Annotated in this window: 116 protein-coding genes (2 of these 116 running past the window's edge); 52 read left to right on the top strand and 64 right to left on the bottom strand. The window is 43.1% G+C overall.

Annotation, left to right across the window (positions count from 1 at the left end):
- Positions 1–562, bottom strand: partial view of an NRAMP family divalent metal transporter gene (locus HWN40_RS05445; RefSeq protein WP_246275992.1) — the 5' end (the start) only. 797 nt of this gene lie to the left of the window's left edge; the window shows 562 of its 1,359 coding nt (coding positions 1–562); its start codon is at positions 560–562; its stop codon lies off the left edge, out of view.
- Between the two features lie 256 nt (positions 563–818).
- On the opposite strand from HWN40_RS05445, the gene HWN40_RS05440 reads away from it, so the two are divergent.
- The 5 genes from HWN40_RS05440 (at position 819) to HWN40_RS05420 (ending at position 3,226) form a co-directional block, all read left to right on the top strand.
- Positions 819–1,196 (top strand): CidA/LrgA family protein, encoded by a 378-nt coding sequence (locus tag HWN40_RS05440; protein WP_176964784.1) that lies wholly within the window; start codon positions 819–821, stop codon positions 1,194–1,196.
- Complete coding sequence (locus tag HWN40_RS05435) at positions 1,189–1,905, top strand: LrgB family protein (RefSeq protein WP_218165485.1); 717 nt, start codon at positions 1,189–1,191, stop codon at positions 1,903–1,905. Before HWN40_RS05440 ends, HWN40_RS05435 begins: the two co-directional genes overlap by 8 nt.
- 109 nt (positions 1,906–2,014) lie before the next feature.
- Complete coding sequence (locus tag HWN40_RS05430) at positions 2,015–2,542, top strand: YqhA family protein (RefSeq protein WP_176964783.1); 528 nt, start codon at positions 2,015–2,017, stop codon at positions 2,540–2,542.
- A 78-nt stretch (positions 2,543–2,620) separates the two neighbouring features.
- Positions 2,621–2,968: a potassium channel family protein gene (locus HWN40_RS05425; RefSeq protein ID WP_176964782.1), complete on the top strand. Its 348-nt coding sequence runs from the start codon at positions 2,621–2,623 to the stop codon at positions 2,966–2,968.
- Positions 2,969–2,998: 30 nt separating this feature from the next.
- Positions 2,999–3,226, top strand: coding sequence for a hypothetical protein (locus HWN40_RS05420; protein ID WP_176964781.1), 228 nt, complete (start codon positions 2,999–3,001; stop codon positions 3,224–3,226).
- A gap of 61 nt (positions 3,227–3,287) precedes the next feature.
- On the opposite strand, the gene HWN40_RS05415 is transcribed toward HWN40_RS05420, so the two are convergent.
- Positions 3,288–3,581, bottom strand: coding sequence for a hypothetical protein (locus tag HWN40_RS05415; RefSeq protein ID WP_176964780.1), 294 nt, complete (start codon positions 3,579–3,581; stop codon positions 3,288–3,290).
- Positions 3,582–4,217: 636 nt separating this feature from the next.
- On the opposite strand from HWN40_RS05415, the gene HWN40_RS05410 reads away from it, so the two are divergent.
- The 6 genes from HWN40_RS05410 to HWN40_RS05385 all read left to right on the top strand — a co-directional run bounded on the left by HWN40_RS05410 (position 4,218) and on the right by HWN40_RS05385 (position 10,407).
- Positions 4,218–4,934 carry a helix-turn-helix transcriptional regulator gene (locus HWN40_RS05410; RefSeq protein WP_246275991.1) on the top strand — a complete coding sequence of 239 codons (717 nt, stop codon included), beginning with the start codon at positions 4,218–4,220 and terminating at the stop codon, positions 4,932–4,934.
- Positions 4,935–5,359: 425 nt separating this feature from the next.
- Positions 5,360–6,472 carry a uroporphyrinogen decarboxylase family protein gene (locus HWN40_RS05405; protein ID WP_176964779.1) on the top strand — a complete coding sequence of 371 codons (1,113 nt, stop codon included), beginning with the start codon at positions 5,360–5,362 and terminating at the stop codon, positions 6,470–6,472.
- Between the two features lie 42 nt (positions 6,473–6,514).
- On the top strand, positions 6,515–6,970 hold the full coding sequence (locus tag HWN40_RS05400; protein ID WP_246275990.1) for a DUF7479 domain-containing protein: 456 nt from the start codon (positions 6,515–6,517) through the stop codon (positions 6,968–6,970).
- A 48-nt stretch (positions 6,971–7,018) separates the two neighbouring features.
- Entirely contained in the window at positions 7,019–8,470 is a 1,452-nt protein-coding gene (gene trsS / locus HWN40_RS05395) for a radical SAM (seleno)protein TrsS (RefSeq protein WP_176964778.1), read from the top strand.
- Between the two features lie 68 nt (positions 8,471–8,538).
- Positions 8,539–9,684 carry a phenylacetate--CoA ligase family protein gene (locus HWN40_RS05390; protein ID WP_176964777.1) on the top strand — a complete coding sequence of 382 codons (1,146 nt, stop codon included), beginning with the start codon at positions 8,539–8,541 and terminating at the stop codon, positions 9,682–9,684.
- A gap of 9 nt (positions 9,685–9,693) precedes the next feature.
- Entirely contained in the window at positions 9,694–10,407 is a 714-nt protein-coding gene (locus HWN40_RS05385; protein WP_176964776.1) for an MIP/aquaporin family protein, read from the top strand.
- A gap of 58 nt (positions 10,408–10,465) precedes the next feature.
- Here the strand turns inward: HWN40_RS05385 and HWN40_RS05380 are convergent, their stop codons facing one another.
- The 8 genes from HWN40_RS05380 to HWN40_RS05345 all read right to left on the bottom strand — a co-directional run bounded on the left by HWN40_RS05380 (position 10,466) and on the right by HWN40_RS05345 (position 19,485).
- Entirely contained in the window at positions 10,466–10,663 is a 198-nt protein-coding gene (locus HWN40_RS05380) for a helix-turn-helix domain-containing protein (protein ID WP_176964775.1), read from the bottom strand.
- 149 nt (positions 10,664–10,812) lie between these two features.
- Positions 10,813–11,598, bottom strand: coding sequence for a DUF5714 domain-containing protein (locus HWN40_RS05375; protein ID WP_246275989.1), 786 nt, complete (start codon positions 11,596–11,598; stop codon positions 10,813–10,815).
- Positions 11,599–11,620: 22 nt separating this feature from the next.
- Positions 11,621–12,502, bottom strand: coding sequence for an SDR family NAD(P)-dependent oxidoreductase (locus tag HWN40_RS05370; RefSeq protein ID WP_246275988.1), 882 nt, complete (start codon positions 12,500–12,502; stop codon positions 11,621–11,623).
- 2 nt (positions 12,503–12,504) lie between these two features.
- Entirely contained in the window at positions 12,505–13,914 is a 1,410-nt protein-coding gene (locus HWN40_RS05365; RefSeq protein WP_176964774.1) for an aldehyde dehydrogenase family protein, read from the bottom strand.
- A 29-nt stretch (positions 13,915–13,943) separates the two neighbouring features.
- Positions 13,944–14,720 (bottom strand): hypothetical protein, encoded by a 777-nt coding sequence (locus HWN40_RS05360; RefSeq protein WP_176964773.1) that lies wholly within the window; start codon positions 14,718–14,720, stop codon positions 13,944–13,946.
- A gap of 316 nt (positions 14,721–15,036) precedes the next feature.
- Positions 15,037–16,056: a methylcobamide:CoM methyltransferase MtbA gene (mtbA, locus tag HWN40_RS05355; RefSeq protein WP_176964772.1), complete on the bottom strand. Its 1,020-nt coding sequence runs from the start codon at positions 16,054–16,056 to the stop codon at positions 15,037–15,039.
- A 225-nt stretch (positions 16,057–16,281) separates the two neighbouring features.
- Positions 16,282–16,947, bottom strand: coding sequence for a corrinoid protein (locus tag HWN40_RS05350; RefSeq protein ID WP_176964771.1), 666 nt, complete (start codon positions 16,945–16,947; stop codon positions 16,282–16,284).
- A gap of 369 nt (positions 16,948–17,316) precedes the next feature.
- The gene (locus tag HWN40_RS05345; RefSeq protein ID WP_176964770.1) at positions 17,317–19,485 is read right to left on the bottom strand and encodes an oxidoreductase; all 2,169 of its coding nucleotides are present in this window, start codon (positions 19,483–19,485) and stop codon (positions 17,317–17,319) included.
- Positions 19,486–19,784: 299 nt separating this feature from the next.
- On the opposite strand from HWN40_RS05345, the gene HWN40_RS05340 reads away from it, so the two are divergent.
- From HWN40_RS05340 to HWN40_RS05315, 6 genes are all read left to right on the top strand, one after another.
- The gene (locus HWN40_RS05340) at positions 19,785–20,126 is read left to right on the top strand and encodes a hypothetical protein (RefSeq protein ID WP_176964769.1); all 342 of its coding nucleotides are present in this window, start codon (positions 19,785–19,787) and stop codon (positions 20,124–20,126) included.
- Positions 20,127–20,206: 80 nt separating this feature from the next.
- Positions 20,207–21,025 carry a helix-turn-helix transcriptional regulator gene (locus HWN40_RS05335; RefSeq protein ID WP_246275987.1) on the top strand — a complete coding sequence of 273 codons (819 nt, stop codon included), beginning with the start codon at positions 20,207–20,209 and terminating at the stop codon, positions 21,023–21,025.
- 716 nt (positions 21,026–21,741) lie between these two features.
- Positions 21,742–23,394, top strand: a complete 1,653-nt coding sequence (locus tag HWN40_RS05330; RefSeq protein WP_176964768.1) for a methylamine methyltransferase corrinoid protein reductive activase — start codon at positions 21,742–21,744, stop codon at positions 23,392–23,394.
- Positions 23,395–23,450: 56 nt separating this feature from the next.
- A complete protein-coding gene (locus tag HWN40_RS05325) occupies positions 23,451–25,964 on the top strand; it encodes a GAF domain-containing protein (protein WP_176964767.1) in 2,514 nt (837 codons plus the stop codon).
- A gap of 128 nt (positions 25,965–26,092) precedes the next feature.
- On the top strand, positions 26,093–26,818 hold the full coding sequence (locus HWN40_RS05320) for a formylglycine-generating enzyme family protein (RefSeq protein ID WP_176964766.1): 726 nt from the start codon (positions 26,093–26,095) through the stop codon (positions 26,816–26,818).
- A gap of 86 nt (positions 26,819–26,904) precedes the next feature.
- Positions 26,905–27,585 (top strand): class I SAM-dependent methyltransferase, encoded by a 681-nt coding sequence (locus HWN40_RS05315; RefSeq protein WP_176964765.1) that lies wholly within the window; start codon positions 26,905–26,907, stop codon positions 27,583–27,585.
- Positions 27,586–27,743: 158 nt separating this feature from the next.
- Here the strand turns inward: HWN40_RS05315 and HWN40_RS05310 are convergent, their stop codons facing one another.
- Positions 27,744–28,445 (bottom strand): MBL fold metallo-hydrolase, encoded by a 702-nt coding sequence (locus HWN40_RS05310; protein ID WP_246275986.1) that lies wholly within the window; start codon positions 28,443–28,445, stop codon positions 27,744–27,746.
- A 224-nt stretch (positions 28,446–28,669) separates the two neighbouring features.
- Between HWN40_RS05310 and HWN40_RS05305 the strand changes: the two genes are divergently transcribed.
- The 3 genes from HWN40_RS05305 to HWN40_RS05295 all read left to right on the top strand — a co-directional run bounded on the left by HWN40_RS05305 (position 28,670) and on the right by HWN40_RS05295 (position 31,578).
- Positions 28,670–29,188 (top strand): DUF4386 domain-containing protein, encoded by a 519-nt coding sequence (locus HWN40_RS05305; protein ID WP_176964764.1) that lies wholly within the window; start codon positions 28,670–28,672, stop codon positions 29,186–29,188.
- A gap of 234 nt (positions 29,189–29,422) precedes the next feature.
- Complete coding sequence (locus HWN40_RS05300) at positions 29,423–31,210, top strand: thiamine pyrophosphate-binding protein (protein WP_176964763.1); 1,788 nt, start codon at positions 29,423–29,425, stop codon at positions 31,208–31,210.
- A gap of 26 nt (positions 31,211–31,236) precedes the next feature.
- Positions 31,237–31,578, top strand: a complete 342-nt coding sequence (locus tag HWN40_RS05295; RefSeq protein ID WP_176964762.1) for a DUF4878 domain-containing protein — start codon at positions 31,237–31,239, stop codon at positions 31,576–31,578.
- 114 nt (positions 31,579–31,692) lie between these two features.
- Here the strand turns inward: HWN40_RS05295 and HWN40_RS05290 are convergent, their stop codons facing one another.
- From HWN40_RS05290 to HWN40_RS05280, 3 genes are read right to left on the bottom strand one after another with little or no spacing between them, the layout of a single operon-like run.
- Positions 31,693–32,826 carry a (Fe-S)-binding protein gene (locus HWN40_RS05290; RefSeq protein WP_246275985.1) on the bottom strand — a complete coding sequence of 378 codons (1,134 nt, stop codon included), beginning with the start codon at positions 32,824–32,826 and terminating at the stop codon, positions 31,693–31,695.
- Positions 32,813–33,805 carry a DUF523 and DUF1722 domain-containing protein gene (locus HWN40_RS05285; protein WP_246275984.1) on the bottom strand — a complete coding sequence of 331 codons (993 nt, stop codon included), beginning with the start codon at positions 33,803–33,805 and terminating at the stop codon, positions 32,813–32,815. The genes HWN40_RS05290 and HWN40_RS05285 overlap by 14 nt, the downstream gene beginning before the upstream one ends.
- A 55-nt stretch (positions 33,806–33,860) precedes the next feature.
- A complete protein-coding gene (locus tag HWN40_RS05280; RefSeq protein ID WP_176964761.1) occupies positions 33,861–35,306 on the bottom strand; it encodes an aminoacyl-histidine dipeptidase in 1,446 nt (481 codons plus the stop codon).
- A gap of 128 nt (positions 35,307–35,434) precedes the next feature.
- Between HWN40_RS05280 and HWN40_RS05275 the strand changes: the two genes are divergently transcribed.
- The 4 genes from HWN40_RS05275 (at position 35,435) to HWN40_RS05260 (ending at position 38,990) form a co-directional block, all read left to right on the top strand.
- A complete protein-coding gene (locus HWN40_RS05275) occupies positions 35,435–35,962 on the top strand; it encodes an O-acetyl-ADP-ribose deacetylase (protein WP_176964760.1) in 528 nt (175 codons plus the stop codon).
- A gap of 387 nt (positions 35,963–36,349) precedes the next feature.
- Positions 36,350–37,057 (top strand): type 1 glutamine amidotransferase, encoded by a 708-nt coding sequence (locus tag HWN40_RS05270; protein WP_176964759.1) that lies wholly within the window; start codon positions 36,350–36,352, stop codon positions 37,055–37,057.
- 14 nt (positions 37,058–37,071) lie between these two features.
- Positions 37,072–37,608, top strand: coding sequence for a GNAT family N-acetyltransferase (locus tag HWN40_RS05265; protein WP_176964758.1), 537 nt, complete (start codon positions 37,072–37,074; stop codon positions 37,606–37,608).
- A gap of 116 nt (positions 37,609–37,724) precedes the next feature.
- A complete protein-coding gene (locus HWN40_RS05260; protein WP_176964757.1) occupies positions 37,725–38,990 on the top strand; it encodes a PGF-pre-PGF domain-containing protein in 1,266 nt (421 codons plus the stop codon).
- 126 nt (positions 38,991–39,116) lie between these two features.
- On the opposite strand, the gene HWN40_RS05255 is transcribed toward HWN40_RS05260, so the two are convergent.
- Genes HWN40_RS05255 through HWN40_RS05240 form a run of 4 tightly spaced genes read right to left on the bottom strand, consistent with a single transcriptional unit; the run spans position 39,117 to position 41,527 of the window.
- Entirely contained in the window at positions 39,117–39,491 is a 375-nt protein-coding gene (locus HWN40_RS05255; protein ID WP_176964756.1) for a putative zinc-binding protein, read from the bottom strand.
- A gap of 12 nt (positions 39,492–39,503) precedes the next feature.
- A complete protein-coding gene (locus HWN40_RS05250; protein ID WP_176964755.1) occupies positions 39,504–39,734 on the bottom strand; it encodes a thioredoxin family protein in 231 nt (76 codons plus the stop codon).
- Between the two features lie 47 nt (positions 39,735–39,781).
- Complete coding sequence (locus HWN40_RS05245) at positions 39,782–40,471, bottom strand: metallophosphoesterase family protein (RefSeq protein ID WP_176964754.1); 690 nt, start codon at positions 40,469–40,471, stop codon at positions 39,782–39,784.
- Positions 40,472–40,474: 3 nt separating this feature from the next.
- Positions 40,475–41,527, bottom strand: a complete 1,053-nt coding sequence (locus HWN40_RS05240) for a permease (protein WP_176964753.1) — start codon at positions 41,525–41,527, stop codon at positions 40,475–40,477.
- A gap of 95 nt (positions 41,528–41,622) precedes the next feature.
- Here HWN40_RS05240 and HWN40_RS05235 point away from each other — a divergent pair, with 95 nt between their 5' ends.
- The 3 genes from HWN40_RS05235 (at position 41,623) to HWN40_RS05230 (ending at position 44,511) form a co-directional block, all read left to right on the top strand.
- Complete coding sequence (locus tag HWN40_RS05235; RefSeq protein WP_176964752.1) at positions 41,623–42,492, top strand: class I SAM-dependent methyltransferase; 870 nt, start codon at positions 41,623–41,625, stop codon at positions 42,490–42,492.
- A gap of 298 nt (positions 42,493–42,790) precedes the next feature.
- Positions 42,791–42,913, top strand: a complete 123-nt coding sequence (locus tag HWN40_RS13685; protein ID WP_343044098.1) for a symporter small accessory protein — start codon at positions 42,791–42,793, stop codon at positions 42,911–42,913.
- Positions 42,913–44,511: a sodium:solute symporter family protein gene (locus tag HWN40_RS05230; RefSeq protein WP_176964751.1), complete on the top strand. Its 1,599-nt coding sequence runs from the start codon at positions 42,913–42,915 to the stop codon at positions 44,509–44,511. Before HWN40_RS13685 ends, HWN40_RS05230 begins: the two co-directional genes overlap by 1 nt.
- A gap of 360 nt (positions 44,512–44,871) precedes the next feature.
- On the opposite strand, the gene HWN40_RS05225 is transcribed toward HWN40_RS05230, so the two are convergent.
- The 4 genes from HWN40_RS05225 to HWN40_RS05210 form a co-directional block, all read right to left on the bottom strand.
- Positions 44,872–45,189, bottom strand: a complete 318-nt coding sequence (locus tag HWN40_RS05225) for a hypothetical protein (protein ID WP_176964750.1) — start codon at positions 45,187–45,189, stop codon at positions 44,872–44,874.
- Complete coding sequence (locus HWN40_RS05220) at positions 45,176–45,349, bottom strand: hypothetical protein (protein WP_176964749.1); 174 nt, start codon at positions 45,347–45,349, stop codon at positions 45,176–45,178. Before HWN40_RS05220 ends, HWN40_RS05225 begins: the two co-directional genes overlap by 14 nt.
- Positions 45,349–45,708 (bottom strand): hypothetical protein, encoded by a 360-nt coding sequence (locus HWN40_RS05215; protein WP_176964748.1) that lies wholly within the window; start codon positions 45,706–45,708, stop codon positions 45,349–45,351. Before HWN40_RS05215 ends, HWN40_RS05220 begins: the two co-directional genes overlap by 1 nt.
- A gap of 72 nt (positions 45,709–45,780) precedes the next feature.
- Complete coding sequence (locus HWN40_RS05210; protein ID WP_176964747.1) at positions 45,781–46,653, bottom strand: hypothetical protein; 873 nt, start codon at positions 46,651–46,653, stop codon at positions 45,781–45,783.
- Positions 46,654–47,280: 627 nt separating this feature from the next.
- On the opposite strand from HWN40_RS05210, the gene HWN40_RS05205 reads away from it, so the two are divergent.
- Both HWN40_RS05205 and HWN40_RS05200 read left to right on the top strand, forming a co-directional pair.
- Positions 47,281–47,478, top strand: coding sequence for a DUF2683 family protein (locus HWN40_RS05205; RefSeq protein WP_176964746.1), 198 nt, complete (start codon positions 47,281–47,283; stop codon positions 47,476–47,478).
- A complete protein-coding gene (locus HWN40_RS05200) occupies positions 47,475–47,735 on the top strand; it encodes a type II toxin-antitoxin system RelE family toxin (protein WP_176964745.1) in 261 nt (86 codons plus the stop codon). Before HWN40_RS05205 ends, HWN40_RS05200 begins: the two co-directional genes overlap by 4 nt.
- A 68-nt stretch (positions 47,736–47,803) precedes the next feature.
- Here HWN40_RS05200 and HWN40_RS05195 read toward each other — a convergent pair whose 3' ends face one another.
- A complete protein-coding gene (locus tag HWN40_RS05195) occupies positions 47,804–48,373 on the bottom strand; it encodes a hypothetical protein (protein WP_176964744.1) in 570 nt (189 codons plus the stop codon).
- Between the two features lie 85 nt (positions 48,374–48,458).
- Positions 48,459–49,040: a hypothetical protein gene (locus tag HWN40_RS05190; RefSeq protein ID WP_176964743.1), complete on the bottom strand. Its 582-nt coding sequence runs from the start codon at positions 49,038–49,040 to the stop codon at positions 48,459–48,461.
- A gap of 278 nt (positions 49,041–49,318) precedes the next feature.
- Here HWN40_RS05190 and HWN40_RS13640 point away from each other — a divergent pair, with 278 nt between their 5' ends.
- A complete protein-coding gene (locus HWN40_RS13640) occupies positions 49,319–49,441 on the top strand; it encodes a symporter small accessory protein (protein WP_281361411.1) in 123 nt (40 codons plus the stop codon).
- Positions 49,441–51,027 (top strand): sodium:solute symporter family protein, encoded by a 1,587-nt coding sequence (locus HWN40_RS05185; protein WP_176964742.1) that lies wholly within the window; start codon positions 49,441–49,443, stop codon positions 51,025–51,027. Before HWN40_RS13640 ends, HWN40_RS05185 begins: the two co-directional genes overlap by 1 nt.
- 246 nt (positions 51,028–51,273) lie before the next feature.
- Here HWN40_RS05185 and HWN40_RS05180 read toward each other — a convergent pair whose 3' ends face one another.
- Positions 51,274–51,972 (bottom strand): metal-dependent hydrolase, encoded by a 699-nt coding sequence (locus tag HWN40_RS05180; protein ID WP_176964741.1) that lies wholly within the window; start codon positions 51,970–51,972, stop codon positions 51,274–51,276.
- Positions 51,973–52,053: 81 nt separating this feature from the next.
- Between HWN40_RS05180 and HWN40_RS05175 the strand changes: the two genes are divergently transcribed.
- Positions 52,054–53,220 carry a DUF2117 family protein gene (locus HWN40_RS05175; RefSeq protein ID WP_176964740.1) on the top strand — a complete coding sequence of 389 codons (1,167 nt, stop codon included), beginning with the start codon at positions 52,054–52,056 and terminating at the stop codon, positions 53,218–53,220.
- 102 nt (positions 53,221–53,322) lie between these two features.
- Positions 53,323–53,703 (top strand): MreA family transcriptional regulator, encoded by a 381-nt coding sequence (gene mreA / locus HWN40_RS05170; RefSeq protein ID WP_176964739.1) that lies wholly within the window; start codon positions 53,323–53,325, stop codon positions 53,701–53,703.
- Between the two features lie 25 nt (positions 53,704–53,728).
- Here the strand turns inward: mreA and HWN40_RS05165 are convergent, their stop codons facing one another.
- Both HWN40_RS05165 and HWN40_RS13635 read right to left on the bottom strand, forming a co-directional pair.
- Positions 53,729–53,941: a hypothetical protein gene (locus HWN40_RS05165; protein WP_176964738.1), complete on the bottom strand. Its 213-nt coding sequence runs from the start codon at positions 53,939–53,941 to the stop codon at positions 53,729–53,731.
- The gene (locus tag HWN40_RS13635) at positions 53,938–54,063 is read right to left on the bottom strand and encodes a hypothetical protein (protein ID WP_281361410.1); all 126 of its coding nucleotides are present in this window, start codon (positions 54,061–54,063) and stop codon (positions 53,938–53,940) included. The genes HWN40_RS05165 and HWN40_RS13635 overlap by 4 nt, the downstream gene beginning before the upstream one ends.
- Before the next feature lie 201 nt (positions 54,064–54,264).
- Here HWN40_RS13635 and HWN40_RS05160 point away from each other — a divergent pair, with 201 nt between their 5' ends.
- Positions 54,265–54,939, top strand: coding sequence for a hypothetical protein (locus HWN40_RS05160; RefSeq protein WP_176964737.1), 675 nt, complete (start codon positions 54,265–54,267; stop codon positions 54,937–54,939).
- Between the two features lie 64 nt (positions 54,940–55,003).
- On the opposite strand, the gene HWN40_RS05155 is transcribed toward HWN40_RS05160, so the two are convergent.
- The gene (locus HWN40_RS05155) at positions 55,004–55,732 is read right to left on the bottom strand and encodes a MinD/ParA family ATP-binding protein (RefSeq protein ID WP_176964736.1); all 729 of its coding nucleotides are present in this window, start codon (positions 55,730–55,732) and stop codon (positions 55,004–55,006) included.
- A gap of 4 nt (positions 55,733–55,736) precedes the next feature.
- A complete protein-coding gene (locus HWN40_RS05150) occupies positions 55,737–56,144 on the bottom strand; it encodes a hypothetical protein (RefSeq protein WP_176964735.1) in 408 nt (135 codons plus the stop codon).
- Between the two features lie 179 nt (positions 56,145–56,323).
- Here HWN40_RS05150 and HWN40_RS05145 point away from each other — a divergent pair, with 179 nt between their 5' ends.
- Positions 56,324–57,007: an RAD55 family ATPase gene (locus HWN40_RS05145; protein ID WP_176964734.1), complete on the top strand. Its 684-nt coding sequence runs from the start codon at positions 56,324–56,326 to the stop codon at positions 57,005–57,007.
- A gap of 26 nt (positions 57,008–57,033) precedes the next feature.
- Here HWN40_RS05145 and HWN40_RS05140 read toward each other — a convergent pair whose 3' ends face one another.
- The 14 genes from HWN40_RS05140 to HWN40_RS05075 all read right to left on the bottom strand — a co-directional run bounded on the left by HWN40_RS05140 (position 57,034) and on the right by HWN40_RS05075 (position 70,758).
- Entirely contained in the window at positions 57,034–57,603 is a 570-nt protein-coding gene (locus HWN40_RS05140; RefSeq protein WP_176964733.1) for a hypothetical protein, read from the bottom strand.
- 20 nt (positions 57,604–57,623) lie between these two features.
- Positions 57,624–58,391: a GNAT family N-acetyltransferase gene (locus HWN40_RS05135; protein ID WP_176964732.1), complete on the bottom strand. Its 768-nt coding sequence runs from the start codon at positions 58,389–58,391 to the stop codon at positions 57,624–57,626.
- 20 nt (positions 58,392–58,411) lie between these two features.
- Positions 58,412–60,229: a coiled-coil domain-containing protein gene (locus HWN40_RS05130; RefSeq protein ID WP_176964731.1), complete on the bottom strand. Its 1,818-nt coding sequence runs from the start codon at positions 60,227–60,229 to the stop codon at positions 58,412–58,414.
- Between the two features lie 9 nt (positions 60,230–60,238).
- Positions 60,239–61,006: a roadblock/LC7 domain-containing protein gene (locus HWN40_RS05125; RefSeq protein WP_246275983.1), complete on the bottom strand. Its 768-nt coding sequence runs from the start codon at positions 61,004–61,006 to the stop codon at positions 60,239–60,241.
- Between the two features lie 20 nt (positions 61,007–61,026).
- A complete protein-coding gene (locus tag HWN40_RS05120) occupies positions 61,027–62,109 on the bottom strand; it encodes an RAD55 family ATPase (RefSeq protein ID WP_176964730.1) in 1,083 nt (360 codons plus the stop codon).
- On the bottom strand, positions 62,078–62,311 hold the full coding sequence (locus HWN40_RS05115; RefSeq protein ID WP_246275982.1) for a hypothetical protein: 234 nt from the start codon (positions 62,309–62,311) through the stop codon (positions 62,078–62,080). The genes HWN40_RS05120 and HWN40_RS05115 overlap by 32 nt, the downstream gene beginning before the upstream one ends.
- A 105-nt stretch (positions 62,312–62,416) precedes the next feature.
- A complete protein-coding gene (locus HWN40_RS05110) occupies positions 62,417–63,106 on the bottom strand; it encodes a V4R domain-containing protein (RefSeq protein ID WP_176964728.1) in 690 nt (229 codons plus the stop codon).
- Between the two features lie 213 nt (positions 63,107–63,319).
- Positions 63,320–64,210, bottom strand: coding sequence for a GNAT family N-acetyltransferase (locus tag HWN40_RS05105; protein WP_176964727.1), 891 nt, complete (start codon positions 64,208–64,210; stop codon positions 63,320–63,322).
- Positions 64,211–64,214: 4 nt separating this feature from the next.
- Positions 64,215–65,297 carry a histone deacetylase family protein gene (locus tag HWN40_RS05100; protein ID WP_176964726.1) on the bottom strand — a complete coding sequence of 361 codons (1,083 nt, stop codon included), beginning with the start codon at positions 65,295–65,297 and terminating at the stop codon, positions 64,215–64,217.
- Positions 65,298–65,305: 8 nt separating this feature from the next.
- Complete coding sequence (locus HWN40_RS05095; RefSeq protein WP_176964725.1) at positions 65,306–67,318, bottom strand: histone deacetylase family protein; 2,013 nt, start codon at positions 67,316–67,318, stop codon at positions 65,306–65,308.
- 24 nt (positions 67,319–67,342) lie between these two features.
- Positions 67,343–68,290, bottom strand: a complete 948-nt coding sequence (locus HWN40_RS05090; protein ID WP_176964724.1) for a hypothetical protein — start codon at positions 68,288–68,290, stop codon at positions 67,343–67,345.
- A gap of 124 nt (positions 68,291–68,414) precedes the next feature.
- Entirely contained in the window at positions 68,415–69,089 is a 675-nt protein-coding gene (locus HWN40_RS05085; protein ID WP_176964723.1) for a hypothetical protein, read from the bottom strand.
- Between the two features lie 24 nt (positions 69,090–69,113).
- Positions 69,114–69,893 carry an archaellin/type IV pilin N-terminal domain-containing protein gene (locus HWN40_RS05080; protein ID WP_176964722.1) on the bottom strand — a complete coding sequence of 260 codons (780 nt, stop codon included), beginning with the start codon at positions 69,891–69,893 and terminating at the stop codon, positions 69,114–69,116.
- A 52-nt stretch (positions 69,894–69,945) separates the two neighbouring features.
- Complete coding sequence (locus HWN40_RS05075; RefSeq protein ID WP_176964721.1) at positions 69,946–70,758, bottom strand: archaellin/type IV pilin N-terminal domain-containing protein; 813 nt, start codon at positions 70,756–70,758, stop codon at positions 69,946–69,948.
- Positions 70,759–70,913: 155 nt separating this feature from the next.
- On the opposite strand from HWN40_RS05075, the gene HWN40_RS05070 reads away from it, so the two are divergent.
- A complete protein-coding gene (locus HWN40_RS05070; protein ID WP_176964720.1) occupies positions 70,914–71,717 on the top strand; it encodes a hypothetical protein in 804 nt (267 codons plus the stop codon).
- On the top strand, positions 71,710–72,072 hold the full coding sequence (locus HWN40_RS05065; RefSeq protein WP_176964719.1) for a hypothetical protein: 363 nt from the start codon (positions 71,710–71,712) through the stop codon (positions 72,070–72,072). The genes HWN40_RS05070 and HWN40_RS05065 overlap by 8 nt, the downstream gene beginning before the upstream one ends.
- A gap of 354 nt (positions 72,073–72,426) precedes the next feature.
- Here HWN40_RS05065 and HWN40_RS05060 read toward each other — a convergent pair whose 3' ends face one another.
- A complete protein-coding gene (locus HWN40_RS05060) occupies positions 72,427–73,206 on the bottom strand; it encodes an archaellin/type IV pilin N-terminal domain-containing protein (protein ID WP_176964718.1) in 780 nt (259 codons plus the stop codon).
- Positions 73,207–73,248: 42 nt separating this feature from the next.
- The gene (locus tag HWN40_RS05055; RefSeq protein ID WP_176964717.1) at positions 73,249–74,064 is read right to left on the bottom strand and encodes an archaellin/type IV pilin N-terminal domain-containing protein; all 816 of its coding nucleotides are present in this window, start codon (positions 74,062–74,064) and stop codon (positions 73,249–73,251) included.
- Between the two features lie 162 nt (positions 74,065–74,226).
- Here HWN40_RS05055 and HWN40_RS05050 point away from each other — a divergent pair, with 162 nt between their 5' ends.
- The 4 genes from HWN40_RS05050 (at position 74,227) to trpA (ending at position 77,953) form a co-directional block, all read left to right on the top strand.
- A complete protein-coding gene (locus HWN40_RS05050) occupies positions 74,227–75,033 on the top strand; it encodes a hypothetical protein (protein ID WP_176964716.1) in 807 nt (268 codons plus the stop codon).
- Positions 75,034–75,144: 111 nt separating this feature from the next.
- A complete protein-coding gene (locus HWN40_RS05045; RefSeq protein WP_176964715.1) occupies positions 75,145–75,945 on the top strand; it encodes an indole-3-glycerol-phosphate synthase in 801 nt (266 codons plus the stop codon).
- A 20-nt stretch (positions 75,946–75,965) separates the two neighbouring features.
- A complete protein-coding gene (trpB, locus tag HWN40_RS05040; protein ID WP_176966290.1) occupies positions 75,966–77,180 on the top strand; it encodes a tryptophan synthase subunit beta in 1,215 nt (404 codons plus the stop codon).
- The gene (trpA, locus tag HWN40_RS05035; protein ID WP_176964714.1) at positions 77,177–77,953 is read left to right on the top strand and encodes a tryptophan synthase subunit alpha; all 777 of its coding nucleotides are present in this window, start codon (positions 77,177–77,179) and stop codon (positions 77,951–77,953) included. The genes trpB and trpA overlap by 4 nt, the downstream gene beginning before the upstream one ends.
- Positions 77,954–77,982: 29 nt before the next feature.
- Here the strand turns inward: trpA and ftsY are convergent, their stop codons facing one another.
- The 13 genes from ftsY to HWN40_RS04970 form a co-directional block, all read right to left on the bottom strand.
- A complete protein-coding gene (ftsY, locus tag HWN40_RS05030; RefSeq protein ID WP_176964713.1) occupies positions 77,983–79,260 on the bottom strand; it encodes a signal recognition particle-docking protein FtsY in 1,278 nt (425 codons plus the stop codon).
- A 38-nt stretch (positions 79,261–79,298) separates the two neighbouring features.
- On the bottom strand, positions 79,299–79,745 hold the full coding sequence (gene pfdA, locus HWN40_RS05025; RefSeq protein ID WP_176964712.1) for a prefoldin subunit alpha: 447 nt from the start codon (positions 79,743–79,745) through the stop codon (positions 79,299–79,301).
- A gap of 3 nt (positions 79,746–79,748) precedes the next feature.
- A complete protein-coding gene (gene rpl18a, locus HWN40_RS05020) occupies positions 79,749–79,925 on the bottom strand; it encodes a 50S ribosomal protein L18Ae (RefSeq protein ID WP_176964711.1) in 177 nt (58 codons plus the stop codon).
- A 38-nt stretch (positions 79,926–79,963) separates the two neighbouring features.
- On the bottom strand, positions 79,964–80,614 hold the full coding sequence (locus tag HWN40_RS05015) for a translation initiation factor IF-6 (protein WP_176964710.1): 651 nt from the start codon (positions 80,612–80,614) through the stop codon (positions 79,964–79,966).
- Positions 80,615–80,659: 45 nt separating this feature from the next.
- Positions 80,660–80,926 carry a 50S ribosomal protein L31e gene (locus HWN40_RS05010; protein WP_176964709.1) on the bottom strand — a complete coding sequence of 89 codons (267 nt, stop codon included), beginning with the start codon at positions 80,924–80,926 and terminating at the stop codon, positions 80,660–80,662.
- Between the two features lie 13 nt (positions 80,927–80,939).
- On the bottom strand, positions 80,940–81,095 hold the full coding sequence (locus HWN40_RS05005) for a 50S ribosomal protein L39e (protein WP_176964708.1): 156 nt from the start codon (positions 81,093–81,095) through the stop codon (positions 80,940–80,942).
- Positions 81,096–81,216: 121 nt separating this feature from the next.
- Complete coding sequence (locus HWN40_RS05000) at positions 81,217–81,813, bottom strand: DUF7411 family protein (protein WP_176964707.1); 597 nt, start codon at positions 81,811–81,813, stop codon at positions 81,217–81,219.
- An 11-nt stretch (positions 81,814–81,824) separates the two neighbouring features.
- Positions 81,825–82,184, bottom strand: a complete 360-nt coding sequence (locus HWN40_RS04995) for a DNA-binding protein (RefSeq protein ID WP_176964706.1) — start codon at positions 82,182–82,184, stop codon at positions 81,825–81,827.
- Positions 82,185–82,252: 68 nt separating this feature from the next.
- The gene (locus HWN40_RS04990; RefSeq protein WP_176964705.1) at positions 82,253–82,702 is read right to left on the bottom strand and encodes a 30S ribosomal protein S19e; all 450 of its coding nucleotides are present in this window, start codon (positions 82,700–82,702) and stop codon (positions 82,253–82,255) included.
- A 121-nt stretch (positions 82,703–82,823) separates the two neighbouring features.
- Positions 82,824–84,107: an adenylosuccinate synthase gene (locus HWN40_RS04985; RefSeq protein WP_176964704.1), complete on the bottom strand. Its 1,284-nt coding sequence runs from the start codon at positions 84,105–84,107 to the stop codon at positions 82,824–82,826.
- A gap of 44 nt (positions 84,108–84,151) precedes the next feature.
- Entirely contained in the window at positions 84,152–84,508 is a 357-nt protein-coding gene (locus HWN40_RS04980) for a hypothetical protein (protein WP_176964703.1), read from the bottom strand.
- A 56-nt stretch (positions 84,509–84,564) separates the two neighbouring features.
- Positions 84,565–85,395, bottom strand: a complete 831-nt coding sequence (locus HWN40_RS04975) for a CPBP family intramembrane glutamic endopeptidase (RefSeq protein ID WP_176964702.1) — start codon at positions 85,393–85,395, stop codon at positions 84,565–84,567.
- Position 85,396: 1 nt separating this feature from the next.
- A complete protein-coding gene (locus HWN40_RS04970; RefSeq protein WP_176964701.1) occupies positions 85,397–86,278 on the bottom strand; it encodes a DUF1616 domain-containing protein in 882 nt (293 codons plus the stop codon).
- 322 nt (positions 86,279–86,600) lie between these two features.
- On the opposite strand from HWN40_RS04970, the gene HWN40_RS04965 reads away from it, so the two are divergent.
- The 5 genes from HWN40_RS04965 (at position 86,601) to asnB (HWN40_RS04945) (ending at position 93,989) form a co-directional block, all read left to right on the top strand.
- Entirely contained in the window at positions 86,601–86,804 is a 204-nt protein-coding gene (locus HWN40_RS04965) for a hypothetical protein (RefSeq protein ID WP_176964700.1), read from the top strand.
- 99 nt (positions 86,805–86,903) lie between these two features.
- Complete coding sequence (locus HWN40_RS04960; RefSeq protein ID WP_176964699.1) at positions 86,904–88,175, top strand: lipopolysaccharide biosynthesis protein; 1,272 nt, start codon at positions 86,904–86,906, stop codon at positions 88,173–88,175.
- Between the two features lie 106 nt (positions 88,176–88,281).
- Positions 88,282–90,105, top strand: a complete 1,824-nt coding sequence (locus HWN40_RS04955) for a hypothetical protein (protein ID WP_176964698.1) — start codon at positions 88,282–88,284, stop codon at positions 90,103–90,105.
- A gap of 134 nt (positions 90,106–90,239) precedes the next feature.
- Positions 90,240–92,084 carry an asparagine synthase (glutamine-hydrolyzing) gene (gene asnB, locus HWN40_RS04950; RefSeq protein WP_176964697.1) on the top strand — a complete coding sequence of 615 codons (1,845 nt, stop codon included), beginning with the start codon at positions 90,240–90,242 and terminating at the stop codon, positions 92,082–92,084.
- A gap of 60 nt (positions 92,085–92,144) precedes the next feature.
- Entirely contained in the window at positions 92,145–93,989 is a 1,845-nt protein-coding gene (gene asnB / locus HWN40_RS04945) for an asparagine synthase (glutamine-hydrolyzing) (protein WP_176964696.1), read from the top strand.
- A 37-nt stretch (positions 93,990–94,026) separates the two neighbouring features.
- Here the strand turns inward: asnB (HWN40_RS04945) and HWN40_RS04940 are convergent, their stop codons facing one another.
- The 4 genes from HWN40_RS04940 to HWN40_RS04925 form a co-directional block, all read right to left on the bottom strand.
- Positions 94,027–95,046: a GNAT family protein gene (locus HWN40_RS04940; RefSeq protein ID WP_176964695.1), complete on the bottom strand. Its 1,020-nt coding sequence runs from the start codon at positions 95,044–95,046 to the stop codon at positions 94,027–94,029.
- 34 nt (positions 95,047–95,080) lie between these two features.
- The gene (locus HWN40_RS04935; protein WP_176964694.1) at positions 95,081–95,944 is read right to left on the bottom strand and encodes a GNAT family N-acetyltransferase; all 864 of its coding nucleotides are present in this window, start codon (positions 95,942–95,944) and stop codon (positions 95,081–95,083) included.
- A gap of 115 nt (positions 95,945–96,059) precedes the next feature.
- Positions 96,060–97,112, bottom strand: a complete 1,053-nt coding sequence (locus HWN40_RS04930; protein ID WP_176964693.1) for a polysaccharide deacetylase family protein — start codon at positions 97,110–97,112, stop codon at positions 96,060–96,062.
- 14 nt (positions 97,113–97,126) lie between these two features.
- Positions 97,127–98,209, bottom strand: coding sequence for a DUF354 domain-containing protein (locus HWN40_RS04925; protein WP_176964692.1), 1,083 nt, complete (start codon positions 98,207–98,209; stop codon positions 97,127–97,129).
- A gap of 173 nt (positions 98,210–98,382) precedes the next feature.
- On the opposite strand from HWN40_RS04925, the gene HWN40_RS04920 reads away from it, so the two are divergent.
- The 4 genes from HWN40_RS04920 (at position 98,383) to HWN40_RS04905 (ending at position 110,126) form a co-directional block, all read left to right on the top strand.
- Positions 98,383–99,813 carry a right-handed parallel beta-helix repeat-containing protein gene (locus tag HWN40_RS04920; RefSeq protein WP_176964691.1) on the top strand — a complete coding sequence of 477 codons (1,431 nt, stop codon included), beginning with the start codon at positions 98,383–98,385 and terminating at the stop codon, positions 99,811–99,813.
- A gap of 486 nt (positions 99,814–100,299) precedes the next feature.
- The gene (locus tag HWN40_RS04915; RefSeq protein ID WP_246275981.1) at positions 100,300–104,865 is read left to right on the top strand and encodes a right-handed parallel beta-helix repeat-containing protein; all 4,566 of its coding nucleotides are present in this window, start codon (positions 100,300–100,302) and stop codon (positions 104,863–104,865) included.
- 647 nt (positions 104,866–105,512) lie between these two features.
- Positions 105,513–108,380 (top strand): right-handed parallel beta-helix repeat-containing protein, encoded by a 2,868-nt coding sequence (locus tag HWN40_RS04910; protein WP_176964689.1) that lies wholly within the window; start codon positions 105,513–105,515, stop codon positions 108,378–108,380.
- Positions 108,381–108,848: 468 nt separating this feature from the next.
- The gene (locus HWN40_RS04905; protein ID WP_176964688.1) at positions 108,849–110,126 is read left to right on the top strand and encodes a right-handed parallel beta-helix repeat-containing protein; all 1,278 of its coding nucleotides are present in this window, start codon (positions 108,849–108,851) and stop codon (positions 110,124–110,126) included.
- A gap of 161 nt (positions 110,127–110,287) precedes the next feature.
- Here HWN40_RS04905 and HWN40_RS04900 read toward each other — a convergent pair whose 3' ends face one another.
- Positions 110,288–111,862 (bottom strand): glycosyltransferase family 2 protein, encoded by a 1,575-nt coding sequence (locus tag HWN40_RS04900; RefSeq protein ID WP_176964687.1) that lies wholly within the window; start codon positions 111,860–111,862, stop codon positions 110,288–110,290.
- A 527-nt stretch (positions 111,863–112,389) separates the two neighbouring features.
- Between HWN40_RS04900 and HWN40_RS04895 the strand changes: the two genes are divergently transcribed.
- Positions 112,390–113,346 (top strand): NAD-dependent epimerase/dehydratase family protein, encoded by a 957-nt coding sequence (locus tag HWN40_RS04895; RefSeq protein WP_176964686.1) that lies wholly within the window; start codon positions 112,390–112,392, stop codon positions 113,344–113,346.
- Between the two features lie 102 nt (positions 113,347–113,448).
- Here HWN40_RS04895 and HWN40_RS04890 read toward each other — a convergent pair whose 3' ends face one another.
- Positions 113,449–114,756, bottom strand: coding sequence for a type IV pilin domain-containing protein (locus HWN40_RS04890; protein WP_176964685.1), 1,308 nt, complete (start codon positions 114,754–114,756; stop codon positions 113,449–113,451).
- A gap of 187 nt (positions 114,757–114,943) precedes the next feature.
- Between HWN40_RS04890 and HWN40_RS04885 the strand changes: the two genes are divergently transcribed.
- Positions 114,944–115,343, top strand: the beginning of a protein-coding gene (locus tag HWN40_RS04885; protein WP_176964684.1) for a prenyltransferase. The gene runs 533 nt beyond the window's last position; only the first 400 of its 933 coding nucleotides appear in the window; it begins with the start codon at positions 114,944–114,946; its stop codon lies off the right edge, out of view.

Genomic DNA, 115,343 nt, shown 5'->3' with positions numbered 1-115,343 from the left:
GCAGAATAACGGCGGCCTTTGCCATTTTATCCAGCATCTTGTAATGACCAACGAGAATGACCACAGCACATATAAGCAGAATTCCTACTGTGAAGGCCGGAATACTGATACCCGTAAAACCATAACCTGCAAACAGTGTACCACTTAACATAGCCACCCCTGCCGTATTAATTATCCCTGTCAGGATGTTGATACCAAGGAAAATGTACACGTATATAGCACCCTGTCGCCTGTATCCTGCTAGAAGACTCTCACCCGTGGCAGCAGTATAGCGCTGACCGTACAGGAAAAAAGGATACTTGAACAGATTGGCAAGCAGGATCAATCCAAGCAGACCCCAGCCATAATATGCTCCTGCCTGTGTGGACCATACAAGATGTGATCCTCCGATCGCGGAACATGCTACCAGGATACCCGGTCCGATTGCCTTGAAAAGATTTTTCCTGTTATCCGAACCATTGAAAATATCCGAGCCAATAGCCTTGAAACGGCGTACATTGCCTCCAGAATATTCAGTTGCCAGTGGTGTGGCTGTATCTGTGCTTGCCTGTACTTTACTCATTGGTGCTTCTCCGTATATGAATTTGATATAATTCCAGCATCAATTTCGATTAGTTTGTAAATATATATACTTTTACATTCAAAAGCAAGTGCTGTTAATCCAGCGTACGTAAAAAGACATAAACAACCAGTCCTGAGCATCCGGACAGGTCAAAGAACATATTCTGTCCTGACCGAAAGTTTAATGCTTTGAAGAAACAGTTGAAGCCACCAACAAAAGCGTATAGTCCGCAGAACCTGAGAAATAAAATATTTTTATGATACAAGATCGTTCCTTTATCAGCTATCTAATTCAATTCGGCATCATTCTTCTTGTAACACTGCTGGGAGACTTTTTTTACACACATATGAATCTCCCGATACCCGGTAATGTAGTGGGCATGCTTTTGCTTCTTTTTTTCCTTCTTACCGGAGTCCTGAAACTTTCCATGATAGAAGAAGTCAGCAACTTCATGCTGAAACATCTCTCCTTCTTTTTTATACCGGCAGCAGTGGGACTTATCACCTGCTTCTCGGTCCTTGAAGGAAAGTGGACAGCTCTGGTGGTCATATCGATTGTCTCGACATTCATTATTGCAGTTGTGACCGGAATAACAGTACAGATCCTGATGAAAAGGAGACAGACAGGTGATTGATCACACAACTTCTTTTGTGTCAGCTCTGATCGAGTCTCCTGTCTTTGGTATAGGGATATCGCTGCTGACATTTTACGCAGGCAGCATAATCTACAAAAGAACAGGCTCCCCCCTCATGAATCCGCTGGTACTCAGCATGTTGATGATAATTGCTCTACTTCTGGGTCTGCATATCAGTTTCGAGGACTACAACAGGGGCGGTCAGTTCATATCCTTCTTTCTTGGTCCTGCAACAGTGATCCTGGCAGTGCCCCTTTACAGGAAGATAAGTTTGCTCAGGGAAAACGTAGTACCCATAATTGCAGGTATCAGCATGGGGTCACTTGCAGGAATCGTGAGCATCATAGTCATGTGTAATATGTTTGGTCTGAACGAGCTGGTCAGCATTTCCATGATACCAAAATCCGTAACAACCCCCATTGGGATAGAAATCTCCAGTCAGCTTGGAGGTATGCCTTCAATAACAGTTGCAGCCATAGTCTTCACAGGAATAGCTGGTGTGCTGCTCGGACCCATGATCTGCAAATTGTTCAGGATAGATAATGAAGTGGCAGTGGGAGTAGCAATCGGGACTTCATCCCATGCGCTCGGAACCACAAAGGCCGTGGAGATCGGAGAGACCGAAGGTGCCATGAGCGGGCTTGCGATTGGTATTGCAGGACTGGTTACAGTGTTTATTGCTCCGTTACTTGTGAAATTACTGATGTAATAGACGTTTGCTGCCATTTGACTTCAGGAAAAGTAACTTTTTTCAGACACTCAGGTACCATATAATTTAGTATCAGGAAAGATGAATTTTTTAGGGGGATTAAAGGCTTATGAGTGCCTTATATGCAATAGTTGCTGCAACCCGGTATCTTGTGATTATTCCTGTTATAGGACTGATAATTGCCGCAGCATTGTTGTTCGTTGTAGGCGGACTTAAATTACTGGAAGGGGTGTATATGGCTATTGTAAACCCATCCTCTGTACCAACTGATGTTTCAGTGATCGGCATTGTTGAATTCGTACACCTGTTCCTGATCGGCACCGTTCTCTGGATCACAGCAATAGGACTCTACCAGCTTTTCATACATCAGATGCCCCTGCCGAAATGGCTCCAGATAAATGATATTGAAGAGCTGGAAACAGATCTGATAGGAATGGTCGTCGTCGTACTGGCAGTCAACTTCCTCGGAGTTGTTTTCAATCGCACGGAAAACATACTGGAATACGGAGCTGCAATAGCTCTTCCAATAGCTGCTCTGGCACTTTATATTAATGTGAGGGGAAAGAGAAGTGCAATCCATGAAAAAATAGTCACAAGCGAGTCTGCAGAAATTACAGGAGACACGGAGGAAAGTTAAGATAATTGAGGAATTCTACTACGTAAATATTCCTTGAAATCCGGGTTTACAACGTCGAATGACTAAAAGGAAGATAGTATGACAAGACAGCGAAAAACTCCGATTATTGGCTTTTTTTCTAAGCTTTTCCTTATTGATCTTATTTTGGATAAGGATGCCCGTCCTATCTTTATTTATGCATTATTTAATGTCTTGATAGGAGCTTTTCTTTATAACCGGCTTGAAGGATGGAGTTTTTTTGATTCGGTATATTTTGTTGTCATAACGCTTACAACCATAGGCTATGGTGATTTTACCCCGACAACACCAGTAACCAGGTTTCTGACAATATTTTTTGCAATGAACGGAATAGCAATTTTATTCACACTCTATGACCATATCCGACGGCTACGTGGACCGGGCAGGGAGAAAATACGGCTAAAGTAAAAAGTTAATGGGAAGATGATTGGATTAATCATGATTCAAATACAAAGAAGATACAAGGAAGAAGTTGAGGAGATCAACGAGGATGATATTGACCTGGTAAAGATCAATCTTAATATCACAAGGAAGGTCTGCTGTGGAGGAAGGGAGAAGAAAAGCTATGATCTGGGCTGGGTGGAGAGTCCGAAGGATATGAAACTGACAACAGTCAAAGAATATACAATCCATGAAAGGGTACTTGAAGTGTGGATCGAACCCTGAATTGATTTCTGAAATATGAAAAGAAAAAAATATCGTTTTTCAGATTTATCTGCTTTAGATTCTATTCCACTTCTATTTCCAGGCCACCGATAAATCCTGTGACAACATTGTATATTAATGCTGTAAGGATACCACCTACAAAACCCATAATTCCGTAGAATATAGGAACAGTTATAATTGCTCCAACCCCAAATAGCATGCCTGCGAACGCTCCTTCATTTCCCATAGCAGAACCCATCCCAAGTGACATTAGACTGAATATGGCTCCTGCTATAAGGCCCATTATTGCGTAGATTACTCCAAAGATCTTTCCAAGTGATAGTACTCCTATTTTTGTAAGATATCGTGTTGCCATAAACAAAACCTCTTTACGAATAATTTATATTATATTTAAATATTATAAAAAGTTATCTTAAATAATTTATAGTCGATTACTTTCTTGTTTGACATATCACTGATAAACTAATAAAATCTCAAATTATCAAATATTTGAGTTTTTTACCGAGAAAAAAAAAACGCTATGCTCCAATGGTTATATCACAAACCTGATAGTTGTTGAATTGTAGCGCATATATAAGTATTTCGAGGTTTGGCCTATATTCTGAAAAACGGATGTTCACATAATAATATAAAGTTGATACTTAAGCAAAAAAGTATCAAGTGTACTATTTTGCATGGTAAATCTTATAAGCTCTTGGAAAAAGCACATATTAAGATTGAGTCAAATATAATGCTATGAAAGGTTAGTGGAATAAATAAGTTAACGCCGTTAACACTGGTTTAAGAAATAATTGAATGTAAAAACAAGTGCGCACAAAATCATGAAAAATATAAATTTATACATTATTTCTACTCAGGATCAGTTTTAACTCCGGTGAGTAAAGAATTTTATACAATCAAAAACAACTATAAAAGGTAAATTATGATGAAGGCTGAATTAATAAGCACGGTTTTTCTTTCTGAGAAAAGGAAAAACACTTTACTTATGCTGATGGAAGGACCAGCCACTATCGATGAGATAAAAGAGTCGCTGACCGGAACCACCAGTGCGATAATGGCTCAGGTAAAAATCCTTCTTGAGCAGGGGCTCATCGAACAGGAAGAGGACGAATACCGGCTAACCAGTGTTGGCAGGATCATAATGAAGAAAATCAGGCCTTTGATCAAAACGCTGAATGTATTCGAAGAAAATAAAGATTACTGGGACACCAGAGACCTTAGTTCAATCCCCGAGTTTTTACTTGACAGAATAGGAGACCTTGGAGAATTAATGATTTACGAACCCGATCTTAATCATCTCTTCGAGCCTCCGAAAGAACTACTTACAAGTCTCAAAAATACAAGAAATGCATCCACTTTTTATTCATATTTCTGTCCTTCATGCCCGAATAATTATTCAGAACTGGCAAAAAAGGAAGTTCATTATGACCTTGTCCTGACAAGACCTGTCTATGAACGACTCAGGGATGAATATAAAGAACAACATGATGCGATGATGGAATCCAGAAATTCCAATATATACATATGTAATGATGAAACAATTAAACTCGGTGCACTTTCCATCACAGATGATCTGATGTTGATCGCCTTTTTCAATAAGGAAGGTGTGTTTGACCACAAAAAAGTTATAAGCTTTGAGAAGAGTGCCCGTGAATGGGGTAAGGATCTCTTTTTATATTACAAAGAAAATTCAGAGAAGGTTAAATAGGATTTAAACTTCAGTAATTCTGAATCTTTTTTTGTTTTAATATTCAATTTCTGTTTTAAGGCATTTATTACATTCGGCTTTCATTCATTTTTCCGTACAGCTAGCTGATACAATTCATGCTTTTGATATAATCAATGCTTTCTTCTATCCCTTTACCTGAGTTTTCCTGTGTGCTGTAAATCCTGAACACAACATTTTCTATAACCACCAGTTGAACCAGGAATATAGTATTGATAATAATTTAGTTGTTGATTAATTACCTTAAGTTATTATATATAACTCTAACCTGATATTTCTTTTTGGTCACAAATACAGATTCCTGAATCTGTTTTCTGGCCGATGAGATATTATTTGTGAAATCGACGGCAGGTCAGGAATTCATTTCCTGTTCCTGTCAACTAAACAAAAAAATGGGTGATTCAATCATGCCAGCAGAAGATTATATACCAATAGATCAAGATTGGCTCGGAGAAGCAGGAAGCTTATGGACTACACCTTGGGTCGATAAACCATCTGATAGGGTTATTGTCGATCCGATCATTCTGTCTCATGCAGCGACCGTGTTCAGGAAGAATGCAGGATATTTTTACCAGAATCCTGAAGAAGCGGTAAGAATGGTGTGTGCTGCCTGTGAGCTTTATGATGTAACGCCGGTAGGACACTATCTTTACGCGGACTACTGGGGAGCAGACTACGGAGCTGAACTTAAGGTCCAGACAAACTCTCCACCGGGTATTACAAAGCGTCCTATAAAGACCCCGGAAGATGTCGATAATTTCGAAGTCCTGGACACCGATGAGCTTGTAAAGGGACCAACCCTCACAACACACTACAAGGCACTGGACACTGTTCTGGAAGAATATCCGCAGATGTTCGCACCTATCACTCAGCTTGGTGGTACAATGGAAGTGGCAACCAACTGGGCTGCCATCGAGGATGTCTTCATGTGGATGATCACAGAACCTGAACTTGTCGACAAGCTCTGTACAAAAGCAGGGGATCACATGGTAAACGCCTGCAGAGCAACTGCAGAAAGATACGGTGCAAACGTCATGATCACCGGTTCTGTAATTGCCAGTGGTGACCTCATGGACGTTGAGCAGATCAAGAGATTCAGCCACAAGCCGGTCTCCCGTGCAGTTAAGAAGGTCCTGAATGCAGGTGCCGGTCCTGGTGTATACTACCACCTTTGTGGAAACCACACTGATGACTATCAGATGTGGAGAGATGCTCCGATGAGTCCGTTCACTATCGTTCAGATCGGATATGACGGACAGGATATCTTCCCGACCTCAAAGCTTGTGGAAGCCTTCGGAGACAGGTGTACCTGTTTCGGAACAGTTGACACAAAGCTTGTAGACCGTGGCACACCAGCACAGGTATATGAGCAGGCAAAGGAACAGGTTCTTGCCGGAAAGGACAGTCCGAGAGGATTCATTTTAGGAACAGCATGTGAATGTCCGACCAACGCCCCACCTGTAAACGTCCATGCACTTGTCAGGGCTGCAAAGGATCACGGAAAATATGAAAAGTTCTGAGGAAAACCGGCAATTAGAAAATAAGAATACAGAGGGTAAATCATGGTAAAAATAAGTGAAGAAATGGACAATTTACTCAAGGACAACGGTATCAAACAGGAAGAGATCCAGGAAGTGATCGACAATGCGGAATCCAGCGGAACAAAGCTGAAGGCCAGAGATGATGATCTTGCAATTGCAAAGGGTGTCTCTGACAACCTCACAATGTATGCTGTCTATTCACCTTCAGAACTTGTTGATGCATACGCCCACAAGATGAATATTCTCGGCGTCACCGGCGGAGAAATTGATGATGTGGCAAATGACGATGAGAGCGAATGGGAATGTGCAAAATGCGGAGAGATCGCACTGGAAAGGAATGTAGACATGACATATATGGGTGTGACAAGACCAGGACCTGGCCTTGTATGTCCAAAATGTGATGAATACTATGTTTCAGCAGGTGTTGCAAAGACCCTGAAGACCGCTGAATCGATCCTGGAAGAAAAGAGAGCCTGAATAATTTCTCAGAATCCCTGGGATAAAAAAACAAATGAGAGGGATATAATGGAACAAATAGGAACAGTCAGAAGTCTGTGTCCTGAATGCCTGAAAAGTATTGAAGGCATCAAGTATGTCGAAAACGGCGGAGTATATATAAAGAAGGAGTGTCCGGAACACGGGAACTTTACAAGCCTTGTTTCCAAGGATGTAAACCATTATCTCCAGATGAGGGACTGTTTCGATGTGGACAGAGCAAAAGCCAGAGAGCCTCTTACAGATACGGAAAAAGGCTGTCCATTTGATTGTGGCCTGTGTCCCTCTCATAAGCAGGATACATGTCTGGCAGTGGTTGAGGTCACTGACAGATGTAATATGAAATGTACTTATTGTTTTGCCAATTCATCAATGGATGCAAGTCTTGATCCTGATATGGAAACCATAAGAGGGATGTTCGAAACCGTGAAGAAATGTCAGAACAGTCCTACCTGTATCCAGATATCTGGAGGGGAGCCAACCTTACGAGATGATCTTCCCGAAATAATCAGAATGGGAAAGGAAATCGGTATCGAGCATATCGAGTTGAACACCAATGGAATCAGGATCGCAAAAGATGAGGATTATTTTAACAAAATAGCATCTGCAGGTGTGGATGCAATCTATCTTGGCTTTGACGGCGTATCCGATGATATCTATCAGCAGAGGACAGGAAGGAACTTGATAGATGTCAAGACCAAGGTGATCAACAGGTGTGCAAAGGCAGGTATCGGGGTAGTTCTCGTACCACTGGTTGCAAAGAATTACAACCTTCATGAAGTCGGCAGTATAATAGATTTCGCAGCCAGCAGGGTTCCGGCGGTCAGAGGCGTGCACTTCCAGCCCGTATTCTATTCCGGAAGATCCCCGAAAGAGATGGAAAACAGGGTAACTATACTGGAATTGCTTGAAGCCATAGAGGAGCAGACAGACGGAGGCCTTAAGGTCACAAATTTCACACCATCCCTTATGCCACATGCACATTGTGGTGCCACATGCCTTACACTTGTAGATGAACATGGATTCCTGCCATTGACAAACATTTCACTGGGTGCAGTCAAGTCCGCATCTGATGTTGCGAGCAAGACCAAGAAATCAATCATGGGCAGATGGAAGGGACTTGAAAAGGAGAAGGAAGAAGAACCAAAATCAGCCTGTGGTGATCTGCTTGTCAAGAGTTCATGCTGCGAAAAACCACTCAATGACATCACCGTAAAGGGTTCTTGTTGCGAAAAGCCGTTAACGGATGTACTTGGTGAATCAAAACCCAGTCTGGGAGGATGGGCTGATTTTATCGAGATGAGCAAGAACAATTATCTCACGATATCCACGATGGCATTCCAGGATGTATGGTCATACGAGCAGGACCGTGTTGAGAACTGCTGCATACACGTTGTAACACAGGACGGCAGGTTCATTCCGTTCTGCAACTACAATATGACCAGCTGTAATGGTGATTTCCTTTACAGGAATGCCGCTTAAAGCTGTTATTTATTTTTTTATTTTTGTTTCCCAAATACGTAAATTTAAAGAACATCAGGAGGCAGAGAATGAGTCTTAGTCTTCCCTCAAAGATCAATACATCTATCCGCATGAGCGTGGCAAAAAGAAAACTCGAATCCAGAAAAATAGATCTTCAGGACGGGAACCCTCTGGAACAGTGGGGTCTTGCCAAGATAAGGAACGATATCAAGAACAATAAAGAACTCAAAGAGGAATTTGGTCAGAGAGAAATCGATCGGGACCTTATCAAAGAATACAAGCTTTTCAAATTCAGGGAACTGCTTGCATACGTAATGGAGAACAGCCCCTATTACCAGAGCCTTTATGCGGATAAGGACATCGACCCTTCTGAGATAAAAAGTTATGAGGACCTTGAAAGGCTCCCGCTGACAGAACAGGAAGAGCTGGCTAACAAGCCATACCATTTCCTGTGTGTCTCAAGGAAGGACATAGCACGTGAGTTCACAAGCTCGGGTACCACAAACATGCTCAAAAGAATGGCATATACACAGGGAGAGCTACTCGAGATCGTGGACTCGGTGATCTCCGGACTAAAGATGGCAGGTATGGATTCAAAGGAGGACACCCTGCAGATAATGTATCCCACAATAACCGCCACCTGGGACCCGGGACTTGTCCTGAGCAAGGCATGTGACCTTGCCGGATTCAGTTCTGTTATCAATGACTCGGTGGGTGCACATGATCAGATAGAAACAATAAGGGAAGCCGGCACGACTATTATAATCGGTACTTCGTCCTTCCTTTATGAGCTCTCAAAACAGGTCAGTGAACTTATAGAACCTGGAGAACTCGGGATCAGGAAAATAATCTGTTCTTCAGAGCCCCTGACCGAGGAAATGCGGGAAGTGATCGAGAGTGCATGGGGATGCAGGACCCTCCGCCAGTGGGGAATGACAGAACTCGGGCTTGCCAATGCAATAGAATGTGATCACCAGGATGGTTTTCACCTGAACAACCCGGATTTCCTGGTTGAGGTCATAGACCCGAAGACCGGGGAAATACTGCCACCGGGTGAGAAGGGCGAACTTGTGGTCACCACACTCAGACGAAAATGCATGCCTCTTATCCGCTACAGAACAAGGGATATAACATCACTCATCGATGAGCCATGTGATTGTGGTGCGTGCGTGGACCAGAGAATCTGTGACATCGAACGATGGACCGATAACTGAGGCTGAAATATGTCCGGAGCATTCCCGAAATATGTGGCTGAGTTTATTGGAACATTCGCACTCGTATTCATAGCTGCGGGTTCGAATGCTGTTAATCACCTGTTACACGGCTCCCTTGGCATGATCGGTATGGCCATTGCCACCGGAGTTACTGTGATGGTGATGATCTATGCTCTCGGACATATTTCAGGTGCTCACATAAATCCCGCTGTCACAATAGCAATAGCAGCAACCAGGAGGATAGGTAAAACAGATTGTTTTGTCTACATTATATCACAGATATCGGGAGCTTGTGCTGCAAGTATAATGCTCATGCAGATCTTCCCTTCCGCATTGAGCAGTGTGAACTTCGGTGCAACAAGTCTAGGGACAAATATCGCACCTGAGATTGGAATACTCATAGAGGCAATCCTCACTTTCCTGCTGGTATTCGTCATCTACGGATCTGCAGTTGACAGCAGATCACCGCCGGGAATGGCAGGTTTTGCCATCGGTGCCTTTGTCCTTATCGCCATCCTTTTCGGGGGACCTCTTACAGGTGCATCAATGAATCCCGCAAGATCCTTTGGCCCGGCTTTTATCGCTGGCTACTGGACAGATCATCTGGTATACTGGATCGGTCCGATAACTGGCGGTATTTTTGCAGCATTGCTGTATGATAATGTGTTCATTAACGAGAATGTTCTCGAAGAGAAAAAGGATGCTGCCATTGAAGGGATTTGATCTTTTAACTGAAACAGCTGCTGGAAAAACAAAAAAGAAATAGAAAGAAAAAATTCAATTATTCTGATTTTTCGTAGTCAGCGTGTGCATAAAAACATCTTTTTGGAGTACAGACCGCATCTGAACTCTTGAGTTTCTTGAGTATCTTGCTGACCTCTTTGCTCTCAAGACCTGTTGCCTCTGCAATCTCGCCAGGTCTCATTGGTTTTGCTGCATCCTTAAGTGCATAGAGTACTTTCTGTTCATCATCTGCCATTTTTATGTCTCCTTTAATTTCATTGTTTATCAAATAAGTGTGATAGTTGGTAAATTGTTTGATGATGGTTTTGATAGATATTAAGGATAATGGCTGAAGAACAATGTCAACAGAAGGAGATAAAAAAGTAAAAAAATTATAATCAAAATTCAACCATCATTCCTGTACCTGCAATTACTATCACATTCCCTGTTGAATTGAGTATAGTCACACTCAGCTGAAAAGTCAGCCCTTTCATACCATTCAAGGTCAAACCTGTCAGAAAGATACTTCATCCCGTCTTCCAAAGCTAAGCGGGTTGCCTTCTTGCAACATCTGGCTCCGCCTGCAGCAGCAATTGAGCTCAGGGTCTTCGAGGTTGAAAGATTTGCTTCCGAGCGTTCGGAAGGTGTCAGGGGTGTGGCTTTTAGCAGGACACTTACGGCTATACCCACTCCTATTCCCGCACCGCAGGCACCGTAGAGTCCGCAGTAGCCTCCGGGGACGGTTCTTCCTCGCTTGATGGCTTCAAGTACAGCGGTTTCCTTTTTAAGTCCCCTGCGATTTTTGTAGGCTGCCACGAGTACGGCGGGTACTAGAGCATGGTGTTCAGGTCCGTGCATATGGATAGCCGGGTGTTCCATGATCCTTTCAGCTATAACAAGTGGATGGTTCTCGTCGCTGCTCAGGCAGATATTCTCAATTACAGCGATTGCTTCTTTTGAGTGACATCTGTTGCATACATAATGACCGTTTCTGCAAACGAAGTATGTTTCCTCCTCGACTCCGCAATAGTAGCATCTTCCGCTTATGGCTTCATCCAGATATTCCACCTCGACCCCACATACCAGACAATCGGTCCTGTTCTCTGTCCCAGGGACAGAAGCATCGGAGTTTGAGCTGGTTTTTATGTCGCAGATGTCGCAGCCTTTCCTATCATTACAAACAATATCCATTTTAGCACCTCTACATATCAACTTACATTCTTTCTTCTACAGAAGAGCCGGACACATTTTTTAGCCCGGTTTCCCTGACCTCTCTTAACTGTGATCGTGATATCCTCATAAGCAAACCTGCAGGCAGCCGTCTTATCAGTGAATGCAGCAGACCAAATCCCCTGCCCGGAATCACAAGATCCTTACCTGATTGCATCGCCCTGTATGTATCACGGGCAACCTCACCTGCCGTGACAGCCATCCATGAGTTGAAGGTCCTTGTTCTCTCCATACCGGCTGATGACTGGAATCCGGTCCCTTTAACTGCCGTGGGACAGACAGCCAGAACCTTCACATTAGTTCTCTTCTCCCGCAGTTCGAAATTCAAAGCCCTGCTAAACTGCAATACAAAACTCTTGCTGGCACCATAAGTGGCAAAAAAGGGATTTGGCTGGAAAGCCGATATGGAAGAGAAATTAATGACCTGTCCTTCATCACGTTCGATCATGTCTTTCAGGTAAAGGCGTGTCAGCCTGTACAGTGTCAGTATATGAAGTTGCAGCATATCGAGTTCTCTGTCCTGGTCGATATCATTGACAAAACCATATGTACCAAAACCCGCACAGTTCACAAGCACATCGACCTGAGGACCATGTTTTCGGGTGAATTCATAGACCTGGTCGGCAGCCTTAGAAATACAAAGATCCTGCTCCATCACTAAAATGCGTACATCCGGATTGATGATACTGAGTGAATTCCTTGCATTTTCAAGCTCCCTGATATCCCTGTCAACTAAAATGATATCGTAAGCGTCTCGTACAAAAAGTTCTGCCAGCTCCCGTCCTATACCGCCTGCTCCTCCGGTAATTAGAACACTTTTTCTGCATGAATCAATGTGGCAATTTGAAGGATTATTGTCGGGCATGTTTACACCCACCTGTACATCATTTGTACCAGTCTTTTGATGCGCTCGTTGTAGGGTGGATAGATCAGCCCTAAAGAACCCCATTTACGATGGATGATACTCCTTTTATTGGAAAACTCCATAAAACAGTGGAAGCCCAGTGATCTTCCCATGCCGCTGTTGTTGTTACCTCCGAATGGTAGTTCGGGGTTGCTGTAGCCAAGCATGTAATCATTGATCACAGTACCCCCTGAAGGGTTCCAGTCCATGAAATAACGCATATTATCTTTGTTACCGCTGGCTATGTAGAGCATCAGCGGATTCGGATTACGACTGATTATCTGATTTACTTCGGACCTGTTCCTATAGGTGATAACAGGAAGTAAAGGACCGAATATCTCTTCCTGCATAATGTCCATTTCTTCCGAGACATTGTCAAGGATAGTGGGTTCCATGAAACGATCGTTTTCATCAAAAGTACCACCTTTCAGAACACAGGCACCTTTATCAAGAGCATCCTCGTACAAAGATTTCAGACGCCTGAAATGATGATCACTTATGATCCTGCAGTAGTCAGGTGAATGTTCCATACCCTCTTCATGCCGGTCATAGAATTCTTTCACCGATGAAGCGAGTTCTTTGAGGAATAATTCCTTTACCGATTCATGAATGATAAGATAGTCCGGAGTAACACATGTCTGGCCACTGTTTATCGATTTGGCCCAGGCAAGGCGTCTTGCAATCTTCCGAACATTTGCAGTCTCATCCACGATTGCCGGAGATTTGCCTCCCAGCTCCAGAGTAACACTGCTAAGATGTTCTGCAGCCCTGGCCATCACGATCTTTCCTACCCTCGGACTGCCGGTGAAAAAGATATGGTTGAACGGCATATCCAGCAATCTTGAAGCGACCGAAGCATCACCTTCGATGACTGCAACCTCTTTCCAGTCAAATAGTCTGCCAACCATCTTCTTGATAAAAGTTGAAGTATGCGAGGAAATCTCACTGGGTTTAAGTATTACCGCATTACCCGCGGCAATTGCATGGACAAGGGGAACAAGGGAGAGATTTAGGGGAAAATTCCATGGAGACATAATAAGTACCACTCCCTTGGGTTCATAGCGAATGTGGGATTTTGTTCCTGCAAGGGGGAGAGGCGTGGGGACTTTATGATCCCTGATCCAGCCCTTCAGATTCTTTTTCAGATAGGCGATCTGGGACTGAACCACGCCGACCTCGGTTGATACGACCTCTACTTCCGGTTTGCGCAGATCTTTGTACAGGGCTTCGAACAACTCTTCCAGATTCCCCTCGTCCCGGAGATAACTATCGACACGAAGCAGGCGTTCTAACCTTTCCTTCGCATCCGTCAGTGCGAGTACTGGATAATTCTCCTTCTGGATCCTGAATACTGTTTCAATATCCGGTTGCATCGAAACTATCAACTTCTTTATTTTTTATTTTATACTGAGATGATCCCGAGTAACAGGAATATGTAGAAAGTCGTCAGGACAACTGCTGCGGCTGCTTCTCTTCCGAATCCTGGGATTTTCCCTTTTGTAAAGTCGTTTAGTGTAAGACATACCCACAGCAGGAATACATAGCCTGCCATAAGGGACAGCAGCGAGAAATCGGGATGATACCATGTACCGAGCATCTCGCCTGTAAACTCCGTAAGTACCGTGAAGAAGGCCACAAAATAGGCAAGCCTTACACCTTCAAATGTCCTGAAAAGCATGAATGCAAGTGTGAACTTTATCAGTATACCTGCAGGATTTACTGACATATCGAATATCAAATAATCAGCAATCAGCAATAAAGCAAGGCTTATGGCAATGAAGTAGCTTGTAAGATTGAACCACTCCTTCCGGGAATATTTTTCCTCAAATCTTTTCCATAGATTATATGACGACCAGAATATCGTTCCGTATCCGGGAATCAGCCATATGGGAGAGCCACCTATGAATCCTCCGAGATATGTGAAATATCCGTATCTGACACCAAGCAGTTCATGCACGTATCCGAACACAGATGCTACCACAAGGAAAATCCTGCCCTTCTGTTCACTGTTCTTCCAGAAAAGTATCCATAACAGGGAAAGTACTATTGTCGGTATGATCTCATCAACGGTGGTCCTGTAATATACAAGAACACCGAAGATCACAGAAAGCATGAAAATGAAAAAGTAATGTGGAGTAGTAAGAAGAATCCTGCTTTTCTCTTCAAGTGATTGTTTCATGTAATTGAATGAATTTGGATTCTGAGTATTCCTGTTACCTAAAAACACTCTTAGCTGAGATATCATGTTATCACTTTATTCTCATTTTTGCAGGTTGAATTTGCAGACCGGATCACTATTTCAGGGTTCTACGGAGCTTGCCTCAAAAAATAAAAAGTGCCAGTGAAATATTCACTGGCTAGGGAAGTGTGGAGGTAGATTTCCAGATAAAACCTGTATCTAGTTATCCAGGTTCCACCATACCAAAGTATTAATTTCTCCGACAGAAGGTGATCTGAACATGAAAGATAACTATCTGGAGAAATTATCTTTGAATTTAATATTTGTGGCTCTTTGCCATCTCCACCATTGCCTGAAGATTGGCATTTGGTGTCTTGCTGACTATACCGCATCCCGGTGCAAGAAGGTCAGCACCTGCATCAAGGGCCTTCTGTGAGGCTTCTTTGATGGATTCAGGGGTTCCCTTCCAGAGTGTTGCAACAGGATCCAGATTTCCGATGATAACTGCGTTGTTAACCTTGCCCTTTGCAGTTGCTACATCTACACTCTGGTCTACACTGATCGCATCGACACCGGATGATTCCATAAGTTCAAGGCTCATTGTCGTATCACCGCAGATGTGCAGTACGACAGGTACATCGACCTCGTGCATTGCGTCGACTATTTTCTTGTGTGCCGGAACAACATACTGTTTGTAGTACTCGTCACCAATGAGCATTGCACTTGCTGTGGGATCGATGATGACCATTGTGTCTGCACCGTTCTCGGCCATCTTTTTTGCGTACCGGACATTGAACTCCGTTGCAAGGTCCATAAGTGCAGTTGCGAATTCCTCGTCTGTCATGATCGCCATGAACCAGTCATCACCGTTCATGTGCTGCGCGAGGGAGAAAGGACCAAGCATACTTGCCATGATAGGAAGTTCGTCTCCGTACTTGTCTGCAAGGATCTTTATAGAATCGCATACCTTGGCTACTCTGCCCTCACTCAGGTCAAAGTCCTTAAGTTTCTCAACATCGGAAATATCCTTTACACAATGACTGCTGACTGATGGCTGTTGTTCTTTTGTGCCTTCCTTGATGCCACATCCGAAAAATTCAGCTTCCGCACTGATATCGAATGGTACGCGTACCGCTTCAAAGCCAACAACGGTGTGGCCTGCTTCGGCAAGCTTTGCCATGGTTTCTGCGTCATCGTTTGCTTCCGGCCAGAATGCACCACAGGCTTCCATCTGTTCAACAGTTCCTGTCTGCGTAACTGAGATTGCTGGCATTCTGTCAACTGACTCTCCTTTTAATGCACGTGCCAGTCTCTCTTTAGGTGTATATTCATCCATTGAAGTGAACTCCTGCAATAAATTAAATTTTTTTGATAAAGGTGATATAAGGTGACCGGGACCGGGGTGACAGTTCAGATTCCTCCCTGTTGATCTGAGGTGGTCCCGGTCACCAGTTCTGCAAAAGACCCGTTATAACTGCTGTTCTTACTGCTGGACGGGTTTCTATGATGGCACGAACAGCAGTGATCCATATAACGGGTCTTCAGCAGATCTTCATTTTAATTAATCCCATCTGCCGGCATCAAGCGTTTCAGCAGCTTCCTTTGCCCATCTTGCAGCTTCCATGGCATCGGTCTTTGTTGCATCTGCTCCGATCTCTTCTGCAAAGTCTGCAGTTATTGGTGCTCCACCGACAATGACCTTGACCTTGTCCCTGATTCCCTTGCTCTGGATACCGCTTACAACACTTGCCATGTTGTCCATTGTTGATGTCATAAGTGTACTAACTGATACGACATCCGCCTTGTTCTCAGCAACTGCGTTTACAAAAGTCTCGATAGGTACGTCTTTACCAAGGTCTATAGCTTCAAATCCTACAGCACTCATCATGGTCTTGACAAGGTTCTTGCCTATGTCGTGTACATCTCCTTCTGCACTACCGATTACCAGGACCTTCCTCTTACCGGAGCCTTCTGTCTTGATATGAGGGATAAGTACGTCCATTCCTCCATACATCGCATTGGAAGCCATCAGGAGATGTGGCATGAATGCCTTCTTCTGTTCGTATCTTTCACTCATGATCTCCATACCCTTTGCAAGACCGTCTATTACAGCGATATACGGGTCAACACCCTCGTCCAGCGCCTTTTGTGATAATTCCGCTGCATCGTCTTTCTTTCCGTTAACTACTGCTTCTGTCAGTCCTTTGATGATCTCATTTTCTTCCATAGAATGCCTCCTAGTTTTTGTTAGCAACGTTCAAGAACTTAATTTTCGTTTCCTGCATTCTTTCCCGTTGGTCCGACTGTGATTTTTTTAGTCAACTGAACAGATCTGGATATCTGCAATGATTGACAATTTACCATTACCTGATATGAATATAAATAATAACTTATGGTAATTAATCAATGGTACACATATTATCAATAAGATATTCCCTGTTCAGAATATGGATATTGAAAATCAGATATTCCGGATTTATGGCCTGCGGGAAAACTCCGGTAAAGAGAAAAAGAAAGGCTTTGATTATATCAAAAGCTTGAATTTCAGCAGGATAGAGAAAAGAATCGTTGCTGTATCCTGCCGAAAATGGGCGGATCAGATATTCCTTGCTATTTCATTCGCACTATTTATCGCTTCCCAGACCCTGCCAGGATTACTGGCATCACCCACACAGTAAATCTCTTTTGCAGCCTTTGACTCCAGCAACGTATAATATAGTGTATCATCCGCCTGCCCGCCCACGGCAAAAATAACAAGATCAGCATCAATCGTTATTTCTTCCACATTATCAGGATCGAGCTTCTTTTCAAAAGGATTATTCACATTCTCCGGGATCAGGTCCCTCCAGGGAGTAAAGGGGTCTTTTCTGTTCCTGTTGGCCAGCAAACGAGCTTTTCCTTCAGTAAAAGCCACTACTTTTGAGGCGTTGTAGACCATGACAGGTTTTTTCAATGAATCTGCTCTCTTTCCCGAGGGGGAGCCTCTTCCCATCATCATCCAGAGCATCTGGGCCCTGTTGGCAAGTACACTTTCAGGCATCAGTTCCTTATTCCTTCCCACCAGCGTCACATTGAGTCCCTTTTCATATGCCAGGGTATAGGCAATCTCGCAACCCAGTGTTCCACCCCCGACCACAAGGATATTTTCGCAGTCCTCCGGTACTTGCATATCCTTTTGCAGGAACTCCCTTGCTTCAGCGTGCCTGATCCTGTCCAGGCCTTTTATGGCAGGCATATCGGTTTTGAGTCCGTTGGAGCAGATGATCACATCAAAACTGTCTTTGATATCATCCATCCCTATGGTCTTATTAAACTCGATTTTCAGACCTTCACTTTGAAGAATAGTAAGCCTGTGGCGGAAATTATCCAGATATCTTTCAACATCATGCTTTATTGCCATTTTAGCAGCAAGACATAGTTGTCCGCCAATCCGGTCCGTTTTCTCAAAAAGGGTTACATGGTGGCCTCTTTTGTGTGCCGTGATTGCTGCTTCACAGCCTGCGGGACCCGCACCAACTATGGCGACTTTCTTTATTTTATCTGAGCGGACCAGTCTTTTAGTATCCTCAAAGCCTGTGTAAGGGTTCACCGAGCAGCATGGATGACCCCCTTTCTTGAAGGATTCTATACAGCCTTCATGATCACCAATACAATGGATTATTTCCAGGCTTCTGTTTTCCTTGACCTTCGCCGGCCAGTAAGGATCGGCTAACAGGGGCCTTCCAAGCATTACAAAATCAGCCCAGCCGTTTCCAAGCACTTCTTCGGCAACCTCTGGTTTTCCAAGTTTACCGACAGCTATTACCTTTGCAGGTATATCATTCTCCCTGAAATGGTCCTTCAATCTACCGGCAATTTCCCTGACATAGACAGCATCATCGAAATAAGACGGAGGGTGTGGCCAGAACCAGTTATCGTAACAGCCTTTGTCAACATCAAATGCATCCACGCCAGCCTCGTACAGAGCAGTGCAGAACCGTAAGCCTTCTTCAATGGTCCTCTCTTTTCCACGAAACTGTTTTTTAAATATGGTTTCCCCGTAACTTTCCTGCAGTGCCTGGGTCAGGTCAAGCCTGTATATAACGGGAAAATCTTCTCCACAGCGTTTTTTAATTTCCCTGACAACATCGATCCCGAACTGGAACTTATTTTTGTATCTGCCAAATCTTCTCCTATTCCAGGGTGCAGAAGTAAGCTGATCCATAAGGTATCCTTCATGACCGTGCAAGTGGATGCCATCAAAACCGGATAACTTTGCATTGGCTGCACTCTGTCCGAGCATCTTTACGATCTTCTTTATCTTGCGGTCTGAAAGGGGCAAATGAGGAACCTGAGGAATGTAGAAATTACTGTTCCATGAAGATGATCTCAGAATCTTTCCTTTCAAAGCAGGCTCAGGAGATCCCACCCTCCCGAGACCAGCTGATAACTGGATGAATATCTTTGAGCCATAGGGTTTGACCCCGGCTGTCAGATCTCTCCAGCCACTGAGACGGGTTCTTGAGGAGCCGTCTATGCGGGGAAAATAAGTTGTACCATTTTCCTCTGATATTGTAGGATCGATACCATAAGAAACAGGCACCAGACCGGTTATCAGAAGACCTGTGCCACCCTTTGCTCTCTCAATGAAATAATCGATCATCTTATTCATGGGACGACCGGAAGGATCAGCCATATTAATGTTGCCAACAGGAGCCATGATGATCCTGTTTTTCAGTTTGCAGTCGCCAATGTGGTCCTGTTCGAACAATTTTTCAAATGCCATTGTCCCTCGACTATAATTATACTGTACATATTGCATTGATCATACCCGCGGAAAAGAAGAAGATTGCAGGTAGAAGATCATTTTTGAGTACAGATTTTCCTGTCTTTTCTGAAAAGGAATATGAACACATTAGACAGTTATATCTAAGCCTGGCTCTGGATAGATAGCATTGATAATATCAAAGCCATTGTTTTTCTTCCAGCCGAAGATTTCCTTTTATTTGTTGATTTCTCACAATAATTCGTTATATATATACCCAAACCTAAACCTAATATCAGTAGTCAGAAAGGTGAACAGATATGTCATATGAAAAAAGATATGTTGATGATCTAACACGCAATGAGAGGTATTCTTCTGAGCTTCAACGTAGAGGGGTGAACAAGAGCTTTTATGATGCAAATAAAGTGCTGCTTTGCCCGGAATGTGGCAGATCTTTTAATCTGTTCTATTCAAGAGCAAAACTTTGTGCAGGATGTCCGAGTTTGGTCAGGGGATGTGAACTTGCCAGATGCACACACTGTCATACCGAATTCCCTTTAAGGAACCATATGTCCAAAAGGGCTACCAGGACAACATCCAATTACATTGAATCCATTGTTAAAAGGTACCATGATACTTTCGGGGAAAGACCCGGACAATAATATTACAGTTCTCATGGATTTTGCAATGATAGAAATTCAATGCAGACTGTGAGACACAATTGGTTCATCAGTAAAAACAAATGAATAGTATCAAGGAGAAGGTAAGTGATCCTACCATGAAAACCGAATTGATTAGCACTGTATTCCTGTCGGAAAAAAGGAAAAATACCCTTATTATGTTACTGAACGGGCCGGCAACAATTGATGAAATAAAGCAGTCTATCAACGGTACTACAAGTGCGATAATGGCCCAGGTAAAAATACTTCTTGAGCAGGGTCTGATCGAACAGGAGGATGACGAGTACAGGCTGACCTATATAGGCCAGATAGTTTTGAAAAAAATAAAACCTCTGATCGAAACATTAAATGTAGTCGAGGGAAACAAAGAGTTCTGGGACAGCAGGGACCTTGCCGCGGTACCTGAAAATCTGCTGGACAGAATAGGTGATCTGGGAGAAGTAATTATACACGAACCTGATCTTAACCATCTCTTCGAGCCACCGAAAGAACTACTTACAAGTCTCAAGCAAACAAAGAATGTGTGTACGTTTTATTCATATTTCTGTCCTACCTGCCCGAATAACTATTCGGAACTGGCTAAAAAGGAAGTTAATTACAATCTTATACTGACAAAACCTGTCTACGAGCGCTTAAGGGATGAATATACTGAACAATACAACGCAATCCTGGAATCACAAAATTCACATTTGTACATTTGTGATGAAAACATAATTACACCTGGCGCAATATCTGTCACAGACAATCTTCTATTGCTCTCTTTTTTCAACAAAAAGGGATTCTTTGATCATAAAAAAGTAATCAGCTTTGAAGAAAGTGCACGCGAATGGGGTCGTGAATTCTTCATGCATTATAAAGAGTTTTCTGAAGAGGTACAATAAATATTTTTATACCTGTTCTTCCATATACTATATAGATTATAGATAAGCGATAAATTGTTCATTGACTGATTCATACTCTTGATACAATCAAAGACGTTAATTACTCTGCAGCCCTTGTCTGTCTGCAAGCTTAAGATTCTATTTTCCCTTTTCTCAAAATCCATAATTTGATTTTGATACATCAAGTTGCTAATATTAAACCCATTGATAAATTACCTCAGGTTATTATATATGGTTTGACCAAATAGTGACCACTGCCTCTGGCCTTAGGGACAGGGGAAAAGTAGATGCTGAATATGATTGCACAGATATGGGTCTAAAACCTACCTCCAACATTCAATTCAACTCTCAGAAATAACATTTTTCATCATTTCTGTGCCATATTTCATATTGGTCTACTTTGCTTTGCAGGGTCTCTCCACAAACTCGACCCTGCGAAGTACATTCTGAGTTTTTGCCAGGAATTGAGTAATATTTAATTTTTTCTTGCCCGGGCTAAAAAAATAGCTTCGATTTAATCAATTGCATTATTATTATTGCCAGGCATTGTTTTATCAATTGTATTACTTTGGATACCTGTATCGATTATATCGCCGCCTCTTATTTTTTGTTCTAATTCGTTATTTATACTTATCCCACAGATTTCATATATTGAATAATTCGAGGCTTGCCAGCCGTCAATAATTAAATTACACGTAACTTATGGAGGATATTACTTGTACGGAATTGCATTGGATCTGGGAACAAGTGGATTTCGTCTGCAACTTTTAAAACTTGAAACGGGAAACGCTATCAAGACAGTAATGACAATGAAGCACCCTCTTCCCGGAGGAAATGTGATCGATCATCTGGGTTTTGCAATTCAGGTGGGAGAGGACAGTGTGCATGAGATAATCACCCATACTATCCGCAAGATGTTTGATGAACTACATATTCCTCTCAGCATGATCAGCAAAATAGCCGTATGCGGAAACCCTATACAGCTTTCCCTTTTCCAGAATATAGAGATAAGAGACCTGGCATATGCAGGCAAGAACATGCAGAAAAGGCTTGGAATTGAAAATGTCAAAAGGGGACTGGAGATCTACAAGGGTTATGAGATCTTTGGCATTGATTCAGGTCTGGACGAGTGTGAGATCATTGTACTTCCGTCGATCGAACATGAAATCGGCGCAGATGCCCTTGCAATGATGGTCAAGACGGACTTCATTGAGCAGGAAGAGGTCTCCATTGTTACAGATTACGGTACCAACGCCGAAATGGCACTGAAAGTTGGTGACAGAATAGTTACCTGCAGTGCGGCAGCGGGGCCTGCCATTGAAGGACAGGGTATCAAATGTGGTATGCTTGCAAGTCCGGGTGCTATCTCCGATGTCAATGAGGAAAATGGTTACTGGAGGATAAGCGTTCTTGATGAGAATATGGGAGCCGGAAAAGGTGATCTGATAGATCCGGTAACAGGTGACATCATAGAAAAGGGAGATGTAAAAGCCCGCGGTATCACCGGAACCGGTGTGATATCTGCAGTTTCACTGGCTGTCAGTACGGGACTTATCAGCCAAATGCCTGAGTTACCGAACGGAAGACTGATTCTCGGAGAAGATATCTGCCTGACCAACAGGGATATCGCAGAGGCAGGAAAAGCCATTGGTGCCATCAGAGCTGCACACCTTACATTGTTAATTGAATCAGGTGTAGAATACGAAGATCTGACATGTATGTATATGTCAGGAGCATCTGGTACTTACGTTGATGCGGAAAAGGGGAGGAAGATCGGCCTTACCCCGATATTCTCTAAGAAGATAGTTCAGTTTGGAAACACTTCCCTCGGACTGGCCAGGGATATCATTCTCGGAAAGTATGAGCTCAGAGAGATAGAGGACCTCGCAGAGAGAATAAAGGCAGACCATATAATGCTGGCTTCCAACGAGACATTCAAGAATATCTATGCATGCGAACTTGCTTACTGGACCGAGGGAATGCAGGATGAAATGTATAATTTCTTCCTTGAATCATATGGAATGCCGGGTCTTCCGGACATCACAGAACCGCCATTTATAGAACGCAAAGTTAGCAGGGATATCGAGGACACTGGATATGAAGGAATCAGCATCATAAAAGACCTTGACATGATCATAGAAGAAAAATCAAAAGGATGCATGCAGTGCAGGATATGCGAGCGTGAATGTCCCGAGAACGCACTTCGGGTAGTTCCGAAAAACGGTGATATATACGTTGATTACACCGCACATCTATGTCTTGGTATGAGCTGCAAGAGATGCGTTGGAGCATGTCCTGTGAAAGCCATAAATTACAAACAGATCAGGCCGATTTCTGTCGAAGGAATATCTGCAGTACAATCCCCGTAATTTACTGTAGCTATCTTTTAAACAGACCCTGAAATAAATCACAAACTGGCAAAAACATGACTGAACAAGCACACCCACAGATCAGCATGGAATCAATAATCAATAATAGTCCTATTATTGTCATTTCAAGGAAGGTCGAAAAAGATTTTCCTGTTAAGTACGTGTCCAACAATATATGGCAATTCGGATATACGCCCGAGGATTTCTATTCAGGGGAAGTTACATACCCTGATCTGATACATCCTGAAGACCGGAAGGTTGTTCTGAAATCCTTCAAGTACCTGAACAAACAACTCAGCGAATTTGTCCAGGAATACAGGATTATGACCCGTTTCGGAGAGATACGCTATATTGAGGACAGGGTACGTATAAAGACATACGATGACAAAAGCGTATATCTTGAAGGCACCATTCTGGATATAACCGAACGCAAACATCATGAGATGATAACAGACCAGCGCAATTCCAATGACGGAAAACCGCTTACCGAGATCTCCCTCGGGGATGTTCTGGGACTTCTCGTAACTAATGCTGAAAGGGTCCGCCCGGGTCTGACATGTGCTGTTATGCTACTTGATAGAAAGAAGCAACATATCTGTCGGGTTATAGCACCAAACCTTCCTTCATCCTACAAAGAGGCAATGGAAGGTCTTGAAATTGGCTATGGGGTCTGCTCCGGTGGTACTGCCCTGTATATGGGAGAAAGGATAATAGTAGATAACATAGAGGAGCATCCCTACTGGGCACTGTACAGGGATGTTGCAAAGAAGGCAGGTATCAAAGCCAGCTGGGCCGAGCTTATAACGGCTTCAACAGGCGAGATACTCGGTGTCTTTATAATGTACTTCGATTTTCCGAACAAACCTAAAAAGGCATGCTATGAGTATCTCAAAGCAAACGCGGACCTGGCAGCCATTGAGATTGAACACAGGATAGTCAATGAAACGTTCAGGGAATCCGAACATAAGTTCAAAACGATATTCAACAATATAAATGACCAGATCTATGTCAGCGAGCTTAACGGAAATCTCATAGATGTCAATCAGGTTGTTGTGGATAACCTTGGATACTCAAAGGAGTTCATAATTAAATCGTCACCATTGGACATTGTACCTTCCTGGTATGTACAGCGTGCCAGTGAACTGATCAAAGTGATCGAGAAAGACAATAAGGCAATGTACGAAGCCGCAGCGATCCGTAAAGACGGGTCGATAATACCCCTTGAGATCAATGCCCGGATGATCAACTACAATGGGAAAAAGACTATCCTGTCAGTGGGACGTGACATCACCGAGCGTAAAAAAGCTGAAAAAGCAAAGCAATTGAATGAATCCCGTCTTGAGGCGCTTATAAAGCTCAATGAAATGACAACGGCTTCCCTTGATGAGATAGCTGAGTTTGTTAAGGAAGAGGCTGTCAGACTTACCGAAAGCAAACTGGGATATCTTGCGTTCATGAACGCTGACGAGACAGACCTTATCATGCATTCATGGTCAAACTCCGCTATGACCGAATGTGGCATCAGCGACAAACAGTTCATCTACCCTGTTGAGACCACCGGTCTCTGGGGAGAAGCTGTAAAGCAGAGAAAAGCAATTATAACCAACGATTATTCTGCTCCAAGTCCCTGGAAAAAGGGTTATCCTGAAGGACATGTGAAACTGACAAGACACATGAACGTGCCTATTTTCGACGGAGATCATATAGTAGCTGTTGTGGGTGTCGGAAACAAAGAAGAAGAGTACGATGAAACGGATGTACGTCAGCTAACTCTTCTTATGCAGGGTATGTGGAAGATCATCCAGAGTAAGCAACTGATAGGCTCACTAAGCAAATATTCCGAGGAGTTATCAAAGGCCAACAATAAACTCAGATCAGTCAACATGATGAAAGAGGAATTCCTTGAAGACAGTCTGAAAAAGGGTCACGACGTCCTGCATGATTATGATGTGCTTGATGATGAAACACTTAACCTTCTGGATGATTCGCAAAAGGAAGCGATTTCCAGTTTACTGATGAACTCGGAGAGATTAAAGCTTCTCATAGATGCCATCCTGTACAGCAACAAGCAGCAATCAGGCAGAATGGAATATTCCTTTGCACCTCTGAGCATAGGAAGTGTACTCTCGGACGTGCTGCTCAACCAGATCCTGCTGATAGATGAAAAGGAACTGGAGCTGGAAAGGGATATCCCGACCGGTCTTCCTCCTGTAAAGGGAGATAAGGAAAAACTGGAAGAGACGTTCCTTTATCTTATCCATAACGCTGTCACGGTTACACCCAAAGGTAATTGCATTGGTGTTGAAGTGTCCGATGAAGGCGACAATATACACATCAGTATAAAGGATACCGGTAAGGGCATAGAGAAAAATCTCATACCACGCTTGTTCTACAAGATGTATCAGGTGGACGACACCATATCAAGGATGTACCAGGGACTTGAGTCAAGTCTCTATATATGTAAGGATACTGTGGTTGCTCATGAGGGAGATATCTGGATCGAAAGTGAAGTCGGGAAGGGAAGCACTTTCCATGTGACACTTCCGAAATGGACAGATTCCCAAAACTGAGTAAACACAGATACAATAATGCTAAAAGCAAAAGTGGCAGTCTGTCACCTCCTGTCACTTTTGCATTTGACATGATACTTTTTCCAAGCAGAGGTTGACATTAAAGATCAGGCAGAGAGGTTACTAGAATGGACGAGACCGGATATTCAGATGTTTATACAAACTCAATAGGTATGCAATTCATAAGGGTTCCTGCCGGTGAGTTTGAGATGGGATCGGTTGAAAAGGAAATAAACTGGTTCAGGAACGAAGATCCCCCTCATAAAGTAAGCATAATGAAAGAATTCTACCTCGGTAAATTCCCGGTAACACAAAAGCAATGGCTTGAAATTATGGACCGAAATCCATCCAAGTTTACCGGAGAAGATAATCCCGTTGACAGGATCTCATGGAATGATGCACAGGAATTCATTAAAAAGCTGAACGAAAGGGAAGAAACGAAAACATACCGACTGCCCTCTGAAGCCGAGTGGGAGTATGCATGCAGGGCCGGAACCACTACAAAGTATTCTTTCGGTGACAGTGAATCTGAGCTTGATGATCATGCGTTTTATGGAAATCAGGATATAGGCTCCCATCCGGTGGGAATTAAGAAGCCAAATCCGTGGGGGTTATACGATATGTACGGGAATGTATGGGAATGGATGCAGGATGTATACCATGACAGCTATGAAAGTGCTCCTGCAGATGGTAGTGCCCGGGAAGATAATAATGGAAAAATCATGAGAGTAGTCCGCGGAGGAAGCTGGCAGACGTCTGCTGTGGGATGTCGGTCTGCAAGCCGCTACTTCCTGCCTCAGCTTGCCAGACGTAAAAGCAGCCGTGTCGGTCTGCGTCTTGTTAGGGAAATATGAACCTGTCCAGTACACAGGTAAGACCATAAGCTTGAAGGCGAGAAGATCAGGAGCATTATAATCTATAATCTACGGGAGTGATTCAAATGCAGGAAGATTCATGTGCAAACCGGGAAATCATTCAAAAACAGCAGGAACACTGGGAAAAGATATTTTCTGGCAATCCTTCGAAGTTCGGAGAAAAAGCAAGCCAACCGGCTATGTGGGCGGCTGATATCTTCAAGAAGGAGGGAAAAACAAAAATCCTTGAACTCGGAGCCGGGCAGGGAAGAGATACATTGTTTTTTGCAAAGGAGGATTTTGAGGTCTGTGCCCTTGATTACTGTAAAGCAGGTGTTCTGGATATAAAGCAAAAGGCCGCTGAGAACCAACTATCCGATAGGATAAAGGCTCTCCAGCATGATGTCAGAAAGCCGCTTCCTTTTAACGATAATACTTTCGATGCATGTTATTCTCATATGCTCTACTGTATGCCGCTCACAACTTCCGAGCTTGAGTTTGTTTCAAATGAGATCAGACGGGTGCTCAAACCCGAAGGGTTGAACATATTCACGACAAGACACACCGATGATCCACAGTATCGAACGGGGATTCATAGATGCGAGGATATGTGGGAAATACAGGGTGGCTTTATCGTACATTTCCTGAGCAGGGAAAAGATTACCAGACTTTCCAAAGGATATGAAATTATTGAAATAAAGGAATTTGAAGAAGGAATTCTGCCAAAAAAGCTATTCATGGTAATTTCGAGAAAGAAGAATAAGTAATTATAACTCGTTTTTGATATCTGAAAAAGAAAACCAGTTGGCTTCCAGGCATAAACAACCTCTTTCAGGATATACTCTCTTAACCGTGGCTTTATGGCAGTCTCAATGATAAGGCCACTTATGTTCCTCAGTAATCTTTAATCCGTAATGCCAGAGCCTCAGTTACCTTTTCTTTTTTCAAAGCATTTGCTGAACTCCTCACGTGAGAATGGCTTCCCATGACCCGGATAAAAAGTGCTGCACCCGGTTGAAAGCAGCTTTTCCCAGCTTATGATAAGTTCCTCTTCGTCACCTGCAAAAGGCGGGTAAACAGTTCCCGGAATAACATTAAAGAGCGTATCACCCACAATTGCCGACTCATCATTTATTATTACGCATATGGAGCCGGAAGTATGACCCGGTGTGTGAATTATACTGACAGATAGTTCAGGTGTAGAAAGGTCGTATTCTTCATCTATAATGATATCCGGTTCAACAGAAATAAACTTGCCACCACTGGAAAAGAAACGGTTTCCTATTTTACTGATAATTCTGGAGAACAGCATTGTACCTTCGGGAAAAGGAGTATATCCTTTTTTCAAATATTTTACTGCACTCCTGTGAGCTAAAACCTTTGCATCGCTTTTCTCTTTGATCTCGGCAAGATGCCCGACATGATCGGAATGGGCATGGGTTACGATAATAAAATCAATGTCAGAAATACCAAGCTCATTTTGCTTCAGTGCTAATTCTAAATTCTTGATGTTTTTAGAAGATCCGGTATCGACAAGAATAACCAGATCAGGATTTGATACAAGATAAGCATTGGATTTTCCCATGGGAATGGGAGTAATGGTGTAGGTATTGGTCTGTTCTGCCATTTAGTTTCACTTGAAATAATATTGTATTGATGTTACAAAAAATATTGTGAATTACTGCGCTCATTCAGCGATAATCTGACCTTAATGCCTGTGTCAGAATCGTTTCTTTCAATGAGAAAAAGGAGATCATCGAGATAGCCATAAATTCAAACTCCTACCTGACTCATAACACCAATTTCAGTATGATACAAAAATATATATGCTTAATCAGCAAAATTATTATTGTGAAGACCATAACAAAGCTCAGGATCCTTTATCCAATATGGACGGTCATAAGCATATTCTCATTGTTATATGCACCGACACTCGCCAGCGAATCCACGCTTTTCAAAATTGGTCAGTTAGGTCAGATAATTGTACAATTGTTCCAGATAGCGATTGCTTTATTGCTGTATAAATTATTCATGGAAACCGATAAAGAACAGGCATCCTTGATAGCCATATTCGGTCTTTTAGGGGTACCTTTCTCATTGATGGCAATACTCATTCCTGATGCAATACACTTAGCAGAGGTGTTCTGGGGACTGTGGCTCATACCAATCGGTACGCTGGTTATCAAATCAGGAATGTTCCCTAAATGGATAGGATATTTCTTATATATAGGATCCCTGGGATACTTCGGAGCAACGATCTCATTTTTCCTTATCGGATCTGTGCCAGCATTTGTTGATTACTTCACAGTGGGAGAGCTTATCTGGGTACTATGGATAACCTTCATGGGTGCTAAAGAAATCCAGAATTGATTGCGAATGAGGTTTTCCGCAATACTTTTAAATAGCACTTTCTCATTCTTTCCTAATAATGTTAAACCCTACCACAACTCACACTGTACCCAATGTACATGTGTCCGTAGTAGTGGTAGTGCTAAACGCTTGAGCTAACAAAAGAAACTTTTCTGGCTCAAGTGAGCTGTTTTCTGGTTACTTTACTGAATAGTGTATCCTGTGCCTGGATCGTTTCTTTCACGGAGAATGAAAATGGAAGAAATGAATGGAGCAGAAATTTTAGTCAAATGTCTTGAGGACCTTGGGGTCAGACACATCTTTGGTTACACCGGAGCGGCAATACTTCCGGTATTCCATGCCCTTGAGAAGAGTGACATCGGAATTGTTATCAATTCAAACGAGCAGTCGGCAGCATTCAGTGCAGCCGGCTATTCCCGGTCGAGTAGCGAGGTCGGTGTAGCCATAGTCACATCCGGACCTGCCATCACCAACACCCTCACAAGCGTTGCCGATGCCTACGGAGACAGTATACCGCTGCTTGTATTTGCAGGGCAGGTCCCGGAGCATAAGATAGGCACCGACTCATTCCAGCATATCAATGTCAAGGGAATTTTCGGGGAAGCTGCCAAAAAGGTCATACAGGTATCAAATGACGATGATCTCGAAGCAATGATCAAGGACGCCTATTACTTTGCGAAGTCAGGAAAGCCCGGACCTGTTGTTATAGATATTCCTCTGGATAAGCAACAGAAGATGCACGAATACCAGGACATCAATATCATGCGCTTTGAGGAGAGCTACCATGATGACAGGCACCTGTGCGAGGAACAATGCGAGGAGTTCTTCAAGTTGTTCCTGAACTCAAAGAGACCGCTGCTCTATCTGGGAGGAGGTCTAAACTCGGAAGCAGGAAGTCAGGCCATCAGGGAGTTCAATGACTATTTCAGGATACCTTCAGTTAACACGCTCATGGCAAAGGGAGTTATTGACGGCCGGGATGAGCTCAACCTCGGGATGCTGGGGATGTTCGGGACACCTTATGCGAACATGCTCATACAGGAGAACGACTTCTTCTTCGCCATCGGTGTCCGCTGGGATGACAGGGTTGCTGAGAAGGTCGGGTTTGCAATAGGCACCGACATTGCATACATTGATATCAATCCCGAGAAAATGCACCAGATTAAGATCGAGCGTGGTCCTAAATTCACATTCATCGGGGATGCTGCTACGGCTCTCCGGGACTTGCTCAACTACGCTGTAAAGCACGACATCACCCTGGATATCCGGGAATGGCAGGAGCGAGCCAGATTCCTGAAAAGGTCCTGGCCTCTTGATTATAATCGGAAATCCGAACATATCCAGTCTGGCGAGGTTATGGCTTTGCTTTCAAGCTACATTGACGACAATACCATGATAACCACAGGCGTCGGTAACCAGCAGATGCTTGCAGCCCAGTATCTTCCAATGCAGAAGGCAAAGTCCTTCATGAGCTCGGGTTCCTTCGGCACCATGGGCTTTTCCATGCCAACATCCATTGGAGTACAGTATGCAAACTCGGATGCAAGGGTAATAGCCATTGATGGTGACGGCAGTCTGCGGATGAACCTTGGAGAGTTACACACCATTGCGTCACTGAACCTTCCCATCAAGGTACTGATGCTCAACAATCGGAGTGATGGCATGGTCCAGAACCTGCAGGATGCTGCTTATGATGGAGTCCGAACCGGGACTCAGAGACCTAAAGATGTACGCTTCGCTGAGATTGCAGGATCATTCGGCTTCGAATATGCTACAAGAATAAGCGACAGAGACGATCTGAAGGATGCAATGGAAGCTTTTCTTAAAGCAGACGGACCATGCTTCCTTGAAGTCTGTACAGACCGGGAAGAGATACTTTATCCGAAGGTACCGGCAGGCGGGGCTTATAAAGACATGATTCTTGGACCATATATCAAAGAAATTGCTCCCGGACAGAAGATGGAACCAGTTGAATCCGATACACACATACAAATAAATGAAAAAAAGATATTTATCGAGTAGGCTAATAATTAACTGCAGGTGTTTTCATGAAAAAAATGATAATAACGACAATTCTGCTTATTTCTCTGCTTGCAGCCGGTTGTGCAGGTCTTGGAAGCAGCCCGTCAGATACAGTAGAAAACTTTGTATCGGAATTTGACCAGGGAAACTATGATACCTGCTACCAGATGATGTCATCCGCTTACAAACAGGAAACCGGGCTTGCCGATTTCATAAGTCTCTCCAGGGATGTAAATCCTGAGAAATATGAATTCATCGAAGTTAGTGAAGAGTATGTTGATGGAGATACTGCAGTTGTAGACGTGCTGGTTAACGAATCCTCAGTGGCTGTAAAATTCTCACTCAAGGATTTCTTCGAGGTCGAATAGGAACATGAAGAAGTTGTAAAACAGATTGAACTGGTCAAACAGGAAGATGAGTGGAAGTTCACCGAATTCCCATATGCTCTTACCTGATTGATTGTATAATGAGGATACAAATCCTCATTTTCCTAGCACGCTTTCAGCAAGCAGCACGGAAATATCCTTCATCTCCATTTCCTCATCCTTTGACTTGCACGCACCCTCCATGTGATGCATGCAGAAAGGACAGTAGGAGGCCAGCATGTCAGCTTTATCCTTGTAATCTTTAACCGATAGCATGGCAATATTGTTCGCAATCTCCGGGAAATTTGGTTTAAGGCCCGCCGGGCCGCCACAGCACACCTGTTTTTCCTCAAAGAGCTCTTTTACTTCAACACCCATGCTTTCAAGAATACTGCGCGGGATATCCTTTGATCCTCTGATCGGGCATGCATCCCTGACAGAAACAGCCAGATCGAGTTTCCTTGGTTTGAGTGTTCCATCTGCTATCATATCTTTGAACACTTTAAGGGAATGCTCAACCTCAAAGTTCAGCTCACGATAGAGTTTCGGATACTCCTTACCAAGTACAATGTAACAACCGGGACATGAGGCTATTACCTTCTTCACTCCAAGTGACTCGATATAATCAACGAACTTCCTAGCGTGCTCTGCAAGCTGCTCGAGATGGCCGTTATCTACGAGGAAAAGTCCGCAGCATTTCTCATCCTTCAGAATCATGGGTCTTATACCTGCATGATTTAGCAGACGAATGGTCGCCCTTGCAATATCCGGCTGGCTGTATGAAACCCAGCAGCCTGCCATGTAAGCTATCTCAGAACTTTCGGCAATGTCAAGGTCATCTGTTACCCAGTCAAACCTCTTAGACGGATCCTTGGCTCCGGGACTGTTGTGCTCAATTATGTTCTGTGAGATGGCGGTGGTCTTTGCAGGCTCCCTACCCTGCTGTGCCAGCAATTGCCTCTCATACTGGATGATATCTGTTATCGGAATATCCACAGGGCAGACATCATCGCATGCGCCACAGCGAGTGGAAAGGTAGATGTTATCATACTCATCTTTTGAGAGCTCCTCACAGGCAACTATCTTTGCAAGCGATTCGATCTTTCCCTGAGGCGTGAACCTGTTCCCGTCGGTCACCATATTGACAGGACAGACATCCCAGCATTTCTTACAGTCGATACATGAATCTATTATTTCCTGGAAACGATACACCTGATCACCTGAGTTCTGAAGTGGGTTATTTATTTTCACTCCAGTAATCCTTATCTCTTTTGCTGTCACCGGGCATGCGCAGAACATCAGGATAGGGATAAAGGATAGTATAGTTGTCAAGATTTTCAGCATCATAGCGATGTACATAAAGCCTGAGAACCTCTGTCAGTGCATCTTCATCGATACGCATTTCCAGATAGTTTTGCAGATGATTCTTAAAGAATTCTTTTTCAGAGGATGACATGGAGGAGTCAAAAGAAGAAACGATTTTCTGTGCAACCGCAGCCTTCGATTCCGGGTCTCCTGGTTTTTGCATGAGTTCCTTGAGCATCTCTTCATAAGCCGGAATTATTCCATAAGCTGCACCATTTGGCTTATTCTCAAGCAGATCACACATTTTCCTGTATGTGTTATCATTATAGAAAGAGAACAGAAAAGCATTTTTTTTATTGAATTTCAACATCTCGTCAGACAAAGCTGAATCCTTTACCTGTCTGAAATCGGCAAAGGTATACAGTTGTGTAAGGAAATGATGACGTATCCTGTAATTTCGCAAACGATCATCCTCTTCCATGGGATAGCCTGCATATTTATCCAGGATCTTCTTTGTAAAGAAACCCGATCCTCTTTCGACAACCGGAGCCATCGTTTCCCCTGAATATACCTTGATATTCCTGATCCCTATGGTCGGGGAACCTGATTTGAAGATAAAACCATCCACATCTTCAAGCCGGGACAGGAAATTGTCTGTGAAATCATCCATTTCCCTGGTGACATCCCTGCCTGTTTTTGGCTGAACAAGGCGGTAATTGCCTTTTTCTTTAACTATTCGTATAGGCTCTCTGGGAACCCCGAGACCGATCTCAACCTCAGGACACACTTTTATAAAATCAACGATAGGTTCTAGGTCCCTGACTATTTGTGAGTGGATCACCTGGCCGTTATAGCGCACATTGTCAAATTCAAGGCATCTGCTAACAAGTATTCTCGGTCTTGGGAAATCAGACAGTTCTTTCATTGTTACCATAGCAAAATATGATTTCTTTTTATTTCCCTTATTCGAATAAATGGTTCTAAGAAAAGGAAGATAAAAGAGCGGTCAGGAACTGCCACACTTTCAAAACCGAGGGGATATACAGCTTTTCATAGGGAGAATGAGGGTTTTTGATAGTAGGACCGAAAGAGATCATATCCATACCCTGAAATTTTGATCCGATGACGGCACATTCAAGACCCGCATGTATTACCTCGATATCAGTTTCCTCACCGAAGGTTTCCACATAAATTTCCCTTGACCGCTGCAAAAGAGCAGAATCCAGATCAGGTTGCCATGCAGGATAACCACCATCGTGCAAGACGGTTGCACCTGCAGATTTTGACATATCCTCTATTTTTTTTGTCATTTCAGTAAGTCCAGTATCAGTGGAGCTGCGCTGGCTGGACAGGATCACAAGATGATTATCACAGGTTGTTATGGTCGCAAGATTATTTGATGTTTCCACAAGTCCGGGCACATCCTCCGACATCCTGGCAACGCCGTGTGGCAATTGTTTCAGTAAAGCAATAATGTCCCCGACAAGCTTGCTTTTAATTAAAGGACATTCATTGATCTCTCCCTGTTCCAGAAGCCTGATGGATAAAGTCGGATCCATCTCCTGATATTCGCTCGCCGTATTTTCCTCCATCTCACGGACAATTGAAAGAGCATCCTCATACTCATGAGGAGGGATTGCTATCAGGGCTTCTGCCTGGCGAGGGATCGCGTTGTGTGCAGAGCCGCCCTGCATACTGATAAGACCAACATTAAGGTCTGTGAACACAGCCTCAAGACATCCTGCCAGGATTTTGTTGGCATTAGCTCTTTTTTCGTGTATGTCTATACCGGAATGACCACCTGCAAGCCCGTTGACAGCAAGCCTGCATATAATATGACCTTCAGGAAGCGTGTCATATTCCAGCGGAATACGTATTGTGATGTTCAGGCCACCTGCACAGCCAATGATAAATACGCCTTCATCCTCCGAATCAAGGTTCAACAATATCTTACCTGAAACAAAATCCGGCATCAGCGCGTTGGCACCTGTCAGGCCGGTTTCCTCGTCCACCGTGAAAAGCAGTTCAAGGGGAGGATGTGGAAGGTCCTTATCCTTTGCAAGTACCAGGGCCATCGCAATCGCGATACCATTATCAGCACCCAATGTCGTGCCCCGGGCTTTGAGCCAGTCTCCGTCTATGTACTGATCCACGGGGTCTTTGCTGAAATCATGGGATGAGGCCGGATCCTTCTCACATACCATATCCATATGGCCCTGGATAACCACCACAGGAGCTGTCTCGTAACCCTTTGAAGCAGGCACAGTGATCAGAATATTGTTGACACTGTCATACCTGACATTAAAACCATTGGACAGGGACCACTCCTTCAGCCAGTTCGCAATCCTTTCTTCATGTTTCGAACATCTGGGGATACTATTGATCTCCTGTAGTACGTCAAGTATTTCCTGTGTGATATGGTCCATAAGATCAAATCCTTTGTCCTGTCTTATTCAAGCTGTAAATTGATAGTCTACTGATTTTTCTGAAAATAAACGAATAAAACATATATCTGCAAAAAAGTACTTAGATTTATACTATTATAGAGCGAAACATGAGCAGCTGTAATACAATAAGTGTAATCATGGGAGATATCGTCGATCAGGAAGTTGATGCCATAGTAAATGCGGCAAATAATTCACTGCTTGGCGGAGGAGGTGTTGATGGTGCAATACATATGGCTGCAGGTCCTCAACTTCTTGAAGAGTGCAGGAGCCTTGGTGGATGCCCAACCGGAGAAGCACGGATAACCCGGGGATACAGTCTTCCTGCAAAACATATAATCCATACAGTAGGACCTGTCTGGCAGGGAGGTAACGCAGGAGAAGATCTGCTTCTTGCAGACTCCTACCGCAGTTGTCTTGAACTTGCTATGGAACATGAAATAAGGAGTATCGCATTTCCCGGAATCAGTATTGGTGCCTATGGTTTCCCGGTTGACAGGGCATCTGTTATCGCAGTCAGCTCCATCAGGGAATTCCTTCAGGGTACTGAATTACTGACCGATATAAGGCTTGTTTGCTTTAATCAGAACGCATATGATAATTATTCAAGTGCTGTTGACAGGATATTTAATGACTGATTAACAGCTTTTTCAGATATTTTCCACTCACTGTGAATTTTATATCATCATTATGAGCATTATCTGATTTTTTAGAATGACGCTAGATTTATATAGTAGAACTGTAATGAAATAGGTTGCACAGGAAATGCACAGAATATAGATTATCCATATGATGGCGTGGTACAACATGGTGGTGGTACGGAACTACCCGACCATAAAAAACAAGCCCCGAAGATACAGTTCATTACTGGTGGAGTATGGGCACGAATGCTGAGGTGGTAGCATTCCTTCGGGGTCTTCTTTTAACATTTGGTTCATTGCACACTTAAACCAGGATTTTATTGTCAATATCTTTCGAAGGGACTTATAATAAGCTATTTATGAAAAACTCCTATTTTAGTTTACATGAAAGTGCTGGTTATCAAGAACATATCAAGAGAAGGTCCTGGCATTCTTAAGGATAGTCTGGAGAACAGGAAAATAGAATATGATATTGCGGACCTTGAAGCTGGCGACACCTTTCCGGATCCCAGGGATTATGATGCCGTTTTTGTTTTCGGAGGACCTGATAGTGCCAATGACAGAACAGAAAAGATGGAAGATGAAATTGCTAAGGTCAGGACAATTATTGAGAACGACATACCATATATGGGCATATGTCTTGGTATGCAGGTCCTGGTAAAAGCAGCAGGTGGCAGGGTCCTGAAAAGTGATGTGAAGGAAATTGGATTTACAGGACCTGATGGTGAATATTTCGAGGTGGAAATCTGTGAAGGAAAAGAAAATGAAACTTTTCTGGCCGGGCTTAAGAATCATTTTAACATTTTTCATCTTCACGGAGAAACGGTCGAGCTGAATGAGGATATGGAACTGCTTGCGAGAGGAAAGTTGTGCAGGAACCAGATAGTCAAGGTTGGGAGAAATGCATATGGTATCCAGGGACATCTTGAACTTAACTTTGAGATGCTGAATCTGTGGCTTGAAAAGGACCCTGAGCTCAGAGCTCTTGATAGTGAAAAAATCAGGAAGGATTTTCAGTTAATAGAAGAAGGCTACAGGAAAAACGCAGAAAATTTATTTAGTAATTTCCTTCATATAGCAGGCTTGATTTAAAACCAGAGGAAGTTATGAAAATCCCGACATCATTGAAAACTGACAGGCTTCTTATAAGACGTTATAATTCAGAAGACCTCGAAGGGCTTTATCGATTTTTCAACAACAGAGAAGTGACACGTTATACCGATATGCCTGCAAGCCAGAGCTACGGGGAAACTAAGGCATTCCTGGATATGCTTATAGATTCCTATGATTCCGACGAGCCAACCTTTGCCATGGCGATCTGTAAAATCGATGATGGGGCGGTGGTAGGTTCCTGTGGTTTTGCTTCTGCCGAGTTCCTTCCCGAGACACAGATATATTACGCGATCTCGCCGGAATTCCAGGGGAAAGGGTACGCAAGCGAGGCTGCCGCAAAACTTATCGAGTATATGTTTCTGGTACTTGACATAGACAGGATAGCTGTTTACTGTTCTCCTGAAAATCCGGCCTCATCGAAGGTTGCCAGGAAAATAGGCCTGAAATATAAGGGACAGGTACGACAGAACGAAAGGGATGCCGAACATTTCCTTCTGACACAGGAGGAATATCTGTCTGGAGATAAATAAGATCATGAGACTGCCAGACAGGAATGAAAATACGCAATATTATAAAGCATATTCTAATAAAAATATATAAATATAATTGTTTGCATAATATAAGTGCAACGTATAAAGGTGTGCAGATGCGAACATATAAAAACAAATTACCAGTCAGGACTACATGTTTCCTGATAGCCATAACTCTTCTTTGTCTCATTTATAGTGCTTTTCCGGTTTCAGCTCAGGCTGTTGTGAGTATTTATCCTTCAAGTCCAACGGTTCAGACAAACCAGAATTTCACTGTCTATGTCAATATCGAGCCTGAATCTCCATTTGTAGGTGCACAGACAAACATCGACTTTGACAGTTCATTGATAACGGCAGGTGCTGTTACGGAAGGTGAATTGTTCGGTGGCGAGCAGACACTGCATATCTTCAACAATGGTACAATAGATAACCAGAGCGGAACAGTCAGCGGTCTCTATGCGGCTGTCCTCGGTGGAAATCAGGTATCAGACAGTGGCACCTTTGTAGAGGTCGAGTTCATCAGTCAGGATAAGACTGGTTATTCGGATCTGGGACTATCGGACCTGATATTAAGTAACTCAGAGGGACAGGCAATCCCTGTTAGCATTGAGACTGAAGGAATAACTGTAATTTCTGCCGAAAATGAGGATACTCAGGAAGAGAGCTCAGGAGCAAGCTCCGGTGGAGGAGGCGGAGGTGGTTCTGACACATCGGAAGACGTTGAGAACATTGATCTCAAAGAGGTAAAAAGTATCTATGTACTCAGTGATACGAATATCTCCTACCAGTTCAATGAAAAAAACAACCCTGTTACTTCAATTTCCTACCATTCACTCAAGACCGCAGGGCAGATCACAGCTACAATTGAAGTCCTGAAGGACATTTCGTCCACAGTGACCGAAATGCCAGCCGGAAAGGTCTACAGACATATTAACATCTGGGTTGGAAAACACGGATATGCCACAGAGGAAAATATGGGAGAGATTTCTATCGGTTTTAGTGTTCCAAAGGAATGGATGTCAGATAACGAAATAAAAGCTGAAGATATCAGGCTTAATCGTTTCAGCAACGGTAAATGGAACGATCTGCAGACATCTGTTGTCGATGAAAATTCCGACCAGGTATTCTTCAAATCCATGACACCCGGTTTCTCTCCCTTTGCGATTACTGCTCTGGAAAAATCCGGTTCGTCTGTATCAACGGATGAAAACATTCCTCTGGATGAATTGTCAGATACTGATGAAGAAGTAAAAGGAGTAGAGCTAAGCGAAGAGACAGAGCCTGAAAAAGAAACAGAGACCAGCGGCCAGCAGCTTGCCCAGAATTCATTACTGCTTTTGATAGCATCTATGTTTTTACTAATGATAATAAGAAAAGAATGAAGTTTTCGAGAGCATAATTATTACATAGAACGAGATGATGCAGGGAAAAGTAGTTTCAATTTAATTGACTCTACAACCCTGCGTTGATCCCGAAATTGGTGTACACAAAAAAAATGTCAGAATTTTTCAGAGTTCTTTTTGAACTTTTGACAGTACCTCTTTCACCTGTGAAGTTTCAAGGTCCAGATCCTTGTTCTTCTGTATGCCAAGATCTGTCAGTAGTATATGTTTATCAACATTAATGCCCGCCTGCTCCATTGTCTCCTTTGCGCAATTGACAGGACAGCCGTCAATTACTATGATCCTCTCACAGCCTTCAGCTGACTTCAGCAGCCCTGATCTGCGACCACCGATACCAACAGTGCACATCATATTGCCAACACCCGCTTTGTGTAACTCCACAGCTATGACATTACTCAGTTGGCCTACATTCGATGCACCGGCGCATGGGAAAATACCCACATTGTCGGATTCACAGGAACATTTTATTTTTTCAGCCATTCTGGTATCTCCTCAGGCAATCCATTTTTTGACATTGTCCATACTGGGAACCTTACCGGCTATCTTGACATCGCCATCCACAACAACACCGGGAGTGAGCATCACACCATAGGAGAGGATCGTATCCATGTCCTCGACTTTAACTACCTCGGCATCCACTCCGGCCTCATTAACAGCCTGCTCAACAATTTCCTTTGTCTTCTTACACTTTGCACAACCTGATCCAAGAATTTCTATTTTCATATTTATGCCTCCAATCATTTATTTCCCGTATTTGTTCTCTATTATAATCAGTATCCTCTCTTTAGTATAGAAACCAATTCTTCGGAATTAGACATCTTTTCACTTATACATCTGCACGTACTTTCAAGATCATACTCACACCTTATGATCTTAGCTTCAAGGGTTTCTGTATCAAAAACAGCACAACTGGCAAGAGGATTCCCATCCCTTGGCTGGCCTACCGAGCCCGGATTGATGAGCATTACATCGTTTACTTCCCGAATCATAGCTTTATGAGAGTGTCCGGTAAACAGAATATCCGCATTGACCCCCTCAAGCATCTCAAGTATTTCCTTATCAGATGTCTCGGGCAATATATACTCAAAATTGGACCGCGGGCTCCCGTGTGTAAAATATAGCCTGTGTCCGTCAACTACCTTTTCAACCTTGAAGGGAAGCTGTCGCAGAAATGTCAGATGGTCTTCTTTCAGGCATGACCATGTATACTCCCGGGTGGATGTAGAAAGATGCTTATATTTGTAGCCGCAACCACAGTCGATTCCTGTTCCTACTGCAGCATCGTGGTTACCGAGTACTGTTTCCATATTCCTGCTCCTGATGATGTCAATACATTCCGCAGGTGATGGTCCATAATCCGCAATATCCCCGAGGCAGATTACTTCATCATGCGGCACTTTCAGCACTGCATCAAGTGCCTCTTTGTTACCATGGATATCAGATATCAGTAATAATTTCATTTTTTACACCTGTATACCGTTAGCAAGATAGGAGGCAAACATTATTCCCGAGAAGGCTGCAACTATCACTACAAGCAAAATGTATGTCATGCCTTTTTTCAGACCCATTATCCGGCTTATTACGATCATGTTAGGGAGGCTCAGGGCAGGGCCTGCAAGCAACATTGCAAGAGCCGGACCCTTGCCCATTCCAAGAACCGTAAGGGCGCTGATTATGGGTACCTCTGTCAGGGTTGAGAAATACATAAGAGCAGCAGAGACAGATGCTATTATGTAAGAGCCTGCATTCGCTCCGCCAACATATTCTACCACATATTCCGCAGGGATAAGTTCTACGATGATTCCCGCAAAGAAGACACCCACAAGCAACAGGGGAGTTATCATTTTGACAAGGAACCATGTCTCGCTCATCCAGCTCTGCCTTTCTTCTGCGGTGAACCATTTGAAAGATACATACACTGTGATAAGTATAAGAGGAATCTCAACAAGCAGCATGGTTGACCATGCAGTGAGTATTTCCGGCACCACAAGAATTGCAAGCAACAGTACGAAGAGCCATGCACTGTGAGCATGCTTTTCCTCACCGAAGGTTTTGATTGATTTCCGCTCGCCGTTGTTTCGTTCAAATATGAGCGCCATTGACAATCCTATAACTACAGAAAGGGTTATGGCAGCAAGTGCTCTTGCGATACCCAGATCATAGCCAAGTATCTTCGCTGTATAGACTATTGCGAGTATGTTGATTGCAGGCGCCGAGAACAGGAAGGTTGTGGCGGGACCAATACCCGCACCTCTCTTGTATATGCCTGCAAACAGCGGCAGGACCGTACAACTACATACAGCAAGCAGACACCCGGAAACCGCTGCCACGGAGTATGAGACGTGCTTTGGTGCATCAGCTCCGAAGAATGTAAGCACCGACTCTTTCGAGAACAGGGATGCTATAGCACCTGCCAGGAAAAAGGCGGGTATCAGACATAGAAGCACATGCAGGGCAAGGTATTCCTGCAATGATGCAAAGCCAACCGATATAAGATGAGTTATGTAGGGGTCCATTATTTCAAATAATGTTGAAACTGTATATATAGATTATGGTTTCAAATCTTTTTGAAATACAAAATGATTTTATCCTCCAAAACAAATTGGAGAACATGTCATTCAAACCTATAGGAAAAGTAGTCAACTTTGCAGATGAAGAGACAATGGAACTGCTCGCTTTGTGGAAAGAGGCTGTAAGTGAGGTCGAACTTAACAAGCACAATAAAGCATCATCTTACATTTTTGAGGACTACACTCATTACATTGTGGTCCATGACCCCCTTGAAATGGAGTTTTCACCAAAGAGGGATGAATGGAATAAGAGGTTCTGCCGGGAAACAGGAGTCTCGGTCGTTAAACTTGTAAAACATGACAATAACAAGCTCTATTTCGAAGGTCTGTTTGCCGCGAACAACTCATCTGTCTATGGAATACTTCCTTACACGGAGTTCGACCATCCGGAAGCAAGTTACCCCAGTCAGGGAATGGGGAAACTAAAAAAGACAGTGCTTTCCGAGGTTGTGCCGTTTATCAAAGGAAAGAACATCCTTGACGTCGGTTGCGGGCTGGGAGCGGGAAGTCTTGAGATAGCACGCCAGCACCACGCGTCCAGTGTTCTCGGAGTAGATCTTCATGAAGGAATGATCAGACAATGCAGTTTCAATGCGGAGATCTACAACATAGACAATGCCAGCTTTGAAACAGCAAATGTCTATGAGCTGCCATATGAACATGATAAATTCGATACAGTTACCTGCTTCTTTATGCTGCACCATCTGGATGATATCCCGGAGGCACTTGAGGAAATTAAAAGGGTACTTGCAGATGGAGGAAAAGTCTTTGCAGCCGAACCCCTGAACCACCACCATGGTGAAAAAAGAGAAGGTAAGGACTGGGTCAGACTCTTTGAAGATGCAGAATTCTCCGCTGAATCAAGAAATATAAGCAGAGCGGCCTTTATACAGGCAACAATTGAAAAATAGGCGATCCTGAAATAAGTGCTCAGGGAGGAATCGGGTGCATGGCACCCGATAATCTAGAGCCTGCGTGCACACTCAAGACAACGAGGTAAACTGCGTACATTCATATTATAATTGAATGTGCACTGATGTTACAAACTACCAGCTTTGTAACACTATTTCTACTTGAATTTTCTTAGATAAATAGATTATGGATGCTTTTTCTAAGTTTCAAAGTAACAAGACAACAAAACCATGGTCGAAAGCTTAAAATATGCCCCGTGTTAACCAGTAACATTACTACTTTTCAGGAGTTAGAAAAATGTTAGGAATAGAGGACCCCCAAATATGGATCGCATACATATTATGCTTCCTGAGCGCGATAGGATGCATAATATACGGTGTATTTAACTGGAATAAAGGCCAGGACGAGGAGGTTTGCTGATGGCAGTCAGCACACCGATCCTGGGTATTGCCGTACTCATCTACATGATGGTAGTGTTCTACCTGGGATGGCTGGGATATAAGCAGACCAAAGACACTGACGACTACATGCTGGCAGGCAGAAAGATCAATCCGCTTGTACTGGCACTGTCCTATGGTGCAGCGTTTATCAGTACATCAGCTATAATCGGTTTCGGAGGATATGCAGGAGCATTCGGCATGGGTGTGCTCTGGCTTGTGTTCATGAACATCTTCGTAGGTATATTCATAGCATTTGTTCTCTTTGGATCTAGGACCAGACGTATGGGAGTAAATCTCGGAGCAGTTACCTTCCCGGAGCTTGTGGGAAGAAGGTTCCAGTCCCGTTTCATACAGGGTTTTTCCGGTGCACTGATCACCATGTTCATGCCTCTTTATGCAGGCAGTGTGCTGATCGGCGGAGCACGTTTCATGGAAACAGCCCTCAATATAGAATATAACAGTGCAGTACTTATCCTCGCAGTTATCGTAGCCGCATATGTGATTACAGGCGGACTTATCGCAGTCATGTATACCGATGCACTTCAGGGCGGACTGATGTTCATCGGAATGGCCATCCTTTTCGTGCTTACTTATGCCAGGCTGGGAGGAATTGTGGAAGCCCACCAGTCACTCACAAACATGGCTCATCTTGTGCCTGAGAACCTGGCTGCCGTAGGACATACTGGCTGGACTTCAATGCCTGCATTCGGATCACCTGTATGGTGGACACTGTTCTCTACAATAATACTTGGTGTGGGAATCGGAGTACTTGCACAGCCACAGCTTGCAGTACGTTTCATGACTGTTAGGAATACACGCTCGCTTAACAGGGCCGTACTCTCAGGAGGACCCTTCATCTTAATGATGGCAGGAGTCGCTTATATCGTGGGTGCGCTTTCAAATGTGTATTTCCTGGATACCAGAGGTATGATCTCACTGGAAGCTGCAGGTGGCAACATCGATGTTATCATGCCGGAATATATCAATAGTGCAATGCCGGACTATTTTGTTATCTTCTTCCTGCTGACCCTGCTTGCCGCTGCCATGTCTACACTGAGTTCCCAGTTCCATACCATGGGAACGGCCATCGGACATGATTTCTACCGGGAATTTATCATGAGGGGAAAGATCGGAAAGACAATAACCATCACAAGGGCAGGAATTGCTACAACAATACTTATCAGCGTGGTGCTTGCTTATATACTCCCGATCGGAATAATCGCAAGGGCAACAGCAATTTTCTTCGGACTCTGTGCAGCGGCCTTCCTGCCGATGTACACCGGAGCCCTTTTCTGGAAACGCATGAACAGGCAGGGAGCAACGGCAAGTCTGCTCGTGGGAACCTTTGCAAGTCTTTTCTGGCTTACATTCGTGCATGCCAAGGAAGCTACCGCACTGGGTATAAGTCAGGCTCTTTTCGGTGTTGATACAATACTCACAGGAACATGGACAGTAGTTGATCCGATACTGGTTGCCACACCACTTGCATTCCTTACGGCAATAATCGTGAGCCTGGCAACAGAGCCTGATTCACAGGAGCATCTGGAAAAGTGCTACAACCGGAAAAACAGTGAATAAGCGGTTAATACTTTCACCCCACTTGGATCAGCACTTTATATTCAGAACATAAATCAGTATATAAGTGCGGGCATGATGCACACGCCCTACACGCTTCTGGGCGTGATGGATCAGCCTCTTCCCTCTTTATTTTTTGAGCGATTCATTCTCCTTTCTATTATCTAGTTTACTGACTTTGTATTAGAATCAAACAGGTAAGAAACAATGTTTCGTAGAAATGCATTGAAGATTCTACTGAAAAGTTTTATTGAAGAAAAGGACTAGACTAAGTATACACAGCACGATTGTAACGGTCACATACTACAACATTATATATCTTTAAAAAACCCATATGATTAAATTTTTGAATCTAAATTATTTTCAGTAGATTGAAAGTGCCTCATCGGCACTGATTATCTCTATTCCTATTAACTGGTTGACCTTCTCTTTGATGCTTAACAATGATCGTTCATCCACTGTTGCAAGAGGACTAGCATACTGATATGCAAGCACAACTATCGGAGCATCTTTTGGTTCTATACCCAGAGCAGTTGCCAGAGCACAATATTCAGGACGGTTACGTACTTCTTCCAAAACCATCATTTCAAAATCAATAGGTGTAAATGTAGTTTTAACAAAAGGTTCTCTGAAAATAGACCATATCGCTGTTTGAAGTTGATCCAGGTCATGCTTTTTCATTGTTAGCCCCTCTCAATACATTATTTACAACTTCTATTGCAATGTATGGAGAAACTACAGGTTTCAGATCACCCGACAGGACTTTATTTATAAGCAAAATACATTTCTCATCAGTACCAAGAAAAGCGTGGATCCATACACAGGAATCCAGAACTATCATTACTGCTCCTTAAGATCCTTGTGAGCCTGTGCATACTTCCTGTCAACGGAGTCACCTGTACTCTCAATGGAAATATTCAGTTCTTCTTTTGAAACACTCTCTCCCACGGATGTAAGCATTTCCAATGCCCTATCTGCCGATATTGGCTCCTTCCAGGCACAGCGCATAATATCAGCAGAATGGCTTGCTTCCCTGAACAGTTCTGCCCTTCTCTTGCCTAGGTCAAGATCTTCAAGGTAGTGAACTATTGCTTTTTTCACAAGCTCTTCCCTTGAATGCGCATAGCCGTCTCTGACTCTTGAATCTACCCTGCGAGCCAGATATTCACCGATATTTACGTCTGCAACAGTTCCTGACATCTAATGTATAGAATGTAGTCACCCTAAATATAAATTCTGCTTTTGAATCTATGACTTTATTTTTCGACAATTTTACCTATCATAAGACTTCCTCCCCGCTAAGAATAAAAAAGCAATTATCAAAAACAGAAAAGCAAAAACAGATTGGAAACCAGGAGCTTTTTCGACATCCTTATCTGAGTCTTTTTCTGTATCTAGACTCGTTTCTTGTTCATCAACTAACATTGAATCACCAATATCTTCTTCGGTATTTTCTACATAATCTACAAAATCACTTCCTTCTGTAGGTATGGTTTCAAAACCATAGTATCCACTATTATAAACAGCATCTTCACTAACGATTGAAGTGATATTTGTCTCATTAATTATTGTTTCATAGTACCATGGCCTTAAATTTGAAGTAGCTGAATAACTATGAGAATATTTCTTGAGTATATTTATTGCATCTTGAGAATCGACATCTTCATAAAATAAAACTGCTAGTTTTACCTCTCCATTTTCTGTCCTTGCCCAGGCAGGAACATCCAGACCATATGTTCGATCATACTTATTCTCAACAGGTATTGGTCCCATCCATCGCAAACCGCTTTCGGCCGGAAGATCTGCGGGTGTCATATCCGCAGGCATTGAAACCAGAACTGTGTATGGAGCAACACCTTCTAAAAATTGAACACCACGGTCCTGCAGCAATTGCCTCTGCTCTTTATTTGGATTGGCATAGAACTGGAGTAATACATGCTTCCTTTCCTTCGTACTGATGGACAGTGACTCATCTTTTTCCTGATTCTTCAGATTCTCACCAAACTTCATCGGTTGAGGAGTGAATTCTTCTCCGCCATAACGCTCAAAAGTATACTTGTCTGAATTGTTCTCTTCTGCACCCGTAATCGAAACGCATAGCACTAATACTAATGCAATGACCACTACACTGCCCTGTCTTTTCATACTCCCACACCTTTCAACCTCATACTCTGAATTTTTACCTAATAATAGTAAAACTTTGTTCTATAAAACAGGTAAGAAACATTGTTATCTAAGAAGAGTAGATATTTTTTATAGCAGAATAATAAAGAAAAAAAGGAGTTTATTCTATCATTATTATAAATATGGACAACTATCATTTGCTTGTGCTGATATCGACCAGTCGTTGATGAAACTTATCTGCTAAATCGGAACGCTGTTGACCGACATGTCTACACTGGTCAGCCTGTCCAAGTCATCGTATCCTTATATTCTCACAGAATTGAGGACATTGTCCTCAACCTCAAGAATATTGTCGACATTATCGAACTCGTAGTTAAGGTCCTGAGACTTGCGGTGTGTATTTTGTCCAGCAGAAGTTTTTCTGTATTGTAAGTATATGAAGTAAGCACGCCATTGGATAGTTTTTGGTGGTGGTGACTTTATCCCTTGCACTGTAGTCAAGGTTATCAATGACATCTTAAAAAATTCGTTGGTAATCCACAGTCAAAACTACATATTGTAATTACTCGTAGGAACCCCATGCCTAAGTACAGAGTAGTTCACAAGGTCATCAACACTCTTATATACCTACAAGCAAGAATATCCCCTATGAGAAACGCTCACACTTCTATTCGAAAGTTTAGCAGTAGAAAGATAGCTCGAAGTAAGAAAGCATCCTATCCTCCTGAAGAATGTTTTAATTCTGAGTTCATCAAAGAAATTGAGCAAAGCATACAAGACGTTAAAGATGGAAAAGGTACCAAGTACGATTCACTTGAAGACTTGTTTGCCAGTTATGAAAAATGACATATCGAGTAGTTACAACACCTCGTTTTGAGAAAGAGACTAAAGTTCTCTTCAAAAAGGATCCTGTTCTCTTCAACCGTTTTAAGAAAGCTGCTACTAGTATTCGTGATAATCCAGAATGCGGAAAACCTTTACGTAATGTTCTCAAAGGATATCGCAGGGTTCATGTTGGCCATTTTGTTCTGATCTATGAGATCGATGGCGACAACAACATAATTACTCTTGTAAGTTTCACTCACCACGATAAAGCGTATTGATTCATGTCCTTCCTACCAGCCTTCTCTTAATTTCAACATCTACAATTTCATAGTTTCAAATTATCCATTCAATATCTTTCATAATATAACTCATTTTCCTTTTCACGAATGTGGTTTTCAAACTCTGCCCTGAAATTTTCGATACTTGGATGTCCTTCAAACTTTTTAGCACGGAGAAACGCCAAGAATAATATTGGAACAAGCAAAGCTATCAAAATAAGACCTGCCATTGACCCACTTATTTCTGTTTTCCCGGCATGATAAAGCCCAATAAAAAATGCAACAATAGCGTAAAGTATTTGCCAGTTTTTAAAGCCGAAATCGGCATACCATTCCATTTGAGTTTTATCTAGCCACTCTTCCTTAAATATCACATTTACAGAATCAAAGACTTGCTTGTTTTCATCCTTTTTATATGTTGTAACAGAGATCTGCTTGATTTCACTTGTACCTTCAATATTTAACGATGGATAATAATGTATAAAATTTCCATAGTCTTTTGGGTCTTTCATGATATATATTGTTCTGTAGTTTTTATTCCAATAGAAATCACATATAATGTAAATGAGCTTCTCTTTTGGAATTCTGATTATAGTTTCAAATCCAAATGATTGGGGATCAGCAATGATTCTATCCATAATTTGGTTGGTGATACTCAATTGTGGATCTAGGTTTGTTACTGAATCCTCAGGTTGCTGCACTGAAGGATAAACTCTCAGAACGTTATTCCTTCTCCTCTCTGTGGATAAGTTCCTCGAATTCTTTCCTGTATTTCAGCGTGTCCGGATGTGAGTCGAGTTTATTGGCTTTGCGCTTTAAAACAATATAATATACTGGCCAAATAAATATGAATAGAAAACTTGGAAAAGCTACCATAAAACAATATCGATGCCATGGAGAATCTGATGGACATATGATCCATGCGAAATGTGTTGCAGCAATAAAAACTATCAAGAAATATGGAAGTCCAAACAGATGCCATTTCTTTAAACCAAGGCTTAAATACCATACTAATTTAGTTTCAATTCCTGCTTTTGAAAAAGCTATATTAACTGAATCAAAAAACACATACTTGTTTTCTTTTTTATTATGAGTATGCACACTAATTTCCGTAATTCCATCTATGTTATCAATTCTCTTTGATGGCTCGTAATCTTCGTAACTTATATCATCTTCTGTCTCTCTAACAAGTTTTATTGTTCGGTGATCCTTTGTCCAGTAAAAATCACAAATGGTATACACTAAATCTATTTTTGAGATTTTAGTTTGAATTTCTAAGTCTGGTTTTCGCATAACATATGCCATAAGTGTACACTCTCTGCTCTAATGCAATGACCACTACACTGCCCTGACTTTTCATATTCCCACACCTTTCAACCTCATACTCTGATTTTTTACCTAATAGTAGTAAAACTTTGTTTTATAAAACAGGTAAGAAACATTGTTACTTTGGTTTTATAATTCGGCCTTCTCCCGTTGTGATTAAAGGTTGATTTCATTTCCATAAATTTAAATACTGGTGCGTGATAACACATAACACAGTAGAACATCACGATTTTTAATTAAGTAAATGGAGATGAAAAATGCTTGGAATTGATGACCCGCAGATATGGATTGCATATATATTATGCTTCCTGAGTGCGATTGGCTGTATAATATACGGCGTAATAAACTGGAATAAAGGACAGGATGAGGAGGTCTGCTGATGGCAGTAAGCACACCTGTCCTCGGGCTTGTTGTCCTTATCTATATGATGATTATTTTCTATCTGGGATGGCTTGGTTACAAAAAGACAAAACAGACCGATGACTACATGGTAGCTGGAAGAAAGATTCACCCCTACATTCTTGCGATCTCATACGGAGCCACCTTTATCAGTACTTCCGCAATAATCGGATTCGGCGGAGCTGCAGGTGCTCTTGGTATGGGCCTTCTCTGGCTGGCATTTATGAACATCCTTGTAGGTATCTTTATCGCTTTTGTAGTATTTGGCAAGAGAACACGCCGCCTTGGTCTGAAACTCAATGCCGTCACATTCCCGGAACTGCTTGGAAAAAGGTTCCAGTCCCGTTTCATACAGGGATTCTCCGGGGCGCTTATAGGAATTTTTATGCCACTGTATGCAGGTATTGTCCTGATAGGTGGTGCAAGGTTTGTTGAAGCGACACTGAATATAGATTATGATGTCGCAGTGCTTATTCTTACTGTTATCGTCGCAGCCTATGTAATAACAGGTGGACTTATCGCAGTTATGTATACCGATGCCCTTCAGGGAAGTCTCATGTTCATCGGAATGGCATTCCTGATGGTATTTACATATATCAAGCTTGGCGGCATAAGTGCGGCACATACGGCGCTTACTTCAATGAGCGGAATGGTACCCGATAGTCTTGCAGGTGGCGGACACCTTGGATGGACCTCCATGCCGGCCTTCGGATCACCGATATGGTGGACACTTGTATCGACCCTGGTGTTGGGAGTAGGTATTGGCGTGCTTGCACAGCCCCAGCTTGCAGTACGTTTCATGACCGTCAAGAACGATCGTGCGCTTAACAGGGCCGTACTTGTCGGAGGACCCTTCATTCTTATGATGACCGGTGTGGCTTTTACAGTCGGTGCACTTTCCAATGTTTATTTCTTTGATAATCTCGGACAGATCTCAGTTGCTGTGGCCGGTGGGAACACTGACCTGATCATGCCCGAATATATCAACAGCGCCATGCCTGACATTTTTGTGGTTCTTTTTATGCTCGCATTGCTTGCAGCAGCCATGTCAACACTTAGTTCACAGTTCCATACAATGGGAACAGCTATCGGACATGACTTCTATCGTGAGTTCCTTAAAAAGGGAGATATCGGGCAGACCATAAACATAACCAAGATTGCCATAGCACTTACTATTCTTGCAAGTGTCGTACTTGCATACATACTGCCAATAAGCATAATCGCAAGGGCCACGGCAATATTCTTCGGACTCTGTGCAGCGGCTTTCCTGCCGATGTATGTAGGAGCACTTTTCTGGAAACGCATGACAAGGGAGGGTGCGATCGCAAGCCTGCTTGTGGGTACCTTTGCAAGTCTGTTCTGGCTTGGTTTCGTGCATGCTTCAGAAGCTGTCCCCCTGGGCATCAGCCAGGCCCTGTTCGGTGTTGATACAGTACTCACCGGTACATGGACCGTAGTTGATCCGATCCTTGTTGCCACACCTCTGGCATTCATTGCCGGGATAGTTGTGAGTCTTGCAACAAAACCTGCCCCAATGGACCATATTGAAAAATGCTTTGAAAACTAGATAACTTCAAGAGGGCCTCAAAAGCCCCTATCTTTTTTATTCTTACTGATCATGAGTAAACATACGCAAGACTACAGTATAGTCTGAATATTACTGATTTTATAGAAGGCAAAAGTCATATGACGAGAACTAGAGGGGATATATGTTTTTATAATTATAATCGACTTTTGCCTAATCTACTTTCGACATGATAAAATATAAACCTAACCATCGGACGCTCTGAAAAGCAAACTCTGTTACGTATTTTTATACCTTAATAGATATGCTTTCATTTATTCCCATCAGCACTACATCGGTATCAGATATTGATTTTACACATGATATGAAAATCTCAGGATCCTGTTTTATTTTTTCATAAGTATTGTAATGCATGGGAATTGCTATTTTGGGACGTAAAACCCCGACCGCATGTGCGGCATCGCGGGCATCCATGGTATAACGTCCCCCAATGGGAAGCAAAGCAACATCGGGATTATATAATTCACAGATCAGTTCCATGTCCCTGAAAAGTCCAGTATCCCCTGCGTGATAAACTGTAACATCTCCCGCACGAATTATAAAACCTGCTGCTTTTCCTCCATCAAAGCTATGCCCTGATTCATCTATAGATGAAGAATGACATGCGTCCGTCATGGAAATTGAAAAGCCATCCAGGTCAATTGTGCCGCCTATATTCATTCCTTCAGTGCTTACACCCTTTGATTTGAGATACTGTGAAAGCTCATGGATACATACAACCCTGCATCCGGTACTCAATGCAATTTCCACCGTATCACCTAAATGATCACGGTGCCCGTGAGTTACAGCAATGAGATCAGGTTCAAGATCCGAAGCTGAAACGGTTGCCGCAGGATTTTCATTGATGAACGGGTCGATAAGCAGCTTCTTTTCAGACGCGATTTCAAAACAGGAATGACCCAGCCAGGTGAGCCGTACTTCACTCATGCTAGACAATAATCCCTGTATAAATAATAATTTTGTGTCAGAATAGTTATATCCACACGATAAAATATACAAATTGAATTTATGGAAATCGGAGTTGTTGTTCACGGGCCGGATATAGTAGATTCCGGTATGGCTCACAGGATCATCGGATTGCTTCATGATCTGGGGAATGTCGAAGCCAGAATGGCAGGTACCATTGGTAAGACTGCAGTTCTTGATGCCCATATGGAAAAGATTATCGATATAAACGCTTCACTCAAACCAAGCGAATGTATTGAAGAGTTCTTTCACACAAAGGATGCCGTCTTTTTGCTCAATCAGGGAAAAACAGTCGATAACGGCCGTATATTTGGCAGTATTGTGGTTTCAAACCTTAAAGACAGAAACAGAAAACCTCTTATCCAGATAGAAAGCCCTTCTAGATCTGGTGGAGAGATCATTCCCTGGAATACTGCATCTTTTGACCTTGCAGGAAAAATGTCTGACCTGCTTGGAAGCCGACTCTCGGATATTCCCGAGATTGTTACGCCCATCAGCATAGAGGATCATGGCCACAGGATAACCAGAAAGATATTTGGAGTTCATAATGGTGAGAAAATACTGGTTAACGGTATTATCGTCGGACAGGCAATATCAGAGGATATACGCATAATCACAGAAGACGGTTTTATAACCGACATAAAAGGAGCACGTGTTAAGGAACATGGCCTGGAAAAGCTCCACAGATATGATGAAAAAAAGCCCATAGACATCAGAAAATGCTGGATAAAAAGCGGGCCCATACGAAGTAACAACTTCCTTGTCCGAAGGCACACATCTGCCCTGATGGAAAAAGGTGAGTCTTCAACCATAGACCGGATTTCTTCAGAAACGCCTGTATCCGGAATTAAAGCTGTGATCATCGACCATGAGGCTGAAAGTTGCTTCGAGCTTGCAAGTGGCGCGCAGGTTGCAATTACCGTGGGAGATGATACCACTGAAATTGCCGGAGATATTCTCTACAGGTTGAAGATACCGATCATAGGGATAACCGACGGGGATCTTGATGGATTTTCCCATAGAAAACACATCTATCCCGGATCTGTTGTTTTCAGGGTCAAGGAAGGGTATGATGATGTTGTGGGAAGGATGATAGGATCAGAGCTGTTCCAAGGGAAGAACAACGCTGACTTTGATTCAATCACACAGATCAAGTACCTTGTCAGGGAATTAATTAACAGTTATATAAAATTCAGTACAAATTATTAATTTTTTTTCTGTTTAAATCTGAGCATATATAACTTTAAATATAATAATTGCATATTATCTACTAGAGCTCTATTATGAGCAAGATATAATAAAGGGGTTATTATGAAAGACTATGAAGTCAAAATACTGGATGACACAGACTACAAGTTCATTGAAGCTTTGAAGAGTCTGGGCATGTCAAGGAACGTCGCAACAACACTCACCTATCTCTCAAATGTGGAGGAAGCATCCTCACAGGAAATTGAGATGAGTACCGGCCTCAGACAGCCGGAAGTAAGTGTTGCTATGAGACAGATGCGCGAAAGGAACTGGATTGATGTCCACAACAAGAAAGCCGTTGGCAAGGGCAGACCTACAAAGATCTACAAGTTGTCTGCACCTGTTGAAGACATAATCAAGCACTATGAGCGCAAGATCATAGAAGACACAAAAACAACGATGGATGCCATCACAAAACTGAAGAACATCACACGCAAGATGTGATTCCTTCTTTTGTGCCCGGTTTTATTTAACCCTGGGATGCTATGTACATTACGGTTAAATTGCCGGACACGGCCATTCCATCTAATGGAACGGCCTGCCCTTCTTTTAAAATGAGAACTGTTTCCTGATTGATATCAAGGATTTCCAGTACTTTTTCATAGGTGGTGCCTTCCGACACTTCCAGCTCTCTGCCGGAAGCATCGGAATTGAGAATTTCAATATCTAATTGTATGTTCAATCTGTGCTTTCACCGCCTTCAGATTTAAGGTCATCGAGGTTTTCTTGAATCAGTTTTTCTTCAAATTCAATGTTTTTCTTTTCACCTTTACGTTCATAACCTCTTTTCTGGAACTTTGACATACTAAAGCACCTCAAATATCATCTGTTTCGATAGGCTTTAATCCTTTCGGACCCAAAAGCAAAAGTGTACTCCACACAAGTATACTTGATTATCCGAATATAAGGTTCGCAGTCTTTTCATAGAAGATTCTGCAGACCACCAGTATATTAATATTATATTAGACGTTAATTAAAAACAGAAACAGCAGCTGAGTCATATATATGAATGCGGGGAAAGAAGTTCAGCTATCCAGAGATTTCCTGAGAACACTTGAAGGTAAAAGCTCCCTTTTCCTGTATGGAAAAGCGGAAATACCTGCAAGTATGGGTGATTTGATCACTGACTATTGCAACTTTTTTGACGGATCAGTACTACATCTGTACTGGAGCGAATCCCCCGATATGATTACAGGGCCGGTTGATTGTCAGATAACACAATTCAGTATTTCCCGGAACCTTACAAGTTCAATGATAAAGCTGGAAAGGCTGCTTGCAGACAAAAGCAGTCTGATAATTTTTGACAGTCTTGATGAGCTTTCACTTGAACTTGGTAGGAAGACATGTTCCAGGTTCCTTTCAGTACTTCTCCGCAAAGGACGTGAGCAGAACAGGACGATCATTTCATTTTACAGAGAAGACCTGAACACATTGGACCATGATTCAGAACAATACATCACCCGGTCATTCGATGAGGTCTTCAGGATAAGCGATAGCAGCATATATAGCCAGGACAAGAATCTTCAAGATCCTGAAATGTCATTGTCCCGGGAAAACTCATCAAAAGAGGATATGAATACTGAAATGGAAAAAATAAAAGATATATTCAGACTCACACCTGAAGAAAAAGAAGAACTGGATAAAATAGCCGGTGACAGGGTTCGTGAATACAGTATTTGATGTTACCGGATACAAAAAACAAAAAATATCTATCGTAAAAATTGAGAAGCGAAAAGCCTTTAATTCATACGAGCTTTTCAGCAATTGATCTTAACTGTAAGCAGTAATCACATTCGGGATCTTCTTCCATTACAAGCTTTCTCGACCAGGCACGTGCAACGTAGTCATCGAAGGCTATTGAACCAAGCAGGTCAGTCCCAAGTTTGTTGCTGAAGTCCTTTATCACTTCATCTATTTCCTTTTGCTTATCCCCGGGCGTTCTGTTAAAGAGCAAATTGGCCCTTGTACCCAGTTTTTCAGCCATGCTGGAAAGTATGTATGTCCCTCTGATATCCTGCACATCAACGGTGCAGATGATAGTAGCCTTGTCAACAAGGTTCATGGTCAGAAGGCTTGAGCGATTAATACCCGGACTGCAGTCAAACAGTAAGTGCTCAATACTGAGATCCCTCTGGAGAACTTTGATAAGCTCGGACATCTTTTCCCTTGCCTCACCGGGTGTGTTGAACAATGAAGAGATATCTTCTTCGCAGGCCCTTGTGGGCACTATATAGAGCTCAATACCCTCATGATCGTGTTTGTAGACTACATCCTGTGCCCTGCATCTGCCCTGCAGAAAATCGATCAGCGTCAGGTCATATTTGATATCAAAAAGGGAGTGAAGACCCGGACCGTTTACATCAGTGTCCACAATACATACCTTGCTGCCATCTCTGGCAAGCAGCACTCCCAGGTTTCCCACGAGAGTGGTCTTTCCAGTACCGCCTTTATATGAATGGAAACTCAACAGCATCCTCTCACCCCAGTAACTGATCAAGTTTATCCTCTACTTCCTCTACTGCAGACCAGTGCTTATCCTTATCCTGCACAGCCTTCTTCTTCATAGAGTAGTATATCTTCTTCCCCTTCCTCTCTCTCTCAAGCCAGCCTCCCCTGTACAGCTCATTCAGGTACTTGTTCTCAATGGACCTGTGCCTTCCTGTGACATCACTTACTTCATCGGCGGTACAGGATTCCAGTTTTGAGACGGCAAACAGTGACTTGCGGATCGAATCGGGAACCGTAAGAAAAACTGCCATCTTGTCTTCAATTGGCGGAGAAGAGTATGTTTCAAGTTTAGAAAGACGTGACTCCAGTAATTTTAAACGCCTGTCAATATCATACAGATACTCCAGAATATCAGTATTACTTTGTGGATCAGACATAGTTATCAACACGATAAAGTGAAATTTCTACTCTTTATCAAATTTAATAGATGTGATAATATATAAGTCTACTTAGTTTGTCTTATCCGTTTTACAAAGGTAATAAAACAATATTCGAATTTTTTTTTAGTTCGACAAATATATAAATAATCACGCCATACCTTGGTCGGGAGATTTACATGAGAAGTTCATCTTTTATACAGGGACTTGATGAGGTTCTCTGCGGAGGGTTTATTCGTCCTTCCGTGACCCTTGTTGCAGGAAGTGCAGGGTGCGGGAAGACAAATATCTGTTTCCAGTCACTTTTCGAAGCTGCAAAGCGTGGAGAGAACTGCGTATACGTATCCCTGCTTTCAGAATCCAGATCAAAGATCATACGTTCACTCTCATCCTTTGATTTTTTCAGTGAGGATGTTATAAATACAGGAAAACTCCGAATCTGTTCCATCAGTGCGGATACCATCGCAGAAGGCGATTTTTCAATATTTGAATACATACGGGAGCACGTACTCAACTATTCCCCTTCAAGGGTTGTCATTGATCCGATAACGATACTTTCCGAGATTGACAGCACCTTTGAAGAAAAACAGCTGAGAAGTTGTGAACTTCGTACCTTTGTCAACAATCTGTTCTACGAATTCGAAGAAAGAGATATACTCCTGCTTGTAACAGGAGAGATCCCTGAAGAGTCCATCGCTTCCAGTACATGGTCTTACATGGTTGACACTATCCTTGAGCTAAAGAGAAAAAAGGAAAATACGAACATACACCGCTATCTCGAAGTGATCAAAACAAGGGGAAGCGACTTTGTTGCAGGAGAGCACTCATTCCGGATCGAGTCTTGTGGAATTAATATGATATAAAATCACACGTTACAGACAATTAGCTGTCAGTTAAGGTCCTTTAATTCCCGGTGACTGTGCTGCTTTATTATATTGTTGAGCCGCATACGTACGGTTTTTAATTTCTCCTCTGTAGTTGCATATGAGAGTATATCGACGATCTGATCGATCATGAAGTGGTAATCACGTTCCGTACCCGAATCCCTGAGCCTTTGTAGTGCGGCTTCCGACACTTCTTCTGTCCACTCCTCATCACTGTAGTAGACCTTATCCTCTACTTCCAGCTTTTTCCTTGCAACACTGTTGTTTACCCTTACAAAGATCAGCTCAACCACATGCGGATCACCCACAAAATCGTTCATGAACTGCATTATATCCATGACAACTTCAAAATAGGGAATCTCAGGATTCTCACATTCCTTGAAAAGCTGGGATAGCTCCCGGCGGATATTATTTTCAATAGGTGCCACAAGCTCACCGACTATTTCATCAATAAACTGCGAACACTCATCCACAGTGGTCTTTGAAGATACGGAATGAGAATTTTTGACCTGAACATTGTACTTACCATAATATTTCAACAATCCTTTACGCAGTCTCAGAACATCCAGGTTCATAAAACACCTCGACAATATATCTAGGATTTTACAGTAAATTTATTTAAAAATGAATTCATTTCCTTCAAGAGCTTTCCATCGACAAGATGAGTTGAGCTTTCCAGCAGTTCTTTAAACCTGTTAAGATCTCTTCTGCTTATGCTTTTTCCCATATTCGACTTGAACATCAGTGACTCATAGGAATCTATAAGCTCAGGCATTACCATGCGAGGATAGTTCTCTGCAATGGTTTTCAGAAGAACCCTTGCTTTGGGATATGACAGAAGCAGGTAATCCTTATAGCGCGCAGAAACCGTGCAGTCGTTCTCACTGATCGTTATAAACATGAGTTTCTCTCTGAAGAAACGGGCAGCCTGGAAATTATCCGGCAATGTTATTACACTGGATTTCAGACTTTCCACGGCAATTGCAAAAAGCAACCTGCCTATTCCTATATGCCTGAAAGAAGGATGGACCTCTATACTCCTGAGCAAATATACAGGGCGCTTCACAACATTTTTCTTTCCCCTGTGTATCCTCTCTACTTCATCGGCTATCTTTTCGAATCGTGCAAAACCTAAAAGCCTTGCATTGTCATCTGTGGCTGCAAAGAGGGCATGGCCCGAGCTGATAGACCTTTTAAGAAGGAACTCATAAGGCATACCGAATTTCTTATGGAAATAATTGAAACCGGATAGACCTGTCCTGCCAACTTCAATGACAAGATCATCAACTGCTGATTCAGAACCCAGCAATCCGTAGGAAACATTGCCAGCCCGGTGTAACACAGACATATTTTTAACAGACATTTTAGAATTCCACGCTACATTCAGACATTCGCCAGCTCTTTCAGGGAGAGATACGTATACCTGCCCTTCTTGAAAGATGTCAGCAACTGTGCCTGTTCCATGGTATCCACAATAGAAGAGAGCTCATCAAAGCCGATCTCGCATCCCCTTGAGTTCACCTGATTCTCAAGCTGTTTCAGGGTTACGGGACCAAGGCTTGCCAGCTCCTCAATGATTAACTGTTCATAAGCTCCAATGTTTGACTGTGGGCCGGTATCTACCGGATCCTCCTCAACAGCCGGAGTATCGGATATATCTGTTACATCTGGTACTGCCGGAGTGGTATTCTGCAGAGTTTCCATCTGTTCGCGCAGTTGTATGACCTCAGAACGGATGCTTTCCAGCATTTCAACACTTACCATTGATTCCTGCTGCTCCTTCATCGACACAAGTGAACCCTTCAGTTCTTCCCTGAACTCATTGATGGAAGCTGAAATATCAAGGATTTCAGAGCGATCTGCTTTGGATTCTAGATGCTGCTCGAACTTTGAGATGTCCACCTCGACTGAACCTGAAGAGGGAATTCCTTCTAAGCCCTCTGAAGACATAAGTGATGCAAGGTTATTATTGAGTTTCTTCAGGGCTTTTGTATGCAGATTGACAGCCTTTGCTATATCCTGGATCTTGCCGTTGATCTCTTCGATACCTTCAGAATTTGATTTGATATCATCAAGTTGAGTGTTCTGAAGTTCGGCTATGAAGGTCATATTCTCTGTGAGATTGGAAAGCTCTTCACTGGCGTTATTGATCTCTGACCACAGGCTTTCTATGGATTCCTCATGGACAACCACTTTCTCAACTGTATATTCACGGCTTCCTGTTTCCACAAAGGACCGGAAGTCCTGTGAATTGTAATTCGGAATATGCTGGGATAATAATTTGAATAATTCAATATATGTTGAATGTATCTGTTTTACAGAAACAAGTTTTGATGAAGTGGCTTTTGAAAGCCCCTCCACACGGAAGGTTCCGTTCTCGAACCTGAAAAAGTCCACACCTGCACTGAAATTACGTACCTTGTCCCTGGCATCTTCAATAATTTCCGCGGATTCCTTATCGCCGAAGATATTGAACATCGCGTCATAAAGATCGTTCAGGGTTTTTGCATAGGTGATCTCAAGTACTTCCGGCGGGACCTTTGCCGCATCAAGTGCTTCTGCGTTGACAGAATCCTCCGCCTTTGCTACCCTTCTCAAACGTTTAGAAAAAAGATCAAAGTCCTTTCTCAACTGCTTAAACTCATTCCGATCGGATCTTGATGAAAGCTCTTCCCTGATATGTTGCATATTCTCAGATTGCTCATTGAAACTGGTATTGACCTTTTCCTGAAGTTCTGCAAACCTTGCTTCAAGGTCCAGATATTTTTCTTCCAGCTCGGAATAGGGCAGATCTTCCGATGATACCTGTTCCACCCTGGGACCTTCTGCCATATAACACTCATCGGGATCAGAATCCGGATCAATCATATTTTCATCCTGGAAAGAACTAGCATCATTTTCTTCGTGAGTATCGAATCCGTCGGTTTGTGCAGGCTGAATATCAGCATCACCCTCGGATAATTCCTGATCTGTGCCAGGACTGGCATTTTTCTGATACTCCGTGACAGATGCTTCCGGAGATCCTTCAATATTGTTAGGACCGTCTGTGGAATAATTATAAGCAGCTTCCATTAACTCTGAATCATCCTCAGGCGAGATATCCTCACTGTCTTCGGATCGAACATCAGTTTCCCCGGATTCTGCTAGCATAAGATCCTCTCCATGACAGCATTCGGGAACTATGTCAGTATCACTACTCACGATGGCACCTCATACGAATGACTCCAGTTTGTGTTTGATATCAGGTATCCATTCAGCTTCACACATATCTGCAACATAATCACCGTGAAGGGGTCTTATCTGATCCCTTATGATCATCTCGACAAGCAGAGGCCACAAATCTTCAGTCATCCACTTGGGAGTAGAGGCTATTTCATTGAAGGCCATGGCAAGTACCTGCTCTACTTCACCTCTTCCCATAACGCCTGTGATCTTCTCCTTAATATCGGCAAGAATTTCCATATTCTTTTTGTACTCGGAAGACTGGGTATACATCTCATTGAACACTATTTTTGAAAGCTCACGTAGCTCGGCTGCGACCTCATCCGAATAGTTGGAAAGCTCATCAGAGGTCATGGGACGTTGTTCAAATATATGCTGAACTACCTGTCTTGCCACCTCGATCTTGGCCATATCTTCCGAAAGGTCTGCCTTGCCAGTAAAAAGTGATATCAGGAGTGCTCCTTTTCCCACAGAAGAGAATATCACCGTCCCGAAATCATATTCGATGACCGACTGGCGAAGTCCCATCGCAAGCTGCTGGCTTACATGAAGCAGATTATGGCTTATCAGATTGGTCAGCTCGAAAATCTTTGCACCTATGCTTTCCGGGATATACGAAGCATAGATCCTGCCATCTGCACCTGCAAACAGAAGTACGTCTACCTCACTGGCCTTATAGGTCCTCTTTAACTGAGAGACCAGGGCAAACTTCAGAAGAGATACATCTTCCAGATCATCCTTTGTCTTTTTGGCCACCAGCTTCACCGCACCTTAAATCACTGTAACATTTCTTCCAGCTCACGCAGATCGTTGATCTCTATCAGATCCTCGTCATCGTCCCCGGCTTCACCATCTTCAGCCGCTTCCACAGGTTCATCAGGAACGGCTTCAGCAGATTCCGTTGTCTCCGTAGAGGATAGATCATCTACGTTAAGTTGCACATCCGATGGTGCGCTCTCCTCCTTTCTGCGGGCAATCTCCTCTCTTGTGAGTGCATCGGTAAGTCCCTGGGATTCAAAGAATATCTGCAGTGTTTCCTTCGGGGAGAAAGGATATGACCAGTTCTCCTTTACATATGCAAGGCGTTCCAGCACCGTTTCACTTGCTCCCAGATCTGCTGCTGTTCTGATGGCCTTATCGAATAGATCGTCATACTTGCGCATATCCTCCGCAGATACGAGAGGCGTTGTCCTTACAACAACTCCTATGCCACGCACAAAGATATATGGATACACTTCCTCACCGTGTCTTGTTGCACGCATCTTCACGATCTCAAGCGCCCTGTTAAAAGCCCCGCCAATGGGACGGTATGTAAGGTGCACTGCGCCGTCTGACATGTATATGGGAATAAGCACATCCTCACCGATGGTCTCACCGGGTGCTGCGTGTTCCTCAGTTGTGATCAGGACCGGTCCGAGCTGTTTCATGGTGTAGAAGAGTTTGGTGATGATCTCACGCTGTTCCTGCTTATCATCAACCGCCCATATTAGAGGAGTCAAAGGGTCTATGACAACACGGGTCTTTACCGAGAAGTTCTTGTTAGCCTCGACCAGGGCAGGCAACTGTTCATCTACAAGCTTTACGAAATCCTTACCCTTAGAATGGAAGAAGAAAAGCTCTTTTTCATAGAACTTATCCAGATTGAAACCAAGCATCCTTGCTTCACGCAGGATCTGCTCAGGTGGTTCTTCCATACTGATGTACAGTGCATTCTCGCCATGTTCCAGACCGTAGGTGAGATACTGCATTGCGAACGTGGATTTTCCCGTACCACTTGAACCAACAACGAGCAGTGTAGTATTCCCGTGGGTATTCTTTCTTCCTGATTCATTCCAATTCCTCCAGACCCATGGTCTCACCTTCGAACTCCAGCATATCACCCTTCTCGATCGCCAGGATCAGAGACTCGTTGCTGTCAAAAGGGAAACTTTTCTCGAGATATATGGATTCGACCGAGGAGCCCATCACAAGCATTTTATCACTTATGTCAATCCATCCGGCTTCGCTTTTCTGCAGCACGTTATTCAGTAATACGTTATTGTTATCATGATCTATTTTCACACATATTCCCCTGTAATGTGATTTTCGTGTAATCACACGAACGTTTTCTCCGATAAAGTCTGACAGATGATCGTCAAACGGATCTTTTCTGATACCCGGCATTTTTCAAGCCTCTTGGTTTTTCTTCATTTTAGCCATAAGTTCGGCAAAGCTATCCGTTTTTTTGGCCTCTTCCTGTAATTTGGGATTTTCCTCTTTTGCTGTACTTGTTGCAGGCGGAGCCTTTTCCGCCGGAGTATCCTGGATCTTCTGAGCCATCTCACCAAAGGCCGATCCGAAGGTACTGTGCTTTGAGGCAACAGCAGCAATTTCCTCTTCCTTTTTCCAGGGCGGATCGAATATCTTTTCCTGGACTTTCATGTTGCCTGCAAACTGCATGTAAGCATTACCGATCTCAGAGAGCTTACCGTTATCCAGCAATTTGTACACTGTCAGCGCCTTGACCCTTTCAATAAGCTCGTTCTGGTCCACTGGAGGTCGGACTCCCGATAAGATCATCTTGTCCTGCTCATCCAGCATTATCTGGTAGGCTGATATAGGCTGCAGGGCTACCTTGAACTTGCATACAGGATCACCGTTCTTTATACACTCGGTCTCTTCCACGGAACATTCAAGTTCAAGTTCCTCGGTAAAGAACCTGTGCAGTGCATCGGTGGTGGCAACACATACTTTCTGGTTGTTCAAAGCAGGATAACAGTTGCATATGGGGTTATTCGGAACAGCGAAAATATAATTCATGGGCGCATACGAAATAAGTTGCATTGACCCGAGTCCGCTCTCATTGAACAGCTTCATATGGAACTTATGCAGTGAATTTGATCTGATAGCATCGATTGTAAAGCATTTCAGGAACTTGCGAGTCTCATTCCAGGGAACCTTTGATTTTGGGAATCTTTCGCTTATATTCTGCTGAACCTTGAGAAGTGTGCCAAAAATACCCTTCCATTGATAAACAAATATAAAATTAGGGGTAAGCAGAAAAGTACTTAAAAAGCAATAAACAGGAGCTTATTTCTTCAACGGAAGGAAATAGCGCTCAGTACCACACTGCAGGCAGACAAAGGCGGTTCCGCACCTGGAACCTTCCTGAAGGAACTTTCCTGCAGAATAAGCACCGCATTTGCATGGAGTCATCATTTTCTGATCACCTTTGAACTCTCCTTCCGTATCGTTTACTATCCGATCCTGTACAGGGAGATCTTCAGCAGCCTGAGAATCATTATCTTCAGAACTGTCCTCTGCTTCAGAGTCAGCCCTTTCCTGAGTAACTCCATCATCCGGTGATCCCTCCATATCAGCAGATCCATCCTGTTGTTCGCCCGGGTTTTCAACAATGAGCTCTTTTGGGAACTTCTTCTGCCTGGCAGAGAGGATATTTGCGTTGAATCTGTCCATAATAATTGATTTAAGAGAAGGCTTCCTCTCTTCGGACAGTATCAGGTAACCGGGATGATCATTCAGGTTTACCGGACTATGGATATCAGGCAGAATAAAGCCAAGGGATTCAAAGAATGCACGAGCACTTGCATTGACCGGTTTTGTAATCATATGGCCGGGAAGGAAGCGGGAAACCATAACAAAGAGATCTTTTCCATGACCCTTTCGGGAAAGTCCGGGGGAGATCTCGATGGCTCTTAGTACAAAGACAGGTCTGCCATCGGCAGATGGTTTGTTCCATTTCTCGTTCATGGTCCAGCCTACGATTTTTCCATGAAAGATGATTAGCATTAAGAAAACAGAAGGTCTTTTAAGCCAGCTCCTGAAATTTGCTGTATAGTCCGCCATTCCAAGATGTTTCTTAAAATATTCAAAATCACCGATCCTCAACTTGTCAAGTTCAGAAGAGTATTCCAGAATGCAGAAAGTTAAGCCATCGTCAGTTCTTGCAATCTCGATCATCTTATCACACCCTGGAGTTGACACTGAATTCCCAGTAGGGATCAAGTATCATTCTTAATTTAGAAAGCTTTTTTATAAAAATTTTTCTAGTGCTGGTATCCCTGCTTGCCAGAAGATCAACCTGGTCCACCTCATCAACTACGGTCTTCCTGCCCATAAGCCCTTCGATAACTGCAAATACAAGCAGGCCCAGATCATCATGATAGCCCCCTTCCAGAAGACAGACAGTATTCCACCTTTTTGCCAGCTTTGAAACAATGTGATAGTAACCATCGACTGTAAGATCAAGCTGTGCAAGTGATTCCTTGTAATATGAGTCAAAACCACATTCAAGGATAACTATATCAGGATCGAACTGTTCCAGTACTTCAATTACAAATTCATCAAAGAATATTGCATATTCAGAATTCCCAGACCGCGGAGGCATTTCCATGTTAATACAAAAACCAAGTGCTGGATAAACACCAATATCCTTTGTGAAACATTTATATGGATACAATGTTGAAGGGTCCTGATGAACTGAAATACAGAGTACATCAGAGTCGTCAGAAAAAATACTGTATGTCCCGTCAGAGGCATGCGCATCAATATTGATTATAACAATCTTTTCCAGCCCGTGTTCTGCCTGCAGGTATCTTGCCAGAATGGCCGAATTATTGAAGACACAGAACCCACTCGAATTTGAGATCCCGGCATGATGACCGGGCGGCCTTATTAGTGCGAATGAGTGATCACAATTTCCCTTTGCAACAAGTGAACCTGCTTTGAGAACACAACCTATAGCCTGCAGCAATACATCAAAGGAAGCATCACAAAGATATGTATCCGTGCCAAGCTGTCTGGCAGACTTTTTTGTACTTGACCGTACAAGATCCACATATTCTCTGACATGGACCCTCAGGATATCTTCTAGCAGAGCAGGGTCGGAATTATACACAGAGCAGGTTTCATTGTTAAAAATATCTTTTTTAGCAAGATAATCAAGAATTTGATTCAAGCGGTCCGGATTCTCAGGACCCGGAAAACCGTTTAGAACTGGATCGTGCAGATCATGATTTTCGTTATAGGTAAGACCAATGTGTACCATCAGACACCTCATGCCGGCAAAGATATTATCTCTTTCAGTTCTTCGAGCTTCTTTTTTGTTTCAGCAAGAATCTGCTTTTGCTGATTTCTTTTGAAACTGGAAATCTCCGGCTTATCCTTCACGGGGTTTTCTTCACCAAGCAATGCACTCAACACGCTATGACACAACTGCCCGTTAAAGTCATGATAGCCCCCTTCCATCATGAGAACAAAGTTTTTCTTATAAAGGGACCTGAGCATAGATGTCATTTTGTAAAAGCCCTCTGATGTGAGGCTCAGGCCTATGTTCTTTTCTTTATAATATGCATCGAAACCACAGGAACAGATAACAAATTCCGGAGCAAAGCTCTTAATCAGAGGCATAACAACTTCTCCAAAAGCAAGTTCATAATCCTCATCTCCTGCTCCTACAGGCATTTCCACATTTACCGTATAACCCTTGCCTGCTCCTTCCCCGGTTTCTTTTGAGAAACCTTTTCTGGGATAGAATCCATGCGGGTCGCGATGCAGGGATACAAGCATGACCGTGGGATCCTCATAGAATATATCCATGGTCCCATCCCCTGCATGTGCGTCCCAGTCTATGACCATAACCTTTCCCACACCCTTCTTTTTCTGCAGGTATCTGGCAAGGATTGCTACGTTGTTAAAGAGACAGAATCCACCGTATTTGCTTCTGCTTGCATGGTGTCCCGGAGGCCGGGTCATCACAAATGCATAAGGGTATTTACCTTCAGCCACAAGAGAACCTGCCTTAATGGCAGCTCCGGCAGATGTCTTCGCAACATCATATGATCCGGGTGTCATGTAAGTGCTATCACCAAGGAAACCACCTCCTGCAGATGAATAAGACCTCACAAATTCAACATATGAGTCATCATGAGCCCTTAAAAGATCTTCTTCTGTAGCCATCTCAAAATCACTGGTCAGAGTACACTGTTCACGTTTGAAAATACCGCTTTTTTCAAGATACCACATAGCTTTGATCAGACGTTCCGGATTCTCATGTGCCTTGATAGAAAGAGAAGACGGATCATGTTCCAGATGTTTTTCACTGTACAGAAATACAATTTCAGGATCAGAATCATCTGTTGTGCTTTTCTTCAAAGAAATGTCCGCAGGAGTTTGCTTTTCTCTTTCATTTATAACTTCAGTTTTTCTAAAGATATTCTGGTTTTTACCAATCGGGTTTCTGGCCTTTGAACTAATCGCCTGTTTTCTCTTTAGCTCCTCCAGAATCTCCGCTTTTGTGTCTTTGCTGCCATACTTCTTTACAATAGATTCTTTAAGCAAAATATCCCGGTCAGGTGAAACTGAATCTGATATCGAGTCCTTTTTTGAAACAGTACCAAAAGAAATATCCTTTTCACTGGAAAACGGATTTTTAATTTCCACATTGACATCAGAAACTGTTTCTTTTTCCAAAACCTCAGTTTTGTTTTCTTTATTTTCGGTGACATTTCGCATGACCTCAGTTTCTTCATCCATTATTTCAGGATCAAGAACCGTTTCCACCCTTGATTTCGTAGAGGATTTCAAAGCTTTCTGAACTATCTGCGCATATCTGGAATCATCTTCATCCACTGGTGAGCCTTTTTCCTCATCAATTTCAATGTCAACCGACTGGTATTCAATTTCTTCAAATGCATCTGAAAACAGATTGGTGTCAAAATTAACCTCTGCTTCAGAATCATGAACATTCAGGTCTTCTGGTTCTCCATTAAAAGTTTCAACTTTTGTTTTAACTTTTTCAACTACAGATATTTCTACTACCGATGCTTCGGATTCCGCACCTGTATCCTCATCAATTTGCCCTTCGTTAAATGTTGAACTGTTAGACTCATCCAGTTCATCTTTTACAATATCAATCAGTGATCCATTCTGCACGCTGTCCTGAGCAGAACCTTTTGGAGAGCCACCTGAAAAATGAGACGATATTGCCTCATTTAACTTTTGCCTGAGAGCATCCGGATCATTCTTCTGTGATTCCCCTACACCCTTTTCTCCCTGTTTTTCGGTCAAAGAATTGTCACCCCGCAAAAGGTATTATTGAACCTGTATCCATACAGGGTCCAGTACACCTATGTATTTCGTACCCATATACTCGAAAACCGCAGTAGGTTCTTCTATGGACGTCCAGCCTGCGACCTTGGGTTTGATTACCCATGTCTTCTTTACGGTTTGTCCCGGAGCGATATTATCAAAGAAGAGATTTATATTTTCAACTTCCACAGTGTTCCCGAACTTGGCTTTGACCGCAAAATTCTCATATGGCTGCTGGGCAAAGTTCTTTACCCAGACATCCACGGTTGTATTCTTACCGGCGGTAACTCCCTGAGCAGGTATTATCCTGACATACTGGGCAATCACCTCTTTTTGCATAGCAGTTGCTCCGGAAACATCTATGGTCCTGCTACTCTCCTTTTTCTTTGATTTGTCTTTCCTGTCAAGGTAAACTCCCATACCTAGCATAACGAAAGCAAATGCAGAGATCACAGGAGCATTATCTGCGATCGTATCAACGGGCGTGGACTCAACCTCGATGTCAACAACCTCGGCGTCCTCAACTGTAAGGGGAGCATTGAACGTAACCCGGGTTATAATCCAGCCCAGATCGGTATTCTGTAAACCGAAATAAATAGGCATCGTCTTTGCTTCATCTAGCTGATTACCTGTCAGGTCAACCGAGGAAACACTGCATTCTGCAGTTACAAAAGCCAGCTTATCAACAACCTCCAGAGAGACGATTTCTATATTGTTAATACTTCCCGGTTCGATTCCCTTGTTTGCAAAGATCATCTCTACACTTGCAACAGCCAGAAAGTCCTTCCCTTCATACATATTATATGCCGAATTGAAGTCACCTTCATTAATAGCCTCTAAAAAACCTGTTACTGTATCCGACACAGCTTCTTCCGGAGGCTGGCTTGCACAACCGCTTGACGCTACAAGAAGAAATATGATTAGCAATATTGAAGGATATCTGGAATTCATGTAAGCACCTGAAGGATTATATTTTAAGCATATTTAATATTAATAATAATATACTATGTAGAACTAGTACTTAATTATATTCATACATATAAAATAAAAATATAAAAATTAATAAAAGTCAGAATCAGGAATACAGAAAACTAAATACAGACATATCTGCAAGGAAAAACCCATTCCTGATATCCATTGAAACTGCATACTCATATGTGAGTCGGTCATCCACATTAAATGAACGAATACCACTCACACCTTCCAGTATAATTCTGTCATTCTCTACCGATACCGAAGAGTTATCAAGCCCATCATAAGAATGCAGTTGTGCATCCTCCGGGAGAGTGATACTCATATGGTTTATAGAAGGATGACCCAGTATCCATATATTGTGGTTACCTCTGGAAAATGAAGAATTTGTTCTATAGTTAATAGAAACTGTTACGCTCATATCAGACGTATCCACTTCACCGACTTCGCCATTCAGCTCTATATCGAATGAGTCCATAGACAAGTCCGTATTTCCGTCGTCTGCTATGACATATCCTCTGTATTGATCCAGTTTTTTACCCTGGAATGAACTAAAGAAGAATTCAGTTTCCGATGAGTTTACAAATCCGTCTTCATTGATATCAAGGGATTCCTTGAATTCTCGGGAATCATTACCGGAGTAGTACTCATGTATGGCAAAATCAATCGTTTGCCCGGATATTCTTATATCATTTGTAAATGAAGATTCACCTGATGCAGTGAGCATCAGGCATAGACTCAAGCACATAACGAACATGATCACTCGTTTTACCAGCATACTGATATCTCCATTAAACTGCATTTATGGATATAGCTGTATGGTTTCCTTTGTTCCGTAAGATGACGGAGTCAGGAATTCAGCGACTGTGGTTGCTCCTGCTTCAGGAGTGAGCACCATACTTACTGTGGTACGCGGCCCTATGTCCAGATTTGAATCTTTTTGTGATCCACTTACTGATATACTGTCTATAGTGGAATAAGACAGATCCCCGTCAGAAACCGCAGATACATAAATCGTCACCAGATCACCCTTATTCATGATCGGGTTTTCCTGTGAAAATGATTTATCTTCGTCACGTATTTTCTGCACGGTAAAGAAGTATTTTGCATTATCACCCGGAGTTCCTGATGCAGTCAGCAGTTTTTCCAGATTGGTACTTGCATTGGCATCAACAGAGAAATCAGCCATAACAGAACCATAGGTCTTGTCATTGTTAGCATATATCAGATCGTTGGTGTTGGTCCCGTCAGAGATGGTAAGTATAAGCTGGTTAAGATCAACAGGAGAACTACCGACATTAAGTCCCACCCTGATCTTCAGCAAAGAAACGTTACCTGCGATACTGCTTGAATTATCGTTTGCACGGATCCCCTCTATACTTTTGACAATGAGATTCGACGATACTTCCTGAGTAGCCTGTTTACCAGTGGACTGTGCCTGTTGTTGAAGCATACCTGATGTCTGTATCAGGACCGAAGCAGCCACTGCCGCAATGAGTACCATGGCAATGAATATAATCAGAGTACCAATACCGATCTGAGCACTGTTATCCTTACTAAGCAATTTATGAACAGATATCATAGATCCTCCTCAAGAAATCAAATGATGTGCAGTACGCACATCAATGATTTGCTTATGGATACAGTTGCACTGTTTCCTTTACACCGTATGAAGACGGAGCAACAAAGTCAGCAGTTGTTGCAGCACCAGATTCCGGTGTAAGAACGATATTCACGGTAGTCCTTGGAACAAGATTAAGCTCTGAGGACTTAAGTCCGGACAGACCGTCAGCAGTTCCTACTGTACTATAGTTTCCAGAAACTGCTGCATCAGATGTAGTGGCGATATAGACCGTGATCAGATCACCAGTGTTCATTACAGGATTGGCCTGGGAGAATGATGCATCTTCATCACGTATCTTTTCAACTGTGTAATACTTCTGAGAATTTGTCAGGTTTGTACTATCTATCAAAGTCTCACCTGTCAAAAGTGTTTCCAGGTTAGTTGCTGCTACACCACCAAAAGGATTCATTTTTCCATTAGAGCTTCCAGCACTTGCATATGATTTCTCGTTTCCTGCATATACCAGTGTGTTTGCAGTTGTACCGTCAGTTATAGAGATAACTACCTGGTTGACGTCCACAGGAGCACTTCCGACATTCAGACCTACCTTGAGTCTGAGAAGGTCAATTGTATCAGACATATTCGTGCTGTTTGTCTTGGCACGTATACCTTCGATATTCTTGACCATCAGGTTGGATGATACTTCCTGTGTTGCCTGTTTTCCGGTTGACTGAGCCTTTTGCTGCAGTACACCGGATGTCTGGATAAGAACAGCAGCCGCTACTGCTGCTACGAGCACCATGGCGATGAATATGATAAGAGTACCAATTCCCACCTGGGCCCGGTTATCTTTTTTTAAATTAAATGTTTTGTTTGCTTTCATGTACGATCTCCTATTCCAAATATATGGATGTATTTATATATTCTACAATAATATATATACGATTTGGTTGGAAATCTCAAACAACAAACACAAAGAATAAAAGCCTAGCAAATATTATATATTAACAATGTATAAATAAAAATAAGAGGGATGAGATGAGTGCAGGCCTTTTATTGAATGCGACAATTTGTTTTGCAATAACTATATCATCATTTGCCTTTGCATGGGTACTTGCACGCAGTGAAGAAGAGCATTCTGAAAAGAGCAAGCCTGCATTATGGTCACTGGTTGTTTTGTGGTCACTTGTGGGTCTGACATACCTGCCCACAACAGTAAGGATGATTGCTGCATACATGGGAAATCCGACACTGGATTTCATGATGTATAATCTGGCGGCCATACCGTTCTCATTTGTCAGTGTACCTCTTGTCTTTTTCATAATGTATGTAATCGTTGGAGATAAAAGGATCAGCGCATATACTTCACTGCTTTTTGTATTCTTCGGAGTTTCATATTTGACCTTTTTATATACCAGAGGAGTTATAGGACCTGAAGTTTCTGATTTTTCATCTCTGTTCATGATCAATAGCGATATTGCAATAAGCATATATCTCATGGGACTTTTTGTCATCCCCACCGCAATGATACTTGGACTTCTATTCCTGATCTTCCTTCAGCGTATGCCAAAACGCCTGCGTTACAGAACAGCGTTACCACTCGTAGCAATTTCTTTTGTTTTTGATTTTATGCTGACGGACATGATCACACTGATAGATGCAATGCAGCTTGCTGCCAGAATATTCGTGCTGATTGGAACAGTACAGGCCTTCCTGGCCTACTTCCCACCAATGACACTCCAGGAAAAACTCGGAATAAAAAGGTACTCATATGAGCTTTATGAGAGTCCGAAAGACATCGATGATATGAATGGTGAAGACGGAGAGGATATCGATGTCTGAAGATATAGATGTCAAGCTGGAACAGGAAGTTGCGGTATTCTATCAGTCCCTTGGAATACATCAGGGTCCGGGCGACATCCAGTACAGGATAATTCTGCGAGTACTCGGGAAGAATGAAGGCAAAATTACCGAGTTCGCTGAAATCAGAAAGTATACTGATCAGTTTGCAGACAAAGGAAGCATCGGCAGTAAAATGAAAACAGTATTTCAGCTTGAGGGACTTGCTGAAAAGGTAAAAAGAGGCGGCTATGTCATTACTGACAAAGGAATTACTGCATCAAATTTCCTCAAAGACAGCACTGCATTCTACAAAAAGAATAAGAGAATGGGCGAAATTATCGAAAGGATGCCGTAAGTACCATTTCAACTATATAAAAAATATTATTGCTGGCATCATCATTTTATTTTACTTTTAAATTGAATACGAACACCTGATTAGTACACAATTTGGACTGTAATATAATAGCTAATAGATCCAACCAATACTTAAAACTCAAATTTTACACATATAGGCTAAACATAAGTCTGATTTCAAGTATTAAGTCAGCAGACATAAATTTCATAGAATTAGTTTCCTATTTTTGTTTGAATTAGAAACCATAAATAAATTTCATAAATGTAAGAAAATCGTTTATTTTGTAATCTGCAAAAACAGATTATAGTGAACTGTTGAATGAATAAAAACAAAAAAATAAGGTGATTACTCACCTTATGGATAGAGTTGTACTGTTTCTTTGGTACCGTAGGAAGACGGTGTTACAAAGTCTGCAGTAGTTGCTGCACCAGATTCTGGTGTTAGCACTATACTGACAGATGTCCTTGGACTTATTACAAGACCACTATCCAGTAATCCACTGACACTCATGGAACCAATCTTTGAATAACCTGTGTCGCCTGATGATACTGTCGAAATATACAGTGTAACCAGATCCCCGGTATTCATCACAGGTTTCTCCTGAGTAAATGAACCGTCTTCATCACGTATCTTTTCAACCGTGAAGAAGAATTTTGCATTATCACCAGGAGGGGTCTGGGTCTTATTCAACAGTGCATTCAGGTTTGTTGACGCAGTTACAGTGCTAGAGAAGTTTGCCATCTTCGCATCATATGTCTGTTCGTTGTTTGCATATATCAGATTGTTTGTAGTTGTACCATCAGTAATGGAAATTACAACCTGATTAAGATCTACAGGAGAACTGCCTACGTTCAGACCGACCTTCATCCTGAGCAGGGAAATATTGTTTGCCATGCTGGTTGAATTGTTTTTAGCCCTGACACCTTCAATGTTCTTTACCATCAGGTTGGAAGATACTTCCTGAGTTGCTTCCTTTCCGGTTGACTGAGCCTTTTGCTGAAGAGTTCCAGATGTTTGAATCAGAACCGCTGCAGCCACTGCGGCAACAAGTACCATGGCAATGAAGATGATAAGAGTACCTATACCTACCTGAGCTCTGTTATCCATATTGAATATTTTATGATTTGCTTTCATTATAATCACCTCATTAAAAGTGTGAAATTAATCACACTCTGTTTATGGATACAGCTGTACAGTCTCCTTTACACCGTATGATGAAGGAGCAACAAAGTCAGCAGTCGTTGCAGCACCGGATTCTGGTGTAAGGACGATGTTCACGGTTGTCCTTGGAACAAGAGTAAGGTTTGAAGACTTGAGACCTGACGCAGCAAGACCATCAGCTGTTCCCACTTGACTATAGTTTCCTTTGACCGCTTCATCAGAAGTTGTAGCAATATAGACTGTGATCAGATCACCAGTATTCATCACAGGATTGGCCTGAGAGAATGATGCGTCTTCATCACGTATCTTTTCAACTGTGTAGTACTTTTGAGAATTTGTCAGGGTACTATCAATTGTCGTTTCATTTGTGAGAAGAGTTTTCAGATTGGTTGATGCAGTATCAGTAAAGTTACCCATGGCACCATTAGAGCTTCCAGCACTTGCATATGATTTCTCGTTTCCTGCATATACCAGTGTGTTTGCAGTTGTACCGTCAGTTATAGAGATAACTACCTGGTTGACGTCCACAGGAGCACTTCCGACATTCAGACCTACCTTGAGTCTGAGAAGGTCAATTGTATCAGACATATTTGTGCTGTTAGTCTTGGCACGTATACCTTCGATATTCTTGACCATCAGGTTGGATGATACTTCCTGTGTTGCCTGTTTTCCGGTTGACTGAGCCTTTTGCTGCAGTACACCGGATGTCTGGATAAGAACAGCAGCCGCTACTGCTGCTACGAGCACCATGGCGATGAATATGATAAGAGTACCAATTCCCACCTGGGCCCGGTTATCTTTTTTTAAATTAAATGTTTTGTTTGCTTTCATGTACGATCCTCCTCTTATATCCGTATATTTTTGGATATATTACTATTATATATTTAATTAATATATAAGCATTTGGTTGGAAATCTCAAACAACAAACTAGTAACATTTACACACAATGATAATATATAAATAAAATAAATATAATAAAATAGTAGACAGATATGAATTCAGGACTACTGCTAAGCGGCACAATATCTTTTGCAATCATGCTCTCATCCCTTGCATTCGCATGGGTACTGTCCAGAAACAAGGACCAGTATAATGAAAGTAGCAAACCTGCACTTTTTTCACTGATTGTCTTCTGGTCGATAGTGGGGCTGACATACTTGCCTACAGCCGCAAGGATGTTTTGTGCATACCTGAATAACCAGGAACTTGATGCTATTTTTTATTTCATAGCAGCGGTCCCTTTTGCATTTGTATCGGTCCCACTTGTTTTTTTTATAATCTATGTAATAACCGGTAGTGAGAGAATCGGAGAGTATATTGCATTCGTATTCACACTAATAGGAGCAGCCTATCTTGCCTTCTTATATAATAGTGGCATAGTAGGACCAATTGTCACCGAATGGGGATCCATTTTTATGATCAACAGTGATGCTGCCATAAATCTGTACATGATGGGACTTTTTGTGATTCCCACATCTATGATACTTGGTCTGCTTTTGTTGATACTGCTTCAGAGAATGCCAAAAAGAATACGCTACAGAACAGCTCTACCCTTGGTAGCGATTTCCTTTGTATTCGATTTCATGCTCACGGACATGATAGCTATACTGGATGTGATGCAAATATTTGCCAGGGTCTTTGTTCTTATCGGTACCGTACTTGCATACCTTGCATATTTCCCGCCAGTAACAGTCCAGGAAAAGCTAGGAATACAGGAGCAAATAGAGGACATCCAATATGCTGAACTGGTAGATTCCAACATGGAGTTCTTTTCGAAGGATAAAAGTGGGAATCACTAAACAGAACCAGTTTATCTTTAAGTAACTAAATAATAAAGCAAAACCGCTATTCTTAAATACCTTGCGTCCTATGTACGAAGTTGTACATTATAGGTCAAAAGTGGTTATTCAATGCATTCCGTAATAAACAATATCATCCAGTCTACTGAACAGAGGATATCGCAAATAAAGGAAGAAGAAGAAGCTAAAAAAAACGAATACATAGATACGGATAAGCGAGATATAGTCAGTAAAATCAACGAAAAAAAATCCCAGAACAAAGTTGCTGTCATAGCTGAGGTAAAACCGGCATCGCCTGGAAAGAAATTAAGAGACATCAATCCGGAGGATGCAGCTTTTATTGCCAGTGAAATGGAGAGGGCAGGCGCAGTGGCAATATCCGCACTTACAGAGCCTCAATTTTTCCATGGGTCCATCGGTAACCTGGAAGCTGTCAGGAAAAAAGTAATGCTTCCCGTACTTCGCAAGGACTTTATAATCAATAAGCTCCAGTTTGAGGAAGTCAGAAGTGATCTTATATTACTAATAGCAGGTATTCTTGAAGATCACCTTGAAGAAATGGTTGACATTGCCATTGAAAAAGGCTTTGAGCCACTCGTTGAAGTCCATAATGAAAATGAACTTGAAAAAGCACTTAAAACAAAGGCAAGGATCATTGGTATCAATAATCGCAATCTTAGCACGCTTGAAATTGACCTCGATACCACCCTCAAACTGATCCCGGTCATAAAAGAATTTGACAGGATCAATGGTTCACATCATATCATAATCAGTGAAAGTGGAATGCATAATGCTGACGATATTAGAAAAGTAATTGATGCCGGGGCCGACGCGGTACTTGTGGGGACTTCGATAATAAAAAGCGGCGAAATATATGCCAAAACCCGGGAACTTGTTAATGCACTTGATTAATTACGAGATGGAGGAAGATGATGAAAAAATCAATGTATGGTAAATTCGGAGGACAATTTGTTCCCGAAGTACTGATGCCAGCACTTACAGAGCTTGAAGAAGCGTATGAAAAATACAAGGATGATCCCAAGTTCCTTGCAGAACTTGATTATTACATGAAAGATTTTGCTGGAAGGGAGACTCCCCTGTATTTTGCAAAAAATCTCAGCAAAAAGTATGGAATCAAGATTTATCTTAAAAGAGAGGATCTTGTTCACGGTGGTGCCCATAAACTGAATAACACCCTTGGACAGGCTCTTCTGGCTAAATACATGGGAAAAAAACGTCTCATTGCCGAGACCGGAGCCGGACAGCACGGTACTGCAACTGCCATGGCAGCGGCTAATATGGGATTTGAATGTGAAGTTTATATGGGTGCTAAAGACATTGTGCGGCAACATATGAATGTCTATAGAATGGAACTTATGGGCACCAAAGTAAACTCTGTGGAATCCGGTTCCAGAACGCTCAAAGATGCCATCAACGAAGCTTTTCGAGACTGGGTCACCAATGTGGAAAACACACATTATCTCATTGGCTCAGTTGTCGGATCACATCCCTATCCTATGATCGTCAGAGATTTCCAGAGTGTCATAGGTAAGGAAGTAAAAGAGCAGATAATGGAAAAGGAAGGTCGTTATCCTGACTCCATAGTTGCCTGCGCCGGAGGCGGAAGTAATGCAATGGGCATATTCCATCCGTTTGTTGAAGACACTGAAGTCAAACTTTTCCCGGTGGAAGCAGGAGGAAAAGAAATGAAGATCACTGAGAAAGAAGCTTTGCATTCATCGTCGCTTTGTGTCGGAGAAGAAGGAATACTCCAGGGAGCACACACACTGATACTTCAGGACAAGTACGGACAGATCCTTGAATCAAGTTCAGTTTCCGCTGGGCTCGACTACTCCGGAGTGGGGCCGGAACTTGCCCACCTTGCGGATATTGGCAGAATCACACCATGTAATGTGAGTGACGATGAGGCATTGGAAGCATTTTACGAGCTGAGCAGACTGGAAGGTATAATCCCCGCACTGGAGTCATCCCATGCCGTGGCATATGTGATGAAGATGGCAAAGACAGGCGAACTGGGAGACCTTGTTGTCATCAATCTGTCAGGACGAGGAGACAAGGACCTTGAATCGGTGTTCAGGATAATGGAAGAAGGTAAAGAAAAAGAGGAAAAGGAGGCCTGCAAGTGAAAATAGAAGATAGATTTAACGAACTTAAACAAAAGGGAGAGAAAGCCCTTATCGCCTATGTCTGTGCGGGTGATCCTTCTGCCGAAGCTACCAGGGAAATTGTGCATTCCCTTGTAAAAGGTGGTGCTGATATCGTGGAATTGGGGCTTCCATTCTCTGACCCGGTTGCAGACGGCCCGACTATCCAGGCTGCATCCACCCGCGCACTGGAAGCCGGCATGAACCCGGACCTGTATTTTGAAATGGCAGCATCGATGGATGTGAATGTCCCTCTGGTCTGTATGACGTACTATAACCTGATCTACAAGAGAGGAACTGAGAAATTTGCCAGAGATTGCGCAAATTCAGGAATAACAGGAATAATCGTACCTGACCTTCCGGCAGAGGAAGCCGATGAGCTGCATGAGGCCTGTAAGAAGCATGGTGTTGATCTGATATTCCTCATCACACCGGTGACAACCAAATCAAGGATGAAGAATACGCTTGAGAGGACTTCCGGCTTTGTTTACATCGTATCACGTCTTGGAGTAACAGGTGAAAGAGTGGATGTGGCAGAATCCACAAAGGAGATACTCGGGCGTATCCATACCGAGGTCCCAAAAGCAGTGGGTTTTGGCATTTCCAACAAGAAGCAGGCTGCTGAAGTTATCAAAGCCGGGGCAGATGCAGTTATCGTCGGTTCTGCGTTTGTGAATATCATTGCCTCAGGTAATGATGTCAATGAAAGGATAGAAAAACTTGCATCCGAACTAAAACAGGGTTGCAGGACTTAATCAAAAAAAGAATGAAAAAGGGAGTGGGATCATTCTGCAAAGAGCTGGTCCACAAACCATTGCGGATCGAACTTTTGGAGATCATCATATCCCTGACCCATTCCCAGAAAGAGGATGGGTTTTCCTGTAATGTAGGCTATTGAGATCGCTGCTCCGCCCTTGGCGTCGGCATCCGTCTTGGTCAGGATCGAACCATCAACCGGAACCGCATCATTGAACTGGGCAGCACGTTCCACGGCATCGTTACCTGCCACGGCCTCATCAACAAATATCATAAGGTCAGGTGTGCTTACACGGCAGACCTTCTTTAACTGTTCCATGAGATTAACATTGGTGTGCATACGCCCGGCTGTATCCGAGAGCACAACGTCCACATTGTTTGCCTTTGCATGCTGTACGGCATCATAGACAACAGCAGCCGGGTCACCCTGCTCCTGGTGTTTTATTATTTTCACGCCGACCTTTTCCGCATGTATTGCAAGCTGGTCTATTGCCCCTGCCCTGAAAGTATCACCTGCCGCAACAACCACAGAATAGCCCTGATCTTTCAGACGCTTTGCAAGTTTTGCAATTGAGGTTGTTTTACCGGTACCGTTTATCCCTACAAAAACGATATGTACAGGCTTTTCAGCATCTTTTATGTATTCATCGAGATCGAATACGTTTGCGCTCATCACATCAAAAATAGCCTTTTTGAGCGCACCTTCAACGATATCACCTGTGTTCTTGCCTATGCGACGCCTTGTGCCCACAAGCTGTTCCTTGACAGATTCAACAATGGCTTCGGAGACCGACAGAGCAATATCGCTTTCAAGAAGTGCCATTTCAAGCTCCCAGAGAGGTTCTTCGAGGTCATCTTCTTCGAGGATGAACTCACGCTCGAACATAAGAGCCTTGGCTTTCTGGGCAAAACCCGTCTTTTTAGGCTTCTCAGCTTCGGCCTCTGTTTCAGCTTCAATTTCTTCTTTTTCTTCCGGTATCTCCGGCTCCTCAGCCTTTTTAAATCCTCTTTTCCAGAAAGATTTTTTTTCGCCTTTTGATTCAGTTGGCTCTTCTGCTTCTTCCTCTTCAGATACAGTAGTTACCGGAGTTTCCACCTGAGTCTGTTGAAGGTCATCAGAATCTGTTTCAGCTACTTCAGACTCTATCGGAGCCTGTGATACAGTTTCCTGTAAGCCGGATTCCGTACTTTCATCAGCTACCTCAGTTTCCGGCTTTTCGGATTCTACCTCTACAGCCTTCTCATCTATCTTGCTTCCGAGCTTTTCTGTAAAGCCACTGAGTTTTGATTTGAGTTTATTGAACACTTGATCAAACCTGCAATGAATAAAAAAAATAGAAGGGATTACTGTTGAGTCTGTCCCTGTTGCCCCTGCGCCTGTTGCTGCTGTCTGGAAATAAAAGATTCAATCGCCTGCATCTGCTGGGATAGCTGGGCCAGAGAGGCATTCATGTTCTCGTATGCCTTCTCGAGTTCTGCTTTACGCTTTTCCATTATCTGTTTTGCATCATCGAGAGGACGCTCAACGGAAACACCTGAGCCGATATCCACTACAACCTTATCAGCGGAGGTGATATTGGCATATACAAATGAACCGGAACCTATCGGGAACATCATCTCCGTGCCCTCTTCAACATTTACAAGCTCTTCGATTGTTTTCAGGACCTTAGTACAATCATCTACAGAGAATTTAACCATGGTCAACTGCTGTTGAATCGCCTCTGCACGTTTTTTGAGCTCCTGGTACTGCATTGCAAGTGCCCGGGGATCCTGTTCATTCATACCTGCCATGGATTATGCCTCTGTTATACTTTCGATACGGACATAGTTCCTTTTTATACCGTGCTTGCTTCCGAACAAAGAGTAAACCTTATCAAGAGCGTTTTTCTCATTCTGACTTTCAACTTCCTTCGTGAATTTTTCCCACGCAATTCCTGCTTTGAAAGTACCTTTAACCTGGAATGTCTTCATATGAAATCACCTGTAAAACTGTTTAGAATAAACATAACTTAGAAACCCAGCGCATCCTCGATCCTTCCAAGTTCATGCCCTGTAGTCTGGGAGCCTGCAACATAACCCTTTGAATTGGCAAGTACACCGGAACCCACCATTTGGGTACCAAAGTTACTGGTACCGACATCTACTGGCAGGTCAAATAACTCTTCCAGATTTGCTAATTCATCGTTGCTTGCCCTGGGATGTACAAGAAGTCCCCTGTTAGTTGCGACCCCTGCCATACCTACAGTCCTGATACCACCGATGGTGCCCCTTTTTACATCTACGTTCAGAGCCTTTGCAATCTTTTCTACAGAAGAATCACTAAGTTCGGGATGTACCAGAGCTGCCGAATCATTGGCAAGGACCACGTTACCTACCGCATTCAGCTTTCCCGGCAGTTCATGTACCGGGATGTCAAGTTCATCCATACCTCTCACACTTGAATTCCTGGAAACAAGCAGGCCATTGGAGTTACCTCTGCAAAGAGAGCCTACAACGGTGCTGCCACTGACAAGCGTCAGGATGACCGGTACGTCAAGTCTTTCCTCAAGCGATTTACAGACATCCGGTTTTGTACCCAGTGGAACCAGAGCGAATTTTTCCGTACATGTTGCAAAAGCCCCGATAATGGGGCTTTCGTTGATGTTCAGTGTATGTATCATTATCTACCGCGTATGATCTTGTCGTAGATGATAGGTTTGCTAAGCTTATGCAAGTTCGGCCTGGACTTCTCCGTCCTCGAACTTTGCAGCCCTTACACGAATGGACAATGGTGGCTTCTCAGAACCACGTTCCCAGAGTTTTTCGTTCAGGGTCTTGTCCATTTTGATCATCTCCGGGTCGACCTTCATGTGTCTTGTAAGGTAGTCCCTTACAACTTTAACAGCTCTGGTAGACCTCTTCCATCTTGGAGCCTCTTTTACAGAGCGAAGAGGAATTGTGTATATCTGTTCTGTTACTGCGTCATCTGCCATAATCTTCACCTACTCATTTCACTTTAAGACTGCTTCTTCTCCAGTGTCTTCTCTTGGGGTGGCCGACGACCTTCCTGTTGGTCTTGACAATTGCCCAGACAGGCACCCTGTGGTTCTGCCTGTGAGCTTTAGCCAGCCTCATTTTCTGTCCTTTGGTATTGTGACTCACTTGTCTCACCTGTATTATGGATTATAATTAATATATAAAGTTCCGATCAAGGTCTGAATCTATAACATAACCATTGTATAAATCTTTAATCATGTTTGCCAGACTGCATCCTTATTCGGTCCTAGCTCTTTCGTTCAATAACATGAGACTGGACATGTGCAGGAAAAACATCATTTATCTTTTCCGGCCCATCCTTCTGCCTGATCATCTCACGAAGCTCAGTCTCATAATCGGCTTTGATGACATTATCACTCTGATCTTCCTCGATCACCAGATATCTGTCTACCAGTTCATTCACAGCCGCGCGTCCGTATCCCTTAAGCGGAGACATATAGTGTACGCCGTTGCGATCCTCAATGCTCCTTATACGGGAAATGTCAAGCACCGGAACACGGTCATCCCGTCTGATACCGTCCGCAATGAAATTCACATCCGCATCCTTTGCAAGTCTTTCAACTGCAGCACTGTGGATGTAATTTATAGCATTTTTCGGGAAACCATCTTTTATGACCATAGCATATGCCTTTTCAAGCACCGGCATATCAAGCCGGACAACCCTGTGTGCAAATCCCAGATTTTCAGCAGTTTCACGGGCAATGTCCCCGACAGGAAGCAGCGAAAAGCTGCATGTCACAAGTTCGACATCAAAGAACGGCTCCAGCAGAATAGCTGCAAGGGAGCTGTCCTTTCCTCCGCTGAAAAGAACAGAGACCTGCATCAAAGGCCAGCTCACATACGCTTAATGGTTGGTTCGCGCTTTTTCGGCTGCATCTGAAGCAGAAGCTGCTTGAGCTTCTCGTCATCTATCTTGGACTGAAGCCTGCCGTTCTGGGCAAGCATTATCAACTGAGATTCAAGCTGCTCTACCATCTCTTTACGGGACATCTTCAATGTGCTCAGACGTTCACGTGCTTCAGGTGTCAGAATCTGGCGAAGAATTGCCTGTTTTTTCGCTTCCATTTCAGCCTTTGCCTGCTCCTGCTGCATTGCTGCCTGCATGTCGCCTGCACCCATCTGCTGCTCGGAAGCCTGCTGTTGCTGAAGCTGCTCAAGTCTTTTTCTTCTTATTTCTTCAAGATCATCCGCCATGTAATCACCTAGCTTAAAGAGATGTTAGTGGTACATCCTTATTAGTGTTATTGAACAGATAACGGGGCTTAGTATTTTGCAAGCCCGGGTATCTTCTCTACTAGTTCCTCTTTTACCTCGTGTGCGCTGTTATCAAGCAGCTTCTGTCCCTGAGGTGACACGACACGACCTCTTTTCAGAGTGCGTACAAAACCTGCGTTCTCAAGCTGTTGAAGCACAAGCCTTGCGATGGAACCGCTTCCCTTTGCCTTATGATAGGGGCTGGAACCCATGTCCTTCTTGCCGCCATAAACAGAGCGTAGCCTTTCAACGCCTATGGGACCTTCTTTATATACTGTCCTGAGGACCGCAGCACAACGTGTATACCACCATTCTTCATCTATAGGCGGCATTTCCTTGTGTGCACCGGTCTTTACAAATGCTGCCCACTCAGGGGGGTTAACATTTTCGTTACCTTTAAGTTTCCCTGCGACATTGCCGATCAGTTCGGCTGCAGGAACATCATATGCAGTTGTCATCTTATTCTCCTTGTAACTTAGATATTATCAATTTCATGGACTCAATGAAATATCTGGTTTCGTTCGTGCTGGAGTTTGTTCTGTAAACTCTTGAGAAGTATATACGTTTTTCGGCAGAATATCAGTTACCCGTTTCCTTTCTGAATGTCTGCTCCCTTGCGGGACCTACGGACACATACTCAACAGGCACTCCCATCTTTTCTTCAAGGTAAAGAACATAGCTCCGGGCAGCTTCCGGCAGTTCATCAAAGCTCTTAACACCTGTGAGATCTCCTTTCCATCCCGGCAGATCCTCATATACAGGTTTGCATTCTGCAAGTTCTTCGGTATCCTCCGGAGGATAGTCCAGTACCTGCCCGTTGAGTTCATAGGAAACACATACCCTGATGGGATCCAGATCTGACAGGACATCCAGTTTAGTCAGTGCAATAGAAGTATACCCGTTCAGATATACCGCCTTTTTCAGAAGAGGAAGATCGAACCATCCGCAGCGCCTGGATCTCCCGGTTGTGGTACCAAACTCTTTGCCGACCTCCTGTATCTGCCTTCCTGCCTCATCATGCAGTTCGGTTGGCAGCGGTCCTTCTCCTACGCGTGTAATATAAGCCTTGACTATTCCAAGAACGTTATCGACCTTAGTTGGACCGACACCCAGATTTGCGCATGCAGAACCTGCGATAGTACATGAAGATGTCACAAACTTCTGGGTACCATGGATCACATCGAGGTGGCTGCCCTGTGCACCTTCGGCAAGTACATTCTTACCTTTTTCCAGAGAACGGTTGATCTCATAGGATACATCGGTGATATACGGAGCAAGGCGTTTGCCAAGTTCTATATACTTCCCCACAAGGCTCTCATCTGTAACAATCGCAGGATCACCGTCAAGCTCCTGTATGGCCGATGCCTTTGACGGAGCAAGTTCTGCCAGCCTGCGTAGAAGACGTGTCTCATCTGCAACGTCAGCCATCTGTATCTCATCCCTGGCAACCTTATCAATATAGGCAAAACCGATACCACGTTTGGTAGTGCCTATCTTTTCAGTTCTCTTTGATTCCCTCAGACCATCCAGTTCAATATGATAAGGCATAATGATGCTGGTCTTGGCATCTATACCGAGTTTTTCAGGACTTATCTCGATGCCACCCTCCGCAAGCATCTCGATCTCCCTTAGCAGCACCTCCGGGTTCATTACGGTACCCGGACCGATCAGGACCCTGGAATCAAGAAGGAAACCTGAAGGAATAAGATGAAGCTTGTAGACATCATCTCCGACCTTTACTGTATGACCTGCATTGTCTCCTCCCTGGAAACGTACAACCAGGTCATATTCGCCGGACATGAGGTCAACTACTTTTCCCTTACCTTCATCACCAAATTGAGCACCTGTGATAATCGTGAACATGGGTGCAGGATTATTCTGTTGGCTTAATAAAGTTTTGATTGCACTCAGAGGTCCTCATCAAAAACTATCATGCGCATGCCTTCGTCAAAAAGTGCACTGCCGCTTTTGTAGCAGCGCAGGGTTTTGGCAATGCCCATGTCTATAAGAGTGTCTATGAGTTTTTCCGCAAGACTTATACTTACATTGAACTCGGACTGAAGCATGTAAACAGCATCCTGCCTCCTGATAGAATAGTTACATGCCCGGGTTTTCTTATCCGACGTGCAGGGATCATAGCTTTCACACCTGCTAACCCTGGAACTGTTCTTGAAATGGATCGCAAGGCCCTGCCATGAGTAAACATTATGCATGCCCTTGATGCCGTACAGATTGGCCTTCGTACGATCCTTGTGATTCAGCATATATGAGAATATACTCTTAAATTTATAATTACTTTTTGTATACTACTATTTTGATGTCACAACAGCCCCAGTCCTGCCCCCGTAATGGGTATCAAAACAAAAAGGAATATATTGGCAAAACTGTGTGCAAGCACAACAAGAGGAAGGCTGCGTGTCTTCTGGTACATATAACCCAGAACAAAGCCTGCCAGTGTTGTAACAAGGATCTCGGCAGGCTCACCATACCCTGAGTGCATGATACCGAACAGTACACTGGCAAATATCAATCCTGCATTCAGACCGAAAAGGTTTTCCAGTCTGAACTGGAGGATCGATCTGAAGATAAGCTCTTCAACCAGGCCCACAAAAAAGAATACGATCACAGCAATACCTATCATATCCTCCATTGACATTCCTGCAGCAAGATAACCCGGACCTATGGCAATATATTCACCCTCTGCAATAAGAAAACCAACTACTATCGAGAGAGGAATATAGCGAACTATGTGTCTGAAAGTAACACCAAGATCGGATGCCGACAGGTTCTGATGCCTGATCAGAAAGAAGAGGGGAATCAGCATGGGAGCATAGATGTTGACATACATAAAGATAGGAACATCTGAAAGAGGCATTGAAACATTGATAATCCTTACAAGAGGCAGAAGTATCAGTGCCTGCAGGGAACAGAGTATATCTGTATCCCTTATCCATATCGTCGAAAACGCTATTCCTATAAGTGTCAGGAAATGAAGTGTGAGACTTATCTGCAGCATACCTGCAAAAAGCAGGATTTCTGCAAGCACTATGGATATGATGAAAGCCACAACCACTTTTTCTGAAGTCAGCTCGAAATCTGTCATTGTGCCATAAGAAGTACGTTTACCGGAACTGTTATCGTCAAATTCCATTTTAATCCTCCGTCACATCAATCCATAAATGCAGCTCCCTGTAAGGAACTGTGAGATCATCTTCCCTGTAAAGTAAGAACTGCAACTTCCTGTTCTCACCCGCATCCTCCGGAGTGAAAGTGATGCGCTCTTCCCACCTGCCGTCATCTTCAAGGTCAATATTCTCGTATTCATCCGAAAGGGGTAGCGATCTATTATCAAGCCGCATTTCCAGTTTGTAATTTGCAGCTTCACCCTCGTGGTTCTTTACTCCGACTATCACACTGCCGCTCTCACCGGCACTCAGCTCACCAGGGTAATCGGCTGCTGTACCGTTTATACCCAGTATATAGAATTCAGTATACTGCTCTCCTTCCCTGGGAGTAACAAGTGCATAGGCAAGTGTTACCGTCGCAAGGATAATAGAGAACAAAAGAAGCATTGTCAAAGCCCGGTCAAGTCCGGTCCTTCTTGATGTGATATCGGCTTTTAAGGACTTTAAAACAAAACCAATGTTTATGGAAAAGGCTGCTCCCCTGGGTAGCTGGTGTCTTCTTATGATCGTGATGATACACATAAACATAATATACAATGAAAGTGTGGCCATTATCGGACCAAGTGTTATGCCCCATGGACTGAAGTTAAGAGCAAAACCAAACACAGGTACTATAACTATGCTCAATCCCAGGCTCAAAACAAGACGTTCCAGTCCTTCCAGATCATCCTTTCCGGGAAACAGTGCGCTTACAAGTACATATCCCGGTACGAAAAGTAACACAGGAAGACCTATTACCGTGCGCAGGAAGACAGCGCCCGGAGACAAAACAAGTATTAAAATATCCAGAAATAATACCATTGCAGCCACTAATAATATGTCTACAGGTATCTGTTCTTTGACACCCATTAAATTTCCACTCCAAAATCCTATAAGAGTTAAAGGTTTATAAATATTATACATTTGCACTTATTTGATAAGCTCTAACCGGCCGGCAGACCTACAAGCAAAATCGAAGTCATAAGAAGTGGTTCACTCACCACCGTAGTTGTTCAACCTTTTTATTTAAGAATTGATTCGGATAGTAAGAGTTAAGTTCATTAAAAGAGTAATGTTATCTGTCCTTATTGAAGGGCGAGTTGGAGTGGGTTTAATGTTAGCGGTGCTTATACATCCAAGTATTTTAATAAATCTGGGCTCAGCGGAGAATGCCGCGACAGAAGCAATTAATATGAGCATAAACAACGGCATATCCGATTACAGTGTATTCGGAGCTCTTGCCTTGATCATCCTGCTTGCGTCTAAAAAGATGCTAAAGGCGTCCGATGAATGGAACAAGAATCTCAGTTCATTCTTCGAGATGAGCATTGTACCATTGACAATAGCATTCTTAGCAGTGATAATCTTCTATATAATGCAGCTGATGAGCCAATAATGGGATTATTTACTAGAAATTGTAGAGCCGTTTCCGTTAGCAAATAACGGTTTATTAGAGAATTCTTTGGACCGGGTCTATCTCATAAGTGATACATATATGAAAATATTGCATATACTCGATTGCATAAAAGAAAAATCTGTATTCAGCACAGATCATCTTTTTACAAGCCTTAAGGACCCACTTTACAGAAACTCGGTTTTCCTGCTACTTGGAAGATTGCTCAACGTAGGTGTAGGGTTCTTATTCTGGCTGATGGCGGCAAGGCTATATCCTACCGAAGAAGTGGGTGTTGCCACTGCACTGATATCATCCCTCGGATTGATAGTTTTCATTTCCAGCCTGGGATTTAACTTCTCTCTTATTCGCTTTATAAACATGAATATAAAAGAGAATGTCCTGAGCACCTCTATCGTAATTACGACCATAGCATCCGCCTTTATGGCAACAATATACCTGGTGATAGTAAACGATGTGCTTCACAGCATTTCCCTGCTGCAGAAATCAGGTTATGCACTGTTCTTTTTCATAACTGTGGTGACTAACTCCATGTTCTTCATGAGCGGAGAAGCCTTCAAGGCCCTGAGGGATACAAAGGATTTTTTCATGCAGAACCTTGTGCTTTCTGTCAGGGTTCCTCTGCTCTTGCCTCTCGTGTTTCTGGGAAACTTCGGGATATTCGGGGCAATTGGCGTCACATACATCGTTTCGACAATTTTCAGCATCTATCTCCTGAATAGAAGAACAAACATAACTGCAAAGATAGACAAAGGATACCTTAAAGATTCATTTACCTTCTCATCTGGCAACTATATCTCAAACCTGCTGTATGAAAGCCCTTCACTGATAATGCCGACCATAATACTGAGCCTTCTTGGAAAAGAAGAGGCTGCTCTGTATTATATTGCATTCTCAATAAGCAATCTGATCTGGATAGCACCCATGTCAATGAGTACATCACTGTTTATAGAAGGGAGCTACGGAGAGGGATTAAAAAGAAATCTTATAAGATCCGGCGGTGCAGTGCTCATACTGCTGATACCCAGTATTATCATAATATACTTCTTTGGTAATACTATATTGCAATTGTTCGGAAAGGACTATGTAGAGTCTCTGTCCCTGCTTCATGTCCTGGCGCTGTCAAGTTTCTTTGTAGCTTTGCACAATTTCTTCGTGCCCATATTGAATCTGCAGATGAAGGTAAAAGAGCTTATCAAACTCAATTTTATCAGGTTCTCACTGTTGATCGGACTTTCATATATACTGCTGACACCATATGATATACTGGGATTCGGTTATGCATGGATGATCACCTACGTGATCCTGACAGTGATCACATTAAGGATATCCAGGAAAGAGGGATGGATTTAAATCATATAACTAAAAATTTAATAGTGGTTAAGGGGTTGTTAATTTGTGGGGTTCTAAAAGTAAGTATAGGACCACCTTCGGGTTGGTCTTGTTCGGAAGCTATGTGATGGCGTTTATAGGTCTGGCCATACCCGTTCTGACGGGGCAGTCAAACCTGACACTACTGGGTACATATCTGGCAGTACCAATGTTCCTGGCACCTCTTGTTTATGCTCTGCAGAGCAAGAATACGGGATACATGCCGGAGATAAAAGACGAATATTTCAAGTTATTCCTTTCTGCTTTTTTCATATTATTCAGCATATCCCTTATATTATTACATGATAGTCTGATCAGACCATACAGTTATTACGGTGTCATTGCTGTTATGGCCCTGCTTATAATGAGCCAGATACTTTTCTTCAGGAGTTCGCAGAAAAGGTCCTGGATCATCCTCTTTCAGATAATGATATTGCTTCTTGATATTATCTGGGGAGTAAATCTGAACTACTTCTACTTCATTGAGCGAACGGATATTTTCTTCCATTCATGGATGATGCAGATACTGGTTGAAGGCGGGCGGATAACAGATGCCTTTGAACTCTATTCATCCTTCCCGCTATGGCATATACTGGGTGCTTCTGTATACCTTGTCACGGCACTTGACATAACTACATACAAGATACTGTATCTGACAAATGGTATAATTTTTGCATTCATTCCGCTGGCCACTTACCTGCTGTCAAAGAAGATATTCAACGAAGAAAAGCTGGCACTTGTCACTGCTCTCTTTGTAGCCTTATATCCGGAGATACTGAAATACGGCCTTGCCGCAATTGCAAGAAGCAGCGTCTCCTTCATTGAGGTGTTGTTAATACTTGCCCTCTTATATAACAGAAACACCGAAAAAACATTCCTGGCGCTTATACTCACAGTTGCCATAATCGCTTATCATACAGTATCCATACCCTTTGTGCTTGCAATATTGCTGGTACTGTTCATACTGCAGAGGATATACAGTATAAGTAAGGACCAGAGGATAGCAGATATCGACTATATGGCATTTGCCGTGGCTGCGACTTTTGGATACTGGATATACATATCGCTCGATCTTTTTGGTACCGTTATCAGAAACGCATTGGCCACCGCTCCGAGTAGCATCTCAACCGAATCGGTAATGCTGGCTCCGGCCCAGGAACTGTTCAATTACCTGCAATATTCACCGATTCTTTTCTTTGTACTGATAGGAACACTGGAAGCCATGAAAAGAGAAAATATATCAGAGTCTGCAAAAGTCTTATGTCTGACAGGACTACTTGCGACAGCGGTATCTTTTCCTGGACCCGGTTTTCTCATCAGCAAACTCGGAGAGCACCTTAACATAGAAAGGTTCGGGGAATATACATTCCTGTTCATAGTTATTGTAGCAGCCTTTGGCTTTTACACAAGTTACTTAAGGTCAAAGAAAAATGCCAAAAAAGTGCTGATCATCCTGTTCCTGGCGCTGGCGCTCCTATCCGTTTCAAATGACTTTGTAGCGTCTGACAACCCTCTTGTCAAAAGGCCTTTCTATACATTCTATCTGACAGAAGAAGAAACCAATGGTTTTGACCATGCTGGAAACCTCGCGGAAGGAAGGGTGATGGTGGATTTTGTTACCCACAGATACATGGAAATTGCACCATATCAGGAAAAGATCAACATACTGGAAGTGGACCCTTCCGAAAACGAGTTCCTGCGATCTAATAGTTCGGAGCTGATACTGGTCAGGACAGGCGAGCTGAATAAAAGACCGCTTAAACTGGCTACGATCGAAGAGGGAGAATTCGTCGCCAAGCCTACAATGGAATCGTTACTGGACTATTACTATGCAGATGACACGCAACTGTGGTCCTCCCTGGAGGATTACAATAAAGTATATGAGTCCAGCAGCGTGGCAACCTATACATGATCATTACTGTCTCTGGAAATAGTTAACAGGAGCGTAGACTGTGGAGAAATAAAAATTAATCATACTTATAAAAAATAGGATGATTAATCAGGAATTTTTATAAGGTAATAAACAGAGTAATATAGTGTGGTAAAATGTGTGGGGTTATAGGTTTCAACTGGAAGGATGAGTTACTACTCAATCAAATGTGTAAAGCTATAAAGCATAGGGGACCCGATGGGAAAGGAATATACCTGGACGATAAGGTATCCCTGGGACACAACAGGCTTGACATTCTGGATAAATCAGGCACTGATAAACAGCCCATGTCAGATGAGAATAATGCGATAGTTCTGACATATAACGGAAGGGTATACAATTTCCCGCAGATCAGGGAAGAACTCATCGCAAAGGGATATAAGTTCAAAAGCCGGTCCGATGCAGAGGTTATATTGCATGCCTATGAGGAATACGGCACAGACTGTGTGCAGCACTTTAATGGCATGTGGGCATTCTGCATCTATGATAAGACAAAGAATATGCTTTTTTTGAGCAGGGACAGGTTCGGAATTAAACCCCTGTACTATTACTTTGACGGAGAAAGGTTCATATTCTCATCCGAGATCAAGGCAATCCTTGAGCATGATGTGCCCCGGAAAGAGAACAGAGGGGTAATTTTCGACTATCTTTACTTCAATCTGACAGACCACAGCGAGGAAACATTTTTCAAGGATATTAAAAGGCTTATGCCAAGCCATAACATGATATTCGATCTTTCAGACAGGAAGCTCAAGATCAGCCGCTATTATGACATTACTAAAAATACAGTGGAAAGCGCCAACGATCCGGGAAAGATAAAAGACCTGTTTACAGATGCCGTCAACCGAGCGCTTGTAAGCGACGTGGCAATGGGAAGCTGTCTTAGCGGAGGCATTGATTCATCATCCATTGTCGTGACGATGAGAAACATAGATCCTGATGTGCAGATCAAAACCTTTTCCATGAAATTCCCCGGTGAGGCTATGGATGAGAGCCTGTACCAGAGAGCAGTGTATGAGAAAGTCAATTCCGTCAATTACGGCGTGACACCTCAACCCTCTGAACTCATAGAAGACCTGCATGAACTGTTCATGACCCAGGAAGAGCCTTTCAGCGGTACAAGCGTTTACGGCCAGTACAGAATAATGAAACTAGCAAATGAAACAGGAATAAAAGTGCTCATGGACGGACAGGGTGCCGACCAGGTGCTTTCAGGAAGTAGCTACTTCAATGGCTACTATTATTATGAGATGCTCAAACAGTTTGACGTGGCACAGTTGTTCAGGGAGGCAAGCCAGTACTATTCAAAATCAAAATCACTGATACCTCTTGTTTACCTCGGACTGCGTATGACACCAGGTGAGCTTAAGAGATATCTGTACAATCATCAGAAAGCACCTTACTTAAGCCGCAGGTTCCTCGAAGAGAATGCTGATCGCGAAGACATGAGGTGGCATATATCATCATTGCAGGAAGCCGCCTACAGCAGTATACTGTTCTATGCCCTTCCGCATCTTCTCAGGTTCGTTGACAAGAACTCAATGCGATTCTCCATTGAATCCAGGGTACCCTTCCTGGATCACACACTTGCAGAATATCTCCTGTCCATGCCGAATGAGCTAAGGGTATCCGACGGTACATCCAAATACGCATTCAGACTTGCAATGCAGGATGAGTTGCCGGAAAGTGTACTTGCAAGGCACGATAAGATAGGTTTTGAAACCCCTGAAGAGAAATGGTTAAAAGACGAGTCAGTTGTTCCCATCGTTAAAAGTATAATAGGGTCAAAAAGCTTTATGTCAAGGGATTTCTGGAACTGGGAAAGAGTCCAGAACATGTATGAGAAACTGTTAAAAGGTGAATCGTCTGCTATATTCGTGGGGACGGAAATATGGCGGTGCATATCAATTGAATTGTGGATGAGACTGTTCATCGAAAGACAGGAATTTATGGGTGAATAAAACTTCTCAGTTCCCGGCAAAAGGGGTTTTGTCAGAAATTACAAAAGGGAGAGTGATTGCATGTGTGGGATTACAGGGTTTAACTGGAAGGATGAACAGCTGCTTGGAAGGATGTGTGAGGCTATAAAGCACAGGGGACCTGATGATGGGGGGACGTATATAGATGATAAAGTTTCCCTGGGACACAGGAGACTGTCCATACTTGACCTGTCTGAAAAGGGCCACCAGCCAATGTTCAATGAAGACGGGACAATAGTCCTGATATATAACGGGGAGATATACAATTTTCTTGAGCTCAGAGAGGAGTTCATAAAAAAAGGCCGGAAATTTAAGAGTGATACGGACACTGAGGTCGTACTTCATGCCTATGAGGAATACGGGACAGACTGTGTGCAGCACTTTAACGGCATGTGGGCATTCTGTATCTATGATAAGACAAAGAATATCCTTTTTTTGAGCAGGGACAGGTTCGGAATAAAACCCCTGTATTACCATTTTGACGGAGAAAGGTTCATATTCTCATCAGAGATCAAGGCACTGCTTGAGCACGACTTGCCCAGAGAAGAGAATCGAAGTATAGTTTTCGATTACCTGTACTTCAATCTTACAGATCACTGTGAGGACACTTTTTTCAAGGGAATTAAAAGGCTTATGCCGGGCCATAACATGATATTCGACCTCTCCTCCGGAAAAATGGAAATCGAGAAATATTATGATGTGCAGTCCAGATTTGTAAAAGAGGAGGAGGATCACCAGAAGGTAAAGGAGCTCTTCACCGATTCTGTCAGAAAGCGACTTATTGCCGATGTTCCGGTCGGAAGTTGCCTGAGTGGAGGTATCGATTCCTCATCAGTGGTCGTTACAATGAGAAAAGTAGATCCCGATGCTCAGATCAAAACATTTTCCCTGCGCTTTCCGGGCGATTCCATCGATGAAGGAGAGTACCAGCAGCAGATAAATGAAATGGTCAACTCGATGAATTTTTGTGTCACACCCGATACATCAGATCTTATGAACGATCTTCAGGAACTGTTCCTGACCCAGGAAGAGCCGTTCAGCGGAACAAGTGTCTACGGCCAATATCGTGTAATGAAACTTGCCCGTGATAACGGGATGAAAGTACTTCTGGACGGCCAGGGGGCTGATGAAGTACTTGCAGGTTATCACTATTTTCACGGATACTATTACTATGAGCTGCTAAAAAGGCTTAACCTTTCCCTTTTACTGAAGGAAGCAAACGGTTGTTATGATAAATCCAGATCCTTTGCACCAATGATCTATCTCTTGCTGCGCATGACACCTTCAGGCATCAAGAGACTTATTTACAAGAATCGTAAGGTTCCGTTCCTGACCCCGGATTTCATTTCTGAGAATGAAGGAAGAAAAGACAAGAGGTGGGATATTTATACGTTAAATGAAGCACTTTACAGCAGTCTCGATACATACTCGCTGCCTCATCTGCTCAGATTCGAGGATAAGAACTCCATGCGATTCTCAATAGAATCAAGGGTGCCTTTCCTTGATTACAGGTTCGTTGAATATATGTTCTCCATGCCGCCCGGGCAGAAGATACATGACGGGACGACAAAATATGCTTTCAGGAAGGCAATGGAAGGTGAAGTACCTTCAAGCATACTTTCCAGGCACGATAAAATAGGTTTTGCAACGCCTGAAGAGAAATGGATGAAGGATGAAACTGTAAGGGAAATGATACAGGAGATCATCGACTCGGAGAGTTTCCGCGAAAGAGAATTCTGGGACTGGAAGATGGTAAAATCAATGTACGAAAAATTACTGGAAGGCAAGTCATCCAGCATTTTCGTAGGTACGGATATCTGGCGATGCATATCCATGGAATTGTGGATGCGTCTGTTTATTGACAGAGAGAATATTACTGCAGAATAAGGGTTCTTAGACCCTTAGCATTTTTTAGATCAGAAGATCAGATACTTTTGTTTTTCTTATAGATGTTGAAGAATGCCCATTCTGCCGCTTTACCGATCATATCTTTTTTCACCAGCCTGTATTTTACATGCAGTGAAGGGTTGAACTTGGCCTTGAATGCCGCAATATTTGGAACATCGGCTCCCCCAAGCTCAAGTATACTGTAATTTTTGTTCTGTCCCTTTTTGATCAGTTCCCAGTATAGGAATTCATTAACAGGAACATTGACATCCGGTTTTACATTGCCCAGCCACATGCTCATTCTCTTGTACTCTGCAGTCATCAGGCCGCCCAGTGTATTATCTTCTCCGTCCCTGATGTAGTACAGCTTAATATCCTCAGGATACAGGTCAAGTGCCTCTTCAAGATACTCTTTGCCGGCAACAGGGAATTTAAGCCCCTGTTCCCTGTAACGTTCAACCGAACTGCCATAGAACATGGAGACGTCATCACTCTCCACAAGCTTCAGATTATAGCTGTCAAGTTTTTTGATTGCACTTTTACGGGACGAACTAAAGCTTTTCAGGATATCGTCCAGAGGTCTATCCAGATCGATCATAAAGATAGTCATAGGATCAATGGCAAAGCCGTGCCACTTGAACGGCCGCACATCATAGAACATGGGAGTCAGCACAATCGAGACATAATTTACATTCATGCTATCGATCTTCTCTGAAAACAGCTTACCCATCTCGTACATGCGCTGACTTTTCTTACTCAGATTCATGACATCGCATCTGGGACTTATAACAAAACCAAGACAGGGAATAGCTGTCCCGGGAGGAGGAGAAAGAATCATCCTTATCCCATTCACCTTTTTCAAAAAAAGGGGTATGATACATATCAGTTCTTCCGTTATGTACACGCCCAGTGGATGCAGCTCACTGCCGGTATGCTTCTCCACTGTCCTCAGAAAATCCCATTTATGGAATATGGTCCCGTAAGGACTCTCATCTATAAACCGGTCCCAGAGCTCCGGGTCATCGATAGCTGATATATGAATACTCTCCCCTCCCACAGATCAGATATATATCCTGATATAGCGGATACAGTCAGAACTTGCTCTTCTTACAGACATTCAGGTAAGTCCATTCAGCCATTTTCCCCACAAGATCTTTCTTGAATATCCTGTAGTTGGTCTCGATAGCCGGATTGAACTGGGATTTGAAAGCACAGAGACGTGGAATGTCCGCTCCGCCAAGTTCGAGAAGCGGGAAATTCTCCTCTTTACCCTTCTTTATAAACTCCCAGTACATGAACTCGTTTACAGGAGCCTTTGTTTCCGGTTTCACGCTGCCGATCCACAAAGTAACACGCCTGTGCTCGGTTGTCATAACCGCCCCCACAGTATTGTCATCCTGATCCTTGATGTAGTATATCTTGATCTGGTCAGGATAGTATCGCCGCAGCTCAGTGACATACTCTTTGCTGGTAATCGGAAACTTCAGACCCTGCTCTTCATATCTCTCAACTGACAGATCGAACAACAGAGATACGTCGTCGTCTTCAACGAGATACATACCATCATGCTTTTTCTTTTTGATGATCTTTCTCTTTGAAACATTGAAATCGTTGAGTATATCCTCAAGAGGTTTTTCCAGATCGATCACGAATGTATACAGCGGATCGATCATGAAGCCGTTCCACTTGAAAGGTCTTATGTCATTGAATGAAGGGGTCAGTAGAATGGATACGTAGTTAGCACCCAGACGCTCGATCTCCTCTGCGAACAATTCCCCCATTTCATACATTCTCTGGCCTCTTTTGCTCTGTTTCATAGCATCAAGCCGGCCACTCACCACAAATCCGAGATAAGGTATTCCGGTCTGCGGAGGAGGAGAAAAGACAAGCTTTACCCCATGAATGCTCCTGAAGAAAAGAGGGATCACACAGATCAATTCTTCTGTTATATACATACCAAGAGGATATAATGTGTATCCCGTATGCTTTTCTACCGTATGTAAAAAGTCCCACCTGTGGAAAATAGTTCCGTAAGGGCTCTCTTCAACAAATGTATCCCACTCCTGTGGGTCATGGATAGTTGATATATGTATTGTTCCACCACCTGTAAATATCTTCACCACTTGTTATCCAAGCATTCTTCTGATTGCAGTAATCAAGTATCTTAATGTAAAGATTCTTCCAGTCCTTCCTGAAAGGTGTACTAAAGGAACTATTATGCCATAACAATGTGATTATACCGTTATACTGCTCTCCGGTATCCAGTATTCCCTTTATAAGTTCCCATGCGTCTTTAAAAGACGCAGTACAATTAAAGAGGGCAGCGTCCATAGCAACAAGGGGAATCTCCAGGATGTCCAGTTCTTTGCTACCCCCAACATCAAAGGGCCTGAATGGATGACACAGGCCGTTCCTGAACCCCACCGCATTGTTGAATCCCAGTGTGCTGTCATATCTGAACCCTGCCTTTGACAGGATCTCCCAGGAATCTGTCATTTTAAAACGCAGATAATGATTCCTGAAACCTATCACTTTCTTACCAAGAACGTTTTCCAGTTTTTGCTTTTCTTCCGCGAGTTTATCATAACTTGCGTATGAAAAATAGCCACCATGCAGTCCTACCTCACATCCCCTGTCTACTATCTCCCCCATATAGCTTTCAGCATCCTCGATATTATATCTGAACCTGCGTGGGTCCTTTTCAGCGGTCAGGAAATAAAACGAGGATTTTGCCCCGTAACTTTCCTCGATGTCCATTATTTCCCTGAAGTTAAGATAAGGCGAACTATTCTTACCATTGAGCCTCCATAACGCATGTTTTTTCAACTGACCCAGGTTCGCACCTTTAACAGAATGCAATACCGAGAGCAGAGTATGCGGCAGGGGAGGATATATGTCATCAACATCATGTGTCAGACATACGGCGAATTTCTTCTCCTCCGGCAGGACCACTTCAAACCCGCTGTCTATTAAAGAGCGGGATACTTCAGGACACAGGACATCACTGAGCTGACAACGATCATAATCGAAAAAACTGTCAACACTCGAGTGCATCATGAAGTCTTCGTCCTTGCCGATGAACTTCGACCATATATCCGGATTCTGCCTTATTGATTCATACATGACAACACCCGGAGTTACTCTTCTGACGAATTCAAGATTGAATAATTAAGGTACCATGAGCTTTTTTTTTGCTCTGAACTACATTCAATAATGTGCCCCATTATGAATTCATTAACATCAATCTTGTCCGCCAGCAATTTATCCCGCTTTTTTCCCCACTTCTGTTTGGAATCAGGATCATTCAGAATATCGATCGCCTTTTGGAGAGCCAGGTCTGAGTCATTGTAGCAATGGAGCATTTCGTATTCCGTCTCCAGTTCAGTAAAGTTGCCCATGGTCCCCACAAGGGATGAAACATAAACCGCAGGCGTACCGAGTAGCGCACTTTCCACGGCAGTGGTTCCACCATCACCAAGGTACAGACTCGCATGATAGAGAAGATCATGCAGCTTTTCAGGACTTACAGAGATTCTGTATTTCTCCAGACCACCGTTTAACTCCTGCTCCGACGTGATAAAGACCTTTCCAAACTTTTCCAGTTCCTGAACCAGTTCAAGCTTATTTGTTATACCGTGCTGGCCGATATCATGACTTGCACCCCATGAAACGAACCTGAGCACTATTATGCGGTCATCCTCACTCAGATCGTATTCCGACAAAAAGTCCGGGTCAGGCTCAAAGTATTCCGGGGAAAGGTAAGCAAGCTCATGATAACCTTTGTATCGTATCTGCTTATTTCCCAGATCCTGTGCATAGCATGAAGGTGTGAATACCCTGTCTGCAAAAGGAAGCGTTACGTAGTTTGCCAGTTTTGCATGTTCGGTATCCGTAAATATGAATGATTCCTTTCCCATCAGCCATGCCACATGAGCGACACATGGATTCAGGACACCTATCATGATATCCGGATCGAACTTTTTCGCAACCTTGAGTAACCTAACATCCCTTGAAACCCATTCACGAATTAAGCTGCCTTTTCCGGATCCGATCTTGCTCAGAATCTCATACGGAATACCGCATGATTCAAGCAGACTTACAGTAACATCTTTATCCCTGGCGGTGACAAGCACCTGATGCCCATTTTCTTCCAACCCCAACACTATGTTCTTGAAGAAATGGACATGCCCAGGATGTCCTATATCAATGAGAACTCTCATTATACCCCCTTTAACTATTACAACTAACTCCTATTTAATCATTTTTGAATAGTACAAATTGAGTATTAATTTTTAAAACTAGACAGGCAAATCACTGTCAACTTGAGAATCATTTTTAACGAATAAGTTACCTATAGTAGATTGTTCATAATATCAGGGACGCGGGGGTAAAAATGAATCGAACTAAGATAGGGCTACCACTACTGGTTTTATTAATTGTCATTATGCTGTACTTTGCATACACTTACGGCATAGTGGAAGAAGAAAAGGAAATTGATATAGAAGAAGAGATCGAAACGGTACCCGACATTATCATAGAGCAAAGGGGAGCTCAGACATATGCCATTGAAAACGAAACTCAGGCTGTCATTTACCAGGGAGATGACACAAGTGCTATCCGGGCTGCGGTAAAATCCATAAGCCAGGGTACGATCCTTGTCCGCGAGGGAACTTACACCATCACATCACCCATAGTAGTAGGATCGAATACACAACTGATCGGTGATAACAGTATTCTTACGGGTCATCGTATCTTCAGAGTATATGATGCATCCAATGTGAGGATAGCAGGTTTTGAATTCCGGGGGCCTGGAGAGGAATATGTAAGACATACGGGAAGTTACGGCCTGGTGCAGGTAGCACACAGTAATAACCTACTTATTGAAGATAATACATTCTCGAAATTCAGTAATTATGGTATTTATCTTTCAACGCGTTCAACTTCCGATTATAACGAGGAAATAAGCATAAGGAACAACCAGTTCCTTGACTACGGATATTGCGGAGTGATGGTTGGCAAACAGGCCAGCTCGATCTACATAGAAGATAATCTTTTCAGGGACATCAATACACTGAAACTTAACACCAATTCATACGGAACAGCCGTTGCCAAGGGAAGTAACGAGTACAGATATTCTGAATACATCTATATCCGGAACAACATTATTGAGAACAATCCCATGTGGGAAGGTATAGACAGTCACGGATCCAATCATCTCTACATAGAAAATAACAGGATCATTGATTGCAGGATACCCATTTCTGTTTCACATATCACGGAAGATAACATCTATCCGGAGTCACTGCACGATGTCAGTATTACGGGCAACTACATAGATGGGAATCTGGACGCTGCAAAACAGGATTCAGGAATCTATGTGATCGGAGGCCGCAACGGTGGCGAGACACCATACATCAATGTTACCCTGAAAGACAATGTCATAAAAGAAGTGAACAACTGGCTGTATGGTGATGACGGCGCAATAGTGCTGCAGAATGTTGACAAGGCACTGATCTACAATAACAGCATCTCTGATGTCGGCGGAACAGGCATTAATCTTGAAAATGCCAACAATGTACTTGTACAGAAGAACCAGATCAAGGACCTTGTAACGATATCCGAACCAAGAAGCGCCATCAGTGTATCACATGTCACAAAGGACTATGAAATCGATATAGAGGATAATTTTGTAGACCTTTCCGCTGATTGTAAAATACACTTCGAGGCTTCACCTGAAGTTTCCGAAAAAGAGGTGTGTATTGTTGACCTGTCTGATTTTTCCCTGTCTGATATTGACACAGGCGCTCAGAATATCCTGATCTAAAAAGATCGTACAGTACCCTGATCGCAAAAACTTTTATTTTTTATTTATCAGGCAATAGTGATGACCTAGAAAAATATCATTTAAAACATAGTCCCGAGTAAAAAATATAATACTGTAACAACAGTCATACATTAAAACACAAGTAACTAAAGGCTCTTGAATCTGTTATAGTCCAACTTCATTCTTTTTTTAATTCTGATAGCTTATATATAGTTTAAAGTATATTTGAAAAAAGTCTGTCACAATATGTGATGATTTGCACGAAATCCTTCATAATAATAAGAGTTTATGAAAATATTTTCATTACAACTCTTTGGAAGAAAATTTTGTGCAATTTCTGAGCATTTGCTGGCAGATTGACCTGGATTACTACGAAAAACACTTTTAATGAAAAACACGAGTTGAGAAGGTCAAAAAATGGATGCAAGAAAAACGATAAGCCTATTAATGGTTTTCATGTTCCTGAACTTAAGTTTGGGAGCAGCGATGTCTTCGGCAGCCCTAACAGGCAGCTCTGAAGATATCAACTACACAGTGCGCGTTTCTAAAGACTCCGGTACAGTACTTGTTCAGACAGGTGAAGGAGGGGTAATATACCAGGGAACCAGCGATGTGGGAGCCATTAAGGCAGCAGTTAATGCCATTGACAGTGGCATTATCCTGATAGATTCAGGAACCTATATGATCAGCTCACCTGTGTCATTGAAGTCCAACATAGAGGTGGTCGGAAATAATGCTGTGCTTAAGGGTTACAAGATATTCTCCATAAGCAGTGCGACAAATGTCAAGGTCAGTGGACTTGAGTTCACAGGACCTGATGCGCTGTACGGATCCGTAGCAAGCAGTTCCGGTCTCATCAATATCGTGAACAGCAAGAACATTCTCATAGAAGATAACACATTCCGCAACTTCAGGGATTATGGTGTGAATGTGGCTGTAAGTTCCACATCCCACAGCAATGAAAACATAACCATCAGTCACAATGAATTCCTTGACTATGGTTACTGTGGTGTGATGATATGGAAACAGTCCAACTACATATATGTAGAGGACAACACATTCAAGAACATCAATACCCGGGCCGTGAATGGCAATGCCTATGGGATAGCTATTGCCAAAGGAAGTAACTCTTACAAACATTCTGAATATATCTATATCAGGCACAACTGGATAGAGAACAGTCCCATATGGGAAGGTATCGACAGCCATGGTGCAAACCATGTCTATATCCAGGATAACACAGTTCTGAACTGTAAGGTGCCGATTGCCGTTTCCTACCAGACCAGCGAGGGAAGCTATCCCTTGCCAGTCCATGATATAGTCATTACAGGCAACTATGTCAAAGGGAACATGAACTCCCCGTACAAACAGCATTCAGGGATACATGTTCTGGGCGCGCGCAACTATGCGCAGCCATATACAAACATAAACGTCTCAGGCAATACAATTATGGACGTCAACAGCTGGCTTGTGTCAGATGACGGCGCTATAGTACTGAGAGATGTTAACGGTGGTATCATCGACAACAACCTGATCACCGGTGTCGGAGGAACCGGTATCAATTTGCAGAACGCCGATAAGCTGGTAATTCAAAATAATGAAATTAAGAACCTCATTCCGATCTCAGGCTCTACCAAGGGTATAGAGATGCAGGCTGTTGTAAAGAGCTTCAGCACAACCATCAGGGACAACGACTTTGACAGTTCTGTGGGTTACCACGGATATGCTAACTCGGGGTATACATACTATACAACCCTGATCAATGAAGTGCAGTCAAAGTTCGGAGGCTATCTGAGCCTCAGTGTCCAGACGGATACACCGGCTACTTCAACAGTAGATCCGCCACTTACCCCGCCAGAACCACGTCCGCTTGAAGAGACAAACGACTCTGACAACGGTACAGATACCAACACTGACACTGGAACAGATGACGGTACAGACACTAACACCGACACTGGAACAGATGGCAGTACAGATACTGAAACCGATGCAGGAACAGATACAGGTAATGTCACTGACATCGAACATGATATCAGTGTTTCAAAGTACTCTGGCACAACATACGTCAAGACAAGCGAAGGAGAGGTTCTGCACAGCGGGAACAACGATGCGGAAGCCTTAAGAGCTGCGGTTGATGCTATCGATCAGGGTATTATCCTGGTTGATGCAGGAACATATACGGTCAGCTCACAGGTTTCACTGAAATCCGGTATCGAAATGCTCGGAAATGATGCTGTAATGAAAGGTTATAGCATATTCGGCATCAGCGATGCAACAGACGTAAAGGTGACAGGTTTTACCTTCAGTGATCCGGACCAGTCCTACCTGGAACATGCAGGAAGCACAGGTCTTGTTGAAGTTGAGAACAGTGAGAACGCTCTTATCGAGAATAACACGTTCAGCAACTTCAGGGATTACGGAGTCTACCTTGAGACACCCACCACTTCCAGTTATAACAAAGAGATAACCATACAGGACAACGAGTTCCTGGACTATGGTTATGCAGGTGTTATGATTGGAAAGCAGGCAAGTAATGTAGTGGTAGAGAACAACATGTTCAAGGAAATCAATACAGGAAAGCTCAATGGTATCTCATACGGTGTTGCAGTTGCTCCGGGAAGCAGTGAATACCAGTATTCCGAGTACATCTACATCACGAACAACACTATCGAGAACAATCCCGTATGGGAAGGTATCGACAGTCTTGGTGCGAACTATCTTTTCATCGAGGACAATGAGATTATAGACTGCAGAATACCGATCTCAGTCGCTCAGATCAATACCGATGGAAAGTATCCTGTGCCAGTGCATGATGTAAGCATTACCGGAAACTACATTGAAGGCGATTACACCGCTGAGAAACAGGATTCAGGTATATACGTACTCGGCGGGCACGACAGTGCCTGGACTAGCTTCCAGCCGTACAAGAAGATCACAGTTTCTGAGAATACCATTGTTGATGTCAACAACTGGTTATTCTCAGACGACGGTGCTATCGTTCTCCAGAATGTGGATGAAGCATCCGTTGACAACAACGAGATCTCAGGTGTGGGTGGAACTGCTGTCAACCTGGAGAATGCAGACAATGTGATCATGCAGAATAACAACATCAAGGATATCAGGAAAATTTCCGGTTCTACAAAGGGTATAGAGCTGCTTCCGATCTCAAAGGACTACAGCCTGACACTTAAGAACAATACCTTTGATGGGTCTGCTGACTACGATGCTTACGCATACTCCGATTACGAGAACGTCTATGAAATTAGTGTGACAGAACAGGATACGTCAAAGTTCTATACCTCCAACGGAGCTATAAACCTGACAGTCCAGGACGAAGTGTCACCGGAACCTGAACCAGAAACACCACCGACCACAAATCCTGAAGACGACGGAGCAGACGATGTTGTTGACGTAGCGTACGACATCAGCGTTTCAAAGGATGCAGGAACAACGGTCGTTAAGACAGCTAACGAAGATATCGTATACAGCGGAAGCAACGACGCAGAAGCCCTACAGGCTGCGGTCAATGCTATCGACCAGGGTATAATCCAGGTGGAAGCAGGGACATATACAGTCAGCTCACAGGTTTCACTGAAATCCGGTATCCATATGCTCGGAAATGATGCTGTGATGAAAGGATACAGCATATTCCGTATAAGCGATGCAACAGACGTAAAGGTAACAGGCTTTACTTTCGGTGATCCGGACCAGGCTTACCTGGAACATGCAGGAAGCACAGGTCTTGTTGAAGTTGAGAACAGTGAGAAGGCTCTTATCGAGAACAACACGTTCAGCAACTTCAGGGATTACGGAGTCTACCTGGAAACCTCTGGTACCTCCAGCAATAACAAAGAGATAACCATACAGGACAATGAATTCCTGGACTATGGTTACGCCGGTGTTATGATTGGAAAGCAGGCAAGTAATGTAGTGGTAGAGAACAACATGTTCAAGGAAATCAATACAGGAAAGCTCAATGGTATCTCATACGGTGTTGCGGTTGCACCGGGAAGCAGTGAATACCAGTATTCCGAGTATATCTACATCAGGAACAACACTATCGAGAACAATCCCGTGTGGGAAGGTATCGACAGTCTTGGTGCGAACTATCTTTTCATCGAGGACAATGAGATCATAGACTGCAGAATACCGATCTCAGTCGCTCAGATCAACACCGATGGAAAGTACCCTGTGCCAGTCCATGATGTAAGCATTACCGGAAACTACATTGAAGGCAATTACACCGCTGAAAAGCAGGACTCAGGTATCTATGTACTCGGCGGGCGCAACAGTGACAGAACAATCGCCCAGCCATATATTAGAGCAAATGTCTCCGACAACACCATTGTTGATGTCAACAACTGGCTTATGTCGGATGACGGTGCAATAGTCCTGAGGCATGTAAAATACGCTGTCGTAAAAAGTAACGATATCTCCGGAACAGGCGGAACAGGCATTAACCTGGAAGACGCTGATGAAGTGGTCATGCAGGATAATGTGATAAAGAACATAAAGGAAATCGCAGGTTCAAAGATAGGTGTGAAGATGCTTCCTGTAAGGCAGGACAACAACCTCACACTCAGAAACAACACCTTCGATGGTTCTGCTACCTACAACGCCTATTCAAATGCCGAGTATGGGAACATTTACCAGGTTAATTTGGTGAACCAGGACACATCAAAGTTCGATACTTCCAACGGAGGTATGGAACTGGTAACCCTTAGTGAACCGGAACCTGAAACACCTCCGGTGGACGATGAAGAGGAAACTCCATCAATACCAGAGGAAGACGAGTATCCGGTAGCTAACTTGGCAATCAGGTTCGTTCCCTCGGGCAACGGCCTGACATTTGACGGTGGAGAATCTACCGACGACAACGGTATAGTCTCATATTCCTGGGACTTCGATTCCTCTGACGGGATCCAGGAAGAGGCAACCGGGGAAACCGTAACACGCGAGTTCCCGGTCCAGGGCAGATTCGAGGTCACAATGACTGTGACCGATATTAGTGGACAGCAAGACACAGACAGTATACTCATTGTAGTAAACTGAAGCTGAAAATACGGTTGACAGGCTACAACCTGTCGACCGGACTTTTTCTTTTTTAGATCCCTTTTACGCTTATTTTAACACAGTCTCATTTTATCAGACCTGGAACTTACAGGATTTGTTTTAGCAGGATTTCAGACACAACTCAATCTGACATCACAATTCATGCCAGTTTCAAATCCCTTAGAATACTGAATGTTTATCTGTGCGACTGTATGACATGCCAGCAGACAAACAGCGAATGCTATTCTACGAACCTCTTTTTTCAGAGAAGCTGAATTGTCTGAGAAACTCTTGCCTTTTGCAAACGATCAGAAGATAAGAATCAAGCATTATAAAATATATAAAATGTAACTAATAATTATCACAGACATCTACACATATGGAAATGGAAGCAGGATTTCAAGCTAACTTCGATGCTTTTTTGGTTCTGATAGCATATATATAGTTTAAAGTATATTGTCCAGTAGCTTGTCACAATATGACATACTATGTATCATATTGTTCTTTTGTGGGCAGCGGTTGGAAAAATCTTTGCTTCTGGCTGTATGGAGAACACGATACATACAAATGAACATATTCCTGACAGGTCGACCTCAATTACAAAAAAAACACTTTTAATGAAAAACACAAGTTGAGAAGGTCAAAAAATGGATGTTACGAGAAAAACTACAAGCCTTTTAATGGTTTGTCTGGTCCTTGGTCTAGGCCTCGGGCCGGTAATTGCTTCAGCGGCTGACACCACCGCCGATGAAGGAATGAACTACACAATTCACGTTTCTAAAGACTCCGGTACAGTACTTGTCCAGACAGGTGAAGGAGAGGTACTATATCAGGGAGGCAGTGACGTCGGAGCCATTAAGGCTGCAGTCAACGCTATAGACAGAGGTACTATCCTGATAGACTCAGGGACATACATGATCAGCTCACCTGTGTCATTGAAGTCCAATATCGAGTTAGTCGGGAACAATGCCGTACTGAAAGGTTACAAGATGTTCACTATAAGCAGTGCGACAAATGTCAGGATCAGTGGATTTGAGTTCACAGGACCTGACGCGCTGTACGGGTCCGTGGCAAGTGGCTCCGGTCTCATTGATATCGTGAACAGCAAGAATGTTTTCATAGAAGGCAACACTTTCCGCAACTTCAGGGATTATGGTGTGAACGTGGCCGTAAGTTCCACATCCCACAGCAACGAGCAGATATCCATAAGGGACAATGAGTTCCTTGATTATGGTTATGCCGGTGTGATGATTGGAAAACAGTCCAACTACATCTATGTAGAGGACAACACATTCAAGAACATCAATACCCGGGCCGTGAACGGAAATGCCTATGGTATCGCTGTTGCAAAAGGAAGTAACTCTTACAAACACTCTGAATATATCTATATCAGGCACAACTGGATAGAGAACAGTCCCATATGGGAAGGTATCGATAGTCATGGAGCTAACCATGTCTACATCCAGGACAACACGGTTCTGAACTGTAAAGTGCCAATTGCCGTTTCCTACCAGACAAATGAAGGAAGTTATCCCTTACCGGTCCATGACATTGTCATTACAGGTAACTATGTCAAAGGGAATATGAACTCCCCTTACAAACAGCATTCGGGGATACATGTTCTGGGCGCGCGTAACTATGCGCAGCCATATACGAACATAAACGTCTCAGGCAACACAATCGTGGACGTTAACAGCTGGCTGGTCAGTGATGACGGTGCCATAGTACTGAGAGACGTAAACGGAGGTATTGTCGACAACAACCTGATCACCGGTGTAGGAGGAACAGGGATCAATCTGTTGAACGCCGATAATCTGGTCGTTCAGAACAACGACATACAGAGTCTCAAGCAGATCTCAGGCTACACAAAGGGTATAGAGATGTCAGCAGTCAGGAAAAGTTTCAGCACAACTATCAGGGATAACAAGTTCGGCAGCTCTGTGGATTACCACGGATATGCTAATTCAGGTAATACGTATTATACTACCCTGATAAATGAGGAACGTTCAGAGTTCGGAGGTTCACTGAGCCTCAACGTGCAGACTGCCCCCACACCTGCTGAATCAAGTGTCAATCCACCACTCACCCCACCCGAACCCCGCACGTCAGACAACACAGACGGACCCGTTTTTGAACCAATAAGCGGTAGCCCCGGAATAAGTGATTCAAATATCAGCATATCCAGGGAAGCAGGCTCCACAGTCGTTAAAACAGGCAATGGCGAGGAGATATACAATGGCAGCAGTGATGATGTTGCTGTAAGTGCTGCCATAAGAGCTGTAGAGCAGGGAACCGTTACCTTCAGGGAAGGCACGTATGTACTCAGCTCGGCTGTGTCACTTAAATCCAATGTAGAACTGATCGGAGAGAATGCCACCCTGGAAGGATATAACATATTCCGGCTGAACGACGTATCCAATGTAACAATCAAAGGATTCACATTCAGCGGTCCCGAGGAGCAGTATTCGGCACGTGCCAGCAGCACAGGTCTAATTGATATCGTTAACAGTGAGGACTGTCTGATCGAAGATAATGTCTTCAGCAATTTCAGGGACAACGGTGTAAACCTCTTAACGACCTCTGTATCCGACCACAACAGGCAGATAACAATCAGGAACAATGAATTCCTAGACTTTGGTTATACCGGTGTTATGATTGGAAAACAGGCAAAGAACATAGTTATCGAGGAAAACACATTCATAAACATTGATGTCAATAATCTGAACGTGCACTCCTTTGCTATTGCTGTTGCCAGGGCAGGCAGTGAATACCAGTACTCCGAATACATCTACATCAGGAACAACACTATCGAGAACAACCCCGGATGGGAAGGTATCGATAGCCATGGCGCCAACTACCTCTTTATTGAGAACAACGAGATAACGGATGTAAAGATACCGATATCAATTGGCCAGATCAATGAAGACGACAGGTACCCGGTACCGGTACATACCCTGAACATTGAAGGGAACATGATCCTTGGCAATTTCTCTGCAGAGAGTGAATATCCGGCCATCAAGGTATTCGGCGGTAATAACAGCGATGATACTGTCAGCAAGCCCTACCTTAGAGCAACAATCTCAGCTAACACGATCTCTGACAGAAATAACTGGCTGTCAGAAGATAATGCTGTCGTATTGCAGAATGTGCCGGATGCTGTGATCGATAACAATACCGTATCCTCAGATGCTGGTCCAGAGACTCCCGATGAAGTTGCAGATACCGTAGAAGATATGAACGAGACAATCCTTGACGAAAAACCTGTGGCTATTGTGGGAATTGTATCCGCACCTTCAAAGAACAGTCTTGAGCTCGATGGCAGTGGTTCAATAGATGATACAGGCATAGCTTCATATTCCTGGGACTTTGATTCCTCGGACGGAATTCAGGAAGATGCAAGCGGAGAAGTTGTATCTCATGTATTCCCCGGAGCAGGCAGATATGTGGTTACCCTGACAGTCACTGATACCCAGGGACAGCAGGACATAGATACACTGAACGTAGTATTTAATTGAAAACAATGGTTGATGGGCTTTTTCCCTGTCAACCTTATCTTTTTTATTCATTAATTATTTGCTGGAAAATATGTTCCCTTTAACGGATAATTTTCAGTAAATCAGGATGAGCAATTTTTACTCAGTCCTTTTATTGTATTTGTAACTAATGTTCATTATCAAATAAGCAATATTATGGCTCTAAATACGTATTGAAGCAACTTAAAACCTTTTTTGTGCCTGCGAGAATATATATACCATAGAGTATATTATCGGGGTGCTCGTCACAAAATATAGTTACCACCACTCGACCCCTGACGAAATAACGGACACTGTCCCCAAGTGTCATGACGTTTTTCTTCAAGAGGACAAGATCGGGTTATAACTTTGTTTTTGACAGCCTGACCTGAATAATCAAAAACGGATTATTAACACTCAATAGTTGAGAGGTCTAAAATGGTTAAAAGAAGAAAAACTACAAGCCTTTTAATGGTTTGTCTGGTCCTTGGTTTAAGCCTTGGAACAGCAATTGCTTCAGCGGCCGACACCACCGCCGATGAAGGATCAAACTACACAGTAAGCATTTCCAAAGACACCACCACAACATCTGTCCATACAAAGGACGGAGAGCTCATATACGAAGGAAATAACGACGTAGAAGCCATAAAGGCTGCAGTGAATGCTGTTGATGAAGGAAGTATCCTGATCAACTCCGGAACATATATGATCAGTTCAGCAATTGAACTGAAATCAAATATTGAACTGGTAGGCAAGGATGCAGTACTCAGAGGATACAGTATCTTCAATATAACAGATGCAACTAACGTTACAATAAGAGGATTCGAACTCAGTGATCCGGACGAGGCATACCTTCCGGTTGTCGGCGATGTCGGACTCATTAAATTCGAGAACAGCAATAACTGTCTTATCGAAGACAATACATTCACCAACTTCAGAAGCTATGGTGTATACCTTGATGTCAGCTCACCATCCTACACCAACGAAGAGATCACAATAAGGAACAATGAGTTCCTGGATTTCGGTTACGCTGGTGTTATGATAGGAAAGCAGTCCAATAATATCTATGTTGAGGACAACCTGTTCAAGGATATAAACACCAGAAAGATAAATGTAAACTCCTACGGTGTTGCAGTCGCCAAGGGAGGAAGTTCCTACAAGTATTCCGAATACATCTATATCAGGAACAATCACATAGAGAACAACCCCGTATGGGAAGGTATCGACAGTCATGGATCCAACAATATCTACATAGAGGACAACACCATCACTGACGTCAAGATACCTATCGCAGTTTCCCACAGTACAAGTGACGGAAGCTACCCTGAGACCCTGCATGATGTGAAGATCACAGGCAACCAGATACAGGGCTACACCAACGGACAGAAACAGGACTCCGGAATTTATGTGATAGGCGGACACGGAGGAGCTGTCCTTGAACCAATATCAAGGGTTATAGTCTCGGACAACACTATCCGTGATGTCAACAACTGGCTCATATCAGACGACGGAGCCATCGTTCTGCAGAGTGTGGAAAAGGCCGTCGTTGAGAATAACGATATCTCCGGAGTCGGCGGAACAGGTATCAACCTTGAAAATGCCGATAATACTGTTGTTAAAGATAACAGTATAAAAGATATGAAGCCCATCTCAGGTGCAACCCAAGGTCTGGAAATTATATCCAGCGGAAGTAACCTGACATTTGAGAACAACAATTTCGATGAATCAGTAGAAGTCCCGGGAGTCTGATTCCCGGAGCTTCCGGTGTGTAAACGGCACACTATCTGCCACCACCATAAGTGTGTCGTACCACCATCAACAAAAATCAGACACGAGGTTGACGGATCACTTATATCCGTCAACCCTACCTCCTATTTTTTATATGCTATACTGAATATGTAGCACCAGTATCAGATACCTATATCCATCGACCTGTAACATTCCTTCATGTCAAAAAGCATTGCAAAGAGAATCATCTGTATACCTGCTATGATCAGAAGCGTATCTATCAGTGGAAGGCTTGACGGAACAGCCCATCCTGCAAGGCCCCCGACCAGAGTGTATGCTGAAAGAAGCACACCCAGAGGCAGGAATATCATACCGAAGACGTAGAAGAAGACCAGAGGGTGGAAACTCTGAATAGAGTACTTTTCTTTGAGCCTCCAGAAAAAGTTCTTCAGCAGCATGACCGAAACTTTGGTCATGTATCTTCCATATTTGATTGTCGATTTCTCATCAGCATACCGGGCAGGCATGGAAACATCAACGGTCTTGTAACCGAATGTGTTGAGCTTTACCAGGATATCGTTACAGTATCCGTAATAAGTGTAAAGCTTGTCAATTTCTATCCCTGAAAGGGCTTTCTTTGATATCGCAGTATAGCCGTTCTGGGGGTCCATTATGTGCCAGTATCCACTGCTGACCTTTGTGAGGAAAGTGAGCAGGGAGTTACCAAAGAGTCTCCAGGAGCTCATCCCTCCGCGAAACTCCTCCGATTTTAGACGATTACCCTTGGTATAATCAGCCTCGCCCCGGAGAATAGGCATTATGAGATCCGGCATAAGTGCCGGGTTCATCTGGTTATCACCACCCATGACAACAGCAATATCCATATCTTCCTGAAGGGCCCGCTTGTAGCCGTGCAGGATTGCAGCACCTACTCCCTGGTTTTGTTCGTGTGTGATGACAGATAAACGAGGGTCCCTGATCGAGTTCAGTACCCCGGCAGTATTATCAGTACTCGCATCGTTGATGACATATATCCGGTTAACATAGTCAGGGATACCACCAACTGTTTTTGCTATCAGTTTCTCTTCATTATAGGCAGGTACCACTACCCCGATCTTATGATCGTACAGTTCATCCTTATTCTGTTCACGGACCTTACTGACATTGATCTCCTTTACTCTCATACCGGCATCTGCAAGATCCTTGACAAGAGAGAGTTCCATTGGCAGGGAATCCGGCTCGAATTTCATGAAATTTGCCGATTGGGAAGAGAATGCCGCATAACCGATATTGTCATAGAGATACTTTACAAATTGCTGTCTTCCGATTTCTGAAACGTTTCCGTTACCATTACCGTTGCCATTATTATTTGCTATCAATGACTGTATATCATAATCTGACCCTGCTTCAGGATATGGGCTGTATCCTACGACTGCATCCGCTTCAAGCCACATTACTGGGTCTATCATTTTGGGAATTTCTTCAGAATTATAGGATTTATTTGGATTAATTACAAGTACAGGACCATCACCGAATTTCTCTGAGAATTTGAAGGCGGTCCTGAGTGCTTCCATCTTCCCTCTATGTGTTTCATGTTTTATTACATGTGCATTCATCTTTTCTGCAACATATGCGGTGGAATCAGTACTCCCATCATCAACCACCACTATATTATCAACATACACCCCTGCCTTTTTGATGACATCATAAATGTTAGCTTCATCATTATAGGCAGGTATTATACCTGTTATACCCATCTTTACTCCCCTTCTTACGGTTTCAAAATCACATATCTATGCAAGCCATAAGCTGACAGAGATACCAGCAATCCCAATCAGATTGTGCTTACATATCCACTCCATATAACAAAATGTGTTTTTGATTAATAATATTATCGCATAGTATGATATGATGATGAAAACAAGTAAATAAAAAAAATAATTGCCTTTAACAGACACATAAAAGAAATAAGTATCATATTTGAGAAATATATTTCTGGATCTTGTGATTATGTGAGATATCAATAAACATATTTCTAAAAACAAACTTGATTCATATTTCCTGCTTCCAGCATCAGTCATCAGTCACATTGATCCATCAATGAAGATCACGATATGGTTCTGTGAAATTGCCTTTATGATAGAGCAGATACTGGAATTCCAGCCTCCTGAATTCTATTTTCAGCTAGCATTTCATAAAACTTAAATATGTACTGGTACCACTATATCTGGCTATATACAGGAATACATAAAATAGCGTTTTAGTTTAAGAAAGAGGCACTGAAATGGTCGGAGACAGATTATCAGGACAAAGAATACTTGTCACCGGAGGTGCCGGATTTATCGGCAGCCATGTGGTTGACAGACTTGTAAGAATGGGAAATAAAGTTACGGTTTTTGATAATCTGAGTTCCGGAAGACTCGAATTTCTGGAAAAGAGTACGGATGATCCCGGATTCAGACTTATTCAGGGAGATCTTCTGGATGAAAAGAAAATCGAAGAAGCCTGCAGGGGTATGGATCTTGTATTCCATGTTGCCGCAAATCCCGATGTGCGACTTGGGGCAGTGGATACGAAGGTGCATTTTGACCAGAACATTACAGCCACCTATAACCTGCTGGAAGCCATGCGCAAAAATGGTGTGAAGGATATAGCATTCACCTCCACCTCCACAGTCTACGGAGAGGCCACGGTGATCCCCACACCCGAAGATTACGGACCACTGACCCCCATATCCCTGTACGGTGCATCCAAGCTTGCAAGTGAAGCACTGATCACATCCTACTCACACACCTTTGACATGCAGTCCTGGATATTCCGCTTTGCCAATATAATAGGTGACAGGGGAACTCATGGGATTATAGTTGATTTTATAGCCAAGCTCAGGAAGAATCCAGCCGAGCTTGAGATACTGGGTGACGGAAAGCAATCCAAGTCCTATCTTCATGTAAGAGAATGCGTAAATGCAATGATGTTCGCGGTCTCCGAGAGCGATGATGAGGTAAATATTTTCAATATCGGATCAGAGGATGCCACCAACCCGACCCGCATAGGAGAGATCATAGTTGAGGAAATGGGACTTGAAAGTGTCAAGTTCTACTACACCGGCGGCTCAAGGGGCTGGAAAGGCGATGTGCCAAAGATGATGCTTTCCGTGGAAAAGTTAAAGGAACTCGGATGGAGTCCTGAGTGGGAATCCGAGAGAAGTGTGAGGGAGACCGTAAGGTCGTTGCTTGTTTGAATATCTTAAATAGACCGACCATCCGCCAAAGGCGGTACAGTCCTTTTCCATTTATTTTAAGGAAACACTATTACTGTTGTCCAGATAAAAAATTTGAGTTGATCAGATTATCCCATAATCCGCATCAAATCCGTCCATATACGTACTATCAGGACCGAACTGGATGTTAAAGTTTGAACTTGCTGTCGGGGTAATATTGTAAAGCCTGATCTCGGAGTCATTGTCAGGAGACCAGTCTATAATTACATTGCTGCCAGCATTCTCACTGAAATAGGTCTGGGAGAGATGTGAGGGGAGATGATAGGATAATGTCGATTCAAGGTTTTCTGCACTGCCAATATAAATCTCAGTAATCTGTCCGGTATCCACGGGACTGCCGTCCAGATAGAACTCAACATTGAAGTCATAGGTAGTGATCTGCCAGAGAGCTCCGGAATTGCTCATGTAGATCTGGCCCGAATCCTGCTGGCCGTTCATCACCAGCATGACGTCCCTGTTGTTCTTTATATTGGTATTGACACCCTCGATCTTGATGTGATTGTTACCTGTGGTGGTTCTGAAACTAATGTAGTCCCCGTCTGAAATGTAACCGCCCTTATCTGATTTCTGCAGGCGCATATCGACCCCCGAAGCGTTGTGACCTGTACTTACGTCTACTACTGTCCATGTCCATTCCATTGAATCTGCCAGTGAGGTGTTTTCAGGATTCCTTGCTATGAGTGTGAGATTATATGTGCCTGTTGAAGCGCTTGTATTGTTGTATGAGGGTGAGGTGCCATTGGACCATGCCACATGTTGTCCGTTTAGAAGGAACTCGTTTATCGAGGCCTGGCTGCTGGATGCACTGAAGGTGACAGACTGAGAAGTGTTACTCTGGTAGGGTGTCGGAGGGTTCCTGCCTGAGAGTACAGGTGCTATGGGTATCTGGCCTCCGGGTGTTGTTACTACCGTCTGCTCACTTCCAAGCAGGGTTCCGCTTTTGATGACAAGGTTTGTGCCGGTATCGAGCAGGGTTACGGCTATGTTATCGTCCTGACCTATATCGTAGGTCCAGAGATCGGAAGTGTTGATCATGATTGTCTCACCCAGGACCCAGTTATCGTTGCCTTTTATCTGCGCCAGCTCCTGTGCTGTGATCTGCCTTCTTGTACCGTTGATGTCCAGTAGAATGCCGGTCTGCAGGACATTGACGACTTCCCCGCCTGCATGGCGCAGGTAGATGGTATCCGAGTCCACGCCCACCCATCCCTGGATGTCCGCATGGACCTTTTCCTGGGGTCCTGCCTGCGAGAATATGAATACAGCCACAACAGAGAATGCGATCACCGCAACTGCCGTCAGCAGTATCTCTCCGATCACCTCGGATACGGCATCTGTATTTTCCAGGAAAGAAGGGTTTTTTTCAGTCATGGGGACCTGCAGGTTCTGGGATTTGCTTAACAGATAATTATCATGGATATAATATATAAAATATTTCTTATTTAATAGAAGTGCTGTGGTTTGCGGGCCGTTTATAGGAAGTCTTCGGATCAGAGATATACTTTTATTGTCAGAAATAAACATTTATTTAGTTCTGTTTGTGATCCGGAGGGATTGGGTGGTTGATGAGTGTCCGAGTACTTATGAGATGATAAGGGGTTACGGGCTGCTGGCCATGGTCGTCCCCCTGACCATAAGCACGGCCATTGCCGTGATCGTTACAGGCGGTTTTGATCCCCTTGGTCTTTTTCTTGCGGCGGTTGTTGGATTCAGTATACATGTTTCCATGAACCTCTACAATGATATATACGATACCAGACAGGGCTGCGATACACTGGAGTCCGGTAAAAGTATCTTCAGCGGCGGATCCGCTGTGATCGTGAGAGAACCCGCACTTGAGGGGAAAATGTTCACAATAGCCAGAAGCGGTCTTGTGATGGGTTTGATCGGGACGCTCGGGCTGATGTATATATCAGCGAGAGAGCTCTGGCCTATATTTGCCTTTATTTTCCTGTCCG

This window comes from Methanolobus zinderi, assembly GCF_013388255.1.
Classification (GTDB): domain Archaea; phylum Halobacteriota; class Methanosarcinia; order Methanosarcinales; family Methanosarcinaceae; genus Methanolobus; species Methanolobus zinderi.
Note: the sequence above shows the minus strand (reverse complement) of the source record. Positions and strands in the feature narration are given on the sequence as shown.

Bases quoted from the DNA above. Each gene is read 5' to 3' on its own strand.
- HWN40_RS05320 (WP_176964766.1), top strand. From the start codon at position 26,093: ATGGACGAGACCGGATATTCAGATGTTTATACAAACTCAATAGGTATG.
- HWN40_RS05425 (WP_176964782.1), top strand. From the start codon at position 2,621: ATGACAAGACAGCGAAAAACTCCGATTATTGGCTTTTTTTCTAAGCTT.
- HWN40_RS05185 (WP_176964742.1), top strand. From the start codon at position 49,441: ATGGCAGTAAGCACACCTGTCCTCGGGCTTGTTGTCCTTATCTATATG.
- HWN40_RS05340 (WP_176964769.1), top strand. From the start codon at position 19,785: ATGTCATATGAAAAAAGATATGTTGATGATCTAACACGCAATGAGAGG.
- rpl18a (WP_176964711.1), bottom strand. From the start codon at position 79,925: ATGAAGACATTCCAGGTTAAAGGTACTTTCAAAGCAGGAATTGCGTGG.
- HWN40_RS05090 (WP_176964724.1), bottom strand. From the start codon at position 68,290: ATGAATTCCAGATATCCTTCAATATTGCTAATCATATTTCTTCTTGTA.
- HWN40_RS04970 (WP_176964701.1), bottom strand. From the start codon at position 86,278: ATGGGTGTCAAAGAACAGATACCTGTAGACATATTATTAGTGGCTGCA.
- HWN40_RS04975 (WP_176964702.1), bottom strand. From the start codon at position 85,395: ATGGAATTTGACGATAACAGTTCCGGTAAACGTACTTCTTATGGCACA.
- HWN40_RS05175 (WP_176964740.1), top strand. From the start codon at position 52,054: ATGGAAATCGGAGTTGTTGTTCACGGGCCGGATATAGTAGATTCCGGT.
- HWN40_RS04955 (WP_176964698.1), top strand. From the start codon at position 88,282: ATGGCGTTTATAGGTCTGGCCATACCCGTTCTGACGGGGCAGTCAAAC.
- HWN40_RS05295 (WP_176964762.1), top strand. From the start codon at position 31,237: ATGAAAAAAATGATAATAACGACAATTCTGCTTATTTCTCTGCTTGCA.
- HWN40_RS05410 (WP_246275991.1), top strand. From the start codon at position 4,218: ATGGAAGGACCAGCCACTATCGATGAGATAAAAGAGTCGCTGACCGGA.
- HWN40_RS05415 (WP_176964780.1), bottom strand. From the start codon at position 3,581: ATGGCAACACGATATCTTACAAAAATAGGAGTACTATCACTTGGAAAG.
- asnB (WP_176964696.1), top strand. From the start codon at position 92,145: ATGTGTGGGATTACAGGGTTTAACTGGAAGGATGAACAGCTGCTTGGA.
- HWN40_RS05350 (WP_176964771.1), bottom strand. From the start codon at position 16,947: ATGGAAGAAAATGAGATCATCAAAGGACTGACAGAAGCAGTAGTTAAC.
- HWN40_RS05220 (WP_176964749.1), bottom strand. From the start codon at position 45,349: ATGATAGTTCTGGATTCCTGTGTATGGATCCACGCTTTTCTTGGTACT.
- HWN40_RS04920 (WP_176964691.1), top strand. From the start codon at position 98,383: ATGAATCGAACTAAGATAGGGCTACCACTACTGGTTTTATTAATTGTC.
- HWN40_RS05230 (WP_176964751.1), top strand. From the start codon at position 42,913: ATGGCAGTCAGCACACCGATCCTGGGTATTGCCGTACTCATCTACATG.
- HWN40_RS05065 (WP_176964719.1), top strand. From the start codon at position 71,710: ATGTCTGAAGATATAGATGTCAAGCTGGAACAGGAAGTTGCGGTATTC.
- HWN40_RS04925 (WP_176964692.1), bottom strand. From the start codon at position 98,209: ATGAGAGTTCTCATTGATATAGGACATCCTGGGCATGTCCATTTCTTC.
- HWN40_RS04910 (WP_176964689.1), top strand. From the start codon at position 105,513: ATGGATGTTACGAGAAAAACTACAAGCCTTTTAATGGTTTGTCTGGTC.
- HWN40_RS05105 (WP_176964727.1), bottom strand. From the start codon at position 64,210: ATGATCGAGATTGCAAGAACTGACGATGGCTTAACTTTCTGCATTCTG.
- HWN40_RS05200 (WP_176964745.1), top strand. From the start codon at position 47,475: ATGACATATCGAGTAGTTACAACACCTCGTTTTGAGAAAGAGACTAAA.
- trpB (WP_176966290.1), top strand. From the start codon at position 75,966: ATGAAAAAATCAATGTATGGTAAATTCGGAGGACAATTTGTTCCCGAA.
- HWN40_RS05310 (WP_246275986.1), bottom strand. From the start codon at position 28,445: ATGGCAGAACAGACCAATACCTACACCATTACTCCCATTCCCATGGGA.
- HWN40_RS05195 (WP_176964744.1), bottom strand. From the start codon at position 48,373: ATGGATAGAATCATTGCTGATCCCCAATCATTTGGATTTGAAACTATA.
- HWN40_RS04900 (WP_176964687.1), bottom strand. From the start codon at position 111,862: ATGGGTATAACAGGTATAATACCTGCCTATAATGATGAAGCTAACATT.
- HWN40_RS05155 (WP_176964736.1), bottom strand. From the start codon at position 55,732: ATGCTGTTGAGTTTCCATTCATATAAAGGCGGTACTGGAAAGACCACT.
- HWN40_RS04980 (WP_176964703.1), bottom strand. From the start codon at position 84,508: ATGCTGAATCACAAGGATCGTACGAAGGCCAATCTGTACGGCATCAAG.
- HWN40_RS05360 (WP_176964773.1), bottom strand. From the start codon at position 14,720: ATGAAACAATCACTTGAAGAGAAAAGCAGGATTCTTCTTACTACTCCA.
- HWN40_RS04985 (WP_176964704.1), bottom strand. From the start codon at position 84,107: ATGTTCACGATTATCACAGGTGCTCAATTTGGTGATGAAGGTAAGGGA.
- HWN40_RS05075 (WP_176964721.1), bottom strand. From the start codon at position 70,758: ATGAAAGCAAACAAAACATTTAATTTAAAAAAAGATAACCGGGCCCAG.
- HWN40_RS05190 (WP_176964743.1), bottom strand. From the start codon at position 49,040: ATGGCATATGTTATGCGAAAACCAGACTTAGAAATTCAAACTAAAATC.
- HWN40_RS05440 (WP_176964784.1), top strand. From the start codon at position 819: ATGATACAAGATCGTTCCTTTATCAGCTATCTAATTCAATTCGGCATC.
- HWN40_RS04935 (WP_176964694.1), bottom strand. From the start codon at position 95,944: ATGTATATAACAGAAGAATTGATCTGTGTGATCCCTCTTTTCTTCAGG.
- HWN40_RS05370 (WP_246275988.1), bottom strand. From the start codon at position 12,502: ATGCCCGACAATAATCCTTCAAATTGCCACATTGATTCATGCAGAAAA.
- HWN40_RS05385 (WP_176964776.1), top strand. From the start codon at position 9,694: ATGTCCGGAGCATTCCCGAAATATGTGGCTGAGTTTATTGGAACATTC.
- HWN40_RS05210 (WP_176964747.1), bottom strand. From the start codon at position 46,653: ATGAAAAGACAGGGCAGTGTAGTGGTCATTGCATTAGTATTAGTGCTA.
- HWN40_RS05150 (WP_176964735.1), bottom strand. From the start codon at position 56,144: ATGTCTGATCCACAAAGTAATACTGATATTCTGGAGTATCTGTATGAT.
- HWN40_RS05225 (WP_176964750.1), bottom strand. From the start codon at position 45,189: ATGAAAAAGCATGACCTGGATCAACTTCAAACAGCGATATGGTCTATT.
- HWN40_RS05315 (WP_176964765.1), top strand. From the start codon at position 26,905: ATGCAGGAAGATTCATGTGCAAACCGGGAAATCATTCAAAAACAGCAG.
- HWN40_RS05015 (WP_176964710.1), bottom strand. From the start codon at position 80,614: ATGATACATACACTGAACATCAACGAAAGCCCCATTATCGGGGCTTTT.
- HWN40_RS04995 (WP_176964706.1), bottom strand. From the start codon at position 82,184: ATGGCGGATGATCTTGAAGAAATAAGAAGAAAAAGACTTGAGCAGCTT.
- HWN40_RS13635 (WP_281361410.1), bottom strand. From the start codon at position 54,063: ATGTCAAAGTTCCAGAAAAGAGGTTATGAACGTAAAGGTGAAAAGAAA.
- HWN40_RS04965 (WP_176964700.1), top strand. From the start codon at position 86,601: ATGAGCATAAACAACGGCATATCCGATTACAGTGTATTCGGAGCTCTT.
- HWN40_RS04895 (WP_176964686.1), top strand. From the start codon at position 112,390: ATGGTCGGAGACAGATTATCAGGACAAAGAATACTTGTCACCGGAGGT.
- HWN40_RS05060 (WP_176964718.1), bottom strand. From the start codon at position 73,206: ATGAAAGCAAATCATAAAATATTCAATATGGATAACAGAGCTCAGGTA.
- HWN40_RS05270 (WP_176964759.1), top strand. From the start codon at position 36,350: ATGAAAGTGCTGGTTATCAAGAACATATCAAGAGAAGGTCCTGGCATT.
- HWN40_RS05400 (WP_246275990.1), top strand. From the start codon at position 6,515: ATGGTAAAAATAAGTGAAGAAATGGACAATTTACTCAAGGACAACGGT.
- HWN40_RS04890 (WP_176964685.1), bottom strand. From the start codon at position 114,756: ATGACTGAAAAAAACCCTTCTTTCCTGGAAAATACAGATGCCGTATCC.
- HWN40_RS05000 (WP_176964707.1), bottom strand. From the start codon at position 81,813: ATGCAGGTCTCTGTTCTTTTCAGCGGAGGAAAGGACAGCTCCCTTGCA.
- HWN40_RS05280 (WP_176964761.1), bottom strand. From the start codon at position 35,306: ATGGACCATATCACACAGGAAATACTTGACGTACTACAGGAGATCAAT.
- mreA (WP_176964739.1), top strand. From the start codon at position 53,323: ATGAAAGACTATGAAGTCAAAATACTGGATGACACAGACTACAAGTTC.
- HWN40_RS05070 (WP_176964720.1), top strand. From the start codon at position 70,914: ATGAGTGCAGGCCTTTTATTGAATGCGACAATTTGTTTTGCAATAACT.
- HWN40_RS04915 (WP_246275981.1), top strand. From the start codon at position 100,300: ATGTCTTCGGCAGCCCTAACAGGCAGCTCTGAAGATATCAACTACACA.
- HWN40_RS05135 (WP_176964732.1), bottom strand. From the start codon at position 58,391: ATGTCTGTTAAAAATATGTCTGTGTTACACCGGGCTGGCAATGTTTCC.
- HWN40_RS05345 (WP_176964770.1), bottom strand. From the start codon at position 19,485: ATGGCATTTGAAAAATTGTTCGAACAGGACCACATTGGCGACTGCAAA.
- HWN40_RS05145 (WP_176964734.1), top strand. From the start codon at position 56,324: ATGAGAAGTTCATCTTTTATACAGGGACTTGATGAGGTTCTCTGCGGA.
- asnB (WP_176964697.1), top strand. From the start codon at position 90,240: ATGTGTGGGGTTATAGGTTTCAACTGGAAGGATGAGTTACTACTCAAT.
- HWN40_RS05080 (WP_176964722.1), bottom strand. From the start codon at position 69,893: ATGATATCTGTTCATAAATTGCTTAGTAAGGATAACAGTGCTCAGATC.
- HWN40_RS04960 (WP_176964699.1), top strand. From the start codon at position 86,904: ATGAAAATATTGCATATACTCGATTGCATAAAAGAAAAATCTGTATTC.
- HWN40_RS05110 (WP_176964728.1), bottom strand. From the start codon at position 63,106: ATGAAGCTGTTCAATGAGAGCGGACTCGGGTCAATGCAACTTATTTCG.
- HWN40_RS05265 (WP_176964758.1), top strand. From the start codon at position 37,072: ATGAAAATCCCGACATCATTGAAAACTGACAGGCTTCTTATAAGACGT.
- HWN40_RS04905 (WP_176964688.1), top strand. From the start codon at position 108,849: ATGGTTTGTCTGGTCCTTGGTTTAAGCCTTGGAACAGCAATTGCTTCA.
- HWN40_RS05100 (WP_176964726.1), bottom strand. From the start codon at position 65,297: ATGGTACACATTGGTCTTACCTATAACGAAAATCATGATCTGCACGAT.
- HWN40_RS05275 (WP_176964760.1), top strand. From the start codon at position 35,435: ATGAGCAGCTGTAATACAATAAGTGTAATCATGGGAGATATCGTCGAT.
- HWN40_RS05055 (WP_176964717.1), bottom strand. From the start codon at position 74,064: ATGAAAGCAAACAAAACATTTAATTTAAAAAAAGATAACCGGGCCCAG.
- HWN40_RS05420 (WP_176964781.1), top strand. From the start codon at position 2,999: ATGATTCAAATACAAAGAAGATACAAGGAAGAAGTTGAGGAGATCAAC.
- HWN40_RS13685 (WP_343044098.1), top strand. From the start codon at position 42,791: ATGTTAGGAATAGAGGACCCCCAAATATGGATCGCATACATATTATGC.
- HWN40_RS05205 (WP_176964746.1), top strand. From the start codon at position 47,281: ATGAGAAACGCTCACACTTCTATTCGAAAGTTTAGCAGTAGAAAGATA.
- HWN40_RS05405 (WP_176964779.1), top strand. From the start codon at position 5,360: ATGCCAGCAGAAGATTATATACCAATAGATCAAGATTGGCTCGGAGAA.
- HWN40_RS05085 (WP_176964723.1), bottom strand. From the start codon at position 69,089: ATGCTGGTAAAACGAGTGATCATGTTCGTTATGTGCTTGAGTCTATGC.
- HWN40_RS05245 (WP_176964754.1), bottom strand. From the start codon at position 40,471: ATGAAATTATTACTGATATCTGATATCCATGGTAACAAAGAGGCACTT.
- HWN40_RS05300 (WP_176964763.1), top strand. From the start codon at position 29,423: ATGGAAGAAATGAATGGAGCAGAAATTTTAGTCAAATGTCTTGAGGAC.
- HWN40_RS05325 (WP_176964767.1), top strand. From the start codon at position 23,451: ATGACTGAACAAGCACACCCACAGATCAGCATGGAATCAATAATCAAT.
- HWN40_RS05045 (WP_176964715.1), top strand. From the start codon at position 75,145: ATGCATTCCGTAATAAACAATATCATCCAGTCTACTGAACAGAGGATA.
- HWN40_RS05255 (WP_176964756.1), bottom strand. From the start codon at position 39,491: ATGGCTGAAAAAATAAAATGTTCCTGTGAATCCGACAATGTGGGTATT.
- trsS (WP_176964778.1), top strand. From the start codon at position 7,019: ATGGAACAAATAGGAACAGTCAGAAGTCTGTGTCCTGAATGCCTGAAA.
- HWN40_RS05215 (WP_176964748.1), bottom strand. From the start codon at position 45,708: ATGTCAGGAACTGTTGCAGACGTAAATATCGGTGAATATCTGGCTCGC.
- HWN40_RS05380 (WP_176964775.1), bottom strand. From the start codon at position 10,663: ATGGCAGATGATGAACAGAAAGTACTCTATGCACTTAAGGATGCAGCA.
- HWN40_RS05180 (WP_176964741.1), bottom strand. From the start codon at position 51,972: ATGAGTGAAGTACGGCTCACCTGGCTGGGTCATTCCTGTTTTGAAATC.
- HWN40_RS05335 (WP_246275987.1), top strand. From the start codon at position 20,207: ATGAATAGTATCAAGGAGAAGGTAAGTGATCCTACCATGAAAACCGAA.
- HWN40_RS05390 (WP_176964777.1), top strand. From the start codon at position 8,539: ATGAGTCTTAGTCTTCCCTCAAAGATCAATACATCTATCCGCATGAGC.
- HWN40_RS05365 (WP_176964774.1), bottom strand. From the start codon at position 13,914: ATGCAACCGGATATTGAAACAGTATTCAGGATCCAGAAGGAGAATTAT.
- HWN40_RS13640 (WP_281361411.1), top strand. From the start codon at position 49,319: ATGCTTGGAATTGATGACCCGCAGATATGGATTGCATATATATTATGC.
- HWN40_RS05375 (WP_246275989.1), bottom strand. From the start codon at position 11,598: ATGGATATTGTTTGTAATGATAGGAAAGGCTGCGACATCTGCGACATA.
- HWN40_RS05250 (WP_176964755.1), bottom strand. From the start codon at position 39,734: ATGAAAATAGAAATTCTTGGATCAGGTTGTGCAAAGTGTAAGAAGACA.
- mtbA (WP_176964772.1), bottom strand. From the start codon at position 16,056: ATGGATGAATATACACCTAAAGAGAGACTGGCACGTGCATTAAAAGGA.
- pfdA (WP_176964712.1), bottom strand. From the start codon at position 79,745: ATGGCAGGTATGAATGAACAGGATCCCCGGGCACTTGCAATGCAGTAC.
- HWN40_RS05240 (WP_176964753.1), bottom strand. From the start codon at position 41,527: ATGGACCCCTACATAACTCATCTTATATCGGTTGGCTTTGCATCATTG.
- HWN40_RS05235 (WP_176964752.1), top strand. From the start codon at position 41,623: ATGTCATTCAAACCTATAGGAAAAGTAGTCAACTTTGCAGATGAAGAG.
- HWN40_RS05050 (WP_176964716.1), top strand. From the start codon at position 74,227: ATGAATTCAGGACTACTGCTAAGCGGCACAATATCTTTTGCAATCATG.
- HWN40_RS05140 (WP_176964733.1), bottom strand. From the start codon at position 57,603: ATGAACCTGGATGTTCTGAGACTGCGTAAAGGATTGTTGAAATATTAT.
- HWN40_RS04990 (WP_176964705.1), bottom strand. From the start codon at position 82,702: ATGACAACTGCATATGATGTTCCTGCAGCCGAACTGATCGGCAATGTC.
- HWN40_RS05010 (WP_176964709.1), bottom strand. From the start codon at position 80,926: ATGGCAGATGACGCAGTAACAGAACAGATATACACAATTCCTCTTCGC.
- HWN40_RS05430 (WP_176964783.1), top strand. From the start codon at position 2,015: ATGAGTGCCTTATATGCAATAGTTGCTGCAACCCGGTATCTTGTGATT.
- HWN40_RS05260 (WP_176964757.1), top strand. From the start codon at position 37,725: ATGCGAACATATAAAAACAAATTACCAGTCAGGACTACATGTTTCCTG.
- HWN40_RS05285 (WP_246275984.1), bottom strand. From the start codon at position 33,805: ATGAAAGAACTGTCTGATTTCCCAAGACCGAGAATACTTGTTAGCAGA.
- HWN40_RS05160 (WP_176964737.1), top strand. From the start codon at position 54,265: ATGAATGCGGGGAAAGAAGTTCAGCTATCCAGAGATTTCCTGAGAACA.
- HWN40_RS04930 (WP_176964693.1), bottom strand. From the start codon at position 97,112: ATGTATGAATCAATAAGGCAGAATCCGGATATATGGTCGAAGTTCATC.